General features: G+C 65.9%; 111 protein-coding genes, 1 tRNA gene and 2 pseudogenes (1 of these 114 running past the window's edge). 53 read left to right on the top strand and 61 right to left on the bottom strand.

The genetic code is table 11. The features are described from left to right. Positions 1 to 195 carry the 5' end (the start) of a hypothetical protein gene (locus IPF36_RS01870; RefSeq protein ID WP_195427188.1) on the bottom strand. It extends 378 nt beyond the left edge of the window, so 195 of the gene's 573 nt are visible here — the first part of the coding sequence; its start codon is at positions 193 to 195; its stop codon lies beyond the left edge, outside the window. Positions 196 to 1242: 1047 nt separating this feature from the next. Further along, positions 1243 to 1527: a hypothetical protein gene (locus tag IPF36_RS01865; protein WP_195427187.1), complete on the bottom strand. Its 285-nt coding sequence runs from the start codon at positions 1525 to 1527 to the stop codon at positions 1243 to 1245. 158 nt (positions 1528 to 1685) lie between these two features. Between IPF36_RS01865 and IPF36_RS01860 the strand changes: the two genes are divergently transcribed. The 4 genes and pseudogenes from IPF36_RS01860 (at position 1686) to IPF36_RS01845 (ending at position 4717) form a co-directional block, all read left to right on the top strand. After that, the gene (locus IPF36_RS01860; RefSeq protein WP_195427186.1) at positions 1686 to 2006 is read left to right on the top strand and encodes a hypothetical protein; all 321 of its coding nucleotides are present in this window, start codon (positions 1686 to 1688) and stop codon (positions 2004 to 2006) included. 393 nt (positions 2007 to 2399) lie between these two features. Continuing rightward, a pseudogene (locus tag IPF36_RS01855) lies at positions 2400 to 2676 on the top strand (H-NS histone family protein). 437 nt (positions 2677 to 3113) lie between these two features. Then, positions 3114 to 3467: a hypothetical protein gene (locus IPF36_RS01850; protein ID WP_195427185.1), complete on the top strand. Its 354-nt coding sequence runs from the start codon at positions 3114 to 3116 to the stop codon at positions 3465 to 3467. Positions 3468 to 4321: 854 nt separating this feature from the next. Next, a complete protein-coding gene (locus IPF36_RS01845) occupies positions 4322 to 4717 on the top strand; it encodes a hypothetical protein (RefSeq protein WP_195427184.1) in 396 nt (131 codons plus the stop codon). Between the two features lie 308 nt (positions 4718 to 5025). On the opposite strand, the gene IPF36_RS01840 is transcribed toward IPF36_RS01845, so the two are convergent. The 5 genes from IPF36_RS01840 to IPF36_RS01820 form a co-directional block, all read right to left on the bottom strand. Further along, on the bottom strand, positions 5026 to 5736 hold the full coding sequence (locus IPF36_RS01840) for a SprT family zinc-dependent metalloprotease (protein ID WP_195427183.1): 711 nt from the start codon (positions 5734 to 5736) through the stop codon (positions 5026 to 5028). A 2-nt stretch (positions 5737 to 5738) separates the two neighbouring features. Then, a complete protein-coding gene (locus tag IPF36_RS01835; protein ID WP_195427182.1) occupies positions 5739 to 9035 on the bottom strand; it encodes a type I restriction endonuclease subunit R in 3297 nt (1098 codons plus the stop codon). Next, a complete protein-coding gene (locus IPF36_RS01830; protein ID WP_195427181.1) occupies positions 9032 to 9697 on the bottom strand; it encodes an OST-HTH/LOTUS domain-containing protein in 666 nt (221 codons plus the stop codon). The genes IPF36_RS01835 and IPF36_RS01830 overlap by 4 nt, the downstream gene beginning before the upstream one ends. A 153-nt stretch (positions 9698 to 9850) precedes the next feature. Beyond that, complete coding sequence (locus IPF36_RS01825; protein ID WP_195427180.1) at positions 9851 to 11071, bottom strand: restriction endonuclease subunit S; 1221 nt, start codon at positions 11069 to 11071, stop codon at positions 9851 to 9853. After that, positions 11068 to 12681 (bottom strand): class I SAM-dependent DNA methyltransferase, encoded by a 1614-nt coding sequence (locus IPF36_RS01820; protein ID WP_195427179.1) that lies wholly within the window; start codon positions 12679 to 12681, stop codon positions 11068 to 11070. Before IPF36_RS01820 ends, IPF36_RS01825 begins: the two co-directional genes overlap by 4 nt. Positions 12682 to 13083: 402 nt before the next feature. Here IPF36_RS01820 and IPF36_RS01815 point away from each other — a divergent pair, with 402 nt between their 5' ends. The 5 genes from IPF36_RS01815 to IPF36_RS01795 all read left to right on the top strand — a co-directional run bounded on the left by IPF36_RS01815 (position 13084) and on the right by IPF36_RS01795 (position 18794). Then, on the top strand, positions 13084 to 14136 hold the full coding sequence (locus IPF36_RS01815; RefSeq protein WP_255519652.1) for an RNase LS family HEPN domain-containing protein: 1053 nt from the start codon (positions 13084 to 13086) through the stop codon (positions 14134 to 14136). Beyond that, entirely contained in the window at positions 14133 to 14495 is a 363-nt protein-coding gene (locus tag IPF36_RS01810; RefSeq protein WP_255519651.1) for a type II toxin-antitoxin system RnlB family antitoxin, read from the top strand. Before IPF36_RS01815 ends, IPF36_RS01810 begins: the two co-directional genes overlap by 4 nt. An 881-nt stretch (positions 14496 to 15376) precedes the next feature. Next, complete coding sequence (locus IPF36_RS01805; protein WP_195427176.1) at positions 15377 to 16540, top strand: dsDNA nuclease domain-containing protein; 1164 nt, start codon at positions 15377 to 15379, stop codon at positions 16538 to 16540. Continuing rightward, positions 16537 to 17016 (top strand): hypothetical protein, encoded by a 480-nt coding sequence (locus tag IPF36_RS01800; protein ID WP_195427175.1) that lies wholly within the window; start codon positions 16537 to 16539, stop codon positions 17014 to 17016. The genes IPF36_RS01805 and IPF36_RS01800 overlap by 4 nt, the downstream gene beginning before the upstream one ends. A gap of 2 nt (positions 17017 to 17018) precedes the next feature. Further along, a complete protein-coding gene (locus tag IPF36_RS01795; RefSeq protein WP_195427174.1) occupies positions 17019 to 18794 on the top strand; it encodes an ATP-binding protein in 1776 nt (591 codons plus the stop codon). An 897-nt stretch (positions 18795 to 19691) separates the two neighbouring features. Here the strand turns inward: IPF36_RS01795 and IPF36_RS34475 are convergent. Then, positions 19692 to 20171: a hypothetical protein gene (locus IPF36_RS34475; protein WP_255519650.1), complete on the bottom strand. Its 480-nt coding sequence runs from the start codon at positions 20169 to 20171 to the stop codon at positions 19692 to 19694. A 211-nt stretch (positions 20172 to 20382) separates the two neighbouring features. Here IPF36_RS34475 and IPF36_RS01785 point away from each other — a divergent pair, with 211 nt between their 5' ends. Then, positions 20383 to 21210 (top strand): MipA/OmpV family protein, encoded by an 828-nt coding sequence (locus tag IPF36_RS01785; RefSeq protein WP_255519649.1) that lies wholly within the window; start codon positions 20383 to 20385, stop codon positions 21208 to 21210. Between the two features lie 38 nt (positions 21211 to 21248). Continuing rightward, entirely contained in the window at positions 21249 to 21653 is a 405-nt protein-coding gene (arfB, locus tag IPF36_RS01780; protein ID WP_135706122.1) for an alternative ribosome rescue aminoacyl-tRNA hydrolase ArfB, read from the top strand. Positions 21654 to 21678: 25 nt separating this feature from the next. On the opposite strand, the gene htpX is transcribed toward arfB, so the two are convergent. Together htpX and IPF36_RS01770 are read right to left on the bottom strand one after the other, a co-directional pair. Continuing rightward, entirely contained in the window at positions 21679 to 22557 is an 879-nt protein-coding gene (gene htpX, locus IPF36_RS01775; protein ID WP_135706121.1) for a protease HtpX, read from the bottom strand. Between the two features lie 142 nt (positions 22558 to 22699). Beyond that, a complete protein-coding gene (locus IPF36_RS01770) occupies positions 22700 to 23074 on the bottom strand; it encodes a hypothetical protein (RefSeq protein WP_195427172.1) in 375 nt (124 codons plus the stop codon). Between the two features lie 191 nt (positions 23075 to 23265). Between IPF36_RS01770 and IPF36_RS01765 the strand changes: the two genes are divergently transcribed. The 3 genes from IPF36_RS01765 (at position 23266) to IPF36_RS01755 (ending at position 25350) form a co-directional block, all read left to right on the top strand. Beyond that, on the top strand, positions 23266 to 23739 hold the full coding sequence (locus IPF36_RS01765) for a Cd(II)/Pb(II)-responsive transcriptional regulator (protein ID WP_133097801.1): 474 nt from the start codon (positions 23266 to 23268) through the stop codon (positions 23737 to 23739). 477 nt (positions 23740 to 24216) lie between these two features. After that, positions 24217 to 24669: a nucleoside diphosphate kinase regulator gene (gene rnk / locus IPF36_RS01760; RefSeq protein WP_135706119.1), complete on the top strand. Its 453-nt coding sequence runs from the start codon at positions 24217 to 24219 to the stop codon at positions 24667 to 24669. 267 nt (positions 24670 to 24936) lie between these two features. Next, a complete protein-coding gene (locus tag IPF36_RS01755; RefSeq protein WP_029046599.1) occupies positions 24937 to 25350 on the top strand; it encodes a hypothetical protein in 414 nt (137 codons plus the stop codon). Positions 25351 to 25555: 205 nt separating this feature from the next. Here IPF36_RS01755 and IPF36_RS01750 read toward each other — a convergent pair whose 3' ends face one another. From IPF36_RS01750 to gcl, 7 genes are all read right to left on the bottom strand, one after another. Further along, positions 25556 to 25744 (bottom strand): efflux RND transporter permease subunit, encoded by a 189-nt coding sequence (locus tag IPF36_RS01750; protein ID WP_240745908.1) that lies wholly within the window; start codon positions 25742 to 25744, stop codon positions 25556 to 25558. 36 nt (positions 25745 to 25780) lie between these two features. Continuing rightward, positions 25781 to 26650 (bottom strand): neutral zinc metallopeptidase, encoded by an 870-nt coding sequence (locus IPF36_RS01745; protein WP_195427171.1) that lies wholly within the window; start codon positions 26648 to 26650, stop codon positions 25781 to 25783. A 266-nt stretch (positions 26651 to 26916) separates the two neighbouring features. Then, on the bottom strand, positions 26917 to 28380 hold the full coding sequence (gene pyk, locus IPF36_RS01740) for a pyruvate kinase (RefSeq protein ID WP_133097797.1): 1464 nt from the start codon (positions 28378 to 28380) through the stop codon (positions 26917 to 26919). Positions 28381 to 28454: 74 nt separating this feature from the next. Further along, complete coding sequence (locus tag IPF36_RS01735; protein ID WP_195427170.1) at positions 28455 to 29777, bottom strand: glycerate kinase; 1323 nt, start codon at positions 29775 to 29777, stop codon at positions 28455 to 28457. Positions 29778 to 29858: 81 nt separating this feature from the next. Then, the gene (locus tag IPF36_RS01730; protein ID WP_135706117.1) at positions 29859 to 30779 is read right to left on the bottom strand and encodes a 2-hydroxy-3-oxopropionate reductase; all 921 of its coding nucleotides are present in this window, start codon (positions 30777 to 30779) and stop codon (positions 29859 to 29861) included. A 70-nt stretch (positions 30780 to 30849) separates the two neighbouring features. Beyond that, positions 30850 to 31632 carry a hydroxypyruvate isomerase gene (gene hyi, locus IPF36_RS01725; RefSeq protein ID WP_133097794.1) on the bottom strand — a complete coding sequence of 261 codons (783 nt, stop codon included), beginning with the start codon at positions 31630 to 31632 and terminating at the stop codon, positions 30850 to 30852. A gap of 127 nt (positions 31633 to 31759) precedes the next feature. Beyond that, positions 31760 to 33544: a glyoxylate carboligase gene (gene gcl / locus IPF36_RS01720; protein WP_135706116.1), complete on the bottom strand. Its 1785-nt coding sequence runs from the start codon at positions 33542 to 33544 to the stop codon at positions 31760 to 31762. A 294-nt stretch (positions 33545 to 33838) separates the two neighbouring features. Between gcl and IPF36_RS01715 the strand changes: the two genes are divergently transcribed. Beyond that, positions 33839 to 34564, top strand: coding sequence for a hypothetical protein (locus IPF36_RS01715; protein ID WP_195427169.1), 726 nt, complete (start codon positions 33839 to 33841; stop codon positions 34562 to 34564). On the opposite strand, the gene IPF36_RS01710 is transcribed toward IPF36_RS01715, so the two are convergent. Both IPF36_RS01710 and IPF36_RS01705 read right to left on the bottom strand, forming a co-directional pair. After that, positions 34565 to 35779: a M20 aminoacylase family protein gene (locus IPF36_RS01710; RefSeq protein WP_195427168.1), complete on the bottom strand. Its 1215-nt coding sequence runs from the start codon at positions 35777 to 35779 to the stop codon at positions 34565 to 34567. A 43-nt stretch (positions 35780 to 35822) separates the two neighbouring features. After that, positions 35823 to 37136: an MFS transporter gene (locus IPF36_RS01705; protein ID WP_195427167.1), complete on the bottom strand. Its 1314-nt coding sequence runs from the start codon at positions 37134 to 37136 to the stop codon at positions 35823 to 35825. A 373-nt stretch (positions 37137 to 37509) separates the two neighbouring features. Between IPF36_RS01705 and IPF36_RS01700 the strand changes: the two genes are divergently transcribed. The 3 genes from IPF36_RS01700 to IPF36_RS01690 all read left to right on the top strand — a co-directional run bounded on the left by IPF36_RS01700 (position 37510) and on the right by IPF36_RS01690 (position 39828). Continuing rightward, positions 37510 to 38460 carry a LysR family transcriptional regulator gene (locus IPF36_RS01700; RefSeq protein ID WP_133097789.1) on the top strand — a complete coding sequence of 317 codons (951 nt, stop codon included), beginning with the start codon at positions 37510 to 37512 and terminating at the stop codon, positions 38458 to 38460. Between the two features lie 63 nt (positions 38461 to 38523). Next, positions 38524 to 39444, top strand: coding sequence for a LysR family transcriptional regulator (locus IPF36_RS01695; RefSeq protein WP_133097788.1), 921 nt, complete (start codon positions 38524 to 38526; stop codon positions 39442 to 39444). 15 nt (positions 39445 to 39459) lie between these two features. Further along, positions 39460 to 39828: a DUF2784 domain-containing protein gene (locus tag IPF36_RS01690; protein ID WP_195427166.1), complete on the top strand. Its 369-nt coding sequence runs from the start codon at positions 39460 to 39462 to the stop codon at positions 39826 to 39828. Between the two features lie 10 nt (positions 39829 to 39838). Here the strand turns inward: IPF36_RS01690 and IPF36_RS01685 are convergent, their stop codons facing one another. The 5 genes from IPF36_RS01685 to IPF36_RS01665 all read right to left on the bottom strand — a co-directional run bounded on the left by IPF36_RS01685 (position 39839) and on the right by IPF36_RS01665 (position 45128). Further along, positions 39839 to 40672, bottom strand: coding sequence for a crotonase/enoyl-CoA hydratase family protein (locus tag IPF36_RS01685; protein ID WP_195427165.1), 834 nt, complete (start codon positions 40670 to 40672; stop codon positions 39839 to 39841). A gap of 64 nt (positions 40673 to 40736) precedes the next feature. Further along, positions 40737 to 41522 carry an enoyl-CoA hydratase-related protein gene (locus tag IPF36_RS01680; protein ID WP_135706112.1) on the bottom strand — a complete coding sequence of 262 codons (786 nt, stop codon included), beginning with the start codon at positions 41520 to 41522 and terminating at the stop codon, positions 40737 to 40739. Positions 41523 to 41575: 53 nt separating this feature from the next. Continuing rightward, entirely contained in the window at positions 41576 to 42379 is an 804-nt protein-coding gene (locus IPF36_RS01675) for an SDR family oxidoreductase (RefSeq protein WP_195427164.1), read from the bottom strand. Between the two features lie 602 nt (positions 42380 to 42981). Beyond that, positions 42982 to 43674 (bottom strand): GntR family transcriptional regulator, encoded by a 693-nt coding sequence (locus IPF36_RS01670; protein ID WP_133097783.1) that lies wholly within the window; start codon positions 43672 to 43674, stop codon positions 42982 to 42984. 47 nt (positions 43675 to 43721) lie between these two features. Further along, complete coding sequence (locus IPF36_RS01665) at positions 43722 to 45128, bottom strand: C4-dicarboxylate transporter DctA (RefSeq protein WP_133097782.1); 1407 nt, start codon at positions 45126 to 45128, stop codon at positions 43722 to 43724. Positions 45129 to 45522: 394 nt separating this feature from the next. Between IPF36_RS01665 and IPF36_RS01660 the strand changes: the two genes are divergently transcribed. The 3 genes from IPF36_RS01660 to arsC all read left to right on the top strand — a co-directional run bounded on the left by IPF36_RS01660 (position 45523) and on the right by arsC (position 48872). Further along, positions 45523 to 46788 (top strand): allantoate amidohydrolase, encoded by a 1266-nt coding sequence (locus IPF36_RS01660; protein ID WP_133097781.1) that lies wholly within the window; start codon positions 45523 to 45525, stop codon positions 46786 to 46788. Positions 46789 to 46841: 53 nt separating this feature from the next. Further along, positions 46842 to 48110 carry a M20/M25/M40 family metallo-hydrolase gene (locus IPF36_RS01655; RefSeq protein WP_135706110.1) on the top strand — a complete coding sequence of 423 codons (1269 nt, stop codon included), beginning with the start codon at positions 46842 to 46844 and terminating at the stop codon, positions 48108 to 48110. 402 nt (positions 48111 to 48512) lie between these two features. After that, a complete protein-coding gene (gene arsC, locus IPF36_RS01650) occupies positions 48513 to 48872 on the top strand; it encodes an arsenate reductase (glutaredoxin) (protein WP_133097779.1) in 360 nt (119 codons plus the stop codon). Positions 48873 to 48954: 82 nt separating this feature from the next. On the opposite strand, the gene IPF36_RS01645 is transcribed toward arsC, so the two are convergent. The 3 genes from IPF36_RS01645 to IPF36_RS01635 form a co-directional block, all read right to left on the bottom strand. Next, entirely contained in the window at positions 48955 to 49188 is a 234-nt protein-coding gene (locus tag IPF36_RS01645) for a hypothetical protein (protein WP_133097778.1), read from the bottom strand. 206 nt (positions 49189 to 49394) lie between these two features. Then, positions 49395 to 50051 (bottom strand): exonuclease, encoded by a 657-nt coding sequence (locus IPF36_RS01640; protein WP_135706109.1) that lies wholly within the window; start codon positions 50049 to 50051, stop codon positions 49395 to 49397. Positions 50052 to 50055: 4 nt separating this feature from the next. Continuing rightward, the gene (locus IPF36_RS01635; protein ID WP_135706108.1) at positions 50056 to 50706 is read right to left on the bottom strand and encodes an MBL fold metallo-hydrolase; all 651 of its coding nucleotides are present in this window, start codon (positions 50704 to 50706) and stop codon (positions 50056 to 50058) included. 293 nt (positions 50707 to 50999) lie between these two features. Between IPF36_RS01635 and IPF36_RS01630 the strand changes: the two genes are divergently transcribed. Continuing rightward, positions 51000 to 51767: a septal ring lytic transglycosylase RlpA family protein gene (locus IPF36_RS01630; protein WP_135706107.1), complete on the top strand. Its 768-nt coding sequence runs from the start codon at positions 51000 to 51002 to the stop codon at positions 51765 to 51767. Positions 51768 to 51867: 100 nt separating this feature from the next. Here the strand turns inward: IPF36_RS01630 and rsmI are convergent, their stop codons facing one another. Then, positions 51868 to 52776: a 16S rRNA (cytidine(1402)-2'-O)-methyltransferase gene (gene rsmI / locus IPF36_RS01625; RefSeq protein ID WP_135706106.1), complete on the bottom strand. Its 909-nt coding sequence runs from the start codon at positions 52774 to 52776 to the stop codon at positions 51868 to 51870. Positions 52777 to 52791: 15 nt separating this feature from the next. Between rsmI and IPF36_RS01620 the strand changes: the two genes are divergently transcribed. The 18 genes from IPF36_RS01620 to IPF36_RS01535 all read left to right on the top strand — a co-directional run bounded on the left by IPF36_RS01620 (position 52792) and on the right by IPF36_RS01535 (position 66631). Then, complete coding sequence (locus tag IPF36_RS01620; protein WP_135706105.1) at positions 52792 to 53187, top strand: YraN family protein; 396 nt, start codon at positions 52792 to 52794, stop codon at positions 53185 to 53187. 53 nt (positions 53188 to 53240) lie between these two features. Continuing rightward, the gene (locus tag IPF36_RS01615; RefSeq protein ID WP_133097772.1) at positions 53241 to 53828 is read left to right on the top strand and encodes a phosphoheptose isomerase; all 588 of its coding nucleotides are present in this window, start codon (positions 53241 to 53243) and stop codon (positions 53826 to 53828) included. A 63-nt stretch (positions 53829 to 53891) separates the two neighbouring features. Continuing rightward, positions 53892 to 54731, top strand: coding sequence for a BON domain-containing protein (locus IPF36_RS01610; RefSeq protein WP_133097771.1), 840 nt, complete (start codon positions 53892 to 53894; stop codon positions 54729 to 54731). 171 nt (positions 54732 to 54902) lie between these two features. Further along, positions 54903 to 55235, top strand: coding sequence for a c-type cytochrome (locus tag IPF36_RS01605; RefSeq protein ID WP_195427163.1), 333 nt, complete (start codon positions 54903 to 54905; stop codon positions 55233 to 55235). A gap of 13 nt (positions 55236 to 55248) precedes the next feature. Beyond that, on the top strand, positions 55249 to 56514 hold the full coding sequence (locus IPF36_RS01600; RefSeq protein ID WP_135706103.1) for an NAD(P)/FAD-dependent oxidoreductase: 1266 nt from the start codon (positions 55249 to 55251) through the stop codon (positions 56512 to 56514). 131 nt (positions 56515 to 56645) lie between these two features. Further along, entirely contained in the window at positions 56646 to 57539 is an 894-nt protein-coding gene (locus IPF36_RS01595; RefSeq protein ID WP_135706102.1) for an EamA family transporter, read from the top strand. A gap of 130 nt (positions 57540 to 57669) precedes the next feature. Continuing rightward, complete coding sequence (locus IPF36_RS01590; RefSeq protein WP_133097767.1) at positions 57670 to 58086, top strand: metalloregulator ArsR/SmtB family transcription factor; 417 nt, start codon at positions 57670 to 57672, stop codon at positions 58084 to 58086. A gap of 107 nt (positions 58087 to 58193) precedes the next feature. Continuing rightward, entirely contained in the window at positions 58194 to 59543 is a 1350-nt protein-coding gene (soxC, locus tag IPF36_RS01585; protein ID WP_195427161.1) for a sulfite dehydrogenase, read from the top strand. Next, complete coding sequence (locus tag IPF36_RS01580) at positions 59527 to 60564, top strand: c-type cytochrome (RefSeq protein ID WP_195427159.1); 1038 nt, start codon at positions 59527 to 59529, stop codon at positions 60562 to 60564. Before soxC ends, IPF36_RS01580 begins: the two co-directional genes overlap by 17 nt. Positions 60565 to 60684: 120 nt before the next feature. Beyond that, complete coding sequence (locus tag IPF36_RS01575) at positions 60685 to 61011, top strand: c-type cytochrome (RefSeq protein ID WP_195427157.1); 327 nt, start codon at positions 60685 to 60687, stop codon at positions 61009 to 61011. A gap of 211 nt (positions 61012 to 61222) precedes the next feature. Continuing rightward, the gene (soxY, locus tag IPF36_RS01570) at positions 61223 to 61678 is read left to right on the top strand and encodes a thiosulfate oxidation carrier protein SoxY (RefSeq protein ID WP_063240926.1); all 456 of its coding nucleotides are present in this window, start codon (positions 61223 to 61225) and stop codon (positions 61676 to 61678) included. A 54-nt stretch (positions 61679 to 61732) separates the two neighbouring features. Further along, the gene (gene soxZ / locus IPF36_RS01565; RefSeq protein WP_116355082.1) at positions 61733 to 62044 is read left to right on the top strand and encodes a thiosulfate oxidation carrier complex protein SoxZ; all 312 of its coding nucleotides are present in this window, start codon (positions 61733 to 61735) and stop codon (positions 62042 to 62044) included. 95 nt (positions 62045 to 62139) lie between these two features. Continuing rightward, a complete protein-coding gene (locus IPF36_RS01560) occupies positions 62140 to 62604 on the top strand; it encodes a DsrE family protein (protein WP_133097764.1) in 465 nt (154 codons plus the stop codon). 89 nt (positions 62605 to 62693) lie between these two features. After that, on the top strand, positions 62694 to 63521 hold the full coding sequence (gene soxA, locus IPF36_RS01555) for a sulfur oxidation c-type cytochrome SoxA (RefSeq protein ID WP_135706099.1): 828 nt from the start codon (positions 62694 to 62696) through the stop codon (positions 63519 to 63521). Positions 63522 to 63540: 19 nt separating this feature from the next. Next, on the top strand, positions 63541 to 64203 hold the full coding sequence (soxX, locus tag IPF36_RS01550; RefSeq protein WP_133097762.1) for a sulfur oxidation c-type cytochrome SoxX: 663 nt from the start codon (positions 63541 to 63543) through the stop codon (positions 64201 to 64203). Positions 64204 to 64208: 5 nt separating this feature from the next. Then, complete coding sequence (locus tag IPF36_RS01545; RefSeq protein ID WP_133097761.1) at positions 64209 to 64703, top strand: TlpA disulfide reductase family protein; 495 nt, start codon at positions 64209 to 64211, stop codon at positions 64701 to 64703. Positions 64704 to 64759: 56 nt separating this feature from the next. Beyond that, positions 64760 to 66481 carry a thiosulfohydrolase SoxB gene (gene soxB / locus IPF36_RS01540; protein WP_195427155.1) on the top strand — a complete coding sequence of 574 codons (1722 nt, stop codon included), beginning with the start codon at positions 64760 to 64762 and terminating at the stop codon, positions 66479 to 66481. A gap of 74 nt (positions 66482 to 66555) precedes the next feature. Then, positions 66556 to 66631, top strand: a tRNA-Ala gene (locus tag IPF36_RS01535). A 90-nt stretch (positions 66632 to 66721) separates the two neighbouring features. Here IPF36_RS01535 and IPF36_RS01530 read toward each other — a convergent pair. Together IPF36_RS01530 and IPF36_RS01525 are read right to left on the bottom strand one after the other, a co-directional pair. Beyond that, on the bottom strand, positions 66722 to 67096 hold the full coding sequence (locus tag IPF36_RS01530; protein ID WP_135706097.1) for a calcium-binding protein: 375 nt from the start codon (positions 67094 to 67096) through the stop codon (positions 66722 to 66724). Positions 67097 to 67327: 231 nt separating this feature from the next. After that, positions 67328 to 67579 (bottom strand): hypothetical protein, encoded by a 252-nt coding sequence (locus tag IPF36_RS01525; protein ID WP_133097758.1) that lies wholly within the window; start codon positions 67577 to 67579, stop codon positions 67328 to 67330. A 163-nt stretch (positions 67580 to 67742) separates the two neighbouring features. Here IPF36_RS01525 and IPF36_RS01520 point away from each other — a divergent pair, with 163 nt between their 5' ends. After that, positions 67743 to 68711: a cation diffusion facilitator family transporter gene (locus IPF36_RS01520; protein ID WP_135706096.1), complete on the top strand. Its 969-nt coding sequence runs from the start codon at positions 67743 to 67745 to the stop codon at positions 68709 to 68711. A 380-nt stretch (positions 68712 to 69091) separates the two neighbouring features. On the opposite strand, the gene IPF36_RS01515 is transcribed toward IPF36_RS01520, so the two are convergent. Further along, entirely contained in the window at positions 69092 to 69727 is a 636-nt protein-coding gene (locus IPF36_RS01515) for a DNA-3-methyladenine glycosylase I (protein ID WP_133097756.1), read from the bottom strand. A gap of 173 nt (positions 69728 to 69900) precedes the next feature. On the opposite strand from IPF36_RS01515, the gene IPF36_RS01510 reads away from it, so the two are divergent. After that, positions 69901 to 70257, top strand: a complete 357-nt coding sequence (locus tag IPF36_RS01510; RefSeq protein WP_133097755.1) for a DUF2314 domain-containing protein — start codon at positions 69901 to 69903, stop codon at positions 70255 to 70257. A gap of 22 nt (positions 70258 to 70279) precedes the next feature. On the opposite strand, the gene IPF36_RS01505 is transcribed toward IPF36_RS01510, so the two are convergent. Next, positions 70280 to 71284 (bottom strand): hypothetical protein, encoded by a 1005-nt coding sequence (locus IPF36_RS01505; protein WP_243737060.1) that lies wholly within the window; start codon positions 71282 to 71284, stop codon positions 70280 to 70282. A 155-nt stretch (positions 71285 to 71439) separates the two neighbouring features. Further along, complete coding sequence (locus IPF36_RS01500; protein ID WP_133097868.1) at positions 71440 to 71781, bottom strand: hypothetical protein; 342 nt, start codon at positions 71779 to 71781, stop codon at positions 71440 to 71442. A gap of 278 nt (positions 71782 to 72059) precedes the next feature. Here IPF36_RS01500 and IPF36_RS01495 point away from each other — a divergent pair, with 278 nt between their 5' ends. Continuing rightward, a complete protein-coding gene (locus IPF36_RS01495; RefSeq protein WP_135706094.1) occupies positions 72060 to 72944 on the top strand; it encodes a class III extradiol ring-cleavage dioxygenase in 885 nt (294 codons plus the stop codon). A gap of 18 nt (positions 72945 to 72962) precedes the next feature. Here the strand turns inward: IPF36_RS01495 and IPF36_RS01490 are convergent, their stop codons facing one another. The 5 genes and pseudogenes from IPF36_RS01490 to IPF36_RS01475 form a co-directional block, all read right to left on the bottom strand. Beyond that, on the bottom strand, positions 72963 to 73103 hold the full coding sequence (locus IPF36_RS01490; protein WP_165971588.1) for a hypothetical protein: 141 nt from the start codon (positions 73101 to 73103) through the stop codon (positions 72963 to 72965). Further along, positions 73099 to 73260, bottom strand: a pseudogene (locus tag IPF36_RS34470) (MFS transporter); the annotation flags it as partial. The gene IPF36_RS01490 and the pseudogene IPF36_RS34470, both read right to left, overlap by 5 nt. A 100-nt stretch (positions 73261 to 73360) precedes the next feature. Continuing rightward, a complete protein-coding gene (locus tag IPF36_RS01485) occupies positions 73361 to 74656 on the bottom strand; it encodes an MFS transporter (RefSeq protein ID WP_195427153.1) in 1296 nt (431 codons plus the stop codon). 108 nt (positions 74657 to 74764) lie between these two features. Further along, a complete protein-coding gene (locus IPF36_RS01480; protein WP_195427210.1) occupies positions 74765 to 75184 on the bottom strand; it encodes a VOC family protein in 420 nt (139 codons plus the stop codon). An 8-nt stretch (positions 75185 to 75192) separates the two neighbouring features. Then, positions 75193 to 75543 carry a GFA family protein gene (locus tag IPF36_RS01475; protein WP_195427151.1) on the bottom strand — a complete coding sequence of 117 codons (351 nt, stop codon included), beginning with the start codon at positions 75541 to 75543 and terminating at the stop codon, positions 75193 to 75195. Positions 75544 to 75717: 174 nt separating this feature from the next. Between IPF36_RS01475 and IPF36_RS01470 the strand changes: the two genes are divergently transcribed. Next, entirely contained in the window at positions 75718 to 76329 is a 612-nt protein-coding gene (locus tag IPF36_RS01470) for an HD domain-containing protein (protein ID WP_195427149.1), read from the top strand. An 89-nt stretch (positions 76330 to 76418) separates the two neighbouring features. Here IPF36_RS01470 and IPF36_RS01465 read toward each other — a convergent pair whose 3' ends face one another. Then, entirely contained in the window at positions 76419 to 80012 is a 3594-nt protein-coding gene (locus IPF36_RS01465) for an indolepyruvate ferredoxin oxidoreductase family protein (protein WP_135706092.1), read from the bottom strand. 338 nt (positions 80013 to 80350) lie between these two features. On the opposite strand from IPF36_RS01465, the gene IPF36_RS01460 reads away from it, so the two are divergent. Beyond that, on the top strand, positions 80351 to 81634 hold the full coding sequence (locus IPF36_RS01460) for an NYN domain-containing protein (RefSeq protein WP_135706091.1): 1284 nt from the start codon (positions 80351 to 80353) through the stop codon (positions 81632 to 81634). A 95-nt stretch (positions 81635 to 81729) separates the two neighbouring features. On the opposite strand, the gene gspF is transcribed toward IPF36_RS01460, so the two are convergent. From gspF to gspG, 11 genes are all read right to left on the bottom strand, one after another. Next, positions 81730 to 82947 carry a type II secretion system inner membrane protein GspF gene (gene gspF / locus IPF36_RS01455; protein ID WP_133097747.1) on the bottom strand — a complete coding sequence of 406 codons (1218 nt, stop codon included), beginning with the start codon at positions 82945 to 82947 and terminating at the stop codon, positions 81730 to 81732. Positions 82948 to 82964: 17 nt separating this feature from the next. Further along, the gene (gene gspE, locus IPF36_RS01450) at positions 82965 to 84506 is read right to left on the bottom strand and encodes a type II secretion system ATPase GspE (RefSeq protein WP_195427147.1); all 1542 of its coding nucleotides are present in this window, start codon (positions 84504 to 84506) and stop codon (positions 82965 to 82967) included. Positions 84507 to 84514: 8 nt separating this feature from the next. Further along, positions 84515 to 86956 (bottom strand): type II secretion system secretin GspD, encoded by a 2442-nt coding sequence (gspD, locus tag IPF36_RS01445; protein WP_135706325.1) that lies wholly within the window; start codon positions 86954 to 86956, stop codon positions 84515 to 84517. Positions 86957 to 86990: 34 nt separating this feature from the next. Then, positions 86991 to 87845 carry a type II secretion system protein N gene (gene gspN, locus IPF36_RS01440; protein ID WP_133097745.1) on the bottom strand — a complete coding sequence of 285 codons (855 nt, stop codon included), beginning with the start codon at positions 87843 to 87845 and terminating at the stop codon, positions 86991 to 86993. Further along, positions 87845 to 88453 (bottom strand): type II secretion system protein M, encoded by a 609-nt coding sequence (locus IPF36_RS01435; protein WP_133097744.1) that lies wholly within the window; start codon positions 88451 to 88453, stop codon positions 87845 to 87847. Before IPF36_RS01435 ends, gspN begins: the two co-directional genes overlap by 1 nt. Positions 88454 to 88472: 19 nt before the next feature. Continuing rightward, complete coding sequence (gspL, locus tag IPF36_RS01430; protein WP_195427145.1) at positions 88473 to 89951, bottom strand: type II secretion system protein GspL; 1479 nt, start codon at positions 89949 to 89951, stop codon at positions 88473 to 88475. 209 nt (positions 89952 to 90160) lie between these two features. Beyond that, the gene (gspK, locus tag IPF36_RS01425) at positions 90161 to 91192 is read right to left on the bottom strand and encodes a type II secretion system minor pseudopilin GspK (RefSeq protein ID WP_133097742.1); all 1032 of its coding nucleotides are present in this window, start codon (positions 91190 to 91192) and stop codon (positions 90161 to 90163) included. Beyond that, positions 91189 to 91896 (bottom strand): type II secretion system protein J, encoded by a 708-nt coding sequence (locus IPF36_RS01420; RefSeq protein ID WP_133097741.1) that lies wholly within the window; start codon positions 91894 to 91896, stop codon positions 91189 to 91191. The genes gspK and IPF36_RS01420 overlap by 4 nt, the downstream gene beginning before the upstream one ends. Beyond that, positions 91874 to 92278, bottom strand: a complete 405-nt coding sequence (gene gspI / locus IPF36_RS01415) for a type II secretion system minor pseudopilin GspI (protein WP_133097740.1) — start codon at positions 92276 to 92278, stop codon at positions 91874 to 91876. Before gspI ends, IPF36_RS01420 begins: the two co-directional genes overlap by 23 nt. Next, positions 92275 to 92772, bottom strand: a complete 498-nt coding sequence (locus tag IPF36_RS01410; protein WP_133097739.1) for a GspH/FimT family pseudopilin — start codon at positions 92770 to 92772, stop codon at positions 92275 to 92277. The genes gspI and IPF36_RS01410 overlap by 4 nt, the downstream gene beginning before the upstream one ends. Positions 92773 to 92799: 27 nt before the next feature. Beyond that, positions 92800 to 93267, bottom strand: coding sequence for a type II secretion system major pseudopilin GspG (gene gspG, locus IPF36_RS01405; RefSeq protein WP_135706088.1), 468 nt, complete (start codon positions 93265 to 93267; stop codon positions 92800 to 92802). A 206-nt stretch (positions 93268 to 93473) separates the two neighbouring features. Here gspG and IPF36_RS01400 point away from each other — a divergent pair, with 206 nt between their 5' ends. The 5 genes from IPF36_RS01400 (at position 93474) to IPF36_RS01380 (ending at position 97725) form a co-directional block, all read left to right on the top strand. Further along, positions 93474 to 93926 carry an Rrf2 family transcriptional regulator gene (locus IPF36_RS01400; protein WP_133097737.1) on the top strand — a complete coding sequence of 151 codons (453 nt, stop codon included), beginning with the start codon at positions 93474 to 93476 and terminating at the stop codon, positions 93924 to 93926. A 94-nt stretch (positions 93927 to 94020) separates the two neighbouring features. Then, positions 94021 to 95241: a globin domain-containing protein gene (locus tag IPF36_RS01395; RefSeq protein WP_195427209.1), complete on the top strand. Its 1221-nt coding sequence runs from the start codon at positions 94021 to 94023 to the stop codon at positions 95239 to 95241. An 88-nt stretch (positions 95242 to 95329) separates the two neighbouring features. Next, entirely contained in the window at positions 95330 to 96061 is a 732-nt protein-coding gene (locus tag IPF36_RS01390) for a type II secretion system protein N (RefSeq protein ID WP_135706086.1), read from the top strand. A gap of 154 nt (positions 96062 to 96215) precedes the next feature. Continuing rightward, positions 96216 to 96812: an EF-hand domain-containing protein gene (locus IPF36_RS01385; RefSeq protein WP_195427143.1), complete on the top strand. Its 597-nt coding sequence runs from the start codon at positions 96216 to 96218 to the stop codon at positions 96810 to 96812. Positions 96813 to 97230: 418 nt separating this feature from the next. After that, positions 97231 to 97725 carry an Lrp/AsnC family transcriptional regulator gene (locus tag IPF36_RS01380; RefSeq protein WP_010813460.1) on the top strand — a complete coding sequence of 165 codons (495 nt, stop codon included), beginning with the start codon at positions 97231 to 97233 and terminating at the stop codon, positions 97723 to 97725. 83 nt (positions 97726 to 97808) lie between these two features. Here the strand turns inward: IPF36_RS01380 and IPF36_RS01375 are convergent, their stop codons facing one another. Further along, on the bottom strand, positions 97809 to 98507 hold the full coding sequence (locus IPF36_RS01375; protein WP_133097733.1) for a GNAT family N-acetyltransferase: 699 nt from the start codon (positions 98505 to 98507) through the stop codon (positions 97809 to 97811). A 334-nt stretch (positions 98508 to 98841) separates the two neighbouring features. On the opposite strand from IPF36_RS01375, the gene IPF36_RS01370 reads away from it, so the two are divergent. Together IPF36_RS01370 and kefC are read left to right on the top strand one after the other, a co-directional pair. After that, positions 98842 to 99396 carry an NAD(P)H-dependent oxidoreductase gene (locus tag IPF36_RS01370; protein ID WP_135706084.1) on the top strand — a complete coding sequence of 185 codons (555 nt, stop codon included), beginning with the start codon at positions 98842 to 98844 and terminating at the stop codon, positions 99394 to 99396. Then, on the top strand, positions 99393 to 101207 hold the full coding sequence (gene kefC, locus IPF36_RS01365) for a glutathione-regulated potassium-efflux system protein KefC (protein ID WP_135706083.1): 1815 nt from the start codon (positions 99393 to 99395) through the stop codon (positions 101205 to 101207). Before IPF36_RS01370 ends, kefC begins: the two co-directional genes overlap by 4 nt. Positions 101208 to 101243: 36 nt before the next feature. Here the strand turns inward: kefC and IPF36_RS01360 are convergent, their stop codons facing one another. The 7 genes from IPF36_RS01360 to paaA form a co-directional block, all read right to left on the bottom strand. Continuing rightward, complete coding sequence (locus IPF36_RS01360) at positions 101244 to 101861, bottom strand: TetR/AcrR family transcriptional regulator (RefSeq protein ID WP_133097731.1); 618 nt, start codon at positions 101859 to 101861, stop codon at positions 101244 to 101246. A gap of 11 nt (positions 101862 to 101872) precedes the next feature. Then, a complete protein-coding gene (locus IPF36_RS01355) occupies positions 101873 to 102667 on the bottom strand; it encodes a DUF1835 domain-containing protein (RefSeq protein ID WP_133097730.1) in 795 nt (264 codons plus the stop codon). A gap of 252 nt (positions 102668 to 102919) precedes the next feature. Beyond that, on the bottom strand, positions 102920 to 104008 hold the full coding sequence (gene paaE, locus IPF36_RS01350) for a 1,2-phenylacetyl-CoA epoxidase subunit PaaE (RefSeq protein ID WP_133097729.1): 1089 nt from the start codon (positions 104006 to 104008) through the stop codon (positions 102920 to 102922). 27 nt (positions 104009 to 104035) lie between these two features. Then, positions 104036 to 104596 (bottom strand): 1,2-phenylacetyl-CoA epoxidase subunit PaaD, encoded by a 561-nt coding sequence (gene paaD, locus IPF36_RS01345; RefSeq protein ID WP_133097728.1) that lies wholly within the window; start codon positions 104594 to 104596, stop codon positions 104036 to 104038. A gap of 31 nt (positions 104597 to 104627) precedes the next feature. Continuing rightward, a complete protein-coding gene (gene paaC, locus IPF36_RS01340; protein ID WP_133097727.1) occupies positions 104628 to 105470 on the bottom strand; it encodes a 1,2-phenylacetyl-CoA epoxidase subunit PaaC in 843 nt (280 codons plus the stop codon). 12 nt (positions 105471 to 105482) lie between these two features. Further along, entirely contained in the window at positions 105483 to 105770 is a 288-nt protein-coding gene (paaB, locus tag IPF36_RS01335) for a 1,2-phenylacetyl-CoA epoxidase subunit PaaB (protein WP_022536879.1), read from the bottom strand. Between the two features lie 52 nt (positions 105771 to 105822). Beyond that, the gene (gene paaA / locus IPF36_RS01330; protein ID WP_135706082.1) at positions 105823 to 106848 is read right to left on the bottom strand and encodes a 1,2-phenylacetyl-CoA epoxidase subunit PaaA; all 1026 of its coding nucleotides are present in this window, start codon (positions 106846 to 106848) and stop codon (positions 105823 to 105825) included. A 227-nt stretch (positions 106849 to 107075) separates the two neighbouring features. Here paaA and IPF36_RS01325 point away from each other — a divergent pair, with 227 nt between their 5' ends. Next, positions 107076 to 107546, top strand: a complete 471-nt coding sequence (locus IPF36_RS01325; protein ID WP_133097725.1) for a universal stress protein — start codon at positions 107076 to 107078, stop codon at positions 107544 to 107546. A 66-nt stretch (positions 107547 to 107612) separates the two neighbouring features. Here IPF36_RS01325 and IPF36_RS01320 read toward each other — a convergent pair whose 3' ends face one another. The 3 genes from IPF36_RS01320 to IPF36_RS01310 form a co-directional block, all read right to left on the bottom strand. Then, the gene (locus IPF36_RS01320; RefSeq protein WP_029046679.1) at positions 107613 to 107891 is read right to left on the bottom strand and encodes a DUF1488 domain-containing protein; all 279 of its coding nucleotides are present in this window, start codon (positions 107889 to 107891) and stop codon (positions 107613 to 107615) included. A 471-nt stretch (positions 107892 to 108362) separates the two neighbouring features. After that, entirely contained in the window at positions 108363 to 109607 is a 1245-nt protein-coding gene (locus IPF36_RS01315; protein ID WP_195427140.1) for a nucleoside recognition domain-containing protein, read from the bottom strand. 55 nt (positions 109608 to 109662) lie between these two features. Next, entirely contained in the window at positions 109663 to 110049 is a 387-nt protein-coding gene (locus IPF36_RS01310) for a DUF488 domain-containing protein (RefSeq protein ID WP_195427137.1), read from the bottom strand. Positions 110050 to 110369 lie beyond the last annotated feature (320 nt).

Here is a 110369-nt window from a genome sequence, read left to right as displayed (position 1 = left end):
TGAATCCCCGCTAACCCAGCTAGGCCTGGGACTGCCACGTTGCTCGTGGGTGCATATACCCCTTCGCAAAAGGAAATCCTTTGCATCCTGAATCTGCTCTTCCGTCATCGTCAAGGGTTTATCCGGCTTCTTCTTTTTCTGGGCCTCGCTACCCATGGGGGCAAAAGCAAGGCACAAGGACAAAATCCCGCACATGAAGAGTCTCATCATCGCTCCCGCTTAAGGAGTGACGCGCGGCTGTCGTCCACTTCCCGATTCGTATGGGCGTGTTGGAGGCAATCCCTGTGCGGCACGCCGATTACACTCGGCATACTGGGTGGAGCATTCCCCGGTCTGACCCGGTCTTCGATTCTCGTGTGGGGTTCCCGAAATCGTCTTCATGCAGTTCGAATACCGAGCGGCACAGATTTCATCGCTCTTGTTCGCATACGAGGGGTCAGAGCTTCCTCCACCCCCAGAATCCACCGCCCTAGGGGGAGCGGCAAGTGCTTGACCGCTTGCGAGGGCAACAGTCAAGACAAGGAACGGAAGACCTTTGAGAAAAGATACTCCGCTCCAGGTATTCATTTTTGACATTTTTCGCTCCCAGCGGGGCATCCACTAATACATTAGTACGCTCTAGTCAAGAGTTCAACTGTCTTTATGTCTGACGCATTATGCAAGTGGCAGCAACGGGACCGCCCTAGCCTCCGGATGAACGCCCGATTGCAGAGGACCCTTCTATACGGAACAGAAATTCCAATATTCTCGGTCAACATGCAATTCACGTCGCGGGGTCCTGGCAAATGGAAGTCAAAACGCCATCGACATTGACAACATCTTCAAAGCCTCTCGTCTTGCTCGAAGCCTTGGCGCAGGAGCGTGCTATGGCCAGAAGCCGAGACACCGCAAAGCATTTGCTCTCTCCCTATAAGCTCACCCATGCCTGCAATTAAATGGGTCGAGCCATCTTCGCACGCCACTTCGATGAAGGGCGCTTGTTGCCATGCCGGCAGGGCCAGCGAGCTTGGTATCTCAAAAACTTCCGAACCTTGGTCTCTCGCCAGGAATTTTTTTATCGACCGGAGTTGTGAAGTCCTTGGTGCGGAAAGCGTAAGACTCTTCGACCTGAAGGTTGCTGCAGCCCCCGGAATCTCGCGCCCGGCTTCCTTGCCGGTAAGGCAGCGACGCAGGCGGTCCGCGGCGGATTCGGCAGCCGGAGCGGCCGTGCCGGAACCGATGCGGCGGGTTCTTCGACGGCGTTCATGTGGTCGATGGGCTTATGACCGATGGCGGCCTGGATGCGGCCGCGTCGGCTTCGACCCGCAGCTTCTCGGCCTTCTTGTTCAGCGCGCCCAGGGCGGTCGAGGTCGAGCTTAGGCCGGCCTTCAGCGAGCGCAGTTCGTCCTGGCTTTGTAGGCGCAGCAGTTCGCAATCCTTATCGGCCTTGGCCTGCCCGATGGCACGCAGAGCCATCTTGGCGTTGGCGTCGAAATCGGCCAGCTTCTGCGCGATGGCGTTCCGGATGCCCTGTAGGGTGTCGCCCATCAGTGATGACGCGCTAAGCGAGATTTTCTTCCCGGTAGAACATCCGCGAATTAAAGCTAATCGAGCCGCGAAGGGCCGATTTGCGTACTACACAGACGCCGACACGGCCACAAAAAATTATCGGCAACAGAGAAGTCTGGATGCGTGGAACCGCCACCATGAACGACCTCGATGAGGTCCGGCACGGCTTGCGTCTTCTGATGTCCTGCCTCGGCGACAGCGCAGAGGGTGCTAAACTGCGTGCAGCCTTGGATGCCTTTGAACCTGGGTTCGCAGACTTCACAATCGAACACTTCAAGGCTTTCAAGCCGATTTTTCCCGATGACACGCTCATAACGTGCCTGTCGGAACAGACGAAGATGAAGACCAACATGGCAGGCTGTCAATGTGGCGCGCATACGGCGGTCGAAACGGCGTGGCGCTGGTTTTTAAGGGTGACAGAATCCTCGCCGATGGAACCTTTCAACTTGGCGCGATGAGAAGTCCAGTTGAATACTTGGATGAAGCGGGGTTCCGCGCATTGTTCGGTCGGGTTGCAGACGGCGTCCACAAGAATGCAGCAGCAATCCGTGCCACGGTGTCCAAGGAGAAGGTAGGCGAGAGCTCGGCAGGTTGTGAGCCAGGTAAAGACTACAGAGAGCTGGGATACGGGAATAGTGGCGCGTGCAAACGCTCGACATCGATGTCGAGAGTTTAGCAAGACTGCGGTACTGATGACGAGGATTTGAAACGTACTGCCGTGCTCGGTTATAACTGATTCTGCCTCACGCCTCTTTGATTGCCGATGGCGACTTGACTGCGAGCCGAATCGCACTGCCGAGACGCTCCTCAGCTGTGGAGGACGCCTCAACAAGGCTTGCGCCGAGGAAGCACTGGAAGCGCGGTTCGCGGAAGCACGCTCCCCCCCCCGGTTGCTGGCGTCATAGAGCAAATCCGCGCTCTGATGGAAGAGTATGGTCTGTCAGTGGATGACATCGTCGGCAAGCGCCGCGGCGGTGACCCGTGGGCGGCGGAGCGCAGAAGGCAGCCAAGGAGCCACTGCCTCCGGAGTATAACGACCCAAAAAGTGGCAAGAGTTGGTCAGGCCGTGGTCGGGCGCCGGGTTGGCTAGGAAAGAATCCGAATCGGTTGCCGAGCGAGCCACGCTGAGATACGTCGACTTCGTTTATGCAAGAGTCCCACGGCGAGAACAGAGTTCAGTCCGGTGATGAAGTGAAGCAACGAGTGCTTTGTAGCCAAGCGCCAACGCCTTGCATCTATCTGCAAACGTTCTACACTCCAGTCACGCGCCCACGTCGGCGCCTCAACGTTGCCGCCACAAACAGAACTTCATCCTGGCAACAACTTCTCCCAATCTTGTTTGCACAAGCGCTATCCGCCGCGGCAAATCGGTAGCGCGTCGCGTCGCCCGCACAGCTAGCAGCAAGGCTGTGCGTGGACGCAAGAACGGCAGGTCTAACACATCCCTTGTGCACATGTACTAGGGGTGGTGAACAATTGCCGCCTGCGTCCTGCTACCAACTGAAGCGACATGTTTCGCCGCGAAGCAAGCCGAATGCCGCTTGGTCGCGGAAACAGGAGTACGCATGCCAATCTGGTCCGTCATGGGTGTCGATGAGCAACCTGACATCACGCTGCAACGCTGGAGAGTCTATGAGACGGAGCGCGGCGAACATCATTTCGTCGGCTATTGCGTGGAGAATCATTCAGGGCGCGTGAGTTCAGCAGTCGTTTCCTTTGACGCCAAGTCAAGAGTCGGCATTACACGCAGCGGAAGGCGATACGTTCTGTCCGGCGAGCCCGGTTTCAACCAGGATGCCTTGCATGTGTGGAGCTTCTGGTCGATATGTAATGGCGTCAACGAGACCAAGGATGTCAGTAACGAGTACTGGGAGAAAAGTGAGAATGCATCCAGCAGTCATGGTCGGCGTAGAGAATGAGGGAGGCCACCATGCCTGTATGGCTTTCGGAGCCGGGGGATACAGACGGCGACGCAATTCTAAGAGATTGGCGGGTCCTGCAAACGTACGCAGGCTCCAGGCACTTCGTTGGCAGATGCGCTCGTACCGGTCCTTACCGCGTCAGCCCTCCCATTACGTCGTTCAGTGCAAATACGCGGACGGGCGTGACCAGGCAGGGTCTGCGCTTCGTCCTATCTGGTCCCCCAGCGCGGGAGAGTGGGTTGTGGCAGCTCTACTGGCTAGTAGCGACATGGGAAAACAAGGTCTCGGGCACGAAAGACATCACGGGCGAGTATCTGGAGAGTTAGCGACGCACCGCCACCAATGTTGTGCCCCTCTCTTCTAACACCCATGGCGATGGTTCATGGAGGCATGAACGATGAACTCCGTTATGCCGACGACTGCTGTATTGCAAGCAGCTGAGTCTAAGCGTACCTATGTTGAAGAATGGAGAGTGTTGGAGACCTACCGCGGCGACCGGCATATTGTCGGGAGGTTCTCTTCCACTGGCAGGTACTGGGCAACCCCTCCAATCGTTCGACTGGATTTCACGGCCCGCACGGTCTTCACGCGTGACGGACAACAGTTCCTCCTGGTCGGTGAACCAGGTGCCGCAGTTGCTGCCGCCAACTTCATCTCGCTATGCGCGGTTTTTGATGAGCGTCTATTGACAACAAGAGACGTGACGTGGGACCTGGAGGTGCACGCTCAGGGGCGCATCGTAGGAGAGTGCCTCCCGTCGACTAGCATCCGGCTGAACTCTTCCAGCCACCGCCCTTTTGATGTCACCCCCAGTGGTGAGGATTCGCAAAGTGCTATTGGACCATTCGAAAATGTCTGAGCCAGCTTTTCTCGACGCGTTCGCACGGAAGGAGCTGCATACGCGCCGGCGGCTTGTCAAAGAAGGACAGTTGGTGCCGCTCGCGACTGCGAGGGCGCGCCTTGGGGTAACTCGACAATTCCTGAACCAGTTGCTGTCTAAACGATGCATGTTCACTGTGGACGTGAATAACGAGAGGTACATACCGGCGTTTTATTTGTCAACGGAGTTGGACCGTCGCAAGCTTGAAGAAGCCACGGAGCTTCTTGGTGATTTGCCTGGCTGGAGCAAATTCCAGTTCTTCACAACGCGCAAAGCGTCTTTGAACGGCTTGACGCCACTGGAGGCGCTGCAGCATGGCATGGTCGAGGAAGTGATGAGCGCTGCGGAAGCGTTCGCAGGGCCTTAGGCGGAGCCGAGCGGTTCGCCATGAATCAAGTTGCATCGACTTACGAGCCAAAGGGCCGGCCATCCTGTCCACCGAGCGTGCGCCAAAGCACAACGACAGTTGGCTCGCCTTTGTGCTGTGCCTATGCCCCAGCGTTGCGCTATGGGCCTAGGTGTAGTGAAAAGCCTTAATGCTTGCACACGTACCCGTCAAAACAAATGCGGAGGCCACTGACGATGGCTCCAGGAGCGCCTCGGTCTGGTTGTCCCCAAGGCGGTATCTTCTTACACCTTCAGGCCGGGTGAGACGTAAGTGCAAGGAGTCGACTCCTATATGGCATCACCAAACGTCGCCTGTTCCAGCATCGCATGCTGCCGACGCCAATCCGGCATGTGGCGGGTCACTAGCGCCCAGAATGCCTTGGTATGGTTCTTTTCAACGGTGTGGCATAGCTCATGGACGATGATGTAGTCCTGTACGGTGCTCGCTAGCTCCATCACCCTTGGGTGGAATTCCAGCACGTTGTCGGTATCGCAACTTGCCCAACGGCTTTGGAAGTGGCGGATGCGAGCATCACGGGAGTGCAGTCCGGTTTGGCGTTCCCAGTGACGAACCCGCTGGAGCAGCTTCTCGTTGGCACGCTCTCGGTAGAAGCGCTCCAGCAAGGGGGCAAGCGCTTCGGGCAGGATGCTCAGGCCATCGGGGTGCTCGACGATAAAGCGAGACGCGGTAAAGGTCAGCCGAGGTCGGGTGATGCCCTCTGTGTGGCGCACTTCGGTAAAATACGTCCGACCGCAATAGCGTAGACGGCTGCCGGTAACGATGTTGTCATTGCGCTGCGGCTGATTTACCAGCTCCAGCTTGTCGCGTATCCAGCGGGCTCGACGGCGCACCAAGGCTTCCTGTTCGGTCTCGCTCACCAGCGGCCCGCGCAGCAGCACCGGCCGTCCTCGCTCGACCGTCACATAGTGCCGTTTGAGCTTGGTATCGGGCTGAAAGCGCCAATCGATGGCGGTTTGGCCGTACTGGAGGATTGGCATGGTCAGTTCTTCAGCAGGATGTCCAAGATACGTGTGGCATGGTCACGTGCCACTGAGCGTTCCCATCCAGCCAAGGGCATCAGCAGCTTGCGCAACAAGTCGCGAATTTCTGGGTGCAGGTCATGCATCTGCTTCCAGGTGGCCGCTGCCATAGTGCGGCCAAGGTCGGCGTCCTCAAACAGCTTGGTCGTGGCCACCTTGGCAGTGTCTTCGGTCAGCAAGGCAGCCAAGTAGTGGTACACGGCTGAATGGGCGGGGTGCTTGAAGCCGGTGTTGTCTTTGTCCTTGATGCGCTGACCAAACAACTCCAGCTGTTCCAGAAACTGGGCTTGGCTGATGCGGCCAGCCTTCTCCTCCTCGAGCAGCTTTTCCAGCTCGTCGGCCAGCTTGTCGAAGAACGCCGGGTCTTTGTCCCGGCCGGTAACGATGGTGTGCTTCAGCTGGTTTTTCATCACCAGGGCCTGACTGCCAGGCCCGGCCAGCTTTTTCAGTCGGGCCATATCACTGGCATCCAGAATCGACACCTCGCGTCCCAGCAGGCTCTTGGCCGGGCTGGCGGCGATGTATTCATCCAGGAGCTGCTGCAACAGCGTCGATTCCAGCTGGGTAATGCGCTCACGGTAGACGTTGCCCGGCAGCTTGTCGCGCAGCATCAGCCGGATTTCTGCAAACAGGGTGAAGTACGGCTTGAAGGGTACGCCGCGTACGTCGGGCAGGATGATGTCGATGCTGCGGTTGAACTGCTTGACCAGTTCCAGGAAGTCTTCTACGGCATCCAGCCGGCTGGCCGGGTCGAGAAAGCGTTCTGCATCGTCCTTGTAATCCTCGCGCTGGGTTACCGGGTCGTGCTTCTTGGGCAACAGCTTGAGAATGCGGTCGAGCGTCGCTTGTAGCTTGGGCAGTTCGCTTTCTACCCCCGCCCAGACCTGCGCCGGCTGTACTTCGCCACCATAGATTTTCAGGGCTTGGTCAAGGTGCTCCACAACGCCGTGGTAATCGACGATATAGCCGGCATTCTTCCCGGCCATGGTGCGATTCACCCGTGCGATGGCCTGCAGCAGCGTGTGTTCTTTCAGCGGCTTGTCGAGGTACATAGTGCCGACGATGGGGGCATCCCAGCCGGTCAGCAACATGTCCGAGACAATGATAAGGCCGACGTTGTTAGCGTGGGGCTGACCATCCCGGCCCTTGGCCTCGTCGCCATACGGTAGCGGGAACAGCTTGCTGACGAAGTTGCCAATCTGCTCGGTCGGCAGGGCGACCGGTGGCTTGCCGGCTTTCAGTTCCGCACGGAGACGCTCCTCGATGGTTTGGATGCGGTCTTTCTCAATATCCTTCTCGGCGGCTTCCTGTTGTTCTGAGGCCCCAGTACGGGATGCAGTGGCGCTGACCAGCGAGATAACCACCCGGCTCTCAAATGTAGGCAGACCCTTGGCTCGGCGTTCGGCCATGATGCCATCGAGCAAGTCCTTGTAGCGCACCGCCATCTCGCGGCCATCGCACACCAGCATGGCCTTTAAGCCCTTGGCTTGTACGTTGGCCATGAAGTGCTCAACCAGATGCGACGCCACCTGTTCCATACGGTCACCGGCCTGTCGCCAGCGGGCCAGCAGTTCCTTCTTCAGCGCCTGCTGTCGGGCTTCGGTCTCACCCCCGAACCGGTCTTTGAAGGCTTGGTCGAGCGTGGCATTGGCCGATAGTGCTACCCATGCGTCTTGGTACTTGATGGGTAGGGTCGCGCCATCGGCCACCGCCTCGTGCAGCCGGTATTCGTCGATGTAGGTATCGCCGCCAAACTCGGCCAGCGTATGCTTGTCGTCATTCAGCAGCGGGGTGCCGGTAAAGGCGATGAACTTGGCGTTGGGCAGGCTGGCGCGCATGAACGCGGCCAGGAAGTCGTACTGGCTGCGGTGCGCTTCATCCACCAGCACATAGAAGTTGGGCTTGGCGCTGAGCACGCGGAAGTTCACCTTCTCGCGACTGACCTCTGTCCACTTCGCATCGAGCAGCACGCCGTCCTCGTCATGCAAGCCGAAGTGCTCGTTGCGCTCTTCTACCATGAAGAAGTCCTTGTCCTCGCGCACCCGTCGATGCCGAGTGGCATGCAGCAGGTCATCTTCATCGTCGGGACCAGCGTCTGTCGCGTCTTCAGTCTGCGCGGCCGGCTGGTCGTTTTCCTGAAACTTCTGCACCGTGCTGGTGAACACGCTACCGTAGTCGTTCGACAGCATCTTCACCAAGCCATCCACCGAGACGGCCTGGATGGCCTTGATGCCCACCGCATGGAAGGTGTCGAAGATTTGCTTGTCGAGGTCTTTTCGGTCAGTCAGTACCAGGACGGTCGGGTTGTTCAAGCCCGTACTATCAGCCCGCAGCATTCTGGCCAGCAGCGCCATCGTCAGTGACTTGCCGCTGCCTTGGGTGTGCCAGACCACGCCACCGATGGGCTTGGAGGCAGTTAGGCGGGCTATGGTCTTGCGCACCGCCCGCCACTGCTGATACCGCGGCAGCTTCTTCACGGTCTTGCCGTCGCGGGTCTCAAACAGGATGAAGTGGGTGACGAGTTCCAGAAACCGCCCTGGTTCAAACAGCGCCCAAAGGAGCAGGTCTTGCTCACTGGAGTCTTTCCCCAACAAGCCGGCCACCGTTGTCAGTTCGGCTTCCTGCAGCCGGTAGCGGGCATAGAAAGCCGGCTTGGTCAGGATGGCTCCGTACAGCCCTTTGCGCCGGTTCAGCCCCACGCAGACCTGGTTGTAGACGAACTGGGCTGGGAAGCTGGCTTGGTAGCCATCCAGTTGCGCCAGTGCTTCATCCAGCCGGTGGTGGCTGGCTTTGCATTCAATGATGGCCAGTGGCAGGCCGTTGACGAACAGCAGCAGGTCGGGCCGGAACAGGTCGCCGTCAGCGTTCTTGCCGACGTACTGGTCTACCACATGGAAGTCGTTACTGGCAGGGTTCGCGGCATCATAAAAGCGGACGCTGCGCAGCTTGCCGTCGACATCCTTCACCTGGATGTCGGAGCGATGCACCACCTGGTCCCAAAATGTCTTGTTCGCCGGCAGCAGGTCGTCGTTGACCCGTTTGCGCAGTTCCATCAGCGCGGCATCCACGCCACCGGGAGCGCTGTCCAGCCATGGGTTCAGCGTCAGCAGCCTGGGGCGCAGGATGTTGTCCAGCACCGGGGCGAGGTGGCGGTATTCGACCTCGACCCTATTGCCGGGAAGATGCGTGTAGCCCAGTTTGACCAGAGATTCGATGGCCGGGATTTCTACGCCGCCTTTTTCGGGGGACTGGCTCATGATTGTTGCTCTTGTTGTATCGCTGTTTCCACCGGCCGGCTGCGATACCAGACTTCATTGCAGCCGTTATCCTTATTCCCCTGCTTACGAATCTCGAACTGACGCGATTCGTGGATGACCTGCCGCCAGCTACCACAGCCATACCGTTGCGGCTGCTGGTCAGAGTGCTGTTCGCGTATCCATGCCGTGGCGGTATTGAGCTTTGTCCAGCCATGCGTGGCGAACCGGGACTCCGCTTCCCTCAAACAGGAAACGGCCCCACTAGTTGGCCAGTTCACTGACCCATCTGGCCAGATACCATTGGCGAACAAGTCTTCATAGGCCGGAGTCGCCATGACTGAGGCCATACTCGCCCACGCCCAAAGGCCGCCATCGCCCGACTCGTCTTCGCTGGCGGCAGCGTCGTCCTGGTTGGGGGTCAGATAGCTGTCAGTAAGCATGCCCACCAGAGTACCCAGGGTCATTTTCTGAACATAGACCACCTGCGCGTCGCGGATGGCCTGCAACCGGGCGGGTGGCCCGGCAATGTCGCGATGGGCGACCAGCGACTTGAGGAGGATTTCGTACTGCTGAAGTCGAAGCAAGCACCGCCCGAGCTTGCGCTGCACAGTGCGTTGCAGGTCGAGCAGGGCATCGGGATTGGTTGGTGTTAGTGATGCCATACCATTGTCAAGCCCACGTGAGGGGTGTCCTCGATGGCGAGGAGTGCTATGTCCAACGCAATCCGAGGTCGTCGTGCAGATTGCTCGGCGCGGCCTGCCGCAAGGGGCGCATTGTATCGAGCGTGGCTTTCAAAACACCGACGTCGGCCAAGTTCATGCGGTTGCCTCCGCGTCGGCTTCAAGCATGACGGCTTCCATCTTGACTCGCCATTCGCCGGTCAGCAGCTTCTGCATTAGGCCGCGTTTGAGGGTTTGATAAAAGGTCTGTTTTTCTTCGAGGACGGCCACCTTTGCGTTGGCAGCTCCAGCAATCTCTGCAATGTTTTTCTGGACCGCTAACGACGGCAGAAGCACCGGGAATGCCTTGAGTTGGGACGAGTTGATGCTAGCGAGATTTGTCGTTCGCTTTGCACAGGATAGGAAGTATTGCCGACCATAATCACTGGCGGCCAACGCCGCGAGGTAATAGGAATCCAACTTGCCAGGGTCAGGCCGTACCGCGAAGACATGATTTTGATGGAGACACGGTGAAATCTGCCCCTCCCAGACGTCACCGCGACCTAGCTTGTCGAAGTCCCCACCTTCGGTCATCAGAACATCGCCAGACCGAAGTGCATACCGTTCAACTTGCGCAGCCTCAACTTCAATGGTTTTGACCTCGCTGATGTCAATATGACCATCCTGAACATTCGCAACGCGCAGGTATGGCAATTTAACGGGCTTCTTAAGGCCCTTCTTGCCTTTCGCAACACCGGTACGAATTTCGGCAACCTCATGCAGCGCCACGGTCGGCCAGTCGCCAGCGTCTCGAACGCCCATGCCACGACTGAATAGGGCCTGCATCAGGCCCTGTTTGAGGGTCTGGGTGGCTTTAATCTGGCGGGCAATCACGTCCAGCTTGTCGTCCACTGTCGTGAGAATGGCGGCGATTTTCTCCTGCTCGGAGAGAGCTTCTGGTACCAGAATTTCAATTTTTTCAAGCTCTGACTTATTCAGCTTGGCCCTTGTCCCTCCGTTGAGAACGGGAAGAATATTCTTGTGCTCAAGTGAATAGAACAAAAAGTTTTGATTGAATAGAGGCTTAGCCCTGAGTACATGGGCATGATTGTTTACCCAGCTTTTCCCACTTATCTTGTAGGCAATTGGCCGAGTACGGAAATCGGAAAAATTTCCGCCATCCTCAGCCATGAGTATCAAATCTTCGTCAAAGATAAAATTATTGATGTAGTCCACGACTCCGTTTGCACCATAGTATGGGATTTCTCCTTTCATACTCAAGCGCTCTACAGAGTTAAGTGGCTTTCGCTTGCCATCTAGGATTTCACAGCAATTTTTGATGAATACGTGCCGCCATCCACGTTGTACTGCGCTCATACCGCAGCCTCCAATAGCCCCAACTCCACCAGATAGCCATTCAGCCGAGCATCAATCTCGACTTCCTCTTCGACCAACTTGCTCAGTTGCGCCAGGGTGGCAGCCACATCCACGGATTCTTCGGTCTCACCGTTGTCGATGTAGCGGGCGATGTTCAGGTTGCCATCGTTACTGCGGATTTCGCCCAGCGTCACGACCCGGCAGTAGTTGTCTACTTCGGCCTGGTTGTCGAACGCGGACTTGTGGGCGCTGACGATGCGCGCAATGTCCTCCGAGCGCAGGCTATTCTGGGCCTTGCCTTCGAGGTAATCGCGGCTGGCATCGATGATGATGACTTTGCCCCTGAGAGAGGTCGGCTTCTGTTTGTTTAGTATCAGCACACAGGCAGGGATGCCGGTGTTGTAGAACAGGGCCGAGGGTAGGCCGACGATAGCTTCAATCAGGTCGCCGGGCTGGCTTCCGCTGGCGGCGTCGGTGCCAAACAGCAGCCCCTCGCGAATCTTGCCTTCTTCACCACTACGGAACAGCACGCCATGCGGCAGGATGATGCCCATTCGACCATCCGCCTTCAGGCTGGCCAGCATGTGCTGGGCGAAGGCGAGGTCGGCATAGCCACGCGGCGGAATGCCATAGACAAGACGACCGTAGGGGTCATTGACCTGCTTGTAATTGGGAGCCTTGAGTTTCCTGTCGCTGTCCTGCTCGGCCTCGGCCGCCAGCTCAAGCGGCGACCACCACGACTTGGCCGAGAACGGCGGATTGGCAATCACTCGGTCGAAGGTCTTCAGGTAGTCACCATCGAGATGCCTGGGTTCGACCAGCGTATCGCCGCGCTCAATCTCGGCGCGCATGTTGTGCAGGTAGAGGTTCAGCTTGGCAATGGCCCAAGTGCCAAGGTTCTTTTCCTGCCCATACAGCAGCACATTGGGCTTGTCGCCCAGCAAGGTACCATTGGGCAGCTTGGCGACGTGGTGCGCGCTCTCGACCAGCATGCCGCCACTGCCACAAGTGGGGTCATACACTGAATGGCCCGGCTGAGGGTCGATGAGCTCAACCACCAGTTGCACCACGCCCTTGGGAGTGTAGAATTCGCCGCCCTTCTTGCCGGCATCGTCGGCAAACTGCTTGATGAGGTATTCGTAGGCGTCGCCCAGCATGTCGGCCTTGTAGAGGTCCGCATTGCCCAATTTGTACTGGTTGAAGTGGCGCAGCAACCGCTGCAATGTGGCATCGGACAGCACGCGCTTGTCACCGTATTGGGTGGCGGTGAGCACGTGTTGCAGTTCGGGGTTGTTCGCTTCGATAGTGGCGAAGGCTTTATCCAGTGCTTCGCCGATATTTTCCGTTTTCGAAATCAGCACCGGCCAGCGGGCGCTGATGGGGAATTTTCCCCACTTGTCCTCGACTTCTTCTTCGGCCTCCTGAGCGTCCAAACCTTCGTTCTGCATCAACTGGGCCACGCGCTCTTCAAACACGTCGTTGAAGCGCTTTAGAAACAGCAGGCCGAAGATGTAGTTCTTGAAGTCAGATGAATCGATGGAGCCACGCAAGATATTTGCGGACTCCCAAAGCCATGATTCGAGAGCCTCGAGGGATAGTTTATTGCTCATAGGGGGTCGTGTTCAATACAAAATCGCTATTGCCGAGTCGTTAGCTCCAACGCTGCGAGGGATTTTCTCATGGGCTTAGTACCAGCGGCTCCCCATAGCGAACTATCCGGAGATAAAAGAGAGTTGCGGTACGGGTTGGTGCAGCCTCGCCGGCGTCCTTCTTGGAACAGCAGTCAGGATTGCGTATGTCGCCGTGAAACTTCGATGCTGTCGGGCGACCGGCTCGGCCGAATTGCCCGACTGACGAGCTGCAATGTGTGAATTCGACCGTCTCCCCTTGGCGCATATGCCTTATAGCCGACATGAGTTCCCGTCAAATCCATGCGCAGCGTGCTAGACTCCTAGCCCTAGTTTGGGTGCTCAACTGCACCTTCCTTTGCTACGCAGAATAAATTTAACAAAATGGGCAGTTCTCCCTTCTCCGGCCTTAATCTGAATCGTGACAAGATTGTTGCTTGCCTAACGGCTTTTGGGGCAGAAAACGTAAGCCTCATGGCCATCAAGGAAGAAAAGCAGTACCACTGTAGCGGCACGCTCGCCGACGAGCGGTTCCTATTAAATATTTACGCAAATAAGGACGGCAGTACGACGCTTGGATTCGCCTCGGGTGGAAATAAAGAACTTTTTGAGGTTTTGGCGACAGAGGTGAGGGAGAAATGCGCTTATTCGGACAAGGCCCGTTTCGAACTTTCCGTGCCGAAGATGAATCCGGACATGATGAACAATTTGTCGGATTTTCTCGCTCAGGCCGAGGCGAAGGTCGCCCAAACAGATAAAGGCGCCAATTACGAGCTTACGCGGTACCAAGGTAGAAGTGGCGATGTGATGACCGTGAAGCAGTATTCGAACGGTACTGTCCAGTTTCAAGGCAAATATGCCCAGGTCGCCACGCTAGTGATGGACTTCCTGCAGAACGAATTGTCCTTGACAGCGTTCGTTGAGAAGCAGATTGCAGTTTGCAATGTTGATATCAAGGCCAAGGACATCGTTGATGAATTAAAGGCGCGGTATCCCGCAACATTCGACTTTGCGGACGAGAAGGTAAAGAAACAGTTTTCCGCGGCGCTCACGCTCGAAAAGTTGGATATTGAACTGGAGGACTATTCGGCAGTCGCGTTTCCTGCGCTTCGTGGGCTGGAAGGAATCATCAAGCAAATGCTAATTAAGGTGGGGTTCAAACCGGCGCCCAAAGATGCTATTGGCCAATACTTCGAGCAAACGGTTGTTGGCAAGTGGCGGCTCACCGAGGCGAATGCTGCACACGCTGGAATTGTATGGACGCCCGTCTTGTCAGATGCCTATACCGTATATTTCAACCACAGGCATCCTCTGTTCCACATGGAGTCAATGGTCGAAACCACGAAGACGTTACCTAGCATTCAGGATGCTTGCCAAATTGTGGAAAGTGTGATGCACTGCGCAGAACATTGCTGTCAAAGCATAGCTGGCCTATGAATACCCCGTTCCTGGTCCGGACTGACGCCGTACCCGGTATCTCCGCTGCAGTATTCTCTTCGGGCTCCCGGAGCCCGATGGACGAGCTCGAACTACTTGAGCGTGAGCTCAGGGACAGGCGGGTACACGGTCCCGTCCTATTCGATTTACTGTTGGTTAACGGCAACACGGACAGGTACTACCTCGCCAGCTTTGATGGCCAGCACTTTTCACCCTATCGAATGACGAACGTCGATAGCAGAAAGGCAGAGTTTCGTCGGATGTCGGCGGCTGTTTATAAAGAAACTGCTGCCCAAGTGAATACTGCCCTCCTTTCTCCCGCCTTACGTCTCGCGGTTTCACACGGGATTCCCGTCTAAACGGACACTCGTGCCCCTTTCGCGGCCACTTCTCATTCCGAGGCTAGCTGGCGGAAAAACGAGAACCGCACCTGAATCCAAGTCACAGGCAAACGCCAGGACCGGCTGAATATTTTCTCATGCAAATCAGCCCGTTATGGTGGATATGCGCGCCCTGCTTCTGCGCGGCACCGAGCTGGTTCGCGGAACCTCAATTCGTTGCAGAATATCCCTTTTAAGCGTCGTCTCTTTGCGTGTCACCGGCGGTCGGACGCAGTTCAACGACCAGTTGCGTAATTGCGTCCCGCTTCAGTCGATGGTCGCGCAGTAACTCATGAATGCAGCGCCCGCCAGCCGACAGGCTTCCAGTTGTCTCGGCGAAGGGTTAATCTCTTGTCGCCCGGGTGCCCCACCGAGTGAGAAAGGGCTCATCTTGCGGGACTTATTTCCGCTCACTCATCGCGATACTGGTGCCCGATTGGCGAACTCATCCGAGCCGGCCCGGTTTCCACGCGTTGCTCCACGAAATGGTGTCCACAGCGCGGTCTCGCAAACTTCCAGCCAAGCAACGTAATGTCGAGCTACTTTTTGAGGTCCGCTACTCGCCGGATGGGCATAGGCCCGTCGCACGTACATCGCCCCTTCCTAAAAATACGCATGCGTGGATGCTTGCTGCCGCCAGACAGTTCTGTGCGTGGTGGCAACGGAAGAGCGTCGTTGGAATTTAGGTGGCGTGATGGCAGTTGCAGGTACCAAATACTGAGGCCCCGGCGGAGCTTCACCTGCCCCGATGTGGCCTCGGCTCGAGCATGGGTCAACGCGCCGTCCACCCCAAGTTGTGAAAAACTCCAGCGCCTACTAAAGTAGCGCGGACGCCAGCTAGGGAGAGCAGAGACGAGGCCATGGACAACATCCATGACAAAACGCCGCGGGAAACCGTCGGGCGAGAGACGACTAACCGGTTCCGAATGCAGTTTCAGGCTGCAGCATTTGCTGCTCTAGAGATTCTCAGAGGCAAGGGCGTTGACCGTGTTTACTGCGATTATCACGATGATTTTGTCGTGCGGTGTAGCGTCGATGGGCTCATTGAATATCACTTCTTTCAGGTGAAGACGAAAGGGCGAGCCAATCAGCAATGGAAAGTCGATGAAGTATTTTCGCTAAAAAAGAACAAAAAGCTCGATACCGAAGAAAAGCTTGCAGCGGTTCGCAATAGTATCGCAGGAAAGCTCTTTATTCATACAATCGAGTTCGGGGGGCACTGCAGGGAAGTAACCGTTCTCAGCAATGTACACTTTCAAGATGACGTCTACGAGGTGCGAGACCATCTTGCGTGTGGAAAATCAAATCGCGCGTACATAGCCGAGTTAATCAACAAATTTGGTGAAATATTCGCTCCTGGACTCTCCTTGTCCGAAGAGCAACTTGCGGCTGCACGGTCAAAGCTAACACTATTGCAAGTATCCTATATCGGTGAAACTCTCGAGCCATTTGCAGATGCGGCGCGAAATGCGATATGGAAGCATAGTGAAATTGACCTTCGCAAGGAAGAGGTCGACGAGATAGCAAGCAGTTTAGTTGCGCTCGTTGAAGCGAAATCTTGCGCTCCAATCGCCGGCCTTACTAAGGAAGAAATTGATGTCATCGCGGGCGTCGGTCTCGATGATATTCTGCAGGTGTTGAGTATTTCCACGACGGTGTACAAGACCCTGCTTAACGGAGGTGACCCTTCAGCGGTTAAAGCAGCCTCAATCTTGCAGCGTCAACTCAAGTCCGCTGGCGCCTCTGATAGCATGATTGAGACAGCCTCCCGTGCGAAGGTTTCGTGGGATATTTGGCTTCGCAAGGGCCGTCACGCATTCCCCGAATTTGACCTCGAACTTCTGCTCAACGATATCGATAATAGATGTAAGGGTTGGGTTCTGAGTGGTGGCGCACTAGCGGAGCTTCGCATTAAAATTGATGAAGTGCTAAACTCAAAGTTGGCAGAAAAATTTCCGACGCTGACCGTTGAGCTTTTGCTCGGTGGCTTTTGTGCGTCAATTGTTCGGAGGGCCGCGCGATGAACGCCGCCGAATTTTTCGATGAAGCAAGCAAGCTGAATATTAGACTGGACATTCCGGCTGAGTTGTCAGTTTCGGCGCATTCGTTAAGCAATGAGGCATTGTTTCAGTTGCCGCTCTTGGCGATGACTATATTGGCGATAACCAAGGGGACGGCTAAACCTCTTTTGTCGGAGATTGGTCAGTTGGTAGGGGAATGCTTGGAACGTACGGTTCCCGGGTTCAAGGGGTCTTCGCAGGATATACATTGGTCTGGAAACTTGCGTATTCGGACCATTAAAGCGCTTACATTCTTGGAGGCTACTGGGCAGATAGCCGTCGAAGAACACACGCGACGGGTATCTACCACCGAGCTTGGAAAGAAAGTATATCAAAGCGCCATTGCAAATGAGACTCCGCTGGCTATGTCAATGAAAATCATTGAGCTCAGCTACCAATACATAAGGGACGAGGCGCGAGTCAGGGGAGAAGTAAATTGAGGTTGAAGTCGCTCAAAATCGACCCGCTTGGACAAAACGGCTGGGAAAGTCCGCAGCTAGAATTCGGGCAGAGAACTACGCTCATTTTCGCAAAAAATGGCAGCGGAAAGACGCCAATCATTCAGGCGCTTGCAGCTAGTCTCGGATTTCCGCCGAAATTTCGCGATGAAATATTCGGCAAGTGCGCGTCAGTAACGCTGGAGGCGGAGCACGCAGGCGAGTCGCTCGTTATTCACAGGATTCTGGGTACAAGCAACCAGGACTTCCACGCAATCCTGAACTACCGAGGAGAGACGTCTGAGCACTACAACGAAGCCTCCTTCTCCGTGGCGCTCTTTCGAGTCCTTGGGCTGGAACCCCCTCGGCTGATAACTAACAAGGGGCTCGTTGCGCATCCGTATGTATCGACCGTTTTGCCCGTTTTCTATTTAAATCAGGGTGATGGCTATACGGCGGCTTACAAATCGACCACCTCATTCATTGCGGACCAGTTCGTCGAGATGGTCCGTTTCGTGTTCGGCCTGAACCCGAAGCACTCTTTCGACATCAAAAAGGACATTATCGAAGAGAGGGCTGCACTGGAGGCGCAGACGCGAAAGATTGTGGCAGCGCGGCGCATTTTCGAATATCAATCGCGTGATGTTGACGATAGCACCGCGGAGCAGGAGTTACTTCAGCGGCGTGCGCTCGAACTGGAAGCCGAGGTTGCATCCCTGCGTGAATCCGTTGACGCTAATGATGCAGCCAGTTCCACGCTGGCCGAACTGTTGCGAAAGAAGGACCAGCAAATCAGGTCGAAGCAAAACGAACTTTCAGAACTGCAAAGCCGGATTTCTGGAATCGACACTATTCGTACCGAGATTGAAGGTGAGGTCAAGACGCTCGGTCTCAATGAAGAGGCGCGTCGTGTGTTCTCCTCGTTTCATGAGATTTGCAGCGCTCCAGGTTGCGGCCTCTTTATGGGAAGCACCGAATCGTATGGAAAGAATCTTTTATATCTGCGCGACCAGATTAAGGACCTCGACCGAAACACAATACGCGCCGAGATGCGGATTGAGCAACTTCACGAGACCTTGAAAGAGCTTCAAGCTGAGCGACAGACACTGACGAATAAATTGGACTCGCCTGCTACAGCCGGTCTCGACCGCTTGGTGTCCGCGGTGCAGGCACTGACGAAGGAGTTGGTCGAAGTTCAGGCTAAGCTTGGGAGAGCTACGGCAATCAAGGAGGAGCGCTCGAAGCTGTTCAATCTCGAAGCGGAGCGTTTACGCATTCAGGACCGCATTGATAGTCTGACTAACACAGGCCGCGCTGACTTCGAGTTCAACAGCTTGCGGCAACGACTGCGGGAGCTTGCTGTCAAGTGGATGGACATTCTGGACACACAAAATGTGTCCCGAAATGTGGACATCGATTTGGAACTTCGCTTCAAGTTCAACGGCGAGTCACTAGACCTTTTCTCCGGTAGCACGAAGATTCGTTTGGTGTTGGCTATTCATGCTGCGCTGTTTGAGGCGTACATCTCGGAGCCGTCGCGGCCGTTTCGATTCATCATTCTGGATACCCCGAAGCAGCAGGAGCTCCATACTGAGGACCTGGCCAACTACCTCACTGAACTCGAGAAGCTTTGCGCAGCGAAGGACGCCCAGCTCATCCTTTCGTCGACTGAGTACGACCATCCGACGGGCCCGCAGGATAAGCGCTGGCTGCCTAAGTACAAAGGGCCAGACCATCCAATGTATCTCGGTACTCGTAACAACTTCCTCGGTGACAGTTAAGATTGCCCATTCTGTAGGACTCCCGGCATGTGTAAGTGCGGACTACGCTGCAACCTGCGACATCACGCCAATCACTTTGCATACGCCGAACTCGGGAATCGCCGGTTCCTCTGTTGGCAACGCAGGAGGAGCGCCACGTCGAACAACTGCGCGTGGCGTAACATCGTCCTACCCGATTCCAGTTCGGGTTAGACCTCAGCCGGTTTCACCTCGGCTAATGTCACGCGACCTTTGCGGCCTGCTTGGCATACCTATATCTCATGGAGTAAGCAGCTCGAGGCGTGTTAGCCGCGTTCCGATTGCTTTCGCAGCTTCTCCACTATGTCGTCGGCAAACATTTATCTGACAAGAAGCGACATACGGCAGCCGATGAAGCGCGGCGCCATAGCGTAGTAGGCGTTATTTTGAGTTTGCCCCCCGGAACGTCGGGACCCGCAAATTCTGATGGGAATTGCCATAAGGGGAGCTGGTGCGAAGGGTGTGAAGCGGATTGGTTTGGGTTTCAGCCGGTTAGGTCAGTACACCTCTTGTGGCAAATTGCCGACAAGGGGCGGTCTTTGCCTTATTTGCACCGTATCAGTGCGGAAGGAAACGGCCCTCATATCTGCCGTGTTACAGGCGGGACACGAAATGTGTTGAAGGGCTTCTATATTTCCTTTCGCGCCGACGGGGGGCTTAACAGGAGGGCCAACAACACCTTTTTTCGCATTTAAAACAGACAGTTAGAACGAATCTGTACGATGCGCCAACTAGTCCTTACAAGGCACAACATCACGAGGATTCGTCGTCGCTTGACTATCGTTGGCAGGATAGCTGCATGTTACTTATACGAAGCGTAAGTTCCGGTGCATCGAGAGGGCGCGCCAACTTGTTCTTTCAAAGTCCGCCATTTTATTCTTAACGCCACAACCACCGCCGCGAAGAACAACAACGCACAACCACAGCCTGCGCGATAAGACGCCGATGTCGATGCTGATGGTCGATATTGACCGCTTCAAGCGCGTCAACGACAACTGGGCCACGCCAGCGGCGACCGCGTGCCGAAGAAGCTGGCCGACGTGATGCGCGCGACCGTGCGGGCCATCGACGTGCCGGGCGCGCATCGGCGGCGAGGAATTCGCCGTGCTGCTGCCGCGGATGGCAAAACGCGCCTCGAATAACGCGGCGGTTGGCCAGCCCGGTCAGCGCGTCGGTCTCGGCCAGTTCGCACAGCGCTTCGCCGCGGGCGAGGTAGTGCGAAAACAGCTTGCGGAAGCCCTGCAGCGTGACCCACAGCAGCAGCCCCAACGATAGCGCGCTGGCCGCCAGCACCGCGCTCAGGTGCGAGGCGGTGCGCAGCAGCAGGGGGCGGAGTTCAGCGAAAGCTGAACTCATCATGTGCCATCCGGCATAATAAACAAAGAACTCGATGCGTCATTGCCAGATAAGGAATGATCGACGCTGCCAGGTATGGATATCGCCACTGCTGGCATGGATATCGGCGCGCACTTAATTCGCGGCGCAAAAAGTTTCATGACGGTCCCGCCACCTTGCGCCACGGCCATGCTGATAGATTCACCCGACCACACCCTGTCCCGAATGCCCTGTCATGGTTATCTCGACAAGCCTCCCGCGCTGGCTGCGCGGCGCGTTGGCCGGCATTGCGCTGGCCGTGCCCGCGCACCCCGGCGAGGCCGCGCCGGTCAGCCTGCCAGGATCGCTGCCGAACATGGTCGGCCTCGGCGTCGGCTCTACCACCGAGTTCGCCGGCGGCAAGGACCGCATGATCGGCGTGGTGCCCGGCGTGCGCTACGTGACCCCGGGCGGCCGCCTGCTGGAATGGTATGGGCCGTATGCACAGTTCAATTTCGGCGGCCTGACGGGATTCCAGTGGGGGCCGGCGGTAGGGCTGCGGCTGGGCCGCAACAATGTCGACGATCCGGTGGTGGCGCAGGTGCACGAGATCGACACCACGGTGGAGGCGGGCGGGTACATCGGCTATGAATACCTGAACCCTGGCCGCGTCCCGTGGCGGCTGCGCGGCGGCATCAACGTGATGACCAATGCCGGCATCGTTTACGGCGGCAGCCGCGTCACCGCCACCGGCACCTTCTGGATGCCGCTGCACCAGCGCATCTACGCGGGCATGGGCCTGGGCGCGACCTGGGTCAGCGGCAGCTTCAACCGTACCTACTTCGGCGTAACGCCGGCGGATTCGGCAGCCAGCGGCCTGCCCGTCTACAGCCCGGGCGGCGGGCTGGAGCAGTTTACGGGCTGGCTGGCGATGATCTACCAGTTCGACAAGCACTGGTATGGCGGCGCGATGGTCTACGCGCAGCGGCTGGCCGGCGACGCGGCCGACAGCCCGATCGTCACGCAGCGCGGCACGCGCAACCAGATTACCTATGGCATCGGCCTGGCTTATTCGTGGCGCTAGGTGCGGTCCGGCGCGGGGCCGGCTTGCTATGATGCAGCATGGTCGACGAGCTAGTCATTCCCCACCACGAATACCTGATCACCGCGATCCGCGCGCAAGGCGCGGGCGGCCAGAATATCAACAAGGTATCCAACGCCGTGCACCTGCGTTACGACGTGCGGGACTCTTCGCTGCCGCCCGACCATAAGGAACGCCTTCTGGCCCTGCACGATCACCGCATCACGCGCGACGGCGTGGTGGTGATCAAGGCGCAGCAATTCCGCAGCCTCGAGCAGAACCGCGACGAAGCGGTGCGGCGCCTGCATGAACTGGTGCGCAGCGTGGCCACGCCGCCGCGCGTGCGGCGCGCCACGCGTCCGACGCTGGCATCGCGCCGGCGCAGGCTGGAAGGCAAGAGCCAGCGCAGCCAGGTCAAGGCGCTGCGCGGCAGGGTGCTCGACTAGCCCCGCTTGCGAGGCCAGCCTCAGGTCAGCGGGCCGACTGTAGCGCGGCAATGCGTTCCTCGATCGGCGGATGGCTGGAGAACAGCGCCATCCACGACTTGCCGCCGGCAATGCCCATGGCCTGCATGTTCTGCGGCAGTCCGTCCGGCTCCAGGCCGCCCAGGCGGCGCAACGCCGAGACCATCGGCGTGGGCGAACCCATCAGGCCCGATGCGCCGGCATCGGCGCGGAATTCGCGCTGGCGCGAGAACCACGCCACGATGATGCTGGCCAGGATGCCGAACACGATCTCGCAGACGATCACGGTCACCATGTAGCCGATGCCGGGGCCGCTCGATTCTTCGTCGTTCTTGCGCAGCATCGAATCGACGAAGTAGCCGACCACGCGCGCCAGGAAGATGACGAAGGTGTTGACCACGCCCTGGATCAGCGTCAGCGTGACCATGTCGCCGTTGGCCACGTGCGCGACCTCGTGCGCCAGCACCGCCTCCACTTCCTCGTGCGACATCGATTGCAGCAGACCGGTGGACACCGCCACCAGCGAGCTGTTCTTGGTTGCGCCGGTGGCGAAGGCGTTGGGTTCGCCGTCGTAGATTGCCACCTCGGGCATGGGCAGGCCGGCGCGCTGCGCCAGCTTTTCCACCGTCTGCACCAGCCACAGCTCGGTGCTGGTGCTCGGGTGGGTGATGACCTGCGCGCCGGTGGACCACTTGGCGATGGTCTTGGACATCAGCAGCGAGATAAACGAGCCGCCAAAACCCATCAGCGCCGCAAAGGCCAGCAGCATGCCCAGGTTCAGGCCGTTGGCGGTCAGGAAGCGGTTCACGCCGAGCACGCTGGCGGTGATGCTGAGGACGATCATGACGGCGATGTTGGTCGCCAGGAAAAGCAGTACGCGTTTCATGTGTGTATGGAATGCAGTCGAGTGCAATCGAAGTGGATGTGGAGCAACTACGGCGGGGATGCGGACGAGCCGCAAGCGCGCACCGCACCCGCGGCACGGCGCGCAGGAAACGGCGGACGCGGACAACCGCGGCCGCGCACGCTCAGGCGCGCGGCGGGCGGGGCAGCAGCGGCAGGTCGGGTTCGGGCAGCGCGGCGCCGGCGTAGCGCGGCCGGCCGGCGCGGCCCGCCCACGCTGCCAGGCGCAGCGGAGATGCCGGCAGCAGTTGCTCGGCAAGGTCGGCGCCGGGCTGCGGTTGCGGCTCGGGGGATTCGGGAGAAGGGACGGAATCGGCCGGGACGGACGGTTCAGCTTGCGCGACATCGCCGGCCATGTCATCGGACCTTTGGTCGGACATTTTGTCGGCTGCACTTGCAGCCGGTGCGGTGGCGGACGCCGCCAGCCCGTCGCCGATCGTACCCGCGGCGTGCGCGAGCGCGCCCGCCCAGCCCGGCAGGGGCAGGAAGGCCAGCATCATGACCAGCAGGAGAAGCCGGAGCGAACGCAATTGGGGGACGACTTATCGGTGGTGTTGAGGGATTCTACAGGATGCGCCATGACGTCGGCGCCGGCTGCCGCACGCCGCTGCAAGGTTGCGCAGACTGCCCTACACTAGCCAAAACCCTGGAGCGATTACAGGATTCGATCTTCCAAGACAGGACTTCCACCATGCGTATCGGCGAGCTTTCCCGTACCAGCGGCTGCGATGTCGAGACCATCCGCTATTACGAACGCGAGGGGCTGCTCGACGCCCCGCGGCGCGAGGCCAACGGCTACCGGCGCTATGACGACGGCCACCTGGTGCAGCTGAACTTCGTGCGCCATTGCCGCTCGCTCGGCATGAGCCTGTCGGACGTGCGCAGGCTGCGCGAGTTCGAGCGCAACCCGTCGCAGGATTGTGACGACATCAACACGCTGCTGGACCGCCAGATCGCGCAGATCCATGCGCAGCGGGTGGCGCTCGAAGCGCTGGAAGGGCAGTTGCGCGCACTGCGCGAAACCTGCCACCATCACCACCACCAGCCCGCCAGCGAATGCGGCATCCTGCAGAACCTGCAGCAGGCTGCCGCCGGGGCCGCCTGTGAATGCCATCCTGGCGCGCACGATAGCGCCGACGATAGCGGGCATGCCGCCAATGGGTGAGGTACGCGGCCGCATCGCTGTGCTACGATGACTGTCACCGTGATCGCACCACAGCGGTGCACGAGCCCGGGCGGCGCCTTGCATAGTAAGCAATGACTTACGTTGCCGGCCTTACGGCCAGATGGCCGCCGCACTCCAATCTTTTCCACATGACCGTGAACGATCGCCTGACGCCGATGACCGACGCGCCTGTCCGCCTGCAGCGGACCGGCCGCCCGCGCGCGTCCGCGTTCGCCATGTCCCCGCGCCGGATCAGCGCACCGCCTGCATCCGCCCGGTTCCCAGCCTGACTCTCCCCCACACGGGGCCCGGGCCGAACCGGGCCCGAGCCAGCCTCTCCATGGTTGCCGACGACTGACACGTCGCCGGCACCGTCGATATTCGCGCTGCTGCGCAAAGCCAAGACCTGACCGCGCTGCCGCCCGCCACGTTCATGCGGCCGGGCCGCGCTAATCCATGACTGCCGGAGGATCCGCCATGAAGGCCACCAAGAAGCAATCCGCCAAAACTACACGATCCACTCAGGTGGCGACCCCGTCGCTGTACCTGACCGAGCTCGACGTCACGCGCCTTGAGCGCATCGCCAGCCGCGCCGGCTCGACCCAGCTCGAAGACATGCTCGACAGCCTGCTGGCGCGCGCCACGATCGTTGCGCCTGACGAAATCCCGACCGATGTGGTCACCATGAACTCGCGCCTGGTGTGCACGCTGCCTGGCGATCCGTCGCCGCGCAACTGGACGCTGGTCTACCCGGATGCGGCCGATTTCGACGCCGGCCGGCTGTCGGTGCTGTCGCCGGTGGGCCAGGCGTTGCTGGGCGCACGTGCCGGCCAGACCGTCGGCTACCGCCTGCCGGACGGCCGTGAGCAGCAGGTGACGATCGGCGAGATCGCTTTCCAGCCGGAAGCCAGCGGCCAGTACACGCTCTGAGCGCAGCGCGCGCCCGCCGGCGCGTGCCGGCCTGGCCACACGCAAGCCCAGCCGCCTGCGTGCAACCGGCGCTCCGTGGACACCATTCATCGGCAAGCGAGTCGTTTCACGACTCGCAACGCACCATTCGTCGCAGCGGCATTTCTGCTTGCGCGCACTGTGACTAATCTTCAGTCCGTGCTCGCATCGCAACATAGATTGCCGGGCGGTCGGAGTTTCACCCGGCCAAAAAATAAGACCGACGAAATCAGTTGAAGGAGTCCCGAAATGATCGCCAGACGTATCCTTGGCGGCGCGCTTGTGTTCGCGGCAGTGGCCGCGTCCGCTGCGGCGTTGGCTGCCCCCGCCACCAGCAAGGTCGGCAAGTTTGATGTGTATGCCGATGCGCTGCGCGCCGGCAAGTACGACGTGTACACCGACGGCGCCAAGCAAGGCAAGTTCGATACATATACCGATGGCGCCCGCACCGGCCGCTTCGATGTGTATTCGGAAGGCTCGCGCCAGGGTGGCAAGTTCGACACCTTCACCGAAGGCACGCATACCTTCAGCGGCGAGATCTCTAAGCAAGGCAAGTTCGATACCTTCAGCGAAGGTACGCACACCTTCAGCGGCGATATCGCTGACCGCGCGCTCGACAACTCGCGCACGGGTGACGGCTCGCTGTACGGCTATCGCGTCTGAGCGGCACAGCCGAACGCCTGACCTTTCCGGTCCTCGCCTGACCTTAAGCGGCCACCACGGTGGCCGCACGTTTTCTCTCCCGCCTGCCCGGCCGACCTCCTCCTCCTTCTCTCTTCGCCTGGCAGGCGTTTTTCTCCCCCGTCTTTCTTCTCTTTGTCCGATTGTGCTGATTGCAAGCCCACGGCTGCGATAGCCTGCGCGCGTCTCATGCCGCCGGCGGCTGCGTGGCAGCGGCGTCGTGCCGCTCCGCCTGCGCCTTTGGCAGCCTGCGCGCGATCGCCGCGTACAGCAGCGGCACCGCCAGCGTACCCAGCACGAACGCCAGCGAGGTCATCACCACCGGGCGCAGGCGCTGGCGAGCCGCGCGCCCGGCGGCCTCCACCACGCTGGTCACGCCGCCTTCGCGCCGCGGTGCCCTTGGGCTAAGGCTTCAGGGCTCGCGCGCGGCGAAGGTGTCGCACTTGCGGACGTCGCCCGACTCGATGCCGCGGCGCAGCCAGCGCACGCGCTGTTCGCTGGAGCCGTGGGTAAAGGCCTCCGGCACGACATAGCCTTGCGACCGGCGTTGCAGCCGGTCATCGCCGATGGCGGCGGCGGCCTTCAGGCCTTCCTCGATATCGCCCGGTTCCAGCAGTTGCTGGTTGGCGCGCTGCGCGGTGGCGGCCCACACGCCGGCCAGGCAGTCGGCCTGCAGTTCCATGCGCACCGACAGCTGGTTGGCCTGCGCCTCGCCCATGCGGCGGCGCGCGGCGTCGACCTTTTCGGACACGCCCAGCAGGTTCTGCACATGGTGGCCGATCTCGTGCGCGATCACGTACGCCTGGGCAAAGTCGCCGCTGGCGCCAAAGCGCTTGCGCAGTTCGTCATAGAAAGCCAGGTCGATATAGACCTTCTGGTCGCCGGGGCAGTAGAAGGGGCCCATCGCCGACTGGCCCGTGCCGCACGCGGTCGGCGTGGCGCCGGAGAACAGCACCAGCGTCGGCGGTGCGTAGCGGCGGTTCAGCTCGGTCTCGAAGATGTGTTGCCAGGTGCGCTCGGTATTGCCCAGCACCTTGCGCGTGAACACCGTCATCTGGTCGGTGGCGGGCGGGCGGTTGGCCTGCTGCTGATGTTGCTGCTGGCCAGAGCCTTGCAGCACCGATGCGCCCTGCATGATCAGCATCGGGTCGATGCCGAAGAAATACGACGCGGCCAACGCGACGATGACCGTGCCAATGCCGATCGACTTGCCGCCCAGCCCGCCGAATCCGCCGCGGCGGTCTTCTACGTGCTGGCTTTCGGCTTCGTCATCGAGGCGCATGTTGCAGGCTCCTGGGGCAATGTGAGGGAGATCCGGGATTTGCCGGGTTGAAAGTCAGTATAGCAATGGGCTCGGGCGGCCCGCGTGCGCCCAAAACCGCCCCCCTTTTTGTACGCCTCTTTTGCCTTTCTGCGCCCCAAAAAAAACACCACCCGATCGCCCTGGAGACGGGCAACGCGGGCGGTGTGCGGCAAACATAAGAAACCGGGCTTGCGCCCGGTCCGGTCACTGCCTGAGCGTCCCGCGACGGGACGCTGGTGCGTCGGCTAGGCCAATGCGGCTTCCCGCGTGGACGAGGCCGTGGCCACTGCGCTGGCGCCGACTTCCGCCACGCGCAGCAGGTTGGTCGTCCCGCCCTGGCCGAACGGCATGCCGGCCGCGATGGTGATCTGGTCGCCCGGCGCGGCGTAGCCTTCCACCAGCGCCGCGCGCGTCGCGGCCTCGACCATCTCGTCGACGCTCTGCACGTCCGGGCTCACGGTGGAGTGGATGCCCCACGCGATCGCCAGCCGGCGCGCGATGTCCAGGTTGGGCGTGATGCTGACGATCGGCGCGCACGGCCGCTCGCGCGCGGCGCGCAGCGCGGTGGCGCCCGACGATGTATAGGTCACCGTGGCCGCCGCGCCGATGATCTGCGTGACCTCGCGCAGCGCGGCGCAGATCGCGTCCTGGCGCGTGTTCAGCGGGGTCTCGTGCTGCGCGTCGAGCAGGTTGCGGTACAGCGGGTCGCGCTCGACCTCGGTGACGATGCGGTTCATCATCGACACCGCCTGCACCGGGTAGCGGCCGTTGGCTGACTCGGCCGACAGCATTACCGCATCGGCGCCTTCGTAGATCGCGCTGGCCACGTCCGACGCTTCGGCGCGCGTCGGTACCGGCGAGTCGATCATCGATTCCAGCATCTGCGTGGCGATCACCACCGGCTTGCCCAGCTGGCGGCACACGCGCAGGATGCGCTTCTGCACGCCGGGCACGCGCTCGGGCGGCAGCTCAACGCCCAGGTCGCCGCGCGCCACCATCACCGAGTCGGACACGCGCACGATCTCTTCCAGCTGCTGCAGCGCGGCCGGCTTCTCGATCTTGGACAGGATGCCGGCACGGGTGCCGACGATCTCGCGCGCCTCGACGATATCCGACGGACGCTGCACGAACGACAGCCCGATCCAGTCCGCGCCCAGCGACAGCGCGAAGTCCAGGTCCTTGCGGTCCTTCGCCGTCAGCGCGGGGATGGGGATCACCGCGTCGGGCACGTTCACGCCCTTGCGGTCGGACAGCGTGCCGTTGTTGGCCACGCGCGTGGTGATGGTGCCAGTGGTGACCGACTCGATCGCCAGGCGCACCTTGCCGTCGTCGATCAGCAGCGACTGGCCCGGCTGCGCGGCTTCGAACAGCTCGGGGTGCGGCAGGTAGACGCGGGTGCCGTCGCCCGGGGTTGGGTCGCTGTCGAGCACGAACACGTCGCCGGTGCGCACCGCGACCTTGCCCGCGGCGAAGGTGCCGATGCGCAGCTTGGGACCCTGCAGGTCAGCCAGCACGGCGATGGGACGGCCGGTCTCGGCCTCGATCTGGCGCACCGCGTCGTAGCGCGCGCGGTGGTCGTCGTGCGTGCCGTGGCTGAAGTTCAGGCGGAACACGTCCGCGCCGGCCTCGAACAGCGCGCGGATCGCCGCGATGTCGGTGCTGGCGGGGCCGAGCGTGGCCACGATCTTCGCTTTGCGCTGGCGTCTCATGATGTCTCCTCTTCCATTCTCGGTTGCGGCGCTTCGGCGCCGCGAGTCAGTCGGTACTACGTTGGCGGCGATCGTCAGACGATCAGGATCGCGCGGAAGTCGTTCACGTTGGTACGGGTCGGGCCGGTGACGATCAGGTCGTCCACGCCGGCGAAGAAGCCGTAGCCGTCGTTGTTCTCCAGATGCGTGCGCGCATTCAGGCCACGCCCGGCGGCGCGGGTCAGCGTGTCGGGCGACAGCAGCGCGCCGGCGTTGTCTTCCGAGCCGTCGATGCCATCGGTATCGCCGGCAATCGCATGCACGCCGGGCAGGCCGTCGAGCGCCACCGCCAGCGACAGCAGGAACTCCGCATTGCGCCCGCCGCGGCCCTTGCCGCGCACGGTCACGGTGGTCTCGCCACCGGACAGCAGCACGCACGGCTTGCTGAAGGGCTGGCCGCGCTGGGCGACCTGGCGCGCGATGGCGGCGTGGACTTCGGCCACTTCGCGCGCTTCGCCCTCGATGCAGTCGGACAGGATGTGGGCCTCGAAGCCCAGTTCGCGCGCGCGCGCCGCGGCGGCTTCCAGCGATTGTTGCGCGGTCGCCAGCGTCACGCTGCGGTGGCCGTTGAAGCGCGCGTCGCCGGGCTTGGGCGTTTCACCCGCGCCGCTCTCCAGGTGCGCGCGCACATTGGCGGGCACGTCGATGCCGTACTTGGCGATCACGGCCAGCGCGTCGGCGCAGGTAGTCGCATCGGGCAGCGTCGGGCCGCTGGCGATGAGGGTCGGGTCATCGCCGGGAATATCGGAAATCAGCAGCGTCTCCACGCGCGCCGGCGCGCAGTGCAGCGCCAGGCGTCCGCCCTTGAGCGCGGACAGGTGCTTGCGCACGCAGTTCATCTCGCCGATGCTCGCGCCGCTCTTGAGCAGCGCCTTGTTCACGGCTTGCTTGTCGGCCAGCGTCAGGCCCGGCGCGGGCGCGGCCAGCAGCGCGGAGCCGCCGCCGGAAATCAGGCACAGCACCAGGTCGTCGGCGGTCAGGCCCTGCACCAGTTCCACCATGCGCTGCGCGGCGCGTGCGCCGGCTTCGTCGGGAACAGGGTGGGCGGCTTCGATCACTTCGATCCGCTTGCAATCGGCACCATGGCCGTAGCGCGTCACCACCAGCCCCGACAGCTCGCCTTGCCAGTTCGCTTCCACCGCTTGCGCCATCGCGGCGGCGGCCTTGCCGGCGCCGATCACCACGGTGCGGCCCTTGGGCGGCGCGGGCAGGTGCGGCGGCAGGCAGTGGCTGGCGCTGACGGAAGCGACCGCGGTATCGAACAGGTCGCGCAGCAGCGCGCGCGGATTGATCTGTCCGGGATGGGCTGCCGTGCGCTGGGGCGACAGCAGCGCGGCTTGGGGTTCGGTGGCGAGCATGAAGAATCCTGGTGCTGACGAGGTACTGGCTGACTGCGAAAGCTAGTCGTCCCCGCGGGGCGGGGACGACGGGGTTGCTGCTTACTTGGCGTTGGCGATCTGGTGGTTAGACATGATCTCGATCGCGCGGCACAGGGCCGAGTGGTCCTGCTTGCCAAGGCCGTTGGCCGAGCAGGTGTTGAACAGCTCCTGCGCGGTGGCGGTGTTGGGCAGTGCCACGCCCAGCGCCTTGGCACCCTGCAGCGCCAGGTTCAGGTCCTTCTGGTGCAGTTCGATGCGGAAGCCCGGATCGAAGGTGCGCTTGACCATGCGATCGCCATGCACTTCCAGGATGCGGGAGGCCGCGAAGCCGCCCATCAGCGCCTCGCGCACCTTGGCCGGATCGGCGCCCGCCTTGGAGGCGAACAGCAGCGCTTCGGACACAGCCTGGATGTTCAGTGCGACGATGATCTGGTTGGCCACCTTGGTGGTCTGGCCGTCGCCGTTGCCGCCCACCAGCGTGATGTTCTTGCCCATCAGCTCGAACAGCGGCTTGACCTGGTCGAAGGCCTCCTGCGGGCCGCCGACCATGATCGTCAGCGATGCGGCCTTGGCGCCGACTTCACCGCCCGACACCGGGGCGTCCAGGTACGAAGCGCCCAGCTTGTTGATGCGCGCGGCGAAGTCCTTGGTGGCGATCGGCGAGATCGAGCTCATGTCGACCACGATCTTGCCGTAGCTGGCTTCCTTGCCGGCGGCCTTCAGCGCGGCGGCAACGCCCTTGTCGGCAAACAGCACGGCCTCGACGTGCGGCGTGTCCGGCACCATGATGACGATGATGTCGGCGCGCTTGGCGACTTCCTCGGCGCTGGTGCAGACGGTCACGCCTGCATCGACCAGCGCTTGCGGGGCCGGGTTGACGTCATGCACAAACAGCGTGTGGCCGGCGGCGCGCAGGTGGCCCGCCATCGGTGCGCCCATGATGCCCAGGCCGATGAAGCCGACGTTGCGTTGGTTTGCCATATTGATGTCTCCTTGCTTGAGAGTAAGTCTGTCTTGGTTCGAGTAGGTGGTAGCGGGTTACCGCGGGGGCTTACTGCACGCCGTGCGCGGCGCGCCAGCCCAGGCCGGCTTCGGTGGTGGTCTTCGGCTTGTATTCGCAGCCGATCCAGCCGGTGTAGCCGATCTCGTCCAGGAACTTGAACAAATACTGGTAGTTCAGCTCGCCCGTGCCCGGCTCGTTGCGGCCCGGGTTGTCGGCCAGCTGCACGTGCCTGATCTTCGGCAGGTTGGCCTTGATGGTGTTGGCGATCTCGCCCTCCATCCGCTGCATGTGATAGATGTCGTACTGCACGTACAGGTTGGGCGCGTTGACCTGGTTGATCAGGTCGACTGCCTGCTGGGTGCGCGACAGGAAAAAGCCGGGAATGTCGAAGGTGTTGATCGGCTCGACCAGCAGGTCGATATGCTCGGCGGCCAGCGCGCCGGCGGCGAAGCGCAGGTTTTCCACCAGCGTTTCCTGGGCCTGTTCGCGCTTGACGTTCTGCGGCAGGATGCCGACCAGGCAGTTCAGCTGGCGCACGCCCAGCACCTTGGCGTACTTGATGGCCTCGCCCACGCCGTCCTGGAATTCGCCGGCACGGTCCGGGTGGCACGCAATGCCGCGCTCGCCCGCGTCCCACTTGCCGGCGGGCAGGTTGTGCAGCACCAGGTCCAGCTGGAAGCGGTTCAGGCGGTCAGCGATCTGGTCCGCGTGGAACGCATACGGGAAGAGGAACTCCACGCCGCGGAAGCCCGCGCGCGCGGCGGCTTCGAAGCGGTCGAGAAAGCCCACTTCGTTGAACAGCATGGTGAGGTTGGCCGCAAGTTTGGTCATTTGTCATCTCCTGTGACTTGGTTTTTGTTCGTCGTTCCCGCGGAGGCGGGAACCCAGTGACTTTCAAAGACACTGGATTCCCGCCTCCGCGGGAATGACGTGTCGGACTGCAAGGGGCTGTGGAGCCTTACGCCGTTTCTACTTCTTCGTTCAGGATGGCCTCGTCCGCATCCTCGATGTCTTCGATCGGCTCGAACTCGTTGATGTTGTCGATCTCGGTGCCCATCGCGATGTTGGTCACACGCTCCAGGATCACCTCGACCACCACCGGCACCGAGAACTCGGCCATCAGGTCGCGCGCTTCGGCAAAGGCGGGGGCGATGTCTTCCGGCTTGAACACGCGGATCGCCTTGCAGCCCAGGCCTTCCACCACCTTGACGTGGTCCACGCCGTAGCCGTTCAGCTCGGGCGAGTTGACGTTGTCGAAGGCCAGCTGCACGCAGTAGTCCATCTCGAAGTTGCGCTGCGCCTGGCGGATCAGGCCGAGATAGGAGTTGTTCACCACCACGTGGATGTACGGCACCTTGAACTGCGCGGCCACGGCCAGTTCCTCGATCATGAACTGGAAGTCGTAGTCGCCCGAGATCGCCACCACGTCCGAGTTCGGCGAAGCGGTCTTCACGCCGATCGCGGCCGGGATGGTCCAGCCCAGCGGGCCGGCCTGGCCGCAGTTGATCCAGTGGCGCGGCTGGTTCACCGACAGGAACTGCGCGGCGGCGATCTGCGACAGGCCGATGGTGCTGACATAGCGCACGTCGCGCGGGAAGTACTGGTTCATCTCGCGGTACACGCGCTGCGGCTTGACCGGCACGTTGTCGAAGTCGCTCTTGCGCTGCATGGTGCGGCGACGCTTCTGCACGTCGGCGACCCACGACTTGCGGCACGGCAGGCGGCCGGCCATCTTCATTTCGCGCGCGACTTCGACGAACAGCTCCAGCGCGGCCTTGGCGTCGGAGACGATGCCCAGGTCGGGGCCAAACACGCGGCCGATCTGGGTGGGCTCGATATCGACGTGCACGAACTTGCGGCCCTTGGTGTAGACGTCGACGCTGCCGGTGTGGCGGTTGGCCCAGCGGTTGCCGATGCCCATCACGAAGTCCGAGGCCAGCAGCGTCGCATTGCCGTAGCGGTGCGAGGTCTGCAGGCCGACCATGCCGGCTTGCAGCGGGTGGTCGTCGGCCAGCACGCCCCAGCCCATCAGCGTCGGCACCACCGGCACGTTGACCAGTTCGGCGAACTCGACCAGCAGATCCGAAGCGTCAGCGTTGATCACGCCGCCGCCGCAGACGATCAGCGGGCGCTCGGCCGCGTTCAGCATGGAGATGGCCTTTTCGATCTGGGCGCGCGAGGCGGCCGGCTTGTATGGCTGCAGCGACTGGTAGGTGTCGGGATCGAATTCGATCTCGGCGACCTGCACGTCGAACGGCAGGTCGATCAGCACCGGACCCGGGCGGCCCGAGCGCATGATGTGAAACGCTTGCTGGAACACTTGCGGCACCAGTGCCGGCTCGCGCACGGTCACGGCCCACTTGGTCACGGGCTTGGCGATCGACTCGATGTCGACGGCCTGGAAGTCCTCCTTGTACAGGCGCGCGCGCGGGGCCTGGCCGGTGATGCAGAGGATGGGGATCGAGTCCGCCCAGGCCGAGTACAGGCCGGTGATCATGTCGGTGCCGGCGGGGCCCGAGGTGCCGACGCAGACGCCGATATTGCCGGGTTCGGCACGGGTGTAGCCCTCGGCCATGTGCGAGGCGCCTTCGACGTGGCGGGCCAGAACGTGGCTGATGTTGCCCGACTTGCGCATTGCCGAGTAGAACGGGTTGATCGCCGCGCCCGGCACGCCGAACGCCGTGGTCACGCCTTCCTTCTCCAGAACCGCGATGGCCGCGTCGATTGCTCTCATCTTTGCCATGATCTTGTCTCCAATGGTGGTGGGATTCGCATTGGAGTCGATCCTATTCCCCCAACCGGGGCGGGATAAACAGAAGGACGATCAGTTGATTCGATACTTCGGGTATGGAATATGGCCTTGGAAGCCTGATGAGACGGTCGCCGACAGCACGCCGGCGTATGCAATTGGATATGCGGTGTGATGAAGCGGCCACGCTGCGCAGCGGTGGGTACGCCCCGGGGCCACCCGGCGCGGTGTCTATCCGGCACGTGCCCATGCGGCGAAAATGGCGGCATCCCGTTGCCCGTGCCGATCATGTATTCCAGGCTGCCGCCGACCTACGAACTGCTTGAAGCGCTTGACGCCTCCAGCGCGCCCGCGCCGCCATCGGAGCGCGCGCCGGCTGGCGGGCTGGCCCGCTTGCTGTGGATCGGCTTTATCGTCGCGCTGGTGGCGACCCTGCTCGGCGGCGGTGCGCTGGCCGCGTGGCGGCTGTGGCTGAAGCACCCGGTACCACCGTGGTCGCTGCGCGCCTTCGAGGCGTTTCTGGCCGCGGCGGCCGCCTGCTATGTGGGCGCCGGGCTGGCGCGCACCCGCCCGGTGCTGGCCAGGCTGCGCAACCCGCTGCGCTGGCAAGCCCGGGAAATGGACCGCCAGCGCGCGGCCGAGGACGCGCTGCTGCGGCAGCTGGCGCGCATCCCGCCGGCGCAGCTGGAAGCGCGCCAAAGGCGCGTGGCCTTGCAGCTGCGGCTATGGGAGGGGGCTGCACGTACCGTGGGCCTGCTGCTGGCTCTGGCGCCCGCCGCGGTGGTGCTGGCCGGCGCGTGGCGCGCCTTGCCGCGTCCGGAGCAGGCGGTGCCGACGCTGCTGTGGGGCTATGGCGTAATGCTGGTCGCCGGCGGCGCCAGCTACCTGTACCTGCATGTGCAGTGCAGCCGGCCGTTGCGGCGGCTGGCCTACGTGCTGGGCGAAGCCGCGCGGATGAACGCCGAACTGGATGCGCGGCGCGCGCAACGCGCCGCCGCTGCACGCGAAGCGTGATCAGGCCGCGGCGAGATAGGTCTGCACCAGCCGCACCCAGGCCGCCGCGCCCAGCGGCAGCACCGCGTCGTTGAAGTCGTAGCCGGGGTTGTGCACCATGCAGCCGCCGAATTCGCCTTCGCCGTTGCCGAGGATCAGGTAGCACCCCGGCACTGCGTTGAGCATCCACGCAAAGTCCTCGCTGCCGTTGAGTCCCTTTAGCGCCTGCGTGACCACGTTGTCCGCGCCGACCAGCTCGGTGCAGACGCGCTGCGCCAGCAGCGTTTCGGCTTCGGCGTTGACCATCGGCGGCGTCAGCTGGCGGTAGTCGATCTCCGCCTCCACGCCATGTGCCTGTGCCGTCAGCGCGACGATCTCGCGGATGCGCTGCTCGACCAGCGCACGGGTCTCGGGCCGCGCGGCGCGCACGTTGAGCCCCAGCGTCACGGCTTCCGGAATCACGTTGTGCGTGGCGCCGCCGCGAATGAAGCCGACTGATACCACGGCGGTATCGTCAGGTGCGACATTGCGCGCCACCACGGTCTGCAGCGCGGTGACGATGGCCGCCGCCGCCGCGATCGGGTCGCGCGCGCGGTGCGGCATCGCGCCGTGGCCGCCCACGCCGCGCACGGTCACGTCGGCCACGTCCGACGACAGGCTCACCGGCCCCGGCAGCACGCGGAACGATCCCGCCGGCACGCCCGGCATGTTGTGCAGCGCGAAGATCGCATCGCACGGAAAGCGCTCGAACAGCCCGTCCTCGATCATCGCGCGCGCGCCGCACAGGTTTTCTTCGTCGGGCTGGAAGATCAGGTTGAGCGTGCCGTCGAATTCGGGCTGGTCGGCAATCGCCCTGGCCGCCGCCAGCAAAATTGCGGTATGGCCGTCGTGGCCGCACGCGTGCATCTTGCCGGGCACGCGGCTGGCGTAGGGCAGGCCGGTGGCCTCGGTGATCGGCAGCGCGTCCATGTCGGCGCGGATGCCGAGGCGGCGCGCGCCGCTGCCGCGCTTGAACTGCCCGACCACGCCGCTCTTGCCGATGCCGGTGTGGACCTCGTAGCCCCATTCGGCCAGCAGCGTCGCCACCAGCTTGCTGGTCGCCCCCACCTCGAAGCCCAGTTCGGGCTGCGCGTGGATCTGGCGGCGGATGCCGACGAAGGTTTCGGCGTCGATGCCGAGCGCCGGCAGCAGGTGCGGCAGGTACTGGAACGGCTGGAGCGTCGGTGTGCGGGTCATGGGTTCGGTCTCCGGAAAATGGTCAGGGTTCAGTGGGCGCGGATCAGTGGGCGCGGATGCCGCGGATGCGCAGCACGGCGAGCAGCGTGATCACGCCGCAGACCAGCATGTAGAGGGCCGGCGACATCGGGTTGCCGGTGCGGGCCAGCATCCACGTGACGATGAATTGCGACGAGCCGCCGAACACCGTCACGCCCACGCTGTAGATCACCGACAGGCCGCTGGCGCGCACGCCGGCGGGCAGCATCTCCAGCATCATCAGGAACATCGGCGTGGTGCCGAGGTTGACCAGCGCCGTCAGCAGCGCCGACACGCACAGCACCAGCGGCACGCTCGGGTAGGCATTGATCAGCCAGAACGCCGGGTACACCGCCAGCATGCTGAGCACCAGCGATGCGACCACCAGCGGCTTGCGCGCGACCAGGCGGTCAGCGAGGTGGCCGGCGAACAGCGACACCACCGTCAGCGTCAGCCCGGTGACACAGCCCGACAGAAACGAGAGCGACGCCGGCATATGCAGCACGCGGATCATGTAGGTCGGCATGAAGAACACCACCAGGTACATCGTCGCGGTGCCGGCCGTGGTCGCCAGGATGCCCTTGAGCACGGTGGCCCAGTGGTTGCGGAACAGCTCGCCGAGTGGGCTCGGCGCGTGGTCGTCGGCCTGGTGGGTTTCGTCGAGGTGCGCGCGGATATACAGCCCCACCGGCGCGATCAGCAGGCCGACCAGGAAGGGCAGGCGCCAGCCCCAGCTCTCCAGCGACGCGGCCGGCAGCACGGCGTACAGCGCGGCGCCGGTCAGCGCGCCCAGCAGCGCCGAGATGCCCTGGCTGCCGAGCTGCCAGCTGACGCGCCAGCCGCGGCCCTTGACCCCGCCTGCCTCCATCAGCATCGCGGTCGAGGCACCGATCTCGCCGCCGAGCGAAAAGCCCTGCAGCAGGCGGCCCGCCACGATCATCAGCGAGCCGGCGATGCCGGCCGACGCATACGGCGGCGCCAGCGCGATGCACAGCGTGCCCAGCACCATCAGGCCGATGGTCAGCGTCATCGCAGCCTTGCGGCCGCGCCGGTCGGCGTAGCTGCCGATCAACACGCCACCGAGCGGGCGCATCACGAAGCCGATGCCGAAGGTGGCGACCGCCAGCAGCAGCGAGCCGTAAGGACTGTCGGAGGGGAAGAACAGCTTGCCGATCAGCAGCGAGAAGAAGCTGTAGACGGTGAAATCGAACATCTCCAGCGCGTTGCCCAGCGAGCACGCCGCGATCAGGCGGAACTGGCTCTGGTTGCGAGGCGTGCTGACGGTGGCGGCGGGGGCGGCCGCGACGCTGGCAGGCGTCGCGAGGGTGGCGTCGTTCATGCAAGTTCTCCACGAACTGGTGGGGGGCTGCACGCACGGCGGACCGGTGTTGTCAGGGCCCGGTGAGCAGGAGCGGCTCGCGCGGCAGTCAGGTTGGCAACCTGTGGCGCTGAGTATTCAGGCAAACGGCCCGGGACAAAAAATCATATATTTTCATCCTGATAACCAGATCGAATCACCGTCATAACCGGTGTCGTCCCGATATCGGGAAAACTACTGAAGGGCGCCGGCAAAGCCTTGGCCGATGCGGCGAAGGGACGGAAGTGCTGCCCGCGACGCGCATCGGCGCCGCGCCCGCGGATGGGGCGTGTTGCCCCGCGCCGGGGCATGGCGCACGGCAATGCACGGCACCCTGGAACAGGAAACGAAATCGATGAAGCTGCACCAACTGCGGGTCCTGCTGGCCGTGGCAGAGCACGGCAGCATCCATGAAGCGGCGCGCGCGCTGCATATCTCGCAGCCGGCGCTGTCCAAGGCCATCGCCGAGCTGGAACGCGAGCTCGGCGTGACGCTGCTGTCGCGCTCGGTGCGCGGCGTCAGCCTGACCGCCTACGGGCTGGCGCTGGTCAAGCGCGCCAGCGTGGTCGAGCAGGAGCTGCGGCATGCGCTGGAAGACATCGAATCGATCCGCGGCCATGCCGAGGCGGAGCTGAACATCGGCTTTACCGCGGTGGCGTCGAGCGGCCCGCTGCCCGCGGCCATCGCGGCGTTCCGGCAGCGCTTTCCCAACGTGGCGCTGCGCGGCTTCGAGCTGCGCCCGCAGCAGATCCAGGAAGGCCTGCGCGAAGGGCGGCTCGACCTGGGCCTGATCTCCACCAACAGCGGCCCCGGCTCGGCCTCGCTGCAATGGGAGCCGCTGTTCTCGGTCGGCATGAAGCTGGCGGTGCGCGCCGGGCACCCGCTGCGCCGCACGCGCCGGCTGCGGCCACTGCTGGACGCCGACTGGCTGGTGCTCGACCCGGTCGACGATGCCGGCAGCCCGCTCGCCAGCCTGATGCGGCTGCACCGGATGGAAATGCCGCGCCGGGTGGTGCAGAGCGCATCGAACCTGCTCGGCCTGCAGCTGGCCACGCGCACCGACCTGGTCAGCATGTGGTCGGACTTTGTCTTCCACGGCACCGGCGGCCCGCTGCAGCTGGCCCGCGACCAGCTGGTGCCGCTGCCGATCCAGGACGAGCTGCCGGATTTCCGCGTTTTCCTGGTCTATCGCTCGGTCGACCTGATGACGCACGCCTGCGCGGAATTCAGCCGCGAAGTGCGGCATTGTGCCCGCGAGCGCCGCGATGCGCCGCCCGCCATGCGCCGGGCCCGATCCGCTTCATAAGCGCCGCCGGGATGCCACGGCGGCGCCGATGCCGCACAATGGCGCCCGGGAGACTGATATCCGATGGACAAACTCAAGCAAATCGAAGCCTTTATCGCCGTGGTGGAGCACGGCAGCATGGCCGCCGCGGCGCTGACGCAGAACGTCACGCCGGTGATGATCGGCCGGCGCATCAACGCGCTGGAGGCGCGTATCGGCGTCAAGCTGCTGCACCGCTCCACGCGCCGCATCGCCGTGACCGAGCAGGGGGCGGTGTTCATGGAGCAATGCAAGAAGGCGCTCGCCGACCTGGACCGCGCCGAGATGCTGATCGCCGAAGGCAAGCACAAGGCCACCGGCCACCTGATCGTGTCGGCGCCGGCCGCGTTCGGCCGCAAGCACGTGGCGCCGCACGCGCCGGCCTTCCTGGCCGCCAACCCGGAAGTGCAGATCTCGTTCAACCTGACCGACCGCGTGGTCGACCTGGTGCGCGAGGGCTATGACGTCGGTATCCGCATCGGCGGCGCGATCGACCCCAACTTCGTCGCGATCAAGCTGGCGCAGAACAAGCGCGTGGTATGCGGCACGCCGGCGTACTTTGCCAAGTACGGCGTGCCGCAGACGCTGGACGACCTCGAGCACCACAACTGCCTGGCGTTCAACCTGCAGGGCGGCCAGCAGCGCGGCTGGTACTTCAGCCAGAACGGCAAGACCGTGACGGTGCGCGTCAACGGCAACCTCGACTGCAACGACGGCGAGCTGCTGCACCGCTGGACCGGCGAAGGGCTCGGGCTGGGCTGGCGCTCGACCTGGGAGATCCTGCCGCAGCTAGAGAGCGGCGAGCTGATCACCGTGCTCGACGAATACGCGCTGCCCGACTACGACATCCTCGCGGTGTACCCGCAGCAGCGCCCGGTGCCGGCCAAGATCCGTTTCTTTATCGAGCACCTGAAAGCCCAGTTCGCGCGCCCCGGTTACTGGATGGCCGGCGGCAACGGCGACTGAGCGCAACGGGACGAGATGCCAATATCAGCCTGGCTGGCGGATCTCGTCGTCATCGTGCACGGGCTGTTTATCGTGTTCGTGGTGGCTGGCGGCCTGCTGGTGCTGCGCTGGCCGCGGCTGGCGTGGGTCCACCTGCCCGCCGCGGCGTGGGGCGTGCTGATCGAGTGGTCCGGGTGGATCTGCCCGCTGACGCCGCTGGAGAATGCGCTGCGCAGTGCCGCGGGGGAGGCGGGCTACAGCGGCGGATTTATCGAGCGCTACCTGTTGCCGCTGATCTATCCGCCGGGCCTGACGCCCGCCGTGCAGCTGTGGCTGGGATTGGTGGTGTTGGTCGTCAACGTGGCGGTCTACGCGGTTTGGTGGCGCCGCCGGCGCCACCACTGAGCTACAGGCTTCAACGCGCCGGGTCAAACCGCGGCACGCGTTTCTCCATGTTGGCCAGCACCGCCTCACGCTGGTTGGGCGAGCCGACCAGCCGGTCCTGCTCGTCCGACTCGGCCTGCAGGATAGCGGCATTGTCGCCGCGCTCGACCACCGCCATCAGCCGCTTGGCCGCGCGGATCGCATCCGGGTTCTTCTGCGCCACCTGGCGCGCCGCTTCCAGCGCCGCGGCGCGCGGGTCGTCGGCAACGTAGGTGGCGAACCCCAGCTCGCACGCTTCGATGCCATTGAGCACGCGCGCGCTGTAGACCAGCTCGCGCAGCACGTCGGGCCGAACCAGACCGCGCGTCAGCACCATGCCGGCCATGTCGGGCACGAGGCCCCACTTCATCTCCATCACCGACAACTTCGTGTCGGGCGCGACGTAGCGCACATCGGCACCCAGCGCCACCTGCAGGCCGCCGCCGAACGCCACGCCGTGCACCGCCGCGAACACCGGCACCGGCAGCTCGCGCCACACCATGCAGGCATATTGCGGGCGATTGGAAATGCCGTTGGTGCGCTTGCCGAGCCGCCCGCCGCCGATGCTGTCGCTTTCGCTGCCGCCATCGCCGGACAGCATGCCGGCCATGCGGCCCATGTCCAGGCCCGCACAGAACGCGCGGCCTTCGCCCGACAGCACCACGGCGCGCAAGTCCTGTGTGCGCGCCAGCTGCTCGCCGGTCTCGATCAGCGCATCGAACATCTGCTGGTCGAGCGCGTTCATCTTGTCGGGACGGTTCAGGCGGACGTCGGCGACGCCGCCTTCGATGGTGACGATGATCCGTTCATTGCTGCTGGCGCTCATGCGCGGGCTCCTTGAGTTGATGTGCCGGGTGTGCCGGTTGTGCTGCAGGCGGCGAGAACGCTGCTCAGCGCCCCTTGAACTGCGGCTTGCGCTTCTCGACAAAGGCGGCGACGCCTTCCTTGCAGTCTTCGCTGCGGCTGGCACGCGACTGCAGCGTGGCCTCGACTTCCAGCTGCGCGGCCAGGTCATTGCCGAAGCTCTGGTTCAGGGCTTCCTTGATCATGCCGTAGGCCAGCGTCGGCATGCTGGCCAGGTGGCGCGCGAGCTTGCCGGCTTCGTCCTGCAGCGCGGCATCGTCATGGACCTTCCACACCAGGCCGATGCGTTGCGCTTCCTCGGCGTCGATCTTCTCGGCCAGGATGGCCAGCGCGCGGGCGCGCATCTCGCCGGCATAGCGCGGCAGGAAGTAGGTGCTGCCGGCATCGGGAATCAGGCCGATCTTGGAGAACGCCTGCAGGAAGCTGGCCGAGCGGCCCGCCAGCACCACGTCGCCGGCCAGCGCCAGGCTCATGCCCGCGCCGGCGGCCACGCCGTTGACCGCGGTAATGACCGGCTTGGGCATCTGGCGCAGCGCCAGGATGATCGGGTGATAGCGCTCGCGCAGCATCTGGCCGGAATCCTGCAGGCCATTGCCGCCGGCCTGGCGCGCGGCCAGGTCGGCGCCGGCGCAGAAGCCGCGGCCGGCGCCGGTGATCAGCACGGCGCGCACTTCGGCATCGGCCGCGGCGCGTTCCACGCCTTCGCGCAGCTCGCGCATCAGCTCGGCGTTCATCGCGTTGAGCACGTCGGGGCGGTTCAGGGTCAGCGTCGCCACGCCTGCGTCGGTTTGGTAAAGCACGGATGCTGTCATCGTTGGATCTCCATGTATCGTTGTGGTTGCTCTTGTGTTCTCCGGGTCGCGCGTCAGCGCATGGGCTTGAGCGCATCGGCCGACGCGTCGCCCAGCTTGCTGCCGCCGTCGCAGTCAAGGATGGTGCCGGTGACGAAGTGCGCGTTGTCGCTGCTCAGGTACATGGCGGCGCCGGCGATATCGTCCTTGGTGCCGTAGTCGCGCAGCGCCAGGCGGGCCTTGTAGCGCGCCTCCACCTCGGGCGTCGGCGCCAGCCGCGCCATGCCTTCGGTATCGGCGATCGGGCCCGGCGAGATGCCGTTGACGCGCACGCCGGCCGGCCCCCATTCCATTGCCAGGCACTTGATCAGCATATTGATCCCGGCCTTCGCCGCGCAGGCATGAGCCTGGAACATCATGGCGTTGACGCCTTGCGGCGCCGTGATGGCGATCAGCGATGCGCCGGGCTTGCTCAGGTGGTCGAAGCTGGCGCGGAACACATTGAAGGTGCCGAGCAGGTCGATGTCGACCACGGTCTTGAACGCATTGGCCGACATGCCGACCACCGGCGCGAGGAAATTGCCGGCGGCGCCGGAGATCACCACGTCGATCGGGCCGAGTTCCTGGCGCGTGCGCGCCAGTGCCGCTTCCACCGCCGCGTAGTCGCGCACGTCGGCCGCCATGCCGATCGCGGTGCTGCCCGCGGCGGCGATGCCATCGGCCGCGGCCTGGATGCGGTCTTCGGTGCGGCTGATCAGCGCCAGCTTCGCGCCGGCGCGGGCGAAGCCGTGCGCGATGCCGAGGTTGATGCCGGAAGAGGCGCCGGCGATGAATACGGTCTTGCCGGAGAAGGCGTCTGCGCGAAAGGCACTGGGCATGGGTAGTCCTCTTGATCGATGGTCAGGCAATGCGAGGGATGACCGCGCCCGCCAGAGGCGGGGCGCTCAGGAAACGAAAACCGGGAGAGGGTGCGAACGCAGGCCGGACGGCCGCGCGGGCACGGTGCGATCACGCATGACGGGTCTCCATGACGGTTGTTCTGATGCGCGTCCGCGGCGATGCCGCGGCGCAGGCCTCTGTGTTGGGCCCTCGCGATCCTAACCCGAAGCACGCATTCGGTTATGGCCGCTTTGCGCCGGCGACGGAAAGTGGCCGGCCCGGCAATGTGCGCCAGCCCGCACGGCCTTGCGGCGGCCGGCACATGCGCAAGTGATTGGCCGGAAAGGGAAATTGCCGCGCTGCGGCATTGCTCGCGAGGACCCGCCGGCTAACGATGCTCGGCGCGGCAAAAGCCAGCCCTCAGAAAAAAGAAAGCCCGCACACCGTTGCAGCGTGCGGGCGGCCTTCCGGCGATGATGCGCGAAAGGCAGAGTGCTCATGAAGTGCGCCCCCGCGTCTTCATGGCGAGGACAAGTGTGCCCGGGCGCGGCCCAGGCCGCTTTGACTCACGTCAAGCGCGGGTCAACGGCCAGTCCCTCTCCTACGCCAGCAGCGCCGCGACCAGGTCCTTGCCTCGTGCCACCGGCGCGGTTTCCTCGAAATGCAGCGCGCTTTCGACATGGCTGAGGTGGTCCACCATCAGCGTGACGGCGCGCTCGACATCGCCCGCGCGCGCCGCCTCGATGAATTCGCGATGCTCGTCCGACGAGCACGCCGCGTCGCGGCGGGACTGGTACAGCATGGTGATGACCGCGCTGCGCGCGGACAGCTCGCGCATCATCTCGGTCAGCACGCCATTGCCGACCACCTCGGCCAGCACGATATGGAAATCGCCGAGCAGCCGGGTGCGCACCTGCGCGTCGTTGCCGCCCAGCGACTTGCGCTCGGCGGCGAGGTGCTTGTCGATGCGCTTGTAGTCGGCCGCGGTTGCCCTGGCGACGAACTCGCGCGCCAGCGCCGCTTCCAGGATGCGCCGCACGGCGAAGACCTCGCGCGCTTCTGCCGCGCTGGGCTTGGCCACGAACGCCCCCTTGTCCGGCACGATCTGGATGACCTTGTCCTTGCTCAGCATCAGCAGCGCCGCGCGCACCTTGGTGCGGCTGACGCGGTAGACGCTGGCCAGCGCCTCCTCGCGCAGCTTGGTGCCAGGCGGCAGGCGGTGCGAGACGATCGCCGCGACGATGTCGTCGGCGATCGCTTCAGCGGTCATGTCGGGATCGATATGCTCGGGCATGGCAGCGCACTTGCGCAGGGGCTGCGCGTTGGGGAAATGCCGTGATTCTAGCGCCCCGCGACACTCCCCGGCACGGCGGCGGGCGAACCGGCCACGGCGTTGTCATCCGTCATGGCGGCGAGGCCGGCGTCCAGGTCGGTCGCTTCGATCGTGCCGTTGAGCACGCCACGCGCCCGTTCGCGGTCGATATCCTTCTCCCATGCGGCCACCACCACGGTTGCGACGCAGTTGCCGATCAGGTTGCCGAGCGCGCGCGCGATGCCGATGAACCAGTCCACCGACAGCACCAGCACCAGGCCGATCGCCGGGATTGCCGGATGCGCCGACAGCGTCGCCGCCAGGATCACGATGGCCGAGCCTGGAATGCCGTGCGCGCCCTTGGAGGTGACCAGCGCCACCGCCAGGATACCGAGCAGGTCGCCCATTGCCAGCGGCGTGTTGGTGGCCTGGGCGATGAACACCGCGGCCAGCGTCAGGTAGATCGAGAACGCATCCAGGTTGAACGAATAGCCGGTCGGGATCACCAGGCCCACCACCGACTTCTTGATGCCCATGAACTCCAGCTTCTTCATCACCTGCGGCAGCACGCTGTCGGACGAGGCCGTGCCCAGCACCACCAGCAGCTCGGCACGCAGGTAGCGGATCAGCTTGATCACCGAGAAGCCGCACACGCGCATGATGGTGCCCAGCACCACCAGCACGAACACGATCACCGCACCGTAGAACAGGAACACCAGGAAGCCCAGCTGCTTGAGCGAGCCGATGCCGTACTTGCCCACGGTGAAGGCCACCGCGCCCAGCACGCCCAGCGGCGCCAGCTTGATGATGAAGCCCATCATCTTGAACAGCGTGTGCGAGAAGGTATCGATCAGCTTGACCAGCGGCCGGCCCGGCTCGCCCACCAGCGACAGCGCGCAGCCGAACAGGATCGACACCAGCAGCACCTGCAGCACGTCGCCGTTGGCAAAGGCGCCGAACACGGTATTGGGAATCAGCTTGAGCAGGAAGTCGACCGTGCCCTGGTCCTTGACCTTGGTGGCATTGTCGATAAAGCCGGCAATGGCCGACGCGTCGAGCGAGCGCGGATCCACGTTCATGCCGACGCCGGGCTGGAACACATATGCCAGCAGGATGCCCAGCGCCAGCGCGATGGTGGTGACGATCTCGAAATACACCACTGCCTTGATGCCGACGCGTCCAACCTTCTTCAGCTCGCCGGCGCCGCAGATGCCGGCCACCACCACGCAGAACACGATCGGGCCGATCAGCATCTTGATCAGCTTGATAAAGGCATCGCCGAGCGGCTTGAGCTTGGCGGCGAATTCGGGAAAGGCGAGGCCGAGTGCCGTGCCAATCACCAGGGCGATCAGCACCTGGCCGAACAGCGAGCGGGTAAAGCGGGTGTGCAGGCGTGGGGTGCCCGGGCGGTGCTGCGAGGGAACTGCGTGCTGCATGGTTGTCTCCGTGCCGGGCCGGTCCTGCGCATGTGCGCTGGCTGGCCCATTTCGATCCAGGAATCACCGGCGGCCCCGTGCTGCTCTGACGGCTGGGTGGGCTGCCGGCCTTACGTCTCGGGCAGGGCTCCGGGTCTGGAGCGCGCCACCGCGCGGACAGCCCCCCTGTTGGGGCGGAATCCACGCAATCCGTTGTCCGGACCGGATTGTCCGCAGCGGATTGTCTGAACGTGGAACCGAATATAGTGCATATCATTTTTGTATGCAATTTTTGAATTCACTGTGCTACCATGAATCGCACAGAATAGAGCTTCGGCCATGGGCGTCCCGCCCGCACTGGCGCCCCGCCAGCCACGCCGCCGCGGCTTTCAAGCACTTCCAGCAGGAGACACGCATGGCAGCAAATCCGTCGTCGGCCACGCCGGCAGCCGCAGAGGTAGGCACGCGCATCATGGCCTGGGCCGATGCACTGGCCGTTCACACCGAGCAACCCGGCATGCTCACCCGCACCTACCTGACCGAGGCCCACCACGGCGCCGCCGCCCAGCTGACCGAATGGATGCAGCAGGCCGGCATGACGGTGCGGCGCGATGCCGCCGGCAACGTGATCGGCCGCTACGAGGGCACCACGCCCGGCGCGCCGGCGCTGCTGACCGGCTCCCACTTCGACACCGTGCGCGACGCCGGCCGCTATGACGGCAACCTCGGCGTGATCCTGCCGATCGCCTGCGTGGCCGAGTGGAACCGCCAGGGCAAGCGCTTCCCGTTCGCGCTCGAGGTGGTTGGCTTTGCCGAGGAAGAGGGCGTGCGCTTCAAGGCCACGCTGCTGGGCAGCCGCGCCATCGCCGGCACCTTCGACACCAAGGTGCTGGACAACGTCGACGACAGCGGCAAGACCATGCGCGAAGTGATGCGCGAGGCTGGCTTCGACGCGGCCGGCCTGCCTGCCGCAAAGCATGACCGCAGCAAGGTCGCCGCCTTCATCGAGGTGCATATCGAGCAGGGTCCGGTGCTGCTGAACGAGGGCCTGCCGGTCGGCGTGGTCACCGCGATCTCCGGCGCCACGCGCTTTATCGTCGAGCTGGAAGGCCTGGCCGGCCACGCCGGCACGGTGCCGATGGACATGCGCCGCGATGCCGCCATGGCCGGTGCCGAAATCGGCCTGTTCATCGAGAAGCGCTGCGGCGGCAAGCCGGGCCTGGTCGGCACCGTCGGCCAGTTCAACGTGCCCAATGGCGCCACCAACGTGGTGCCGGGCCATGCGGTGTTCTCCATCGACATTCGCTCGGGCATCGACGCCGAGCGCGAGGCCGCCGTCAACGACGTGCTGGCCGAGATCGAGCGCGTGTGCGCGCGCCGCAATGTACGCGCGCAGGTGCGCAAGACCCACGAGGCGAACAGCGTGCCGTGCGCCCCGTGGCTGCAAGAGCAATGGGCCGCCGCCATCGCCCGCCAGGGCGTGCCGGTGCGCCATCTGCCGTCCGGTGCCGGCCATGACTCCATGGCCATCGCCGCCATCGCCGATGTCGCCATGCTGTTCGTGCGCTGCGGCAACGGCGGCATCAGCCACCATCCCACCGAAACCATGACCGCCGAGGATGCAGCACTGTCCGCGCGCGTGTTCAGCGATTTCGTCGAGCATTTCCGGCTGCAGCAGTAAGCCAGCGCCCGGAAACCCACCCGAACCCTCCTGAGAAGCTACGAGAACAAGTCATGACCGCACGAGACAGTATGAATCCCATCGAAACCACGCTGACGCAGTTCATCGACCAGCACCGCCCGCAGCAGGAAGCCTTCCTGGCCGAGCTGGTCAAGGTGCCTTCGGACAACCCGGCCGGCGATTGCGATGCCCACGGCAAGCGCGCCAAGGAACTGCTGGAGGGCCTGGGCTTCACGGTGGAGGCGCACAAGGTGCCTGACGCGCAGGTGAAGGCCGCCGGCATGATCAGCGCCACCAACCTGATCGTGCGCAAGCAGTTCGGCACGGGCGGCCCGGTCATCGCCATGAACGCCCACGGCGACGTGGTGCCTCCAGGCCTGGGCTGGACCAAGGACCCGTACGGCGGCGAGATTGCCGACAGCGAGCACGGCCCGGTCATGTACGGCCGCGGCGTGGCCGTGTCCAAGTCTGACTTCGCCACCTACACCTACGCCGTGCTGGCGCTGATGGAGGCCGAGAAGCAGGGCGCCAAGATCAACGGCGCGGTCGAGCTGCAGTTCACCTATGACGAGGAAACCGGCGGCGATATCGGTCCCAAGTTCCTGCTCGACAACAACCTGAGCAAGGCCGACTACGCCATCTCTGCCGGTTTCTCGTACGGCATCACCTCGTCGCACAACGGCTGCCTGCACGTCGAAGTGACGGTCAAGGGCAAGCAGGGCCACGCCGCCATGCCGCACACCGGCGTCGACGCAATCGAGGCCGCCACCCATATCCTGCAGGCCATCTACGGCCTGCGCGCCGAACTGGCCACGCGCAAGTCGAAGGTGCCTGGCATCGACACCGCCACGCTGAACGTCGGCCTGATCAAGGGCGGCATCAACACCAACGTGGTGCCGGACCTGGTGACCTTCCGCGTCGACCGCCGCATGATCCCGGAGGAAATCGGCTTCGACGCCGAAGGCGAGATCCGTGCCGTGGTCGAGAAGGCCGCCAGGGACCGCCCGGGCATCGAAGTGAAGGTCGAGCGCATCATCCTGGCCGAGCCGCTGTCGGAACTGCCGGGCGTGGAAAAGCTGATCGGCGCGCTGAAGAGCCGTGCCGAGTCGGTGTTCGGCGTGGAAATCCCGGTGCAGGGCGTGCCGCTCTACACCGACGCCCGCCACTACACCAAGCGCGGCATCCCGACCGTGCTGTACGGTGCCGGCCCGCGTACCCTGATGGAAGCGCGCGGCCATAACTCGGACGAGAACCTGCGCCTGAACGACCTGAACCGCGCGACCAAGGTGGTGGCGCTGGCGTTGTCGGATCTGATGAAGTAAGCGGGGAAGGCATCTCCGCGCCGGTGACAGATCGGCGACAGAAACGCCACGGCTTCGGCCGTGGCGTTTTTTTTATAAGCGCTTGCGCCTACTCCGGCAGCGTATTCGCCCCCGTCCCTAACACCCGCTGCATCAATACCGTATCGATCCACTGCCCATGCGACCACCGCTGTGTTGGCGAGGCCCTGGGACAGGCGCTGCTCGCCGAGCTGGTGGCGCGATGCGAAACCGGCCCGTGGCGCCAGATGGATGGACTTAGGGCAACGCGGATGTGTGCCGGGCACTTGTTCCGTTGCACCTGCGCGCGGCCCGATGTGTTGTATATAGTGCCGTTGGATTTGCACCGCATTAGTGCCACCGCCCCGAGGCGGGGCGCACATCAACAAGAAAGGACCACCTGCCATGATCACGATCTACCACAACCCCCGCTGCTCCAAGTCGCGCGAGACGCTTGCCATGGTCGAGGAAGCCGCCGGGCGCCTGGGCGAGCCGGTGGAAATCGTCGAGTACCTGAAGAACCCGCCATCGGTGGCGACGCTGCGCCAGCTCAACACCATGCTGGGCGTGCCGGTGCGCGAGATGATCCGCGACAACGAGGCGCCGTACGCGGAGCTGGGCCTGGCCGACCCGGGCCTGACCGATGCCGAGCTGCTGGCCGCCGTGGCCGATAACCCGATCCTGCTGCAGCGCCCGGTGGTCGTTCGCAACCGCCGCGCCGCGATCGGCCGCCCGCCCGAGAACGTGGCGCCGCTGCTGGCCTGAGGCGGACGCCGGAATAAAACCGGCCCCCACGAAGGGTGGGGGCCGGCCGGTCTGCGAGACAAACAGCTTCAGGCGGGTCGTCTTAATGAACACCCAGCCAGTGCATGGCCTCCTGACCGAAAGCAATGGCCGCGAGCACGACCAGCAGTACCACCAGTGTCACCGTACTGACGTACAGGGTGGCCTTGGCGACTTCGGCGTCTTCATCCGAGGTGTGGTGATGGGTGATGGGCGTTACGCCCTTCGCGTGCGATCCATGCGGCCAGTGAATCCGGCCGGCCAGGTCTCTCAAGTGCAGGTCGGTAGGAAAACGCATGATCGACACCTCCTCGGCAGGCGCCGCGCGGCTCCGGGCACATCGGTCAGGCGGATGATGGCGGGTTGCGCAAGTGCGCCGAATAGTCAGTTGGCTCGTTTCGCCCGGTGCGCCACATCCACTTCTACTATAGGCGGTTGGCGACGGATGCGAGCCTTCGGCCTGCAAGGGGCGTGCCGCGGTTCATGCTGCCCTGCAGCAGCGGATCAGGGCTCTGGATCAGCTTGTGAGGACTCGCTTGCCTCGTTGTCCACAGCCGGCGCCAGGCTTGCCAGTGCCGCTTCCCGTTCGCGCAGCGTTGCCAGCATGTTGCAGAACAGCGCGCCTTGTTCCAGCGCATCGTCCAGCGCCACGTGGGTGTGGGGCAGCGGATCCATCCATTCCGCCGGGAACGCCGCTTTCACGGTCTTGCGATAAGGCCGCCCGGTCAGCGCAAAGCCCAGGGTCTTGATGTCCAGCGCGGCCCAGCCGAACGGCGAGCGCCCGGCAAAGCGCATCATGTACCAGAACATCCAGGTGAAATCGAAGCCGGCCGGGAAGGCCACGAAGACCGGCTTGCCCGGCAGGCTCTCGACCCACTCCACATAGCGCACCATCGCATCTTCCGGGCGCTGCAGGTCGCGCCGGCAGGCGCTCCAGGCCTCAGGCTGGGTTTGCCACCACTGCATCTGCACGGGGTGGCCGGCCGCGCCAGGGAGCGTCTCCAGGTTCGCCGAGAACGTGCCGATCACGGACTTGTCCGCCAGCATGGCCGCGGACGCGAACGACAGCATCGAATGCGGGCCCGGAATCGGGCCGTCGGCCTCGACGTCGGTGCTGACGTAGATTTCCGGCCGGGTGTCTGGCAGCTGTCGCTTGGCCATGGCCTCAGCCCACGTCGATCAGGTGGTCGGCCACGAAGGGGTTGTTGCGGCGCTCCTCGCCGAAGGTCGAAACCGGGCCGTGGCCGGGAACGAAGGTCACATCCTCGCCCAGCGGCCATAGCCGCGTGCGGATCGAGCGGATCAGGTCGGCATGGTTGCCGCGCGGGAAATCGGTGCGGCCGATCGAGCCGGCGAACAGCACGTCGCCCACCACCGCGAGCTTGTTGGCGCGCGAGAAGAACACCACGTGGCCGGGCGTGTGGCCCGGACAGTGGTAGACCTCCAGCGTTTCATTGCCGAACTGCACGGTGTCGCCGTTTTCAAGCCAGCGGTCCGGCTCGAAGCTTTCGGCATGGCCGAAGCCGAAGCGCCGCGTCTGCTCGGGCAGTTGCTCGATCCAGAAGCGTTCATCCTGCTGCGGCCCTTCGATGGGAATGCCGAATTCGCGCGCCAGCGCCGCGGCGCCGGCGCAGTGGTCGACGTGGCCGTGCGTCAGGAAGATCTTCTGCAGCGTGACCCCTTGCTCCCGGACCGCTTCGCGGACGCGTTCGAGGTCGCCGCCCGGGTCGCAGACGGCGGCTGTGCCGGTGCTTTCGTCGATCAGCAGCGAGCAGTTCTGCTGGAAAGGGGTGACCGGGATAAGGAGGACTTTCATCAGTTGATATTTGTGATCGATACGGCATTCGAAATAGGCGCCGCATCCGCCGCGACAGCGTTGGAAAACCGCGCGGCATTCATGCTTTGCATTGTAGCGCCGGGCGATAAATTGTTGCGGCGCATATCCATATGTGATTTTTAAGCCTCTCTGTTACAAATTTCCGGATCGCCCGCAATCCCTTGTCACACCGTCGATCGCGGGCAAGATCGCCCTCGTTCGTGCGAGATCGAACAGATTTCGTAACAAAATGAAAGAGATAGTCAGCAGTAGTGAATGCTAGACTCGCGCCCATGCTTAATTTGACCGCCCTCACCAAGCGCTGGCAACGGCTGGCCAAGCTCGGGACATGCACTGCATGCGCCCTGGTGCTGGCCGCTTGTGCCACGCCCCCCGGGGGCGACAATGCGGACGTCGCCGATACGTCGAACGCGGTGCCCACGCGCGGCGCGAAGAACGCCGGCAAGGCCGCCCGCAACGACGCGGACAAGAGCGCCCGCGCATCGTCCGAAGGCGGTAGCTGGAACCTGTTCGGCTACGACCGGGAAGAAGGGCGCAGCGGCAGCTCGCTCGACGGCCTGCGCGCGGACATCGGCACGTTCGAGCAGCGCGGCGTCGCTTCGTGGTACGGCAAGGGCTTCCACGGCCGCAAGACCGCCAATGGCGAGCGCTTCGACATGCGCGCCATGACCGCCGCGCATCCGTCGCTGCCGCTCGACAGCTGGGTGCTGGTGCGCAACCTGCGCAACGACAAGGTTGCGGTGCTGCGCATCAACGACCGCGGTCCGTACCACGGCAACCGCGTGCTGGACGTCTCCTACGGCGCCGCGCGCCGGCTTGGCTTCGTCGAGCGCGGCGCCGTCAACGTCGAAATCCGCCGCCTGACGCGCACCGAAGTCGCGGCGCTGGGCCCGCAGTTCGATACCGGCGGCACTGAAGCCGGCGATGGCAGTGGCGACGACGATGTCTCCGTGCCCGAACTCGCCAACTCGCTGGCGCCCGCCAAGGCGCGCAAGGCAACCAAGGCCAGCGGCAAGCCGGTCAAGCGCAAGCGCCGCTGAGACCGGCAGCGCCCGATGCATGCCACCGCGCGCTGACACCTCTCCGTTACTTTCCCCGCACCGGCCCGGCGTCGTCGCCCGGGCGTCCTCAGGGGCAACCTCAGTCCCCGCTATTGCCGGAACGTTGCGCCAGTGCCAGCTGGTAGAGCGCGTTGGTGCTCGCCCCGGTGATCGCTGCCGCCAGCTTGGCGGCGCGCTTGGCCGGCAGTTCCGCCAGCAACAGCCCCAGCACGCGCTGCGCCTCGGCATCGGGCGCCCCGTCCGCGGCCGCGTCGCCGCCGGCGCCTTCCACCACCAGCACGAATTCACCCTTGGCCCGGTTCGGGTCGGCCGCCAGCCATGCCGGTGCCTGCGCCGCCGTCACCACCGCGATGTCCTCGAACAGCTTGGTCAGCTCGCGCCCGACCAGCACCCGGCGCTCGCCCGGCAGGCCGGCGGCGAGCGCGGCCAGCGTGTCGGCAATGCGGTGCGGCGCCTCGTAGCAGATCCAGGCGTGGTCGAGCGCGGCGAGCCGTGCGATGGCCTCGCCGCGCGCCTTGGGCTTGCTCGGCAGGAAGCCGACAAAGGTGAAGCGGCCATCGCCGGTATCGAGCATGTCGCCCGCCACCGACAGCGCGGCCACCGCCGCGCTGGGGCCGGGCAGCGGCACCACCGCGTGCCCGGCGGCGCGCACCGCCTCGACCAGCCTTGCGCCCGGATCCGATATGCCCGGCGTGCCGGCGTCCGAGACATAGGCGATACGCTCGCCAGCGGCCAGCCGCGCGGCGATGCGGCCGGCAGCCTCGCGCTCGTTGTGCTCGTGCACGGCCACCAGCGGCCGCTGCAGCCCCACGCGCGACAGCAGCTGGGCGGTATTGCGGGTGTCTTCGCAGGCCACCGCGTCGGCCAGGCCGAGCACATGCAGCGCCCGCAGCGACAGGTCCGCGACATTGCCGATGGGCGTGGCCACGACATACAGCGTGCCGCCCGGGTACGACTGGCTGGCCGCCAGCGAGATCCAGTCACTCATTGAGAACTTCCGTCGATGCCATCATTCAAATCCACCACGCAGCCGAGCAGCGCGCAGGCGCGCGGTATGCGGGCGGAGGACCGGGCGCTGGCGCACCTGCGGCGCCAGGGCCTGCAGCCCGTGGTCCGCAATTATCGCTGCAAAGGCGGCGAGATCGACCTGGTGATGCGCGCGCCGGACGGCACGCTGGTGTTCGTGGAGGTGCGCCAGCGCAGCGGACGCGGTTTCGGCGGCGCCGCGGCCAGCGTCACGCCGGCCAAGCAGCGCCGCGTGCTGCTGGCCGCGGCTCACTACCTCGCCACGCTGGCGCAGCTGCCGCCGTGCCGATTCGACGTGGTGGCGCTGGAGCCAGGGCGCCTGGAGTGGCTGCAGCACGCGTTTGACCTTGACGCCGCGCCGGCTGGTTCATAATGCGCGCTGGCGCGCGACCGGGCGTGCAACTGCCAATGAAAGGCCACAGAGCCATGAGTATTGAGAGTATCCAGCAACAATTCCTAGACAGCGCCGAGACCAAGCGACAGGCCGCGGCGGCAATGGCCCCCTATATCGACGCCGCCGTGGAACGCATGGTGGGCGCGCTGACCAGCGGCAACAAGATCCTGGCGTGCGGCAACGGCGGCTCGGCGGCCGATGCGCAGCATTTCGCCGCCGAGCTGGTCGGGCGCTTCGAGCGCGAGCGCCCGGGCCTGGCGGCGATCGCACTGACCACCGACAGCTCGATCCTGACCGCGATCGGCAACGACTATGACTTCAGCAAGGTGTTTTCCAAGCAGGTCGAGGCACTCGGCGTGCCCGGCGACATCCTGCTGGCGATTTCCACCTCGGGCAACTCGGCCAATGTGATCGCCGCGATCGAGGCGGCGCGCCAGCGCGAGATGGCCGTGATTGCGCTGACCGGCAAGGGCGGCGGCGTCATCGGCGGCCTGCTCGATGAATTCGATATCCACGTGTGCGTGCCGAGCGAGCGCACCGCGCGCATCCAGGAAGTGCACCTGCTGACGCTGCATTGCCTGTGCGACGGCATCGACGAGGCATTGCTCGGGGAAGCCTGAGCTAGCCTGTCCGCTTACTCACTTCCGCCCCCATTTCCAACATCCAGCCACAGCAAGGACCGCATGACCAACCTGCCTACTACGCCTGAAACCCGGACCAGCGCCGCCGGCGCCGGCCGTATCCTTCGCGCCACGCTGACCGCGGCGGCGGTGCTGGTTTCCGCCACCCAGCTGGCCGGCTGCTTCCCCGTGATCGCCGGCGCCGTTGGCACCGGCGTGACCATGGCCACCGACCGCCGTCCGGCCGCCACCCAGACCGTCGACCGCGGCCTGCAGATGGAAGCGGAGAGCACCATCAACTCGCGCTACAGTGGCCAGGCCCGCGTCAACGTGACCGTGTTCAACCGCAAGGTGCTTCTCACCGGCGAGGCCAGCAATGACAGCGTCAAGCAGCAGGTCGAGCAGTACGTGCGCGGCCTGCAGAATGCGCGCGTGGTGATCAACGAGCTCGAGGTGGTCAACTCGCCCGGCTTCATGACGCAGAGCCAGGACGCGTACCTGACCAGCAAGGTCAAGACGCTGCTGATGACCGCCGACGGCGTGCCGTCGAACTCGATCAAGATCACCACCGAGAAGAGCGTGGTCTATATGCTCGGCGTGGTAACCCAGCAGGAAGGCGATCGCGCCACCGACGTGGCGCGCAATGCCTCCGGCGTGACCAAGGTGGTCAAGGCGTTCGACTACGTCAATGACACCGAGCGCGCGCGCCTGGATGCGGCCTCGACCTCGCAGAACCCGTCTTACGATGGCAACGTCGGCACGCCGGCGCCGGTGCAGTCGGTGCCGGGCGTGGGCGGTCCGGTCGATGCGCCGGCCAGCACGCCCAGCCAGGTCACTACCAGCCCGGTAGATTCGCCGGCTGCCTCGCCGGTCGCCCTGCCGCCGGGCCGGAACCTGCCCTGAGCCGGCTCGCTTGCCGGCTCGCTTGCCGGCACCACGGCGCCCGCACATGCGGGCGCCGTTTTTCCATCTGAGATTTTCACCGCACACTGTCCGCACCCGATGTGATACGGTTGCCGCGCCAGCAGGCATCTCGCCGATGCCTGCGCCCGGCACCCCACACGGAGCGAGACCATGACAACCATCCCCCGGCCCGCTGTGTTCGTGCGGCTGGCACTGCTGGCCCTGGCGCTTTGCGGCGCCCAGCCCGCACTGTCGGCCGACCCCACCGGCCAGTACGTGCGCATCAATGCCGCAGGCTGCACCAGTTGCCACGGCCCGTCGGGCCGCGCGCCTGAAGGCAGCACCATCCCGTCGCTGGCAGGACGCCCGCAGGCCGAACTGGTGGCGCAGATGCAGGCGTTCCGTTCCGGAACCCGCCCGGCCACGGTGATGCACCAGATCGCCAGGGGCTACACCGACGAACAGCTCGCGGCGATCGCGGCGTGGTTCGCCAACGTGCGTTGACGGGGAGAGCGCCATGCAACGACGACATTTCCTGGGCGCCGCCGGCGCCGCGGTGCTGGGCTCGATGGGCATGCACGCGGCGAGGGCCGCGGCGCCGGCCAAGGTGGTGGTGGTCGGCGGCGGCTACGGCGGCGCCACCGCCGCGCGCTACCTGCGCGAGTGGAGCGGCAACGCCATCGAAGTCACGCTGGTCGAACCCAATCCTGCGTTCATTTCCTGCCCGCTGTCCAACCTGGTGGTCGGCGGCAGCCGGCAGCTGGCCGACATCACGCTGTCGTACGACCAGCTGGTGCGCCGCCACGGCGTCAAGCTGGTGCGCGACACCGCCGCCGCCATCGATCCCGGCAAGCGCACGGTGCGGCTGGCCGGCGGCGGCACGCTGCCGTACGATCGCCTGCTGCTGTCGCCCGGCATCGAGCTGATGAGCGATGCGCTGCCCGGCCTGAAGCGGCCCGGCGGCGACCAGGTGCTGCACGCCTGGAAGGCCGGCCCGCAGACCCTGGCGCTGCGCCGCCAGCTCGAGGCGATGCCGGACGGCGGCACCTACGCCATCACCATCCCCTTGGCGCCGTACCGCTGCCCGCCCGGCCCGTATGAGCGGGCCTGCCAGGTGGCGCACTATTTCAAGCAGCACAAGCCGCGCAGCAAGGTGCTGATCCTGGACGCCAACCCGGACATCACCTCCAAGGCCGGCCTGTTCCGCAAGGTCTGGGCCGGGCAGTACGCCGGCATGGTCGAATACCGGCCGCAGTACGACACCGTCGATGTCGACCCGGCCACGCGCACGCTCAAGTTCGAGGTGCAGGACGATGTGCGCGCGGACGTGATCAACGTACTGCCGCCGCAGCGCGCGGGCGCGATCGCGGTGGCGACCGGGCTGGCCACGGCCAACACCAAGTGGTGCGATGTCGATTTCGTTACCTTTGAGTCGCGCGCGGCGCCCAACATCCATGTGATCGGAGATGCCATCCAGATCGCGCCGCTGATGCCCAAGTCCGGCCATATGGCCAACCAGCATGGCAAGGTGGCGGCCGCGGCGATCGTGGCGCTGCTGTCGGGCCGCGCGCCGGATCCGCAGCCGCTCTATAACAACACCTGCTACAGCTTCACCTCGGACCGCGAGGCGGTGCACGTGGCGAGCGTGCACCGCTACGATGCCGCACAGAAGACCATGCTGACCGTGCCGGGCTCGGGCGGGCTGTCGGACGCGCCCAATACGCTGGAGGGGGTGTACGCGCTGTCGTGGGCCAGGAGCATCTGGTCGGAAATGCTGGGATAAGGCACTGGCAATTTCGGGCGTTGCCAGGGCGCCCATAACAAAACCGCAAGAACGTGCAATGCCGCGCGCGGGGCGGCTGGTAGGCTGGGGGTTTGATCACATCGCCAGTCGCCATCCCGGCCGCCCCCGCCATGCAAGCCAGAGACCGTCTCCTCGCCCTCGCCATCGTCTGCGTCTGGGGTGTCAACTTTGTCGTCATCAAGGTAGGGCTGGCGGGCGTGCCGCCGATGCTGCTCGGCGCGCTCCGTTTCCTGCTGGTGGTCTTCCCCGCCATCTTCTTCGTGCCGCGCCCGCGCGTGCCGTGGCGCCTGCTGCTGGCGTACGGCGTGACCATCAGCCTGGGCCAGTTCGCTTTCCTGTTCTACGCGATGGCGGTCGGCATGCCGGCCGGCCTGGCATCGCTGGTGCTCCAGTCGCAGGCGTTCTTCACGCTGGCCATCGCCGCGCTGTGGCTGGGCGAGCCGGTGCGCTGGCACAACATTGCCGGCATGGCGGTGGCCGCCGCCGGGCTGGCGCTGATCGGCTCGGGCGCTGCCGCCAGCGCCGGCGGCATGAGCGTGGCCGGCTTCGTGCTGACGCTGTGCGCGGCGTTCTGCTGGGCCAGCGGCAATATCGTCAGCAAGAAGATCGGGCCGGTCGACCTGCTGGGCCTGGTGATCTGGGGCGCGCTGGTGCCGATCGTGCCATTCGCGCTGCTGTCGCTGTGGGTGGAGGGGCCGGCGCGCATCGTGGCGAGCGTCACGCATGTGTCGGCCATGGGCGTGTTCGCCGTGGCGTACCTGGCCTTTGCCGCCACCGTGTTCGGCTACACCATGTGGGGCCGGCTGCTGACGCGCTATCCCGCCAGCCAGGTGGCGCCGCTGACGCTGCTGGTGCCGGTGGTGGGGCTGCTGTCGGCGCATGTGCTGCTGGGCGAAGACCTGTCGCCGGCGCAATGGGCGGGCGCGGCCGTGGTCATGGCGGGGCTGCTGCTCAATGTGTTCGGCCAGCGGCTGTGGGCGGGCCGGGTACTGCTGCGCCGATAGGCCACCACGAGGCCACCACGTGGCCATCCTCCGGTCCACCACCGGGAGTCACCGCTGGCAAACCATGATTGGTGCCGCGCAGCCATGCCCGGCACAATCATGCTGTTCTGCATCATTGGGTAAACACTATATGCGCACTCACGCATATACGAATATATTGGACGGCATGGAAGAGCTGGATCGCGTTTTCGAGAAGGTGTCGGGCTACTTCAGCCTGCTGGCGGAGCCGACGCGGCTGAAGATCCTGCACGCCTTGTGCGATGGCGAGAAGCCGGTCACCACGGTGGTCGAGACGGTGGGTTCGTCGCAGACCAACGTGTCGCGGCATCTCAACGCGATGTACCGCTCGGGCGTGCTGTCGCGCCGCAAGGAAGCCAACCTGGTCTTCTACGCGATTGCGGACGAAAGCGTGATCGAGCTGTGCCGCACCGTGTGTGTGCAGGTGGCCAGCCGGCTGGAGGACAACGCCTTGCCCTCCGGCGCGGTCGACCGCTTCATGGCGCAGCCCGAGGCCGCGCCCGCGCGCAGGCGCCGGGCGGCAGGCTGAGCGCGATCCGGCTCTTCCGGACCATCGATCGCTGTCGCGCGAGGCGCGCGGCGGCACGAATAACAGGCGGCGCGCCCCGCAGGCGCAAGCTGCCGGAGGAGACGGCATTGCAGGAACGGAACCGGCCCGGGCGCATCGTGCCCGCGCCCGAGCACTTCGTCAGCGCATCGCTGCAGCAGGACATCGGCCGGCACGGCCTGGACGCGCCGCGGCGCGACTTCCTGCGCAAGAGCTTCCTCGGCGCCGCGGCCGGCATCGCCGCCGCCACCGCCGGCCGGCACGCGCTGGCGGCGGACGGCGATCCCGCCATCCTGGAGCCCCAGCCCTGGGCCACGTCCCTTGGCCAGCCGGTCGCGGCCCGGCCCTATGGCCAGCCCTCGGTCCATGAGAAAAACCTGATCCGGCGCGAGTCGCCGGGCCTGACGCGCGTGTCGGCGGCATCAGTCGCGTTCGCGCCGCTGCAGGGCTTCTTCGGCATCATCACCCCCAACGGCCTGCATTTCGAGCGCCACCACCAGGGCTGGCACGATATCGACCCGGCCCGCCACCGCCTGATGATCAACGGCCTGGTGCGCACGCCGCGCGTCTACACCATGGACGACCTGATGCGCCTGCCGGCGGTGTCGCGCATGCATTTCATCGAGTGCGGCGCCAATACGGGCATGGAGTGGGGCAACGTGGCCGTGCCGACGGTGCAATACACGCACGGCATGCTGTCGTGCTGCGAGTTCACGGGGGTGCCGCTGCGCGTGCTGCTGGACGACGCCGGCGCCGACCTGCGCCGCGGCCGCTACCTGCTGGCCGAGGGCGGCGACGGTTCGTCGATGACGCGCACCATCCCGATGGAGCTGGCCGACGAGATCATCGTCGCCTGGGGCATGAACGGCGAGATGCTGCGCCCTGAAAACGGCTACCCGCTACGGCTGGTGGTGCCGGGCGTGCAGGGCGTGTCGTGGGTCAAGTGGCTGCGCCGGCTGGAACTGGGCGACCAGCCGTGGAACGCCAAGGACGAGACCATCCACTACGTGGACATGATGCCGGACGGCAAACTGCGCCAGTACAGCTCGATCCAGGAGTGCAAGTCGGTGATCACCACGCCGTCGGGCGGCCAGCAACTGGTGGGCAAGGGGTTCTACAACATCAGCGGGCTGGCGTGGTCGGGACGCGGGCGCATCACGCGGGTCGATGTCTCGGCCGACGGCGGCCGCAACTGGCGCACCGCGCGGCTGGAATCGCCGGTGCTGTCCAAGTGCCTGACGCGCTTTAACCTCGACTGGGTCTGGGACGGCAGCCCCGCGATCCTGCAAAGCCGCGCCATCGACGAGACCGGCTACGTGCAACCGAAGATGGCCCAGTTGCGCGCCGTGCGCGGCACGCGCTCGATCTATCACAACAACGCCATCCAGAGCTGGCGGGTGGCGGCAGGCGGGGAGGTGTCCAATGTCCACGCGGGCTGAACGCGGCGCCGCCATGCTGGCGCTGGCTGCGGCCTGCGTGGCGCCATCCTGGGCCGCCGGCACGGCCGATGCGCGTGCGGCAATTGGCCGCGCCGCCACCCCGGCCGAAGTGGCCGCCTGGGATATCGACGTGCGCCCGGACTTCAAGGGCCTGCCCAAAGGCAGCGGCACCGTGGCGCAGGGGCAGCAGGTGTGGGACGGCAAGTGCGCCTCGTGCCACGGCGATTTCGGCGAGTCCAACGAGGTCTTCACGCCGCTCGTGGGCGGCACCACGGCCGAGGACATCAAGCGCGGCCGGGTCGCCGCCATGACCGGCAACCAGCCGTATCGCACCACGCTGATGAAGGTGAGCACGCTCAGCACGCTGTGGGACTACATTCACCGCGCCATGCCGTGGAACGCACCCAAGAGCCTGTCCGCCGACGAGGTCTATGCCGTCACCGCCTACCTGCTGAACCTGGGCGAGATCGTGCCGGCCGACTTCACGCTGTCGGACGCCAATATCGCGGCCGTGCAGCGACGCATGCCCAACCGCGACGGCATGACCACCGACCATGGCCTGTGGCCCGGCCGCGGCCGCCCGGACACGCGCAATACCGCCTGCATGAAGGATTGCTCCAGGCAGGTTTCGATCGCTTCGGCGATGCCTGACTATGCCCGCGACGCCCACGGCGAGCTGGCGCAGCAGCAGCGCGCCTTTGGCCCGGTACGCGGCGTGGCGGCAAGCGCGGCCGCCCCTGCGAATGCCGCATCCGCCGCTTCAGCGCCCGCGCCGGCCGGCGCCAGGCTGGCCAGCCAGTACCAGTGCGTGGCCTGCCATGCAATGGACCGGAAGCTGGTCGGCCCGTCGTTCGCGGACATCGCCGGCAAGTACAAGGGCCAGGACGCGCACGCCGCGCTGGCCAAAAAGGTCAAGGCCGGCGGGCAGGGCGCGTGGGGCAGCGTGCCGATGCCGCCGCAGCCGCAGATCCCCGATTCGGACGTCCATGCCATGGTGGGGTGGATTCTTGAGGCAAAATAGCGGGCTGGCCGCCGCAGTGCCCCCGAGGCGGCGGCCGGTGTATGCCGCGAAGCAGCTTGCAGTACGTGCCGAGCGGCCCTTGCCGTCCCCACGGCTTTACAGAGCTTGGAGAGCTTAACAATGAAGCAGTTTGTCATCGCAGCGCTGATGCTGGCCGCCGCCGCATCGGCCCACGCGGTCGATGCCGCCAAGGCACAGGAGATCGCCAACAAGAACGCCTGCATGGGTTGCCACCAGGTCGACAAGAAGCTGGTCGGTCCTTCCTACAAGGAAGTCGCCGCCAAGTATAAGGGCGACAAGAACGCCCTCGCGACGCTGAGCAAGAAGGTCAAGAGCGGTGGTTCGGGCGTCTGGGGCCCGGTGCCGATGCCGGCCAACGCCGCCATCAGCGACGCCGACCTGAAGACCGTGGTCGAGTGGGTGCTCGCAGGCGCGCCCGCCAAGTAAAGCCTGACCGCCCCCAGGGGGCAGTCCGCCGATGCAACGGGCCGGACGGCGCAAGCCGACCCGACCTGCACAGATCCAGCGGCCGGCAATGTACCGGCCGCGAGCAGGACACACGTAGTACGAGCAGGGCACAAGCTGGACAGAACACCAACGAGTACCGCCAAAGCGGTCACGCGAACCGATTGGGACGGAGTAGCCGGAGAGCAAGAACATGAATTCCAAACGACGAGAAGTGCTGCGGGTCACCGCTGTCCTGTCGCTGATGGCCGCCACCGGCCTGATCAGCGAAGCGCAGGCGGCCGAGTGGAACAAGACCGCCTTTGACGGCAAGAGCGTTGCCGACGTGATCAAGGCGCTCGGCGGCAGCGGCACCGAGAAAAGCACCGCCATCACCTTCAATGCCCCCGACATCGCCGAGAACGGCGCCGTGGTGCCGGTGGCCGTGACGAGCACCATCCCGGATACCGAGCAGATCGCGATCCTGGTGGAAAAGAACCCCAATACCCTGGCCGCCGACTTCATCATCCCGGCCGGCACCGAGCCGTTCGTCTCCACGCGCGTGAAGATGGGCCAGACCTCGGTGGTGCACGCCGCGGTCAAGGCCGGCGGCAAGTGGTACGTGGCATCGAAGGAAATCAAGGTCACGCTGGGCGGTTGCGGCGGCTGACGCCGACACTCGCCCCGTTACCGAGATTCCCGCCAACTGCAACCGGAGAAACACATGGCAGACCCGATGCGCGTACGCGCCACCGAGAACGGCGGCGTGGTTGATGTAAAGATCCTGATGAAGCACGACATGGAGACCGGCCAGCGCAAGGACGCGTCCGGCAAGGTCATCCCGGCCTGGCATATCCAGACCGTGACCGCCCAGTGCAAGGGCAAGGAAGTGTTCCGCGCCCAGTTCGGGCCGGCGGTGTCCAAGGACCCGTTCCTGAACTTCAAGTTCAAGGGCGGCGCCAAGGGCGACAAGGTCGCGGTGACCTGGATCGACAACAAGGGCGACAAGCGCACCGACGAAGCGACCATCGCCTGAGGCCGACCGATGCCGGCATGTTGCCGGCACGCCGCGTCGTCCTCTGCTAAGGTTCGGGGCGGAATGCCGGGACGGACCCGGCCGGAAGGAGCATTATGCGGCGAGCATTTATTCGAGCATCGGCGGCGCTGGCAGCCATCGGCCTGGCGGCCAAGGCCTCTGCACAGTCCGGCCAGCCGGCGCAGGCCGGTGCCGGCAAGGGCGGGCGCGTGAAGGTGGTGTACCAGCTGTCGGAAGGCATCGACCAGGCGGTGCGCGCGATGGGCAACCTGCGCAACCACCTGAATGGCGCCCCCGGCACCAAGATCGTGGTGGTCGCGTTCGGCTATGGCATCGATTTTTTGGTCGAAGGTGCCAAGGATGCGCGCGGCAACAGCTTTGAGAGCCCGGTGGGCGCGCTGGCCGCCGAAGGCGTGGAGTTCCGCGTGTGCCGCAATACGCTGACCGCGCGCAGGATTACCGAATCGCAGCTGTTGATGGAAGCAAAGGTAGTACAGGCCGGCGTGGTCGAGATCGCCCGCCTGCAAGCCGAGGAAGGCTACGCCTATATCAAGCCCTGAGCCGGGCTGGCGCTGCCTGACGGCAAGACAAGAGAAGAAGCTAGAAAAAACGGCCCGTCCCGAAAGGCGCGGCCGCGAGGAGAAGCCCCATGAAACCGATCCGAAGCCTGGCCCGGCGCGCTGCGCTGGCCCTGGCCGCCACCGCGGCGGCCGCGGGCGCTGTCGCCGTGCATGCGCAGGGCAGCACCGCCGATGAAATCGCCAAGTACCGCCAGATGCTGGCCGAAGGCAATCCCGCCGAGCTGTGGGAAGCCGCCGGCGAAGAGCTGTGGAAAAAGCCGGCCGGCCCGAAGAACGCCTCGCTCGAGCAATGCGACCTGGGCAAGGGCCCGGGCGTGACCAAGGGCGCCTACGCCGAGCTGCCGCGCTACTTCAAGGACGCCAACAAGGTGATGGACCTGGAGCAGCGTCTGGCCTGGTGCCGCGTGACGCTGCAGGGTCTCACGAAAGAAGAGGCGACCAGGAACCCGTTCTCGGCCTCGGGCAAGCCGTCCGACATCGAACGCCTGGTTGCGTATCTGACCGGCGAATCGCGCGGCGCGAAGATGAACGTGCAACTCAACCATCCGGAAGAGAAGCGCACCTACGCCCTCGGCCAGAAGATGTTCTTCTACCGCGGCGGCGCCTATGACTTTGCCTGCGCCACCTGCCACGCGGTCGACGGGCAGCGCATCCGCCTGCAGGACCTGCCCAACCTGCTCACCGACAAGGGCGCGCAGGCGGCCTACACCACGTGGCCCGCCTACCGCGTGTCGCAGGGCGAGGTTCGCTCGATGCAGCACCGCCTGTACGACTGCCTGCGCCAGCAACGCTTTCCCGAACCCGCCTATGGCTCGGACGTGATCACCGCGCTGACCATGTTCCTGGCGAAGAACGCCAACGGCGGCACCTACGATGGCCCGGCGATGAAGCGCTGACCAGTACGGGAGAGACGACATGCAACGACAATACAAGGCACTCGCCATCGCCGCGCTGGCTACCCTGGTGGCAACCGGCGCGCAGGCGCAGGACAACACCAGGGCCCGTCCCGCCAAGACAAAGCCCGCTGCCGTCAGCAGCGCCGACATGAAGCACCTGATCGAGGACTCGTTCTCCTCCAGGGGTCCCGCTACCGTGGAAGGCGTTTTGAACCAGGACGCCATGCAGCAGGCCTGCAGCCAGTACCCGGACCGCAGCAAGGTGCCTGGCAAGGTGGCGAAGAAGATCGAGGCCGCCGAACTCAAGCAGGTCAAATATCCCGCCGACAGCAACTGGCTCGGCGACTGGAAGGAAGGCGAGAAGGTCGCCCAGAACGGCCGCGGCATGCAGTTCACCGACCAGGTCGGCGGCACCAACGGCGGCAACTGCTACGCCTGCCACCAGATGACCAAGGCCGAGATCTCGTTCGGCAATATCGGCCCGTCGCTGTACCAGTACGGCAAGCTGCGCGGCAACTCGCAGGAAGTGGTCAAGTACACCTGGGGCAAGATCTGGGATTCGAACGCCTACTCCGCCTGCTCCAACATGCCGCGCTTCGGCCACAAGGGCATCCTGACCGAGGCCCAGATCCGCGACGTGATGGCGCTGCTGCTCGACCCGGCCTCGCCCGTCAACCAGTAAGCCCGATGCGCGCGCGTGCCGTCCTGCTGCGCTGGCTGCTGGCCGCTGGCCTGGCCTGCGCCGCCGGCGGCGCCGCCGCGCTGGAAGTGGGCGACACCGTGCGCCTGCCCGATGTGCAGACGCTCGACGGGCGCACGCTGCGCGCCGACACGCTGGCCGGCAAGCCGCTGGTGGTCGAATACTGGGCCTCGTGGTGCCCGTTCTGCGCGATGCAGAACCCGCGCCTGCAGAAGCTGTACGAGCGCACGCGCGGCACGCCGCTGCGGGTGCTGGCCATCAGCATCGACAAGGACCCGCGCGAGGCCGCTGAATACATGAAGAAGCGCGGCTACACCTTTCCCGCAGCGATGGATTCCGCCGCGCTGCAGGCCGTGTTCGGCAAGCGCAAGGGCCTGCCCGAGCTGTACGTGATCGACGCGCGCGGGCGCGTGGTGCAGAAGGAAGTGGGCGAGATGCTCGAAGACGACGTGGCCGCGCTGGAGCGTTACGCGAAGCCATAGCGATGCGATGCCGGACGCCACGCGCCCACCGGCACGCACTTATCCACAGGACGAACATGAACCGACGCGAGTTCCTGCAGGTGCTGGCCATTGCCGGCGCCGGCGGCATGACTTTCCCCCACCAGGACGCGCACGCCGCGCAGGCCGCCGAGTCGATGTACGACCTGCCGCGCTTCGGCAACGTCCACCTGCTGCATTTCACCGACTGCCACGCGCAACTGCGGCCGGTGTACTTCCGCGAACCCAGCGTCAACCTCGGCATCGGCGACTACGCCGGCAAGCCGCCGCACCTGGTCGGCGAGGCGCTGCTGCGCCACTACGGCATCCGCCCGGGTACGCCGCAGGCGCATGCGTTCACCTATCTCGATTTCAACGAGGCCGCGCGACGCTATGGCAAGGTCGGCGGGTTTGCGCACCTGGCGACGCTGGTCAAGCGGCTCAAGGCGGGCCGGCCGGGCGCGCTGCTGCTCGACGGCGGCGATACCTGGCAGGGCTCGGCCACGGCGCTGTGGACCAAGGGGCAGGACATGGTGGATGCGGCGCTGGCGCTCGGTGTCGACGTGATGACGCCGCACTGGGAAATGACGCTCGGCGCGGACCGCGTCAAGGAAATCGTCGACAAGGACTTCAAGGGCAAGGTCGCCTTCCTGGCACAGAACATCAAGACCAACGACTTCGGCGACCCGGTGTTCGATCCGTACGTGATCCGCGAGATCAACGGCGTGCCGGTGGCCATCATCGGCCAGGCCTTCCCGTACACGCCGATCGCCAACCCGCGCTATTTCGTGCCGGACTGGACCTTCGGCATCCAGGAAGAAAACCTGCAGCAGGTCATCGACGCGGCGCGCGGCAAGGGCGCGCAGGCCGTGGTGCTGCTGTCGCACAACGGCATGGACGTCGACCTGAAGCTGGCCTCGCGCGTACGCGGGCTCGACGCCATCCTCGGCGGACACACCCATGACGGCGTTCCCGCGCCGGTGGCGGTGAAGAACGCGGGCGGCACCACGCTGGTGACCAATGCCGGCTCCAACGGCAAGTTCCTCGGCGTACTGGATTTCGACGTAAAGGGCGGCAAGGTAGCCGATTTCCGCTACCGGCTGCTGCCGGTGTTCGCCAACTACCTGCCGGCCGATCCGGCCATGGACGCGCTTATCAGGAAGGTACGGGCACCGTACGAACAGAAGCTCGGCGAAGTCCTCGCCGTCAACCGAGGCCTGCTGTACCGCCGCGGCAATTTCAACGGCACCTTCGACCAGCTGATCCTGGACGGCCTGATGCAGGTGCAGGGCGCGCAGATCGCGTTCTCGCCGGGTTTCCGCTGGGGCACCACGCTGCTGCCGGGCCAGGCCATCACCATGGAACACCTGATGGACCAGACCGCCATCACCTACCCGTACACGACCGTGACGTCGATGAGCGGCGAGACCATCAAGACCATCCTCGAAGACGTGGCCGACAACCTGTTCAACCCCGACCCGTACTACCAGCAGGGCGGCGACATGGTGCGCGTCGGCGGCCTGCAGTACACCATCGATCCCACCGCCGGCATGGGCAAGCGCATCACCGACATGCGCCTGGCCGGCAAGCCGCTGGAGGCAGGCAAGACCTACAAGGTGGCGGGCTGGGCGCCGGTGGCGGAGGAAGCGCGGGAGGCCGGCGGGGCGCCGGTCTGGGACGCGATGGCGCAGTGGCTGCGCAGCACGAAGGAAGTCACGGCGCGGCCGCTGAACGAGCCCACGGTGCGTGGGATGAACGGCAACGCGGGCATCGCCGCCTGATGTTGTGCAGTATCCTCACGCCAGCCGGGGAGGATTGAAGGCCGCTGCCGAAGTAGGCTACAATCGTCCGCGACGGGCCGATAGCTCAGCTGGGAGAGCGCTGCGTTCGCAATGCAGAGGTCGGGAGTTCGATCCTCCTTCGGTCCACCAGGATTTCTTGTAAAAAAACGCGCGGCATCTCACGATGCCGTGCGTTTTTTCTTTGGAGGTTCCCTAAAGGGGAACCCGGATCGGCCGTCTTTAGTTCAGCGAACTGGGGTCCTGAGCCGTCTTGCGCTGCTTGGCCTTGGCGACAGCGTAAGAGCCGACCTGCTTCTGCGTGACATAGCCGGTCTTCTTGCGGTCGATCTTGTCGAAGTTCTTCGCCACCTCGGGCATGCCGGCTTCGGCTTCCTGGCGGGTCAGCTTGCCGTCGTTGTCGGTATCGGCAGCCTTGAATTTTTCCGCGAACGCCGCCTTCATTTCCTGGGCGGTCATCGGCTTCTGTGGCTGCGCCGGTTGGGCCGGTTGCGCAGGTTGCGCCGGCTGTGCCTGCGGCTGTTGCTGGGCGCCTGCCTGCCCGGCGACGAACACGGCAGCCAACAAGGCGCCGGTCACCAGTACGCGTTTCGTCATCAAAGTCTCCTCGCTTGTGTCTTGGAATAGCCGGCCCGGTGGCCTGGCTTCCGGCCCGGGTGGCATGGGGCACTCTAGCAGCGGGGACTGTTCGGCAGAATTCAATCTTTTCTGCGGTCGATTGAATGGTTTGATGAGGGCGCGCCGCATGACGGGCACGCGCGGGGTGCGCCTGCTGCAGGCAATCGTGCTGAGTCGAAGCACTGAGTCGAAGCAGAGACGCCTGTCGTCCTAAGCCACCCGCGTCGGCCGCCTGGCCTTCATCGCCGAAGGCCGTACCTGTTGCAGCGCGCGCAGCGACTGCAGCGCGTCTTCCACGGCCTCGATGCCGTCGCGCAGTCGCGCGGTGGCATAGCCGAGCCGGCTTTGCGCATCGGCATCGGCAGTGGACAGTTGTTCCAGTGCATCGACTTCCGCCTGCATCTGGCCGACCAGGCGGCGCAGTTGCGACGTGCTGTGCGAAGCAAGTGACCGAATCGCCATCGTAGGGGCCCTCCTTGCATTGACCGGCATGCCGGTCAATGACTACGGTAAGGGCGTCGCCGGGACTTCGCCAGCGCTGTTACGAAATCGGCACGAAACAGGCGACGCAGGGCCGTCGGGGAATGCGGTGGGGCGCCGGCGTATCCTGGGCTATAGTCGCGCGATGGAATCGGAATCCGAAAAACGCTTTGGCTTCGGCCCCGGCCTGCCTGACGACGCCTCCGCCGCGACCGCGGCCGAAGCCGACGCCCGCCACCGCGCAGGCCGGCGCAGCACGCTTGTCAGCGTGGCGGTCAATATCGGGTTGACCGCGGCGCAGGGCGTCGCGGGCGTGGTAGCCGGCTCGCAGGCGCTGCTGGCCGACGCGGTGCATTCGCTGTCCGACCTGCTCTCCGACTTCGTGGTGCTGCTGGCGGCGTGGCAAAGCCGCAAGGATCCCGACGCGGACCACCAGTATGGCCACCTGCGCTTCGAAACCGCGGCGTCACTGGCGCTGGGCGCGCTGCTGCTGGCGGTCGGCGCGGGCATGCTGTGGGCCGCGGTGGGCAAGCTGCAGCACCCGGGCGGCGCCCAGCCGGTGCAGGCGCTGGCGCTGTGGGTGGCGCTGGCCACGCTGGTTTCCAAGGAACTGCTGTTCCGCTACATGCTGGCGGTGGCGCGGCGCGTGCGTTCCGGCATGCTGGTCGCCAATGCCTGGCATGCGCGCTCCGACGCGGCCTCGTCGCTGGTGGTGGCGCTGGGCATCGGCGGCAACCTGCTCGGCTACCACATGCTGGATCCCGTAGCGGCGATCGTGGTCGGGCTGATGGTGGCGCGCATGGGCCTGCGCTTTGGCTGGGATGCGCTCAACGACCTGATGGACCGCGCCGCGGACGAGGAAACCGTCGCGGCAATCGAGGCGACCCTGCTCGGCACGCCGGGCGTGCACGGCCTGCATGACCTGCGCACGCGCAAGATGGGCGATCAGGTGCTGGTCGACGTCCATCTGGAGATCGACGGCTCCCTGAGCGTGGCGCAAGGCCATGCGATCGCCGTCGAGGCACGGCGCCGCGCGCTCGAGCATCACCAGGTGCTCAACGTGATGACGCACGTCGATCCGGTATACGCCGCCAGGACCGCCGCCGCCGGCTAGGCTGCTGTGGACATCTGCGCCCGCGCCTGGGGATAACTCGCCGGACAAGCTGTGCCCCGCCTGGGGGTGCGCTGTGGGACGTATACGAACAACCGTCACGCGGTTGGCGTGCACGTATACGCAAGGGCCTGGCTATCCCGGTATACGGGTGCGCTGGCACCGTGGTTATCTTTCTTGCAAGTCCTTGAAGCAAAAGAGGAAAGGTGACTTATCCACGGGGCGGCGGCTGGTTTACCTACTACTACTATGTTTACATACGTAAACAATATAAAAACCATCGTCAAGACCGTTGCGGCGATCGCAGCGGTGAGGCGCCGGGACACGGGCGTATACGTGGGCGTATACCGCGCGCCGTCAGCGCCCGGGCAGGCCTGCAAACGTTAACGCGGCACCTTGAACGCCTTGCGCGCCCGTATCACCTCGGTCCGCGTCGCGCAGCCTTCCTGGTGGTCGTTGACCAGGCCCATTGCCTGCATCAGCGCGTACATGGTGGTCGGTCCGACAAAGCGCCAGCCGCGTTTCTTCAGGTCCTTGGACAGCGCCGTCGACTCGGGCGAGATCGCCATGGTGCGCAGCACCTCGGGCGTCAGCACCTTGGGCCGGCTGGCCAGGTCGGGCTCGAAGCGCCAGAAATAGGCGGCCAGCGACGATTCGGTTTCGAGCAGCTCGCGCGCCCGCTGGGCATTGTTGATGGCGGCCTCGATCTTGCCGCGGTGGCGCACGATGCCGGCATCGCCGAGCAGGCGCTGGATATCGCGCTCGCCGAAGCGCGCCACCTTGTCGATGTCAAAGTTGGCGAAGGCCTTGCGGAAGGCCTCGCGCTTGCGCAGGATGGTCAGCCAGCTCAGGCCCGACTGGAAGCCCTCCAGGCACAGCTTCTCGAACAGGCGCCGGTCATCCGCGACCGGGAAGCCCCACTCGTGGTCGTGGTAATGGCAATAGTCTTCCAGCGTGCCGCACCAGCCGCAGCGCGCCGGCGCTGCCGGGGCGGCCTGCGCTTCCTTCTTGCTTGTCATGCTTAACCTTTCTCCCTTTTGGGTGGATCCGGTGCGGTGGCCGCTCAAGGTGTCGCTCAAGGTGTCGCTCAAGCGGTCGCTCAAGTGGTCGCTCAAGTGTCGCTCAATCCGCTCGCGGCGCGCCGCATTTGCTGCGATCATGCCCGCACCTGAGACATTGCGGAAGGCTGAAAATGGACATGCGATTGACGACCCTGGATGAAGACGGCTGGGAGCTGGATGACGGCGAGCCCATTGCCGCCGCCCATCCCGACACGTTCTGGATTCCGTCCCGTGAGGAACGCGACGCGCTGGTGCCGGGCCAGCAGGTCAAGCTGATCTTCCGCATCCTGGTGGCGGACGAAGACGGCGGCGAAGAGGTCCATGTCGAGCGGATGTGGGTGATTGTGACCGGGCGCGAGGGCAGCCTCTATACCGGCGAACTGGACAACCAGCCGTATTGCACCGACGAGATGGCGCCGGGCATGCCGCTGTGCTTCGAGGCGCGGCATGTGATCAATATTTACCGGGAAGGGGCCGAGGAGAACTGAGCGATCCGCGCCGCAGCGGGCGTCAGAAGCTCGCCGCCAGGCCCAGTGAAACCCCCGACACATTGTTGCCGAACACATAGCGCACCACCGCCCGTATCCGCGTGACAAAGACCTCGTGCGCACTGGTATCCAGCTCCAGCCCGGTGCCAACCGTGGTCAGGTAATTGAAGCCGAGAATGCCTGCCTGGCTGCCGAAATAGTGCGAATGTGATAACTCAAGCACATAGCGCAGGGGCCGGTCCAGCGCGCGCAGGCCTGTCGGTGCCCGCCAGCGCGCCCACAGGTTGGCGGTCTGCGCCGTCGCCGAACCGGTCACCGCGCTTGAGGAGCCGCCGAAGCTCTGCAAATGGATGCTGGTGTAGCGCAGTTCGACGTCGACTTCATAGTTCTCGCGATAGTGCTCCCAGTCCAGCATCAGCGAGCCGCCCAGGCCGTACGCGTTCAGGCTGCCGCCATCGAGGAATTCGATCTGCCGGTCGGTGGCCTGCTCAACCGCGAACTTGCCGATCGACAGGTCGCTCGAGACATTGCCCAGAGAAAAATTGAAGATCGGCCGGATCACCAGTTCCTTGTTGGCGGTGATCGGGAAATCCCAGCCGATGCCGATGGTGCCCGAGAACGTGTTCCACCGGGTCGGGATGGAGCGCGATTCGGTGCCGTTGCTGGCAACAAAGGTGGGGTCGTAGCGGCTGTACGCGATCGCGCCTTCCAGGTAGAGCGGGAATGACTTGCTGATGGTGAAGCCGCCGCCGAGCTGCGACATGACGACGCCGGGGTCGTCGGTGCTGGCGTTGTTGATCGATAGCGAGCTGGAAGTCAGGTCGGGCACCACGGAATATGCCATCAGCGACAGCACCGCGTTGGCGTGCCGCTGCACGTTGGCACCGACCAGTTGCAGCCCGTTGCCGGCGGCCTGGCCGTGCGCGGTCCCCGCGGCCAGCAAGCCGAGCGCAGCCGCCGCGGCGCGCCAGCGGCAAGCGCGGCGCCGGCTGGCGCGAAACCGGTCAGTCGGCAGGCGTACGGACATGGGTATTTCCCCTTGCACACGGCTCACGCGGCGCCGCGTGGCGGCAGCCGTCCGACGCATTCTAGCCACGCGGGCAAGCGTGCGAACGGTGCGCAAAAGTTTTCAGATCGGTTTGCCGAGGCTTTGAATCGGGCGCGGAAGCGGCCAGGCCAGTATCAGGCCGCTGTATGGCGGCGTGGTGTCTGCTGCGCGCACGCATCGCCCGGATCGCACTTTTCTGCCGCAGCGGATGCCGCAGGCGGTGGCGGCCGGTGACGGCCCAGCCACAGCATCAGCGCGCTGCCGGCCCAGCCGGCAACAAACACCGTATCGCCCGCCTGGTTCAGCCACTCGCCGGCATCCGGCTGGCCGGCGAGCGACCACAGCCACTGCGCCGGCAGCCTGGCCGCGATCCACAGCGCGACCGCCGGCGCGCTGCCGTAGACGCCCGGCTGCCACCAATGGGTGGGAAGGGGAAGGCGCCAGCCGGGGCGGCGCAGCGGGTTCGGTACCACGATGTCTCCGGCCACCCGGCACGCTTGGCGTGCTGGCGGCGTCATGCGTTGGCCGAGGGCTTGCCCGGGTACGGCACTTGCCCTCGGCTGCATCATAGGGTGCAGTGCGCGGCGGCGTCCCGGCACGCCTGCGGCGGTGTGTGGCCCAGCCCACGTGGCGCGCGCCGGTTCAGTTTTTTTGCATGAAAGATGCGCAAAAGCGGGGCGTGCCAGGGGCCGATCTTTGCCAAACTCAATAGCAAGCACACAGATCAATGAGCAGAACAATGAGACCCGACGCCATGCTTCCCGCACTGTTTATCTCGCACGGTTCGCCCATGCTCGCCGTCGACCCCGGTCCCACCGGTGCGGCCTTCGATGCACTTGGCGAGCGCCTGCGGGCGCTGCCGCCACGCGCGGTGCTGGTGGTATCGGCGCACTGGATCTACAGCACGCTGGCGGTGAGCAGCCGCGAGCGCCAGGAAGCCTGGCACGACTTCGGCGGCTTCCCGCGCGACCTGTACGCGCTGCGCTACGATGCCCCGGGCTCGCCGGCGCTGGCCGCGCGCGTCAAGGCGCTGGTCGAGGCCGCGGCCATTCCCGGCGCCGGGTTTGTCGGCGAGGACGACGAACGGCCGCTCGACCACGGCGCCTGGATGCCGATGCGGCACTTTTTCCCGGACGCCGACGTACCGGTGGTGCAACTGGCGCTGAATCCTTACCTGCCGCCCGCCCTCCAGATCGAGATCGGCCGTGCGCTGGCGCCGCTGCGCGAGGAAGGCGTGCTGGTGCTGGCTTCGGGCAGCTTTACGCACAACCTGCAGGAAGTGTTCGGCAGCGGCGGCCGCCTTGAACAGCACGGGCCGCAGGCCGAGCCCTATGTCGAGGCCTTCCGCGGCTGGATGGGCGACGCGCTGGACGAGGCGCTGGCCACCGGCGACACCGGCCGCATTGCCAACTACCGCGCCGAGGCCCCGTACGCCCGCCGCGCGCACCCGACCGACGAGCACCTGCTGCCGTTCTACGTGGCGCTGGGCGCGGCGCTGGGGCCGCGGAGCGCAGCGGCGGGTACGCCGCCGGCCAGCGTGGCCCGGGTGGCAGACGAGGTTACCTACGGCGTGCTGGCGATGGACAGCTTTGTGTTCGAGGGGATCGGCGCCGGCACGCCGCTGCGCGCGGCCGCCTGAGCTGGCTTCAGCCGCGGCTCAGCGGCCATCCTTGCGCGGCGGCAGGTAGCGCCGCGCCGAGCGCGCGCCCGCCAGCGCGATCCAGCCCATGGTGAGCGCCACCACGGCCAGCCCCATGCGCAGGTCGGCCAGGTGCGCCACGCCGCCGATCAGCACCATGCAGCGCCGACATCACCAGGCGCGGGCGGCTGGCCTCCACCGTGGCGGCTTGCGCGTTCATGGCCACGTCGAAGCCGGCATTGGCCATGCCGAACGCCACCAGCGCGGGCAGCAGCCACCAGAACGAAGGCATGGCCAGGATCGCCACCGTGGCCAGCGGACATCGTGATGCGGGGGGGGGGGGGCGCGGCCGGCGCGTCGGCCCGGCCGCAAAAGCCCCTATTGTCGTGCATCCGCGCGACCGGGGCATGGCAGCGCTACGGCGCGGCACCCGCCACGCGCAACAGGCCGCGCCGGTGCAGTGCGTAGCCGAACGCCAGCAGCGCGCCCAGCGCCAGCGCCAGCATGACCCACAGCATCAGCCAGTAGCCGCCCGCGGCCCGCCATAGCAGCGCGCCCAGCCACGGCGCGGCGGCCTGCATCAGCAGCACCGGCGTCATCATCAGGCCGTTCAGCGTGGCGTAGTGGTGGCGCGAGATCAGCTCGGGCATGGCCATCGCGCGCAGCATCGTGTTGACGCCGTTGGCGCAGCCATACAGCACCGCGGCCACCATCAGCCAGGCGCCGTGGCCCAGCGCGAAGCAAAGCAGTCCAGCGCTCATCAGCAGATAGACCGGCAGCGACAGCCGCACCGGGTGGCGCACTGCCGCGCGCATCATCAGCATGCGGCCCGCAACCTGCGCCGGGCCGATCAGCGCCGCCACCACCAGTTGCTGCGACACCGGCAGGCCCTTCTCGGTCAGCATCGGGATCAGGTGCGCGCCCAGCAGCGAGGCCACCACTGCGGTCGCGGTGAAGGCCAGCACCACGGCCCAGAACACCGGCTGGCGCAGCGTGGTGCGCGCGATGCCGGTGCTGCCCGCGTCGGCGCCTGCGGTCGGCGTGCCGCTGTAGGTGGGATGCATGGCGTAGCGCATGCGCGCGTGCAGCGGCGCGCAGACCAGCAGGTTAAGCACTGCAAAGCCGACCAGCGTGGGCCGCCAGCCGGCATGCAGCACTAGCCATTGCGCCAGCGGCACGAAGATCGTGCTGGCAAAGCCGGCCATCAGCGTGACGATCATGATCGGCTTCTGGTACTGGTCGCCATAGGCCTGGCGCAGCACCACGAAGGCCGGCTCGTACAGCGTGGTGGCCATGGCCAGCCCGATCGGCACCCACATCAGCAGGAACATCGCGGGGAAGGGCGACCACGCCCACAGCAGCAGCCCCAGGCCGGCCAGCACCGAACCGGCGCCCATCACCCTGCGCGCGGGTGCGCGGTCCAGCAGCCGGCCCACCGCGAACGAGCACATCGCCCACACCAGCAGCCCCAGCGAATAGCCGCCTGCGAGGAATGGCCTGGACCAGCCCGTGCTGCGGATCATCGGCTCGATGAAGACGGTGAAGGCAAAAAACAGCGTGCCCCAGGAGATGGTCTCGGTCAGGCCGAGGATCCAGACCAGCCGGCGTGGCGGCGTGGCCGGCTGCGCGGGGCCGGCGCGTGCCGGGCTGGCGTCTGCGGGAGAATCGGTACTGGCGGCGTCCGTGTCGGAGCTGGCTTCTAGCGATGTCATGGCGGGCCCCGGCGAGGGGTGACGCCATGGCTGGCGGCGCGCGGGACCAGCGGGAAATTGTAGCGATCCTGCGCGCACCCCGCGCATCGGCACGACCTTTGCGGCGCTTTACTGTGCGGTCACCGGCGCAGGCGGACCCTTCAGTTCCACCACGTTGCCGTCCGGGTCGCTGACATAGAGCGACGGGCCCTTGCCTTCGGCCCCGAAGCGCTGCGCGACCTCGCTGGCCTCTACGCCGTGCCCGGACAGCCACGCGCGCAGCGCGGGCTCGTCAAACGGCTCGATGCGCAGGCAGAAATGGTCGAGGTTGCGGCCCTCGGCGCCAGGGCCCGCGCCGCCGGCACGGCCCAGCGGGCCGTCCAGCGAGACCAGGTCGATCAGCGCGCTGCCCGCGCGCAGCTGCGTCAGGCCGAAGTCGGGCTGCTCGCGTTCGACGCTGCAGCCCAGCACGTCGACATAGAACCGGCGCAGCGCGTCGACATCGGCGGTGCGCAGCACCAGGTGGTCGAGATCGAGGATGCGGAACATGGCGGGCATCAGTGGTGCAGGCCGTCGTAGTCGATGACCTTCAGACTGCCCAGGTCGACATTGTCCAGGCAGCGCACGTTCACCGCCGCCATCGGCTTGCCGTCCTTGTCCTGGCCATCGGCATAAGGGCCGCAGCCGCACACCGGGCAGAAGCGGTGCGCGATCTTCATGGTGTTGAAGCGGTACGTCGACGCATTGCTCTCCGGCGTATCCAGCTTGAAGGTGGCGCGTGGCACGAACCACAACAGGTGGCCGCGCCGCCGGCAGATCGAGCAATTGCAGCGGATCACGCTCGGGATGCTTTCGGCCTCGACCTCGAAAGCAATGTTGCCGCAGTGGCAGCTTCCGTGGAACGTCATGTCGTCTCCTTGTACGTCAGTCTGTTGCTGCTGGGAACCGGTGGTGCGCCGCAATATGCCGGCACATTGTTAGCTTTTTGACAGTGTAGCGCCGCTGCGGGTGCCACAATGCCGGCACAACATGACGAGCGGATGTGCGGCCCTCGCACACCCTCCCCACAAAAGGAGACCAGCATGAGCGACACCCACGCGCCCGCGCGCGCGAGCTTCAGCCATATGGAACACGGCACCCGCGAGGACTGGGCCGCGATTTCCGCCGAGTTCATGCCGTATGCGCGGGCGCTGCCCGACCGCGTGCTGGCGCACCTGCGGCTGCTCGATGGCGATTGCGGCGGCTTCCCGGTGGACCGGCTCACGCATTCGCTGCAGACCGCGACGCTGGCGCACCGGGACGGGCAGGATGAGGAATACGTGGTCTGCGCGCTGCTCCACGATATCGGCGATACGCTCGGCAGCTTCAACCATCCCGATATCGCGGCGGCGATCCTGAAGCCCTTTGTCAGCGCAGAGAACCTGTGGATGGTGGAAAAGCATGGCGTGTTCCAGGGCTATTACTTCTTCCATCACCTCGGGCTCGACCGCAACCTGCGCGAGCAGTATCGCAACCAGCCGGAGCTGTTCGAGCGCACTGCCGAGTTCTGCCGCAAGTACGATGCGGCGGCGTTCATGACGGATTACGACACGCTGCCGTTGTCGTTCTTCGAGCCGATGGTGCGTCGGGTGTTGTCGCAGCCGAAAAACTCGATGTATGTGAAGCCGGGGGAAAAGGAGCTGGCGCGGCCGTAGGGCACATTGCGCCTCGTTGACCGATCGTATTTTCCTCTCCCCTCACGGGGAGAGGGGACGAACAGCGCGGAGATTTAAAGGCTCTTGCCTTACGCTGCCCGCTGCGCCGTTTCCGGATGCCTGAACTGCTCCAGCAGTTTTTGCCAGCGCCCACGCACCGCCTTCAGGTTGTTTTCCTTCACGTGCCCGAAGCCCCGGATATCATCCGGCAGGTTGGCCAGCGTCACCGCGGTGTCATAGTTGGCGGCATTCAGTCCCGCCACCAGCTCATCCAGCAAGGCACGGTATTCGCCGATCAGCGCGCGCTCGGTACGGCGTTCCCCGGTCTTGCCAAAGACATCGAACATGCCGCCGCGCAGGCCCTTCATCTTCGCCAGCACGCGGAACAGCGTCATCGTCGACGGACCGAATCTGCGCTTGACCAGATGACCTTTGTCGTCGCGCTTGGCCGTCGTCGGCGGCGCCAGCCAGAAGTTGAGCTGGTAGTCCTTGCCCGGTTCGCCTTCGAACTGCGCGCGCAGCTTGTCGAGGAAGACGGGATCGGTATAGAGCCGCGCCACCTCGTACTCGTCCTTGTACGCCATCAGCTTGGCCAGGTTGCGCGCCGCGGCCTCGGTCAGCGGCAGCGGCTTGCCGCCGCCTGCCAGCGCGCTTTCGGCCGCGCGCACGCGGTCGATGGCTTCGCGGTAGGTGCGCGCGTAGGCGGCGTCCTGGTAGGCCGTCAGGTGTTCCATGCGGCGCGCGACCAGCTTCTCCAGCATCGCCCCGGTCGAGCTTGGCAGCTTGACCACTTCCGCGCCTTCGGCAGTGTTCTGCAGCTTGCCGGTCAGCGACAGCACGTGCTCCGGGTCGTGCGCCATATGGCGGCCCCAGTCGAACGCGGCCTTGTTCTTCTCGACGGCCACGCCGTTGAGTTCGATCGCGCGCTCCAGTGCCTGCAGCGTCAGCGGGATCCAGCCCTTTTGCCACGCGTAGCCGAGCACCAGCGGGTTGGTGTAGATGGCATCGCCCAGCAGCGCCACGGCCAGGCCGCTGGCGTTGATGAAGTCGCACTTCTCGCCGACGGCGTTGCGCACGTCCTGTTCGGCCGACACGCCCGGGAACTGCCACTTGGGGTTCTTGATGAACTCGGCGGTGGGCGTCTGCGCGGTATTGACCACGGCGCGCGTGCGGCCTGCCTGGGTCTTGGAGATGACTTCGTCGGTGGCCGAAACGATGGCATCGCAGCCGATCACCAGGTCGGCTTCTCCCATCGCGATGCGCGTCGCGTGCAGGTCATCGGGGCGCGCGGCCAGCTGCACGTGCGATAGCACCGCGCCGCCTTTCTGCGCCAGGCCCGCCATGTCGAGCACGGTCACGCCCTTGTTTTCCAGGTGCGCCGCCATCCCCAGCAGGCCGCCGATGGTCACCACGCCGGTACCGCCCACGCCCGTCACCAGGATGCCGTAGGCACGGCGGATCGGCGGCAGCTCCGGCGCAGGCAGCGCGGGCAGGCTCTCCATCGACACGCCATGCTGCTCGGGCTTGCGCACCTGCGCGCCTTCGGCCGAGACAAAGCTCGGGCAGAAGCCGTTCAGGCACGAGAAGTCCTTGTTGCACGACGACTGGTTGATCTGGCGCTTGGTGCCGAAATCCGTCTCCAGCGGCTCCACTGACAGGCAGTTCGACTTGACCGAGCAATCGCCGCAGCCTTCGCACACCGCGTCATTGATGAAGACGCGGCGTGCCGGGTCTTCCATCGTGCCGCGCTTGCGGCGGCGGCGCTTTTCGGTGGCGCAGGTCTGGTCGTAGATCAGGATGGTGCAGCCCGGCACTTCGCGCAGCTCGCGCTGCACGCTGTCGAGCTGGTCACGGTGATGGATGTCGATGCCCTGGGGCAGCTTGATCGCCGCGTTGTACTTCTCCGGCTGGTCGCTGACGATGACGATCTTCTTCGCGCCCTCGCTGTGCACCTGCCAGGCGATGTCCTGCACCGACAGCTGGCCGTCCACCGGCTGGCCGCCGGTCATCGCCACCGCGTCGTTGTACAGGATCTTGTAGGTGATGTTGACGCCCGCGGCGATCGACGCGCGGATCGCCAGCAGCCCGGAATGGAAGTAGGTGCCGTCGCCCAGGTTGGCGAACACATGCTTGTCGCCCGCGAACGGCGCCTGGCCGATCCACGCCACGCCTTCGCCGCCCATCTGGCTGAAGGTGCTGGTATTGCGGTCCATCCACACCGTCATGTAGTGGCAGCCGATGCCGGCCAGCGCGCGCGAGCCCTCCGGCACGTTGGTGGAGGTGTTGTGCGGGCAGCCCGAGCAGAACCACGGCTTGCGTTCCGCCGTCACGCGCGGGGTAGCCAACGCCTTTTCCTTGGCCTCGATGATGGCCAGCCGCGCGGTGATGCGCGCGCGCACGTCCATCGGCAGCTCGAACTTGTCCAGCCGCGTGGCGATGGCCTTGGCGATGATCGCGGGCGACAGTTCATAGTGCGCCGGCAGCAGCCAGTTGCTTTGCGGGATCGACCATTCGCCGCCGGCGTTGTCCTTCTCGTCGAACTTGCCGTAGACCCTGGGGCGCACGTCGTCGCGCCAGTTGTACAGCTCTTCCTTGAGCGCGTACTCCATGATCTGGCGCTTTTCTTCGACCACCAGGATTTCCTGCAGGCCCTCGGCAAACGCGCGCGCGCCATGCGCTTCCAGCGGCCAGACGCAGCCGACCTTGTACAGGCGGATGCCGATCTGCGCGCAGGTGGCATCGTCCAGCCCCAGGTCGGCCAGCGCCTGGCGCGTATCCAGGTAGGCCTTGCCGCCGGTCATGATGCCGAAGCGCGCGTGCGGCGAATCGATCTCGATGCGGTCCAGCTTGTTGGCCCGCACATAGGCCAGGCCCGCGTACCACTTGTAGTCGAGCAGGCGCGCTTCCTGTTCCAGCGGCGGATCGGGCCAGCGGATATTCAGGCCGCCCGGCGGCATGATGAAGTCGTCCGGCAGCGCGATCTGCACGCGGTGCGGGTCCAGCTCCACCGAGGCCGACGATTCCACCACGTCGGTCACGCACTTCATCGCCACCCACAGGCCGGAATAGCGGCTCATGGCCCAGCCGTGCAGGCCGTAGTCGAGATATTCCTGCACGTTAGACGGATACAGCACCGGCAGGCCGCAGGCCTTGAAGATGTGCTCGGACTGGTGCGCCAGTGTCGACGACTTGGCCGAATGGTCGTCACCCGCCAGCACCAGCACGCCGCCGTGCTTCGACGAGCCGGCCGAGTTGGCGTGCTTGAACACGTCGCCGGTGCGGTCCACGCCCGGCCCCTTGCCGTACCACATGCCGAATACGCCATCGAATTTGGCGTCGGGGTACATATTGACCTGCTGCGAGCCCCACACCGAGGTCGCGGCGAGATCCTCGTTCAGCCCCGCCTGGAACACGATGTTGTGCGCGGCCAGGTGCTTCTTGGCCTTCCATAGCGACTGGTCCAGCGCGCCCAGCGGCGACCCCCGGTAGCCGGAGATAAAACCGGCGGTGTTCAGCCCGGCGGCGCGATCGCGCTCCTGCTGCAGCATGGGCAGGCGTACCAGCGCCTGCGTGCCGCTGATGTAGATGCGGCCACGCTCCAGCGTGTATTTGTCGTCGAGGGAAACATTAGCGAGCGCGCGGTGGATGGCGTCGCTGACCGGCGGGGTCAGGGGGGCATTCATAGGTGCTCCTCTATGGGGCGTGTTGTCGGGATCACCGACACCTGCAGTTGTGGGCAGTCGCCTCGCGGCCTCTTGTGGAAGCGTTGGGCGGCTGTGTCTCTGCGCGGCATGGTAGCACCGCCGTGCGGTCGGCGGTACCTTGCAGCGCAGCACGAAACGTGCCCATGGCAACGGTGATTTCCCGTATGGACGGGGCTTCGCGTGTACACTGCGTTGCATCGAGAACGCCGGCGATGCCGCCCGCGATCCTCGACGCACCACATCTGCCGCGCCAGCCTGGTGCAACCTGATTTTCGATTGCCCGTCTCATGCACGGGCAAACCAGCGAATACCCGAACATGACCAATTCCCCCCGCCAGGGCACCGCGACCCTGGCCGTGCTGATCGACGCCGACAACGCGGCGCCCGCCATCGTCGAAGGCCTGCTGGCCGAAGTCGCCAAGTACGGCGTCGCGGCCGTCAAACGCATCTACGGCGACTGGACCCGTCCCAACCTGGCCGGCTGGAAAGAGCGGCTGCTGTCGCATTCGATCCAGCCGATCCAGCAGTTCCGCTACACCGTCGGCAAGAACGCCACCGACAGCGCCATGATCATCGACGCCATGGACCTGCTGTACACCGGGCGTTTCGACGGCTTCTGCATCGTCTCCAGCGACAGCGACTTCACCCGGCTGGCCTCGCGCATCCGCGAGCAGGGGCTGATCGTCTACGGCTTCGGCGAGCGCAAGACGCCCAAGCCCTTTGTCACCGCCTGCGACAAGTTCATCTACTCCGACGTGCTGCGCGCCGAAGCCGATACCGAAGGTGCTGACGAAGCCGCCGCGCCGACGCGCAAGCGCAGCACCGGCGAACTGCGCCAGGATTCGCGCCTGGTGCGCCTGCTGCAGAGCGCGGCGCAGGCCGTGTCCGACGAGGACGGCTGGCTGACGCTGGGCAGCATGGGCAACCACATCGCCAAGCAGGCGCCGGAATTCGACTCGCGCAACTATGGCTACGGCAAGCTCTCGGAGCTGGTGGCGGCCACTGGCCTGTTCGAGGTGGAAACGCGCAACGGCGGCAACAACAAGACCATCTGGATCCGGCTGAAGAAGCGCGGCAGGGGCGGCGGCGAGCAGCAACAGCGGCCGTCGCAGCAGCAACCCGCGCCTCAGCCCGAAGCGGCGCGCCGCAATCCCATCCCGGCGCCGGTGGAAAGCCCCGAGCCGGCCCCGGAACCGGCGGCTGTCCAGCCGGCATTCCTGGCCGACGACGCGCCCCCGTTCGTTGCTGCGGATGTCGTGCAGCCCGAGCCGGAACCGGTGCCACCGCTCGAAGCCGCGCCCCAGCCCGATCCCGAGCCCAAGCCCGATGCGGAACCCAAGTCGCGCAGCCGCAAACGCCCGGCGCGCCGTCCGGAAGTGACGCTCAACGAGACGCCGTGGCCGATCGACCAGTCGGTGTTTGCGGCGCCGGGAGCGACGGTGTTGACGGCGACGGTGGGGACGGAGCCGGACGTGGCGGCGGAACAGGAAGGAGTCGTCGAAGTGGTAGCCGAGGCGGTGGCCGAAGCGGCAGCTGCACCGGCGCCGGCACGGAAGCCGCGCAAGCGGCCTAGCAAGAAGACTGCACAAGCCGCGGAGTAACTGAGCGCGGCGGTTTGCTCCCCTCTCCCGCTTCGCAGGGTAGGGGAGCCTGTGCGAGCGGCGTCAGGCAAACAGACGCCACTGCCATATCCCACTTACCGCACCAGCTGATTGATCTCGATAATCGGCATCAACACCGCCAGCACGATCAACAGCACCACCACCCCCATCGTCAGGATCAGCAGCGGCTCCAGCAGGCTGGTCAGGAACAGCGTGCGCCGTTCCAGTTCCTGCGCCTCGCCCTGCGCAGCGCGGTCCAGCATTACCGGCAGATTGCCGGTCGCCTCGCCTGACCGGATCAAATGCACCAGCACCGGCGGAAACTGGTTCTGCGCCGCCAGCGCGCGCGCCAGCGACGCCCCTTCACGCACGCGCGTATTGGCATCCTCCACATTGGCACGCAGCGCCTCGTTGGTCAGTGTCTCGCCGGCCGCCTGCAGGCTGCGCAGGATCGGCACGCCCGCCGACACCAGGATCGCCAGCGTGCCGGCAAAGCGTGCGGTGTTATAGCCGCGGATCAGCTTGCCGAACAGGGGCGCGGTCAGCAGCCACCGGTGCCATTCCAGCCGCACCGCCGGCTGCTTCAGCAGGCTGCGGATCGCCAGCGCAACCACGGCGATGAACGCCAGCGCGGCCCACCACCAGTTGCGCACGAAATCCGACAGCCACAGCATGATGATGGTGAGCGTCGGCAGCTTCTGCTTGGTGTTCGCAAACACGCTCACCACCTGCGGCACCACGTATGACAGCAGGAAGATCACGATCGCGAATGCGACCACCGTGACGATAGCCGGATAGGTGAACGCGAGCCGGATCTTCGACGTCAGCGTATTGCGCGACTCGATATATCCCGCCAGCCGTTCCAGCACCAGCCCGAGATGGCCCGAATGCTCGCCAGCCGAAACCAGCGCGCGGTAGATATCCGGAAAGTCGCGCGGATGCTGCGCCAGCGCCACCGACAGCGAGCTGCCGCCCATCACCTCGGCGCGGATGCCGGCCAGCAGTTCGTGCACATACGGCCGTTCGGCCTGGTCGGCCAGCGCGCCGAGCGCTTCGTCCAGCGGCAGGCCGGCCACGATCAGGCTGGCGAGCTGGCGCGTGAACAACGCCTGCTCCTGCGTCGACAGCTTGCGCGCGAACAGCTGGCTGCCGCTGCGCGGGGCCAGCCCGGCACCGGCCAGCGCATCGACGGTCAGCGGCGTCAGCCCGCGCGCGCGCAGTTGCGAGCGCGCCTGGCGCGGGCTGTCGGCCTCGATGACGCCGCGGTCGGTCTTGCCGGCGGCGTCGGCGGCTTCGTAGCGGAAGGCTGGCATCCGGTGTCTGCTCCGCCTCAGTCGCGCGTCACGCGCAACACTTCCTCAAGCGAGGTCGCGCCGCTGTCGATCCAGCGCTGCGCGTCGCTGCGCATGGTGTGCATGCCATGCGCCAGCGCTACCTGCTTGATCTCCGATTCCGGCGCCTGCCGGTGGATCATGGTGCGGATCTCGTCGCCGACGGTCAGCAGCTCGTAGACGCCCATGCGCCCCTGGTAACCCGACTGTCCGCACTTGTCGCAGCCGACCGGATGCCACACATGCTGCAGCGGCTTGCCCTGCGCCTGCAGCGCTTCGGCATCGGCAGCGGCTACTCCCTCGGGCAGCTCGATCACTTCCTCGCGCTTGCAGTGCGGGCACAGGCGCCGTACCAGCCGCTGCGCCAGCACGCCCAGCAGCGACGACGAGAGCAGGAACGGCTCGATCCCCATGTCGACCAGCCGCGTCACCGCCGAGGCCGAGTCGTTGGTGTGCAGCGTCGCCAGAACCAGGTGGCCGGTCAGCGAGGCCTGCACCGCGATCTGCGCGGTCTCCAGGTCGCGGATCTCGCCGATCATCACCACGTCCGGGTCCTGGCGCAGGATCGCGCGCAGGGCCTTGCCGAAGGTCATGTCGATACGCGCATTGACCTGGGTCTGGCCGATGCCGTCGAGGTCGTACTCGACCGGGTCTTCCACCGTCATGATGTTGGTGGTGCGCGCATCCAGCCGCGACAGCGCGGCATACAGCGTGGTGGTCTTGCCCGAGCCGGTCGGCCCGGTCACCAGCACGATGCCGTGCGGCTGCCGGATCAGGTGGTCGAAGCCGCGCAGCGTGTCGGGCGCCATGCCCAGCCTGGCCAGGTCGAGCCGGCCCGCTTCCTTGTCGAGCAGGCGCAGCACCGCGCGCTCGCCGTGGCCGGTGGGCAGCGTCGACACGCGCACGTCCACCGGCCGCCCGCCCACGCGCAACGTGATGCGGCCGTCCTGCGGCAGGCGCTTCTCGGCGATATCGAGCTGCGCCATGATCTTGATGCGCGAGATCAGCGCGCCGTGCAGCGCCTTCTTCGGCCGCACCACGTCGCGCAGCGTGCCGTCCACGCGGAAGCGCACCACCGACGACGACTCGAACGGCTCGATGTGGATATCCGATGCGCCTTCGCGCGCCGCCTGCGTCAGCAGCGCGTTGATCATGCGGATGATCGGCGCGTCGTCCTCGGACTCGAGCAGGTCTTCCACGGCGGGAATGTCCTGCATCAGGCGCGACAGGTCGACCTCGCCCTCGACTTCGCCCACCACCTGCGCGGCGCTGCCGTCCTGGCGGTTATAGGCATCGGACATGGCGCGCTCGAGCGCCTCGGGCTCCAGCACGCGCAGCCGCAGCGCGCCGTGCACCCGGGCGATTTCCGCCAGGGCGGTCGGGGAGGTGGCGCGGCTGACCCATACCTCCAGTCCGTCGGGGCGCTGGTGCGCGATCAGCAGCGGCGCTTCGCGCGCAAAGCCGTACGGAACCAGCCGCGCCGCCATCGGCGAGGGCGGTTCGAGCGTATCGAGGGGAGGGGTCTGGACTTCGCTCGCCATGGCAGGCCTCAGTTCTGGACAGCGCCCGGCGTGGCGGCTTCGCCGCGCTGGCTCAGCGGCTGCTGCAAGGCCGCGGGCGGCGGCACCGCTTGCGGCTGTGCCGGCACGCCGGGCTGCTGCGGATTCTGCGGCAGTGTCTGCGGCAGAGGCAGCGGCGCCGGCACCGGGCCGTTTGCGCGCGGATCGACGAACGGCGTGGTCGGCGCGTCGGCCGGCGGCAGCAGCGGCGTGTTGGTGTCGCGCACCATGATGTTAGGCGATACAAAGCCCTGCTGCTGCGCGCGCATGTAGTCGTAGCGGTCCGCGGTCAGGCGGTCGGCTGCGCCCGTCGTGCGCATCACATACGGGCGCAGGAACACCAGCAGGTTGGTCTTGGAGCGGTTCTTGTTCTCGTAGCGGAACAGCCCGCCGATCAGCGGGATGTCGCCCAGCAGCGGCACCTTCTGCACGCCGTCGCCATACGAATCCTCGATCAGGCCGCCGAGCACGATGATCTGGCCGTCGTCGACCAGCACATTGGTTTCGATCGAGCGCACATTGGTGGTCGGGCCCTGCACCTGCGTCAGCGTGCCAGCCACCACCGACGACGACTCCTGGAAGATCTGCATCTTGACCAGCCCGCCGTCGGTGATCTGCGGCTTCACGCGCAGCGTGATGCCCACGTCCTTGCGGTCGAAAGTCTGGAACGGCGTCACCGAGGCCGCGCCGCCGGTCTGCGCATACGAGCCGGTGGTGATCGGGATGTTCTGGCCGATCAGGATCTTGGCTTCCTCGTTCTCCAGCGTGATCAGGTTCGGCGTGGACAGCAGGTTGACGCTGCCATTGGTGCCGAGCGCGCGCAGCAGCGCGCCCAGCCCCATCGCCTTGTTGACGATGCCCAGGTTCAGGCCGCCCACGTCCGGCACCAGCTGCTGCGCCGCGGCGATGCCGGCGGTGCGGTTGCTGTCGAACAGCGCACCGGCCAGGGTCAGGTTCAGGATGTTCTGCCCGCCGGTACCGAAGTTGGTGCCGGCAAAGACGTTGTTGTTGCCGCTCGAGGAACTGATCAGGCCCTGCCACTGGATGCCGAGCTCGCTCGCCTGCGTCGCAGTGACCTCAACGATCATTGACTCGATGTAGACCTGCGCGCGGCGCGCGTCGAGGTCGTCGATCACCCCGCGCAGGTTGCGGTAGACCGGCTCGCTGGCGGTGATGATCAGCGAGTTGGTCGACGGATCGGCCTGGATGATGCCGCCGGTGGTCGGTTGCGTACTGGTGCCAAACGACGCGGCAAAGGCCGAGTTGCCATAAGCGCCGCCGCCCGTGCCCGACGTGCCGCCGCGCATGCCGGTCTGCGTGCCGGTGGTGCCGCCGGTGAACTGGCCGCCGGCCGGCGTCGAGACATTGGTCAGGCCGCCCCCGCCGGCGATGCCGCCCGCAGCACCGGCGCCACCGGGCTGGGTCGCGGAGGCAAAGCTGCTGTCGGCCGCGACGATGGCGCGCAGCGTGGCGGCCAGCTTGACCGCATCGGCATTGCGCAGCGGCACCACCCAGATATTGCCGGGGCGGGCGTAGGGCTGGTCGAGCTTCTCGATCAGCTGGCGCGCCTGCTGCAGCCGCGCGCGGCTGGAGGCGCGGATCATCAGCGCGTTGCTGCGCGGCTCGGCCACCACGGAGGTGCGCAGCGTGGCGTCGACGCCTGGCGCGCCGCCACCGCCGGCCGCACCCGCGGCGCCGGGGTCGAGCAGCTTCTGCAGCACCTGCGCGGTGTCGCTGGCCAGCGCATGGCGCAGCGGTACCAGTTCGACCTCGCCCGAAGCGGGCGCGTCGATCGCGGCGATGATGCGCGCCAGCCGGCGCAGGTTGTCGGCGTAGTCGGTGATGACCAGCGTGTTGTTGGCCGGATAGGCGGTGATGGTGTTGTTGGGCGCGATCATCGGCCGCAGCACCGGCACCAGGTTGTTGGCCGACTCGTAGTTGAGCCGGAACACCTGCGTCACCACCTGGTCGCCGCGGCTCGGCGCCGCGCCGATCACCGTGGGCGAGCCCTGCAGCTTGGCGTCCGCTTCGGGCACGACCTTGGTGAAGCCGTTGCTCTCGACCATCGCATAGCCCTGCATGCGCAGCACCGAGCCCAGGGTCTGCAACGCCTGCGCGCGCGACACCGGCTGCTCGGTGACCAGGTTCACCGTGCCCTTCACGCGCGGGTCGATCACGAAGTTCTTGCCGGTGGCCTGCCCGACCGCCTTGATCACCGAGTCCAGGTCGGCATTGACGAAGTTGAGCACCACCTGATCGCGGTTGGCCGGCGTGACATCGGGCGGCGCCGGCGGCGTGCCCTGGGTGCGTGCGCCCGGCGCACCGGGCTGGGCCCACAGCGGCGCGGGCACCAGCAGCGAGAGCCCGCACAGCAGGGCCACGGCGCGGGCGCAGGCGGTCTGGAAAACAGGTCGGGTGGCATGGGTTGTCATAGTCATTTCCGTACGCTCCTGGCGCTGCCTGGCATCAGAAGCGCAGCCTTGTCACGTTGTTGTCTCGTCGTCCCAGCAGGCTCAGCAAGCTGGTCAGTTGCGTTTCCGCATCGGGCTCGGCATGCGCGGTGCCCTCGAAGCGCGCCTGCCGGCCAAGCGTGCCGCTGCCCTCCAGGTACAGCGGCCCGGCGATAGTACTCAGTTGCAGCTTGCCGCCGCCGGCGCCGCTCCAGTCGATCTCGGCGCGGTAGCTGCCCAGCGGGCGCAGCCGGCTGACCGCGGACGACACCTGCTCGATGCGCAGCGTGACATGGCCGCGCATGCCATTGCCATTTCCGCTGCCATTTCCGGCGTTATTTCCGCCACCTTTCTGGCCGGAAAAGCTGCCTTGCAGCGTCGACCAGTCCGCGCGCATCAGGCCATCCGGGCGCAGCGTATTGAACGGCGCGCCGATGCCTTCCAGCAGCGATGCCGGCAGCCGCATCGCGCCGGACTGCACGGTCCAGCCGCCCGGCGTCGCGGTGATCGTCACCGGCGCGGCCATGGCTTCGGTGTGCGTCACCACCGCGCGCGCGGTGCCGGCCAGCAGCGGCCAGAAGGCCAGCGTCCACTGCAGCCTGCCCGGCAGCACCGTGGCGGTCTGGCTGCCGGCGCCGGCCGACAGCGCCAGCGTGGCGCTGCCGCGCCACAGCGAGCCGCTGGCATCGGCCAGCAGCACCCGTCCCTGCGTCTGCGTGGCCACGCGCTCGGCGATCCACGTGGCCGGCAACATCGCCACCACCGTTGCCGCGGCGCTGGCCAGTCCCAGCGCGAGCCAGCGCAGGCCCCGCCATGCACCCGGCTGGCGCAGCTTGCGGCGCGGCAGCCGCAGCGTTTCCAGCCGTACCATCAGCTGCGGCCGCCCGGACCCTGCAGGGTCGCGCTGACATTGACCAGCGCCGTGGCGCCGACATAGACGATGCGGGCGTCGATCACTTTCATGCGCTGCTGCTGGCGCACGTCCTGCAGCCAGCTGCTGAACGCGCCGAAGGGCACCTTGTCGAGCTGCACCTGGACATTGTTGTCGGCGCCGGCGGCAAGCCGGGCCGCCTTCAGGCCATGCTGGCCCAGGCTGTCCTGCAGCGCCTGCGTCAGCGCGTCGCCGCGCAGCGCCGGTGCCGGCGTGGCCTTGAGGCCGCGCGCTTCCTGCGCCAGCGTTTCCATTTCGGCCAGGTCGGCGCGCATCTGCGGCAGGTTGCGCGCCAGGCGCTGGCGGCCTTCGGCGGCCGGCTCCCACAGCAGCGTGTAGCCGATCACCAGCACCATCACCGCGGCGCCGCCGGCCAGGATGGCCTGCTCGCGCGGGTTGCGCGCCGCCCAGAACGCGTTGAAGCGATCCTGCCAGGCTTGCGGCACGCGCGGACGCAGCCGCGCCAGGCGCGCGCGCAGGGCGGTAGTGCTTGCGGACCGGGCGGGGCGGGACGTGTGGTTTCGGGCGGAGTCTTTCATGGCATCCATGCGTATCGTGCTGCCGCGCTCACAGGCCCGGCCTGACGGTCCAGCGCGAGCCCGGCGTCACCGGCGTGGCGCCGCCCGTCGCGCCGCCCGCCGCACTGCCTGGTGCGCTACCTGCGCCGCCTGCCGCGCCACCGGTCTTGTCCTCTTCCATCTGCAGGCCGGCCTGGCGCGCGGCATTGCGCAGGCCGGCAATGTCCGTGCCCGGCTTGAGCGTCACCACCAGCATGCGGCCGCGGTATTCCAGCGCCTGCAGCGCATCCGGCGGCAGCCGGTGCGCGGCCTGGGCAAAGCGGTCGGCCAGCGGCAGGAAGTCTTCCGGCGTGCTGCGGCCGCTGGCGATGCGCAGCTGCTCGACCTGGCGCCGCATCTGCAGCGGCGCGTCCAGGATGGCCTGGGTCTGCGGGAAGGCGCTGCGCAAGGTCTGCTGCTGCGCGGCTTCCACGCGCTGCTGCTCGTTGCGCAGCAGCAGCCAGTGGATGTTCATGCCCAGCACCTGCACCAGGACGATGCCGGCCAGCAGCGCCAGCGGCACCCGCCATGCAGCCAGGTTCCAGCGGTCGGCGCGGCCTTGCGCGAACTCGAACTGCGCCAGGTCCAGTGCCGGATCGCGCAGGCACGCCTGCGCGCCCTCGATCCACAGCGGCCAGCCGGCGCGGGCGGCGCCGCGCAATGCGGGAACCGGCGCCGCGGCGGCGGCATCGGCGTCGGCGTACCAGTTGCCTTCGGGCGCCAGCGCCTGCCAGGCCGCGAGGGCGTCGTCGCCCAGCAGCAGGCCGTAGCCGGCGTGTGCGCCGGTGCGCACCGTCAGCTGCCACCGGCTGGCCAGTGCAGGGCCGGGCTCGGCGCCGCCGAGGGTGGCGCTGTCGAGCAGTTCGCCGCCGTCAGCCAGAGCGCTGGCGGCTGCCTCGACCACCAGCGTGGCCGGCTCGTCCGGTGCGGTGTTCTCCGCCGGCCGCAGTGTGGGCTCGGCACCGGGCGCCTCGGCGGCGGCAACCTCCGCCGCTGCCAGCGGCACGCACAACTGCGCCGGCAACACATGGCGGCGGCGATGGCGGTGTTCGGCAAAGGCGTCGAGCACGGCCCGCAGCCAGGCGCGGTCGGCCACCATCAGCAGCCGCCGGCGTGGGCCGCGAATTGCGGCGCTGCCGTCGAGCGAGGGCCCCACGCCGATATGGCAGGGCTGGGCGTCGGTGGCGAGCGCGTCTTCGATCAGGTTGGGCAGCGCCTGCTTCAAACGCGCCGGCGGCAGCGGCGGCACGCTAGCGGTGGTCAGCAGTACGTCGCTGGCCGCCAGGATCAGCACCAGGCGTTCGGCGGCGGGCAGGTCGGCGATGCGGGTGTGGCCTTCACGCAACACTTCAAAGGCCGTGCTGCCGGCCGCGCGCCGTGCGGCGTCGGTGCCGGTGCGCACCAGCGCGAACGGCAGGGCGCCGAACTGCCAGGGTTGCGGCTGATCGTGCGGCCGGTGCGGCAGGCGGACATAGAGGGTGGTGCTCAATTTTTCCTTAACGTGGCGTCAGTGGCGCCAATGGCGGGACGTGGGGGAAAAACCCGGGAAGGCGCATTGCCGCGTGGCGCCTCGCTCGCGCCAGCGTCGCAGCATACCTTGCCTGTGTGACTAAACCGCGTCAATACCGTTCCTCCCCGGTTGCCAATGCCTGCAAGCCGCGCCGACCGTGGATGCTCGGTACGCCTTGTATCAGACATTCAGCGCAGGTCCGGCAGCCGGTCGGCGTCCTGTATCCAGACCACCCGTGTCGTATTGGTGGCACCCAGCGGCTCGCCGCGGTAGATCAGCGAGACCTGCAGCCGGCTGGCGCGTTCGTGGCGAACCAGTCCGTAGACCAGGAAATAGTGCGAGCGTACGTCGATCATATTGGCCAGGCTGGCGCTGTCGGCCTGGGGCGCGACCGCGGCCAGCTGGGTCTGCACGTTGCCGACGTTGTTGAAGTAGGCGCGGTCGCGCTGGCGTACCAGTTCGCGGGCGCGTTCCAGCGGCAGCTTGTCGATCACGGCGGCCAGCACCTCGGCCTCGGCGGTATTGGCGTTGACCAGGGTGCGCTCGGGCAGCACGGTGACGAATGGCTCCAGCACGGCGATCATTTCCGGCGTATAGCCGGGCAGGGACAGCAGCCCCTGCACGCTGTCGAGCGGGCGCGGCGCCGCGCGGCCGCCGTCGCTGCCGCCTTGCGCCGCCTGCAGCATGGCGCGCGCGGTAGACTCGGCCAGTTGCGGGTTCAGGCCCACGGTCTGCAGCAAACGGCGGTAGGCGGCCTGGGCAGCGGGATCGACCGAAGCGGCGCGCCCCTGGCCGCCGGCGGTGGCGGTCCAGATCACCAGGTTGGCGAGATTGAAGCGCGCCTGCGCATCGAGAATGCGGCCGGACAGGAACGAGGTCTCGCCGGCCACGTCGGTGCGCAGCGAGGCCCCAAGGAAATCCGACAGCCGGGTTTCGGCGATCGGCACCGCCCAGGGCTCGCCGAGCTGGTCGACGTTGGTGCGGCGCTGGTCGTCACGCAGGATCAGCCGCGCCCAGTCGACCGCGGCGCGCTCGATCCAGGTCGCCTGCGCCAGCAGCCGCTGGTTCTCGATCGCACGGATCTGCACCTGCTGGCGCCACAGCATGCCGGACACCACCACCACGGCCAGCGTCACTATCAGCAGCGCGGTGACCACGGCGGCGCCGCGGGCGCGGCGCCTAGCGAAGGCCGGGCGGGAGCGGACGGGGGCGCGCCTCATAGCCCGGTCATGCAGATCTTCTGGAACTGCCGCGGCGCATCGCCGTCGCCCATGCGCGCGAACACGGTCAGTTCGACCGCGCGCACCGCGGTGTTGGGCAGCGCCGTGCCGACGTCCGAGGCGGCCACAGCACTGGCGGCATTGCCGGAGAACAGCACGTTGCGGATGCGCCCGGTATCGGCCTGCCAGCCGGCAGGCTCCACCCAGGCGCGCACGCTCATGCCGGCGACGTCGGGCAGCACGCGCCGCACCTGCGCCGCATTGTTGCCGCCCTGGCGCAGCGACAGCAGCGCCGACTGTAGCCCGGCCCGGTCCGCCACCGGCGGCGCGGCCACCCGCACCAGCGTATTGCCGTCGATCTGGTACGACAGCACCTGCCACGCCGGCGGCTGCCCCTCGTCGCGGCGGTCGCGCACCAGCAGCAGCCGGTCCTGGCCGACCTCGACCGGGCTGCCCTGCAGCAGCGCGGGGCTGGCCAGGTGCTCGCAGTCGGCCTGGAACTGCCCGTAGAGAATCTTCAACGCATCCAGGCGCGCATCGTGGTCGGTCAGGCGCTCGCGGCTGCGCGTCAGGCTGTCGAGCGCGCGCCAGCCGATCACCGCCATCACCGCCAGCAGCGTGATCGCGACCAGCATCTCCAGCAGCGTGAAGCCGCGGGTGCGCCGGCCTGGGCGTTGACGCTCAGAGCACGTTGCGGGCTTCATTGGGAACGATGGTGACCAGCCACGCCAGCCGCACTGACTTGTCGGTGGCGGACGGGTAGACCGCGATCTCGACGCGGCGGAAAACCGGATTGGGCGTGCCCGACACCGACTGCTCGCAGTACAGCGGGGTGCCGCCTTGCGGGCAGGCATAACCGCTGACGCCGGGCTCGGGCCAGGTCTTTGAAAGGCGCAGCGCGGCCAGGTGGTTCTCGGCGCTCCATTCGGCCAGCATGCGGGTCTGCAGCGCCGCGCCGGCATCGAGCATCGAGCCCATGGCGCGCATGGCCGCGGTGAGCGCGACCGCCAGGATGGTCAGCGCGACCAGCACCTCGATCAGCGTGAAGCCGGCGCGGCGGCGGCCATGCAAGGGGATGCGGGTCATGGCGTGCTGGCGAAGTAACGGCCGCTGCCGTCGCCGGCAACGTCCACGCGGATATCGCCGCGCACCAGCACCAGCCGCTGCGGCATATCGATCAGCTCGCGCCCGAATACCAGCCGCAGCGGGCCGCCGGTGCCGGTGGGCCGGCCGCCTTCGGCAACCACTACCTGGTCCAGCGCCAGCCGCCAGCGGCCCGGCGCGAACACGTCGGTACGCATGGGGATCCAGCCGTACGGGGTCGCTTCCAGGAAGCGCCAGCCGCCGGCGTCGCCTTCCCAGGCGATCGGGCGGGCGCCGAGCTGTGCCTCTTCCTGCGCCAGCTCGAACAGCCGCGCGATGCGCTGGCCGTCATCCAGCACGCGGCCGCGCTCGTTGGGCGAGGCGTTGATCGCCACCAGCGAAATCACGATGCCGGCGATCACCATGACCACCAGCAGCTCGAGCAGGGTAAAGCCCCGGCGCCGCAAGGGCGCGCTGTGGCGCGGCGCCGTGGTCATGGTCAGGGGATGCGGGCGCGCCGGGATTTATTCCCAGTTGCCGATATCGGCGTCGTTGCCGTTGCCGCCGGCCTGGCCGTCGGCGCCGAAGCTGAACACGTCGATCTCGCCGCGCACGCCCGGGTTCAGGTACTGGTACGGATGGCCCCAGGGATCCTTGGGCAGCTTCTCCAGGTAGCCGCCCCCCTTCCAGTTGTTCGGCACCGGCTCGGTGGCGGGCTTGGTCACCAGCGCGGCCAGGCCTTGCTCGGTGGTCGGGTAGCGGCTGTTATCGAGCCGGTACAGCTTGAGCGCCTGCATGATCGACGAGATGTCCTGGCGTGCCGCGACGATGCGCGCTTCGTCCGGACGGCTCATGATCTTGGGCACTACCAGCGCCGCCAGCACGCCAAGGATCACGATCACCACCATGATTTCGATCAGGGTGAAGCCGCGCGCGCGGCGGGCGCGTGCGGGCCGGGAACGGGCGGGGCTGGCGGTAGTGAAAATGCGCATCGTCTGTGAACCTCGTTGCTGGAATGGCTGAGCCCACGGCCGGGCTGGCGGCGGGCCGGTTTCGCCAGTCAGTATAACCGGCGCCACATGACTGTTTTATGGGGGTGGCGTCGGCGCCGCTGCAATGTGTGAGGCAAAGCACAGCTGGTGCGCCAGGCCGGATTTAACTTGCATCCTGGATGCATATTTTTTAAGATGTCGCCACGATGCAACTGACCCGCTTTTCCGACTATGCACTGCGCCTGCTGATGTACGTCGCCCGTGGCGACGGCAGCCGGCCCATCACCATTGCGGAAGTGGGGCAGCAGTTCGATATCTCGCACAACCACCTGGTCAAGGTGGCGGCGCGGTTGTCGAAGCTGGGCTGGATCACCGCCACGCGCGGCCGCCACGGCGGGCTGCAGCTTGGGCCTGGTGCCGAACAGCTGACTATCGGCACGATCCTGCGCGAGCTGGAAGGCCACAAGGCCATCATCGACTGCGACAACCCGCCCTGTGCGCTGAACGGCAACTGCCGCCTGAAGCGCGCGCTGGACGTGGCCGAGCAGGCGTTCTACCGCGCGCTGGACGAGGTCACGCTGGCCGACGTCACCGGCAGCAAGACCGCCGAGTCGATCATCCAGCTGCATCGCGATTTCCTGAACCGGCGTTCGGCCTGAGTGGACGTAGTCCGCGCAGGCGCCGACGAGCGCCGGTTTTATTGTGCGATAAAACATGCATATAACATGCATGAATGAAACGGAGTGTTATTTGATGCTGTCCGCCGCTTCCCGCCCCTATATCGATGCGAGCGTCCCGGTGCTGCGCGAGCATGGCCTGGCCATCACCACCCACTTTTACCGCGAGATGTTCGCCGACCGGCCTGAACTCACGCAGATGTTCAACATGGGCAACCAGGCCAACGGCAGCCAGCAGCAATCGCTGGCGTCGGCCGTGTTCGCCTACGCCGCCAATATCGACAATGGCGCCGCGCTGGCGCCGGTGGTCGACCGCATCGTGCACAAGCATGCGGCAGTAGGCCTGACCGCCTCGCATTACCCGATCGTCGGCCGCCACCTGCTGGGCGCGATCAAGGCGGTGCTGGGCGATGCGGCCACGCCGCCGCTGATCGCCGCCTGGGACGAAGCCTACTGGCTGCTGGCCGGCGAGCTGATCGCCGCCGAGGCACGGCTGTACCAGCGCACCGGTGTCGCCGCCGGCGAGCTGAAGGCGGTGCGCGTGCTGCGCCGCGAAGCGCAGGGCGAGCAGGTGGTGTCGCTGACGCTGGCCGCTGCCGACGGCGGCCCGCTGCGCGACTTCCGTCCCGGCCAGTACATCAGCGTCGAGGCGCGCCTCGACAACGGCACGCGCCAGCTGCGCCAGTATTCGCTGTCGGGCGAGACCAGCCTGCCGACCTGGCGCATTTCGGTCAAGCGCGAAGACGGCGACCAGTCGACGCCGGCCGGCGCGGTCTCCAACTGGCTGCATGCCAACGCGCAGGAAGGCACCGAGCTGAAGGTGAGCGCGCCGTTCGGCGATTTCACCCCGGCGCTCGACGGCCATCGCCCGCTGGTGCTGCTGTCGGGCGGCATCGGCATCACGCCGATGCTGTCGGTGCTGCGCACGCTGGCCGCACAGGGTTCGCAGCGTCCGATCCTGTTCGCCCACGCCGCCCGCAACGGCCGCCACCATGCGCACCGCGCGGACCTGCAGTGGGCGCGCGAGCGGTTGCCGCAACTGGTGACGCATATCAGCTACGAAGCGCCCGAGGCCGCCGACGCCATCGGCCGCGACTACGACCATGCCGGCACCATGCCGATGGCCGAGTTGCTGGCGCGGCCGGAGCTGCAGCGCTTCATCGATGGCCGCTTCTACCTGTGCGGGCCGCTGGGCTTCATGCAGGCGCAGCGCCATGCGCTGGTCAGCGCCGGCGTGCCGGTGGCGCACATCGAGCGCGAAGTCTTCGGCCCGGACCTGCTCGACCACCTGCTCTGAGCCCGGCCAGCCGGAGGAGTGGCGACAGTGTCATGTGGCTCTGGTACGCTTGGCGCGATCGTTCATTTGCGTCAGGGGTACCGTTCCCGTGCAACTCTCCCTCCGGCCTGTCCTTCGCTTTAATGCCGCTGCGCCGTGGCTGCCGCGCCTGGCAGGCGTGGTGCTGTTTGTCGCGCTGTGCGCGCTGGCCACGTACTGGGCGCTGACCTTCAGCGCGATGCGCACCTTGCCGGTGCCGCAGAGCGCACGGGTTGCCCAGACCGAGGCGGTCGAGACCGGCGCCGTGGCGACGCTGTTCGGCGGCTCGGCCCAGGGCGGTCCGCGCGACGTGCAACTGCTCGGCGTGGTGGCCGAGGTCGATGGCGGCGCCGGCGCGGCGATCGTGTCGCTGGACGGCGGGCCGCCCAAGGCGGTGCGGTCCGGTGCTGAACTGTCGCAGCAGATCCGGCTGGTGGAGATCCGCCAGCGCTCGGTGGTGATCGAACGCAGCGGCGTGCGCCAGGAAATCGCATTGCCGGTGCAGCCGGGCGCCGCGCGCGCACCTGCCGCTGGTGCGCCGGCTCCCGCGCTGCCGACGCCGCCCGCTGGCGCCGCCGCGCCGATGGCGACGCCGATGCCGCCGCCGGCCCCACCGGCCCCGGTGACCAGCCAGCCGGCCCAACCGATCCAGCCGGCTCCGGGCCAGCCCCCGCAGGCGCAAATCCAGCCCCAGGTCCAGGCCCAACCCCAGGCCCAACCCCAGGCGCAGCCTGCCGCACCGCACCAGCCCATGATGGCGCCGCCACCCAGCCAGGACGGGATGCTGGTCCCCAAGAATTGAGCTGGCAAGGCCGCAAATATTCGCGTCCCGTTGCGTTCCCTTACGGGGCGCCAGCCTTTCTGTGAGGCGGGTAACATCGTATTAAAAGCGCCAACCCCCCTGCATCGTCTGCGTTCTAATCCGTACATGCCAACGTGATGACAAGGAGCAAGACATGCAACGCAATCACAAGCAGCAGATCCTGAAGCAATTCCTGGCCGCCTCGGCCGCCTTGCTGGTTGCCGGCGGCGCCTTCGCCCAGGCCAGCGCGCCCGCTGCACCGGCCGGCAAGGCCGGCCCCGGCCACCACCATATGGGCCATGGCGGCGGCTGGATGAAGGCGGTCGATACCGACAACGATGGTGCCATCTCGAAGGCGGAGGCCGACGCCTACTTCAACAAGCTCGACACCAACCGCGACGGCAAGATCGACAAGGCCGAGATGGACGCGCACCGCAAGGCCGTCATGGCCGAGCGCCACGCCCGTATGCAGGCCGCCTTCGATGAGAAATTCAAGGCCGCCGACAAGAACGGCGACGGCGCCCTGACCAAGGCCGAGGCCAATGCCGGCATGCCGCGGCTGGCCAAGCGCTTCGACCAGCTCGACGCCAACCGCGACGCCAAGCTGACCCGTGACGAAATCCGCGCCGGCATGGAGAAGATGGACCGCGACCACCATCGCCGTGGCCCGCAGGGCCAGGGTGCTCCGGGCGGCCAGCCTGCGCCCGCGAACCCGTCTGCACCGGGGGCCCCGTCCAGTAGCGGCGGCTGATGCCGCCGCAGGACGGCCATGGCCGTCCTGCCTGAAACCGCTGTTCAGCGCGCGTGCCTGCCGGCCGCGCGCTTTTGCTTTGGCGCGGTCCGTCATTGCGTCGGAGCGCGCGTTGACCAGGAAGTATCTGACCCCGGCGGCAAACGCCCGTAGAATGCCGCTTCCCTGTGCGGCCGGCCTTGGCACCATCCTTGCCTTCTCCCGGTCGCCGCGGGCGCGGCCGCAACCCCCGCAGCCGTGCCACCAGACAGGTTGCCCAGCCCGACCGGCTGCAGCACGAGTGACCTAAAAGGCTGTCGATTCGTCGGGAATCCGGCCTTCAGCGGGCGCAATTACACAAAAAATTGCGTATTTGTGCACGGCTTGCTAAATTTGCGCAAAAAAATTGCCAATAAACATATTGCGGAGCAACAATATCGTGAGCAAGGTGGAGTTGGACAAGATCGACCGGAAGATCCTGGAAGTGCTGCAGACCAACGGCCGGTTGACCAACCTGGAGGTGGCCGAGCGCGTCAACCTGTCGCCCAGCCCCTGCCTGCGCCGCATCCGGCGGCTGGAGGAGATCGGCGTGATCCGGCAGTACGCGGCGCTGCTGGAGCCGAACAAGATCGGGCTCGGCCTGCTGGCCTATATCAATGTCCGGCTGGAGAAGCATGGCGGCGCGCCCAAGGGCAAGGCGCCGCTGGACCTGTTCCGCGCCTCCATCGCGGTCTGGCCAGAGGTGGCGGCATGCCATGCCATGACCGGCGAGATGGACCTGCTGCTCAAGGTCTACGTCGAGGACATGGAGCATTTCGCGCGCTTCATGCAGGAGCAGCTGCTGGCCCATCCGTCGGTGATCGACGTGCGCTCCAGCTTTGCGCTGGAAAGCATCAAGGACACCACGGCGCTGCCGGTCGGCGGCGCGGCCTGAGCGGTCCGGGGGCGCATGCAAAAACGGCGCATCTTGCGATGCGCCGTGGCGGCCGTGGGCGGCGAAGCGGGCGAGCAGCCCGCTCAGGCGGTGTGTTTTTGCGGCACCATGGAGCGCCAGAAGCGCAGGCCGAAGCGGCGTGCGTCGCGCAGGTTGCGGCGCACCGCGTAGTCGAGGTCGGCCATCTGTTCGTCCAGCGCCTCGGTCAGGCGGCTGACGGTGTCCGCCGGCGGCAGTTCCAGGTAGGCGTCGGCCTCGCCATAGGCGTACTGGACCTTCATGCCGGCTTTCTTGGCGATGTGCATCATCGCGGCGTTGCGCGACAGGCAGTGCATGTACAGCGTGCGCACGCTGGTGTTGCGGCCATGCATGGCCGCACGCTCGAACAGCGCGCTGCCGATACCGCGGCCGCGGGCGCTGCGCGACACCGACACACCGAACTCGGCCACGCGGCCCTGGGCATTGTCGCGCAGGTTGGCAAAGTGGCCCACGCCGATCAGCTCGAGCTTGTCGTCGTAGACGCCGAACACGGTGTCGTGGTCGAAGTCGATGCTGTCCACGTAGGCTTCGATCACGTGGTCGCCCACCGACTGGCCGAAACGGAGCAGGCGATCGTCCTCGCCCAGGGCGAGGAAATGCTTCAGCAAGCGCGAGCGATGATGGGCGGCCAGCTCGCGCACCAGAACGGTGGCACGGTGGGCGGCCTGCGTCGCTGCAGCTGCCTTGCGCAGATCTTCGTCGGTCAGTGCGCCGACAGCCTTGCTCAGTTCGAGCGGGTTCACGTTAAATCCTTCCTGGTGCAGTAACAGATAAAAAATAGGCACTGCGGTGGTGTTTCGCCAGGCACTTTTTCCCTGGCTCGGTGCGAGATTCGGGGAAACACCATCTTGATGCAGCGTGAAAAGTATTGTAGTGGAATTGCCAGTCTGGCGTAAGCTTCCTGCGCCGCAGCAGCCGGCCGCACCGCCACATCGCTTTGAAAAATGCAATAAAATCAATAGCCTAAGAAAATGTGATGAATTGTTGCGCGACATCAACTGTGGATATGCTGCAACGCCGCAACCGGCCCATGCCCGCCACGATCCCGCCCGCCCTCGCCAAGCCGCCCCGTCTTCGATGACCGAGTCTCCCATTGCAGTGATCTACGCGCATCCCACGCCCAGCCGATCGCGCGTCAACCGGCCGCTGGCCGACGCCCTGGCCTCATTGCCGCAGGTACAGGTACGCGATCTTTACCGTTCCTATGTCGATTACGACATCGATGTCGTCGCCGAGCAGCGCGTGCTGGCGGTCGCGGACACCGTCGTGTTGCAGTTTCCGGTGCGCTGGTACAGCGTCCCCGCGTTGCTAAAACTATGGCTGGATGAGGTGCTAGAGCACGGGTGGGCCTACGGCCCAGGCGGCACGGCACTGCGCGGCAAGTCGATGCTGGCGGTGGTCAGTACCGGCGGCAGCGCCGATGCCTACGGCCCCGACGGCAACCATGGCCATCCGATCAGTGAATTCCTGTTGCCGCTGGAGCAGACCGCGCTCCTGTGCGGCATGAACTGGCTGCCGCCGGTGGTGCTGCATGACGCCGACAACGCCGATGCGCAGGCGCTGGCCGACCATATTGCGCACGTCTGCGGGCGCCTGGGTGCCGACGCCATGCCCGCGGAGGTGCGCGCATGAACCAGCATGACTTCCTGATTGCGCTGCTGGTGTTCCTGGTTGCGGCGGTGGTGGCGGTGCCGCTGGCGCGGCGCAGCGGCCTGGGCGCCGTGCTGGGCTACCTGCTGGCGGGCGCGGCGATCGGCCCGTTTGCGCTGCGCCTGGTTACCGACGTCGAGTCGATCCTGCATTTCTCCGAGTTCGGCGTGGTGCTGATGATGTTCGTCATCGGCCTGGAACTGGAGCCGCGCAAGCTATGGGCGTTGCGGCGGAGCATCTTCGGCTACGGTGGCGCCCAGCTTGCCGCCTGCGCGCTGGTGATCGGCGGTGCGGCGGCGCTGGCGGGTGCGTCGTGGCAGGTGGCGCTGGTCGCGGGCCTGGGCCTGGCGCTGTCGTCCACCGCGATCGCGCTGGCGACGCTGACCGAGCGCAACCTGTTTGGCACGCCGGCCGGCGCCGCCAGCTTCGGCATCCTGCTGTTCCAGGATATTGCGGCCATCCCGATGATCGCGCTGTTGCCGCTGCTCGCCGTCGAGAGCGCCGAAGGCGCCGGTGCGGGCGCCGCCGGCTGGATGGCCGGCGTGAAGGCGGTGGCGGTGATCGGCGCTGTGGTGGTCGGCGGCCGCTACCTGGTGCGGCCGGCGCTGCGCTTTATCGCGCGCACCGACATGCGCGAGATGTTCACCGCGTTTGCGCTGCTGCTGGTGGTCGGCATCGCGCTGATGATGGACGCGGTCGGGCTGTCGATGGCGCTGGGCACCTTCCTCGCCGGCGTGCTGCTGGCCGATTCGGAATACCGCCATGCGCTGGAGGCCGACCTGGAGCCGTTCAAGGGGCTGCTGCTGGGCCTGTTCTTCATGGCGGTCGGGATGTCGATCGACTTTGCCGTGCTGGCACGCTCGCCGGGGCTGGTGCTCGGCCTGGTGGTTGCCTTCGTTGTGGCCAAGACCGGCGTGCTGGTGCTGCTGGCGCGCAGGTTCGCTATTGCGCGCGGCCAGCGGCTGCTGTTTGCGCTGCTGATCTCGCAGGGCGGCGAGTTCGCCTTCGTGGTGTTCGGTGTCGCCGGCGGCGCGGGCCTGCTGCCGCGCGAGACCGAGGCGTTGCTGGTGCTGGTGGTGGCGCTGTCGATGGTGGCCACGCCGTTGCTGCTGCTCGCCTATGACCAGCTGGTGGCGCCGCGGCTGGGCCGCGCCAGGGCGCGGCCGGACGAGGCCATCACGCCGCAGGACAACCCGGTGCTGATCGCCGGCTTCGGCCGGTTCGGGCAGATCATCGGGCGGCTGCTGTACAGCCAGGGCATCGGCGTCACGGTGCTCGATCACGATCCGGACCAGATCGAGTTCCTGCGCCAGTACGGCTTCAAGATCTTCTATGGCGATGCCACGCGGCTGGACCTGCTGGAAGCCGCCGGTATCGCCCGCGCGCGCATTTTGGTGGTGGCAATCGACGGCATGGACGACAGCCTGCAACTGATCGACCGTGTGCGCGAGCGCTATCCGGAGTTGCGGATCTATGCGCGGGCGCGGCATGTGTCGCATATCTACCAGCTCAAGGACCGCGGCGTGCAATTGTTCGAGCGCGAGATGTTCGAGGGTTCGCTGAGGATGGGACGGAGTGTCCTGGAAGGGCTGGGCTTCGACCCGGCCGAGGCGCGCAACGTGGCGCTGCGCTTCCGGCGGCACAATATCCAGGCGATCGACCGCTTCTACCCGCACTACACCGACCAGAAGAAGCTGGTCTCGCTGGCGCGCCAGGCCCGCGACGAGCTGGAGGAAATGTTCAGGCAAGACCGCGAGCAGCGCCGGCAGCGCGAAGAGGCAGAGTGGACCTGACGATGGCGGGGGCAGGCCGGGGCGGGTCCGCCTTCGTCAGCGGATCGCGGCGGCGCGGCCCGGCAGCCCGCCTTCGAGGAGGTCGAGCACCGTCTCGGCAAAGTCGGCGTACGAAAGCCGTCCGCCCGGCTTGAGCCAGGTGAAGGTCCAGTTGATCATGCCGAACACGGTCATGGTCAGCGCGGTCTGGTTATCGCGCGTGACACGCTCCGGGTAGGCCCGGCGCAGCAGGCGCGAGAAGGCCGCCACCACGTCGCGCTCGCGGCCGAGGATCACGTCGCGCTGGCCTTCGGCGAGGAACTTGACGTCGTTGATCAGCGCGATATGGCGGGTCTGCGAGGTTTCGTACTCGGCCAGGAAGGCGCGGATCAGGTTGGCAAACGCGTCCTTGTCGGTGCGCGCGTGGCGCTCGGCGTCGGCTTCGACCTCGGTGACCAGCAGCATCAGCCGCCGCGTGTAGCGGTCCAGCAGGTCGAACAGGATCGCTTCCTTGCTCTCGTAATAGTGGTAGAGGCGCGCCTTGGACGTGCCGCAGGCGGCGGCCAGGTCGGCCATCGAGGTGCTGGGGTAGCTGCTGTTGGCGAAGGCAGCCGCGGCCAGGTCCAGGATCTGTTCGCGCTGCGCCTCGAAATCGGGTGCCTTGGTACGGGCCATGTGTATCGGGGTTACTCGCCACTGCCGCCGGCGCGGCGGCGCAGCTCGCAGGTCTCGAGCGAATCGGAGTTGCCGCGCAGCACCATCAGGCCCGAGGCGATCAGCTCGCGGCAGCGCCAGAACACGAACCAGTCGCTGGCCAGCAGGCCTTCGATCGCGCCCATCACGCTGCCCACCACCTGCACCGCGGGGGTCCATTCCGCCGGCGCGCGATCCATGATGATGTCGTCGATGGTGTGGTAGGCGGCCGGAACCAGCGTATTGCCCTTCCACAGGCGGACGTCGGCGTTCTCCTTGACGTTCTGCTGCCACTCGTAGCCGAGCCGTCCCAGCCGAAGCACCGAAACCGGCGCGATGGTGGAGAAGCGCCGCGCCAGCCGCGCCGGTGAATACATGCCGATGGCGGCCAGGTTGCCTTGCGCGGGCATCTCCAGCTCGCGCAGGTCCATCGCGACTTCATTGATCCGTTGCGGCGCCTGATACAGGTGGAACACAACCCGGCGCAGCATCAGCTGGTCGGCCGCGCTCTGGCCGTGCCAGATGGCTATTTCCAGTTCGTCCTGGCGCAGCCGCTGTAGCTGGTCCAGCGCCTGGCGCATCTCGGCGGCGAAATCGATGTCGGTGTGCGGGGCGACCCGCTGCCAGAAGCCGGAACGGATCAGCCCGGTGCTGTCGATGTCGGCCAGAGGCCCCACTGCCAGGTCGTCGCGCAGCACCACGACAGGGTCCGGCCGCGCGGCCTGCGCCAGCGCCTGGCGCAGGGTCGTGCCTGCTACATCACCGTTGACGACGTGGATATATTGCATGGCCGTGATTGTATATGGGTGGGACGGTTCGCTGGCACCGCGCGGCGCTGGCGCGACAGTCGGCGGGCGCCGCTGTGCAAGGCTGTGCGCCACCGCTGCCTATCGCCGCCGCAGCCCACGCAATGCCCCTGCAAGCATCGCGCCAGGCCGCTGCCGGCCTGCCGCCATTGTAATCACGGCCCGGCCTGGCCAATCGCTGCGAGTGTCGGCACGCGTACGCGCCGCTGGCCGTCCCCGCGCGGCGTACCCGGATCAGCGCTCGTCGTAGCTGACCACTACCCGCGGCGTCAGCGCGCGCGCCTGGCAGGTGAGCACGAAGCCCTTTTCCATCTCCCACGGCTCGAGCGTGTAGTTCTTCTCCATCTCGACCTGGCCTTCCAGCACCTTGGCGCGGCAGGTGCAACAGACGCCGCCCTTGCAGGCGTACGGCAGGTCGAGCCCGGCGGCCAGCGCGGTATCGAGCACGTTGGCGTCTTCCATCGGCAGGCGCATGCTGTGCTGCTTGCCGTCGAGCACGACCACCAGCTCGGCGGTGCCCGCATGGTCGGCATGCGCGTGCGACGGCTTGGGCCTGGCCTGCGCGAGCGGCACGCCGAAGCGCTCGGCGTGGATACGGTGCGGATCCACGCCAGCGTCGCGCAGCGCCGCCTCGGCTTCGTCGATCATCGACGCAGGCCCGCAGATGAAGGCCGCATCGATGTCGTCCACCGGGATCAGGGTCCGCAGGAAGGCGGTGACGCGGTCGTGGTCAACCCGGCCGTGCAGCAGGTCGACCTCCTGCGGCTGGCGCGACAGCACGTGGTACAGCGTGAAGCGCGACAGGTACTGGTTTTTCAGGTCTTCCAGTGCCTCGGAAAAGATGATGCTGTCGACATTGCGGTTGCCGTAGACCAGCGTGAAGCGGCTGCGCGGCTCGGCCTGCAGCGTGGTGCGGATCAGCGACAGCACCGGCGTGATGCCGCTGCCCGCGGCAAAGGCGACATAGTGGCGCGCCGCCGCAGGATCCAGCGGCACGTTGAAGCGGCCATCTGGCGTCATCACGTCGATCACCTGGCCGGGTGCGATGGTGTCGTGGAGATGGGACGAAAACAGCCCGTCCTCGACCAGCTTCACCGCCACGCGCAGCTCGCCTTGTGCGTCATAGTCCTGCACCGCCGAGCAGATCGAATACGAGCGCCGCAAGTCCTTGCCGTCGACCGGCGCCTTCAGCGTCAGGAACTGGCCCTGGGTGAAGCGGTAGGCGTCGCGCAGCGTTTCCGGCACCTCGAACGCGATCGAGATGGTGTCGGCAGTCTCGGGGCGCACCTGCGCCACGCGCAGCGGGTGGAACTGTGGGGTCATGGCAGCCTGGCTTCGGCCCGGCGGGGCTCAGTAGGGTTTGAAATAATCGAACGGCTCGCGGCAGTCCAGGCAGCGGTACAGTGCCTTGCACGCCGTCGAGGCGAAGCGCGAGATTTCCTGCGTGTGCACGCTGCCGCAGCGCGGGCAGGCGACGCGGTCCGGGGCGCCGGCGCGCGCGGCACGCGGGACGAAGTGCAATGGTCGCGCCGTGGCTGGCGCGCCGCACTGGCCGGGCGGCGCGATGCCGAATTCGCGCAATCGCTCACGCGCGGCGGGGGTGATCCAGTCGGTGGTCCACGCCGGCGCCAGCACGGTGCGCAGGCGCCACGGTGCCAGGCCGGCGGCGTCGAGCGCATGGCCGATGTCCTCGGCGATCTGCGACATCGCCGGGCAGCCGGAGTAGGTGGGCGTGATGGTCACCTCCAGCGTGCCGTCGGCATCGGCGCTGATCCCGCGCAGGATGCCGAGGTCGCGGATCGACACCACCGGGATCTCCGGGTCGGGGACCGCTTCCAGCGCCGCCCATGCCTGCGCGACGCGCGCATCGGCGGCAGTGTTCGCCGGGCGGGGCAGGGTGGTGACGTTCATGCCAGTCATTCCTTTGCGGCGAAGCGGGCAATTACCATTGCGCGCCCGGATGGGCCCGCGCCAGCCCTTGCATCTCGCCCAGCAGGTAGCTCATGTGTTCAGAATGCACGCCGAGTTTGCCGGTGGAGACAAAGCTGCTCGCCGGCGGCAGCGCCAGCGTGGCGGCTTGCAGGGTCTCGGCGACGGTCGCGTCCCACGCAGTTCGCAGCGAGGCGGTGACGACGCCAATGCCCTGCGCAGCGGCTTCGGTTTCCACCGGGTCATCGGCAAAGCACTCATTCATATAGGGCAGCAGGTGGTCCAGGGCCCGCTGCATGCGGGCATGCGACGCTTCGGTGCCGTCGCCCAGGCGCACCACCCAGCCGGCGGCATGGTGCAGGTGGTAGCTCGCCTCCTTGACCGACTTGGCGGCGATGGCGGCGAGCTGCGCATCGCTGCTGGACTTCAGCGCTTGCCACAGCTCGACCATCAGCGCGCTGTACAGGAAGTTGCGCATGATGGTGACCGCGTAGTCGCGTTCCGCGGCGGCGGTGCCGGCCAGCGGGCCGCGGTGGGGCAGTTCCGCCAGCGTCCAGTTGCGGAAGTCGCGCTCGGCGCGCCAGTAGGCATAGTCGTCTTCATGCCGTGGCAGGCCGGTCAGCTCGCCTTCCAGTTCGCCGGCGCGCCCGTACAGCAGGCGTGCCTGGCCGATCAGGTCGAGGCTGATGTTGGCCAGCGCAATGTCTTCTTCCAGCACGGGGCCGTGGCCGCACCATTCGGCATTGCGCTGGCCGAGCACCAGCGCGTTGTCGGCCAGGCGCAGCACATAGCGCAGCGCGGCGGTGCGGGCCGGCGGCAAGTGATCCAGGGAAGCGGGTTGCGGGGACGCGGTCATCGTGCGTGGCCCTTACATATGGTTGACTTCGTCGGGCAGCTGGTAGAACGTCGGGTGCCGGTAGATCTTGTCGGCCATGGGGTCGAACAGTTCCGGCTTTTCCTCCGGCACGCTCGCCGTGATGGCGGCGGACGGCACTACCCAGATCGACACGCCTTCCTGGCGCCGCGTGTAGACATCGCGCGCCATGTGCAGCGCCTGCTGCGCGTCGGCGGCGTGCAGGCTGCCGCAGTGTTTGTGCTCCAGGCCTTGCTTGCTGCGCACGAACACCTCCCACAGCGGCCATTCCTTGCGGTTCATCGTTGTCTCCTCAGTCCTTGCGTGCTGGCTGCGGTTTGGGTTCAAGCAGGGATCAGGCAGCCGCGCGGCGCTCGCCCGCTTCGCGCTCGGCCTGCTTGGCCGCGTGGGCCAGTGCGGCTTCGCGGACCCAGGCGCCGTCCTCGTGCGCCTTGACGCGTGTGGCCAGGCGCTCCCGGTTGCAGGGGCCGTCGCCGTTGATCACGCGCCAGAACTCGTCCCAATCCAGCGGGCTGCAGTCATAGTGGGCGCGCTCGGCGTTCCATTGCAGTCCCGGGTCGGGCAGGGTCACGCCCAGTACCCGCGCCTGTTCCACCGTGGCATCGACGAACTTCTGGCGCAGGTCGTCATTCGAGATGCGCTTGATGCCCCAGGCCATGGTCTGCGCGCTGTTGGTCGAGGCCGCATCGGGCGGGCCGAACATCATCAGCACCGGGAACCACCAGCGGTTGACCGCGTCCTGCACCATCTCGCGCTGGGCGTCGGTGCCGCGCATCATCGCCAGCAGCGCGTCGAATCCCTGGCGTTGGTGAAACGACTCTTCCTTGCAGATGCGGATCATGGCGCGCGCATACGGGCCATACGAGCAGCGGCACAGCGGGATCTGGTTCATGATCGCCGCGCCGTCCACCAGCCAGCCGATCACGCCCACGTCGGCCCAGGTCAGCGTCGGGTAGTTGAAGATGGACGAGTACTTGGCCTTGCCGCTGTGCAGCGCGTCGACCAGCTCGTCGCGCGAAGCATCCAGCGTTTCGGCCGCGGAGTAGAGGTACAGGCCGTGGCCGCCTTCGTCCTGCACCTTGGCCAGCAGGATCGCCTTGCGCTTGAGTGACGGTGCGCGGCTGATCCAGTTGCCCTCGGGCAGCATGCCGACAATCTCGGAATGCGCGTGCTGGGAAATCTGCCGCACCAGTGTCTTGCGGTAGGCCGCCGGCATCCAGTCCTGCGGCTCGATCTTGCCGTCGGCGGACACGCGCGCGTCAAAAGCGGCCTGGCGGACCTCATCGTCCTGAGGGTCCTGAGGGGCAGCGATCTGGGCGGAGTCAGCTTGGCCGGGAACGTCCAGGCTTTGGGTGTACATAGCGCCTCCTCTGGCGGGGGGCCGCGGCTGGGTGGGTGACCGTTGGTGCGGCGGCTGGCCCTATTATATATAAGCCGACCGGTCGGTCAATTTAAGCCGCGCCGGGTTTGTGTTGGTCGTCGCCGGGGCAGCGACATCACGTGACGGCCGGGGCACGTGTAGTATCAGAGACGGAACGGCCTCGTGCTGTCCAACCCTTATTCCCTTTGTCTACGGAGGTAACGCAAATGGCAAGCGCGGCATACAGCAAGATCGTGGTGGCGGTGGATGGCAGCAGCACGTCCGGACTGGCACTGGCCGAAGCCATCCGCGTAGCGGCGCCGGGCGGTGCCACGGTGCTGGCGCTCTATGTCGTCGACACGGGTACGCCGATGTTCGACGTGGGCTACTACGATCCGAGCCAGCTGCAGAAGGCATTCGAGGAAAGCGGCCAACGCGCGCTGCAGGACGCCGCGCAGCAACTGTCAGCGGCCGGCGTGCCGCATGAAACCCGGCTGGTCACCGAGGCGCCGGTGCCCGGCGATATCGGTGCATCGATCAACGAAGCCGCGCGTCAGTGGGGTGCGGACCTGCTGGTAATCGGCACGCACGGGCGGCGGGGTGTGCGCCGGCTGGTGCTGGGCAGCGTGGCGGAAGCGGTGATCCGGCAGTCGACTACGCCGGTGCTGCTGGTGCGCGGCGAAGCCAAGGCCGACTAAGCATGCGAAAGACGCCGGACTGGCGCGGCGTCTCGGTTTGGACGCGGTCGTCAATCGCGACAGGGGTCATCCGGCGAAGCGGAAATGGCCGCTGCGCAGCACGATCTCGCGCGCCTGGGTCAGCTCGAACAGGCTTTCGGCGAGGCTTTCGATGCGCTGGCGATTACTGGTGAAGGCGGCAACCAGGTCTTCCTCGCGCGGCGAGCGCGCACCGAAGTGGGCCTCAAGGGCTTCCGCGGTGACGGAATACTGAGTCGGACTGCCATTGACCGTAGCGGGGCAGGACAGCGTGAGGCTGGCTGCGCAGTAGGTCGGGACGCTGCGAGGGAACGTGATCTCAGGCATGGCGTGCCTCGTGCTGGCGACGGACGTATTCAATCATTCTAGGTCACCACGGCCTGCCGTAAAGGTCCGGAAAGGACTTCGGCGCACCGATTGCCGATGCCATATGGCGCCTGGCTGGCGTCACCAATGCGTTGCCACTCTGCAACATGGATGTTGCAATGCAGCAAAGAAGGGCGAGTAACCGCGCTTCCATGCGATCCCCTGCTCGGGCGCAACAAAAGACTTCTGTGCTGCGCCATGGCCAAGGTGTAGCCCTTGCCAGGGCTTGGTGTGCAACGGGTGTTGCAATGGCCGGCATCAGGGCAAAAAAAACCCACGCAGGTTGTGCGTGGGTTGGAATCCACCGAGGTGGTGGAGGAGACAGACTTCACTATACATGGTTTGTTGCGTCGCACCAAGTGCAGTTGTGTCAATGTCTTGCGATGCGCACAATGCTGTTGTGTGGGTACAACAAAAAATCGAAATGCTGCCCTAGCGGAATAGATAAGCGGCGCCAACAGCACAAAAAATACCGGCAGCATCTGCAACCAGGGCGCAGCCCAGCGCGTGCCGCGTATTTCGCACATTGATGCTGCCGAAGTAGACCGCCAACACATAGAAAGTAGTTTCCGTCGACCCCTGAATGATGGCCGCAAGGCGACCCTGGAACGAGTCGACCCCATAAGTCGTCATCACATCGACCATCAACCCGCGCGCACCGGCGCCTGACAGGATCTTCATCAGGCCCACCGGCAGGGCCGGGACAAAATCGGTATTGATGCCGAGATGCGCAAAGCCCAGCGTCAGCCAGCCCATCAGCACGTCCATGCACCCGGTCGTCCGGAACAAGCCGATCGCAACCAGGATGGCGACAAGATAAGGAATGATCTGCACGGCCACGCCGAAGCCTTCCTTGGCGCCATCGATAAAGGCTTCGTAGACGTTGACCCGCCGCAGGGCACCGCAGGCCAGGAACAGCGTGATAAGCGACAGGATGAAGCCCGCGCCCGCCAATGCCGTCACGCTGCCGACCTGCTCGGGCGGCGCATGCTTCAGCCAGGCGAACATGCCGCCGAGCGCCGCGGCAGCCATGCCGAATGCGGCCAGCACCGCGGGCCGCAGCAGATTGAGCCGCTGTACCCAGGCGACAGCCAGCAGGCCGGCAAGGCACGAGCCACCGGTAGCCAGCAGCGTCGGCAGGAAAATATCTGCCGCATTGAAGCCCACCAGCCCCTGCTTGACGGCGATTGCCTGTCGGATCGCGATGACCGAGGTCGGGATCAAAGTCAGCCCGGCCGTATTCAGCACGATGAACATGATCTGCGCATCGGTGGCCACGTCCGGGCGACGGTTCAGCGTCTGCAGCTCGCGCATCGCATTCAGCCCGAGAGGCGTCGCGGCGTTATCCAGGCCCAGCAGGTTGGCCGACACGTTCATCATCATGGCGCCTTGCGCCGGATGGCCCTGCGGCACGCCGGGAAAGAAATGTCGCAACAACGGGTTCACCAGCCGGGCAAAGGCGTCGACGACTCCGGCGCGTTCGCCGATGCGCATGATGCCCAGCCACAGGCTCATCACGCCCGCCAGCCCTAGTGCAATTTCGAAGGCTGTGCGGGCGCTGTCGAACAGGCTCGACAGCATGGCGGGGAAGACGGCCAGGTCGCCGCTGGCGAGGCGGAAGCATGCGGCGACAAAGGAAACCAGAAAAAAACCGAGCCAGACAACGTTCAGGGCCATCGGATTGCGCAAGCAAAAAGGTCAAGGCGGAACTCTCCCGCCGGGCAGGGGCGGCTCAACCGATCTTGGCGCCGCGCTCGGCCAGCAGTTCGCGCAGCACCGACCTGTGGCAGTGCGCTTCGTCTTCGCAATAGCAGCCAAGTGAGAAATTGGTCTGGTGCGACAGCGCAGCCAGCAGGTCGAGCGTGCGGCTGCGCTCCGGCTCGGCCATTTCCTTGCGGAAATGCCGGACGAATGCTCGCCATGCCTTGTCGTCAGCCGCGCCCTGCGCCTGCGCAACAAGGTCTGGGGTAGGGGACAGGTCGGGGTACCAGACGTCGTAGTAGTCACGGCTGGCGAACTCGGACTTGGGCACGCCGCGTGGCGGCCGCCGCACAGTACCGATACGCAGTCCTTCGTCAGCTGCGCGTGGCGTTCCCAGTCTTACGATTCGGATGGTCATGGAGGATTCCGCGTTCCGGACTGCCCGCGCGACTGCGCCAGGCTGAAGCCCAGATCATGAATCAACGGGTCGTGCATGACAAACATCTGCACCTTTCTGTGACATCCCTACCCTATAAGTAGAAGAGGGCGCTGGCGCCGCCAGAAAAGAGCGGTTTGCGTTATTTTTAGGCTGGATCCGAATTATTTCCGGAAACCCCTTGCCAAGCACCTCCGGGTCCCTTAATATTCGCCCCCTCGCAACACAACGCGGCGCTGTAAAGCAGACGCAGCAAGGGTTGCGGGGTCGACCGCAAGGTTGGCGCAGCGAAGTTGGCAGCG

The organism is Cupriavidus sp. IK-TO18, from assembly GCF_015549295.1.
Classification (GTDB): Bacteria; Pseudomonadota; Gammaproteobacteria; order Burkholderiales; family Burkholderiaceae; genus Cupriavidus; species Cupriavidus oxalaticus_A.
Note: the sequence above shows the minus strand (reverse complement) of the source record. Positions and strands in the feature narration are given on the sequence as shown.

Bases quoted from the DNA above. Each gene is read 5' to 3' on its own strand.
- IPF36_RS01360 (WP_133097731.1), bottom strand. From the start codon at position 101,861: ATGGCCCGTACCAAGGCACCCGATTTCGAGGCGCAGCGCGAACAGATC.
- IPF36_RS01590 (WP_133097767.1), top strand. From the start codon at position 57,670: ATGCGCACTCACGCATATACGAATATATTGGACGGCATGGAAGAGCTG.
- arsC (WP_133097779.1), top strand. From the start codon at position 48,513: ATGATCACGATCTACCACAACCCCCGCTGCTCCAAGTCGCGCGAGACG.
- IPF36_RS01315 (WP_195427140.1), bottom strand. From the start codon at position 109,607: ATGGCCCTGAACGTTGTCTGGCTCGGTTTTTTTCTGGTTTCCTTTGTC.
- IPF36_RS34475 (WP_255519650.1), bottom strand. From the start codon at position 20,171: ATGATGAGTTCAGCTTTCGCTGAACTCCGCCCCCTGCTGCTGCGCACC.
- soxY (WP_063240926.1), top strand. From the start codon at position 61,223: ATGAATTCCAAACGACGAGAAGTGCTGCGGGTCACCGCTGTCCTGTCG.
- IPF36_RS01495 (WP_135706094.1), top strand. From the start codon at position 72,060: ATGCTTCCCGCACTGTTTATCTCGCACGGTTCGCCCATGCTCGCCGTC.
- paaA (WP_135706082.1), bottom strand. From the start codon at position 106,848: ATGTACACCCAAAGCCTGGACGTTCCCGGCCAAGCTGACTCCGCCCAG.
- IPF36_RS01745 (WP_195427171.1), bottom strand. From the start codon at position 26,650: ATGCGCCTCGATGACGAAGCCGAAAGCCAGCACGTAGAAGACCGCCGC.
- soxB (WP_195427155.1), top strand. From the start codon at position 64,760: ATGAACCGACGCGAGTTCCTGCAGGTGCTGGCCATTGCCGGCGCCGGC.
- IPF36_RS01580 (WP_195427159.1), top strand. From the start codon at position 59,527: ATGTCCACGCGGGCTGAACGCGGCGCCGCCATGCTGGCGCTGGCTGCG.
- IPF36_RS01675 (WP_195427164.1), bottom strand. From the start codon at position 42,379: ATGCCCAGTGCCTTTCGCGCAGACGCCTTCTCCGGCAAGACCGTATTC.
- IPF36_RS01545 (WP_133097761.1), top strand. From the start codon at position 64,209: ATGCGCGCGCGTGCCGTCCTGCTGCGCTGGCTGCTGGCCGCTGGCCTG.
- gspI (WP_133097740.1), bottom strand. From the start codon at position 92,278: ATGACCCGCATCCCCTTGCATGGCCGCCGCCGCGCCGGCTTCACGCTG.
- IPF36_RS01820 (WP_195427179.1), bottom strand. From the start codon at position 12,681: ATGAGCAATAAACTATCCCTCGAGGCTCTCGAATCATGGCTTTGGGAG.
- IPF36_RS01510 (WP_133097755.1), top strand. From the start codon at position 69,901: ATGGACATGCGATTGACGACCCTGGATGAAGACGGCTGGGAGCTGGAT.
- IPF36_RS01735 (WP_195427170.1), bottom strand. From the start codon at position 29,777: ATGCTCGCCACCGAACCCCAAGCCGCGCTGCTGTCGCCCCAGCGCACG.
- IPF36_RS01385 (WP_195427143.1), top strand. From the start codon at position 96,216: ATGCAACGCAATCACAAGCAGCAGATCCTGAAGCAATTCCTGGCCGCC.
- IPF36_RS01645 (WP_133097778.1), bottom strand. From the start codon at position 49,188: ATGCGTTTTCCTACCGACCTGCACTTGAGAGACCTGGCCGGCCGGATT.
- IPF36_RS01505 (WP_243737060.1), bottom strand. From the start codon at position 71,284: ATGTCCGTACGCCTGCCGACTGACCGGTTTCGCGCCAGCCGGCGCCGC.
- IPF36_RS01830 (WP_195427181.1), bottom strand. From the start codon at position 9,697: ATGGCATCACTAACACCAACCAATCCCGATGCCCTGCTCGACCTGCAA.
- IPF36_RS01435 (WP_133097744.1), bottom strand. From the start codon at position 88,453: ATGGATGCCATGAAAGACTCCGCCCGAAACCACACGTCCCGCCCCGCC.
- pyk (WP_133097797.1), bottom strand. From the start codon at position 28,380: ATGAGACGCCAGCGCAAAGCGAAGATCGTGGCCACGCTCGGCCCCGCC.
- IPF36_RS01755 (WP_029046599.1), top strand. From the start codon at position 24,937: ATGATCGCCAGACGTATCCTTGGCGGCGCGCTTGTGTTCGCGGCAGTG.
- arfB (WP_135706122.1), top strand. From the start codon at position 21,249: ATGGTCGACGAGCTAGTCATTCCCCACCACGAATACCTGATCACCGCG.
- IPF36_RS01460 (WP_135706091.1), top strand. From the start codon at position 80,351: ATGACCAATTCCCCCCGCCAGGGCACCGCGACCCTGGCCGTGCTGATC.
- IPF36_RS01810 (WP_255519651.1), top strand. From the start codon at position 14,133: ATGAATACCCCGTTCCTGGTCCGGACTGACGCCGTACCCGGTATCTCC.
- IPF36_RS01665 (WP_133097782.1), bottom strand. From the start codon at position 45,128: ATGCAGCACGCAGTTCCCTCGCAGCACCGCCCGGGCACCCCACGCCTG.
- IPF36_RS01410 (WP_133097739.1), bottom strand. From the start codon at position 92,772: ATGACCACGGCGCCGCGCCACAGCGCGCCCTTGCGGCGCCGGGGCTTT.
- IPF36_RS01490 (WP_165971588.1), bottom strand. From the start codon at position 73,103: ATGGTGCTGATCGGCGGCGTGGCGCACCTGGCCGACCTGCGCATGGGG.
- gspK (WP_133097742.1), bottom strand. From the start codon at position 91,192: ATGAGGCGCGCCCCCGTCCGCTCCCGCCCGGCCTTCGCTAGGCGCCGC.
- gspF (WP_133097747.1), bottom strand. From the start codon at position 82,947: ATGCCAGCCTTCCGCTACGAAGCCGCCGACGCCGCCGGCAAGACCGAC.
- IPF36_RS01710 (WP_195427168.1), bottom strand. From the start codon at position 35,779: ATGACCCGCACACCGACGCTCCAGCCGTTCCAGTACCTGCCGCACCTG.
- IPF36_RS01825 (WP_195427180.1), bottom strand. From the start codon at position 11,071: ATGAGCGCAGTACAACGTGGATGGCGGCACGTATTCATCAAAAATTGC.
- IPF36_RS01395 (WP_195427209.1), top strand. From the start codon at position 94,021: ATGCTGTCCGCCGCTTCCCGCCCCTATATCGATGCGAGCGTCCCGGTG.
- IPF36_RS01515 (WP_133097756.1), bottom strand. From the start codon at position 69,727: ATGACAAGCAAGAAGGAAGCGCAGGCCGCCCCGGCAGCGCCGGCGCGC.
- hyi (WP_133097794.1), bottom strand. From the start codon at position 31,632: ATGACCAAACTTGCGGCCAACCTCACCATGCTGTTCAACGAAGTGGGC.
- IPF36_RS01715 (WP_195427169.1), top strand. From the start codon at position 33,839: ATGTATTCCAGGCTGCCGCCGACCTACGAACTGCTTGAAGCGCTTGAC.
- paaB (WP_022536879.1), bottom strand. From the start codon at position 105,770: ATGAACCGCAAGGAATGGCCGCTGTGGGAGGTGTTCGTGCGCAGCAAG.
- IPF36_RS01525 (WP_133097758.1), bottom strand. From the start codon at position 67,579: ATGGCGATTCGGTCACTTGCTTCGCACAGCACGTCGCAACTGCGCCGC.
- IPF36_RS01785 (WP_255519649.1), top strand. From the start codon at position 20,383: ATGGTTATCTCGACAAGCCTCCCGCGCTGGCTGCGCGGCGCGTTGGCC.
- IPF36_RS01400 (WP_133097737.1), top strand. From the start codon at position 93,474: ATGCAACTGACCCGCTTTTCCGACTATGCACTGCGCCTGCTGATGTAC.
- gspG (WP_135706088.1), bottom strand. From the start codon at position 93,267: ATGCGCATTTTCACTACCGCCAGCCCCGCCCGTTCCCGGCCCGCACGC.
- IPF36_RS01670 (WP_133097783.1), bottom strand. From the start codon at position 43,674: ATGCCCGAGCATATCGATCCCGACATGACCGCTGAAGCGATCGCCGAC.
- IPF36_RS01770 (WP_195427172.1), bottom strand. From the start codon at position 23,074: ATGATGCTGGCCTTCCTGCCCCTGCCGGGCTGGGCGGGCGCGCTCGCG.
- IPF36_RS01310 (WP_195427137.1), bottom strand. From the start codon at position 110,049: ATGACCATCCGAATCGTAAGACTGGGAACGCCACGCGCAGCTGACGAA.
- IPF36_RS01690 (WP_195427166.1), top strand. From the start codon at position 39,460: ATGCCAATATCAGCCTGGCTGGCGGATCTCGTCGTCATCGTGCACGGG.
- IPF36_RS01635 (WP_135706108.1), bottom strand. From the start codon at position 50,706: ATGAAAGTCCTCCTTATCCCGGTCACCCCTTTCCAGCAGAACTGCTCG.
- IPF36_RS01705 (WP_195427167.1), bottom strand. From the start codon at position 37,136: ATGAACGACGCCACCCTCGCGACGCCTGCCAGCGTCGCGGCCGCCCCC.
- IPF36_RS01465 (WP_135706092.1), bottom strand. From the start codon at position 80,012: ATGAATGCCCCCCTGACCCCGCCGGTCAGCGACGCCATCCACCGCGCG.
- rsmI (WP_135706106.1), bottom strand. From the start codon at position 52,776: ATGAGTGACTGGATCTCGCTGGCGGCCAGCCAGTCGTACCCGGGCGGC.
- gspD (WP_135706325.1), bottom strand. From the start codon at position 86,956: ATGACAACCCATGCCACCCGACCTGTTTTCCAGACCGCCTGCGCCCGC.
- IPF36_RS01655 (WP_135706110.1), top strand. From the start codon at position 46,842: ATGACCGCACGAGACAGTATGAATCCCATCGAAACCACGCTGACGCAG.
- IPF36_RS01595 (WP_135706102.1), top strand. From the start codon at position 56,646: ATGCAAGCCAGAGACCGTCTCCTCGCCCTCGCCATCGTCTGCGTCTGG.
- IPF36_RS01845 (WP_195427184.1), top strand. From the start codon at position 4,322: ATGTCTGAGCCAGCTTTTCTCGACGCGTTCGCACGGAAGGAGCTGCAT.
- IPF36_RS01660 (WP_133097781.1), top strand. From the start codon at position 45,523: ATGGCAGCAAATCCGTCGTCGGCCACGCCGGCAGCCGCAGAGGTAGGC.
- htpX (WP_135706121.1), bottom strand. From the start codon at position 22,557: ATGAAACGCGTACTGCTTTTCCTGGCGACCAACATCGCCGTCATGATC.
- IPF36_RS01320 (WP_029046679.1), bottom strand. From the start codon at position 107,891: ATGCCTGAGATCACGTTCCCTCGCAGCGTCCCGACCTACTGCGCAGCC.
- paaD (WP_133097728.1), bottom strand. From the start codon at position 104,596: ATGAACGTCACCACCCTGCCCCGCCCGGCGAACACTGCCGCCGATGCG.
- paaE (WP_133097729.1), bottom strand. From the start codon at position 104,008: ATGACCCCACAGTTCCACCCGCTGCGCGTGGCGCAGGTGCGCCCCGAG.
- IPF36_RS01685 (WP_195427165.1), bottom strand. From the start codon at position 40,672: ATGAGCGCCAGCAGCAATGAACGGATCATCGTCACCATCGAAGGCGGC.
- IPF36_RS01800 (WP_195427175.1), top strand. From the start codon at position 16,537: ATGAACGCCGCCGAATTTTTCGATGAAGCAAGCAAGCTGAATATTAGA.
- IPF36_RS01370 (WP_135706084.1), top strand. From the start codon at position 98,842: ATGACCGAGTCTCCCATTGCAGTGATCTACGCGCATCCCACGCCCAGC.
- IPF36_RS01520 (WP_135706096.1), top strand. From the start codon at position 67,743: ATGGAATCGGAATCCGAAAAACGCTTTGGCTTCGGCCCCGGCCTGCCT.
- rnk (WP_135706119.1), top strand. From the start codon at position 24,217: ATGAAGGCCACCAAGAAGCAATCCGCCAAAACTACACGATCCACTCAG.
- IPF36_RS01620 (WP_135706105.1), top strand. From the start codon at position 52,792: ATGCCATCATTCAAATCCACCACGCAGCCGAGCAGCGCGCAGGCGCGC.
- IPF36_RS01850 (WP_195427185.1), top strand. From the start codon at position 3,114: ATGCCAATCTGGTCCGTCATGGGTGTCGATGAGCAACCTGACATCACG.
- IPF36_RS01640 (WP_135706109.1), bottom strand. From the start codon at position 50,051: ATGGCCAAGCGACAGCTGCCAGACACCCGGCCGGAAATCTACGTCAGC.
- IPF36_RS01695 (WP_133097788.1), top strand. From the start codon at position 38,524: ATGGACAAACTCAAGCAAATCGAAGCCTTTATCGCCGTGGTGGAGCAC.
- IPF36_RS01730 (WP_135706117.1), bottom strand. From the start codon at position 30,779: ATGGCAAACCAACGCAACGTCGGCTTCATCGGCCTGGGCATCATGGGC.
- IPF36_RS01805 (WP_195427176.1), top strand. From the start codon at position 15,377: ATGGACAACATCCATGACAAAACGCCGCGGGAAACCGTCGGGCGAGAG.
- soxZ (WP_116355082.1), top strand. From the start codon at position 61,733: ATGGCAGACCCGATGCGCGTACGCGCCACCGAGAACGGCGGCGTGGTT.
- IPF36_RS01630 (WP_135706107.1), top strand. From the start codon at position 51,000: ATGCTTAATTTGACCGCCCTCACCAAGCGCTGGCAACGGCTGGCCAAG.
- IPF36_RS01420 (WP_133097741.1), bottom strand. From the start codon at position 91,896: ATGAAGCCCGCAACGTGCTCTGAGCGTCAACGCCCAGGCCGGCGCACC.
- soxA (WP_135706099.1), top strand. From the start codon at position 62,694: ATGAAACCGATCCGAAGCCTGGCCCGGCGCGCTGCGCTGGCCCTGGCC.
- IPF36_RS01575 (WP_195427157.1), top strand. From the start codon at position 60,685: ATGAAGCAGTTTGTCATCGCAGCGCTGATGCTGGCCGCCGCCGCATCG.
- IPF36_RS01860 (WP_195427186.1), top strand. From the start codon at position 1,686: ATGAACGACCTCGATGAGGTCCGGCACGGCTTGCGTCTTCTGATGTCC.
- gcl (WP_135706116.1), bottom strand. From the start codon at position 33,544: ATGGCAAAGATGAGAGCAATCGACGCGGCCATCGCGGTTCTGGAGAAG.
- IPF36_RS01605 (WP_195427163.1), top strand. From the start codon at position 54,903: ATGACAACCATCCCCCGGCCCGCTGTGTTCGTGCGGCTGGCACTGCTG.
- IPF36_RS01615 (WP_133097772.1), top strand. From the start codon at position 53,241: ATGAGTATTGAGAGTATCCAGCAACAATTCCTAGACAGCGCCGAGACC.
- IPF36_RS01530 (WP_135706097.1), bottom strand. From the start codon at position 67,096: ATGACGAAACGCGTACTGGTGACCGGCGCCTTGTTGGCTGCCGTGTTC.
- IPF36_RS01470 (WP_195427149.1), top strand. From the start codon at position 75,718: ATGAGCGACACCCACGCGCCCGCGCGCGCGAGCTTCAGCCATATGGAA.
- IPF36_RS01865 (WP_195427187.1), bottom strand. From the start codon at position 1,527: ATGGGCGACACCCTACAGGGCATCCGGAACGCCATCGCGCAGAAGCTG.
- gspN (WP_133097745.1), bottom strand. From the start codon at position 87,845: ATGGTACGGCTGGAAACGCTGCGGCTGCCGCGCCGCAAGCTGCGCCAG.
- kefC (WP_135706083.1), top strand. From the start codon at position 99,393: ATGAACCAGCATGACTTCCTGATTGCGCTGCTGGTGTTCCTGGTTGCG.
- IPF36_RS01485 (WP_195427153.1), bottom strand. From the start codon at position 74,656: ATGACATCGCTAGAAGCCAGCTCCGACACGGACGCCGCCAGTACCGAT.
- IPF36_RS01700 (WP_133097789.1), top strand. From the start codon at position 37,510: ATGAAGCTGCACCAACTGCGGGTCCTGCTGGCCGTGGCAGAGCACGGC.
- IPF36_RS01560 (WP_133097764.1), top strand. From the start codon at position 62,140: ATGCGGCGAGCATTTATTCGAGCATCGGCGGCGCTGGCAGCCATCGGC.
- IPF36_RS01680 (WP_135706112.1), bottom strand. From the start codon at position 41,522: ATGACAGCATCCGTGCTTTACCAAACCGACGCAGGCGTGGCGACGCTG.
- IPF36_RS01765 (WP_133097801.1), top strand. From the start codon at position 23,266: ATGCGTATCGGCGAGCTTTCCCGTACCAGCGGCTGCGATGTCGAGACC.
- IPF36_RS01600 (WP_135706103.1), top strand. From the start codon at position 55,249: ATGCAACGACGACATTTCCTGGGCGCCGCCGGCGCCGCGGTGCTGGGC.
- IPF36_RS01480 (WP_195427210.1), bottom strand. From the start codon at position 75,184: ATGTTCCGCATCCTCGATCTCGACCACCTGGTGCTGCGCACCGCCGAT.
- IPF36_RS01475 (WP_195427151.1), bottom strand. From the start codon at position 75,543: ATGACGTTCCACGGAAGCTGCCACTGCGGCAACATTGCTTTCGAGGTC.
- soxX (WP_133097762.1), top strand. From the start codon at position 63,541: ATGCAACGACAATACAAGGCACTCGCCATCGCCGCGCTGGCTACCCTG.
- IPF36_RS01835 (WP_195427182.1), bottom strand. From the start codon at position 9,035: ATGAGCCAGTCCCCCGAAAAAGGCGGCGTAGAAATCCCGGCCATCGAA.
- IPF36_RS01815 (WP_255519652.1), top strand. From the start codon at position 13,084: ATGGGCAGTTCTCCCTTCTCCGGCCTTAATCTGAATCGTGACAAGATT.
- IPF36_RS01325 (WP_133097725.1), top strand. From the start codon at position 107,076: ATGGCAAGCGCGGCATACAGCAAGATCGTGGTGGCGGTGGATGGCAGC.
- paaC (WP_133097727.1), bottom strand. From the start codon at position 105,470: ATGACCGCGTCCCCGCAACCCGCTTCCCTGGATCACTTGCCGCCGGCC.
- IPF36_RS01610 (WP_133097771.1), top strand. From the start codon at position 53,892: ATGACCAACCTGCCTACTACGCCTGAAACCCGGACCAGCGCCGCCGGC.
- IPF36_RS01355 (WP_133097730.1), bottom strand. From the start codon at position 102,667: ATGCAATATATCCACGTCGTCAACGGTGATGTAGCAGGCACGACCCTG.
- IPF36_RS01840 (WP_195427183.1), bottom strand. From the start codon at position 5,736: ATGCCAATCCTCCAGTACGGCCAAACCGCCATCGATTGGCGCTTTCAG.
- gspE (WP_195427147.1), bottom strand. From the start codon at position 84,506: ATGGCGAGCGAAGTCCAGACCCCTCCCCTCGATACGCTCGAACCGCCC.